This window comes from Hyphobacterium sp. SN044 (genome assembly GCF_021864465.1).
Lineage (GTDB): Bacteria > Pseudomonadota > Alphaproteobacteria > Caulobacterales > Maricaulaceae > Hyphobacterium.
In genome coordinates this window covers 55,018-165,113 of sequence record NZ_JAKKUV010000003.1, presented here as the reverse complement: position 1 = coordinate 165,113, position 110,096 = coordinate 55,018, and the positions used below count along the sequence as shown (strand labels likewise).

Here is a 110,096-nt window from a genome sequence, read left to right as displayed (position 1 = left end):
TCGGCCGCTTCCAGTCGGCCCAGCCCTGCGAGACCTGCCACGGCAAGCGCCTGCGCCCGGAGGCCCTGGCGGTTCGGATCGCCGGTCAGGACATTTCCCAGGCCAGCGAGCTGTCGATCCGCAATGCGGCGGACTGGTTCGGCAGTCTCGAAAAGGGCTTCACCCCGAAGCAGAAGGCGATCGCCGAACGCATTTTGAAGGAAATCCGCGAGCGGCTGAAATTCCTCGTCGATGTCGGCCTCGACTACCTCACCCTCGACCGCGCCTCCGGCACGCTGTCGGGCGGCGAAAGCCAGCGCATCCGCCTCGCCAGCCAGATCGGTTCGGGCCTGACCGGCGTGCTCTACGTGCTCGACGAACCGTCGATCGGCCTGCACCAGCGCGACAACACAAGACTGCTGGACTCCCTGCGCGGCCTGCGCGATCTCGGCAACACCGTCATCGTCGTGGAGCATGACGAGGAAGCCATCCTGACCGCCGACTATGTCGTCGATCTCGGCCCCGCCGCCGGTGTGCATGGCGGCGAGATCGTCGCCCACGGCAAGCCGGAGGAAATCGCCGCCAATCCGAAAAGCCTGACCGGGCAATACCTGTCCGGCGCCCGCGTCATCGACGTGCCGAAGGCCCGCCGCCCGATCGACAAGAAGCGGGTGATCCGGGTGTCCGGCGCCACCGGCAACAATCTGAAAAACGTCACCGCCGAATTCCCGCTTGGCGTCTTCACCTGCATCACCGGCGTGTCGGGTGGCGGCAAGTCGACCCTGACGATCGAGACGCTCTACAAGGCCGCCACGCGCCAGCTGAACGGCACCCAGACCGTCCCGGCGCATTACGACCGGATCGAGGGCCTCGAACAGCTCGACAAGATCATCGACATCGACCAGTCGCCGATCGGCCGCACCCCGCGCTCCAACCCGGCGACCTATACCGGCGCCTTCACCCCGATCCGCGACTGGTTCGCCGGCCTGCCGGAATCCCAGGCGCGCGGCTACAAGCCGGGCCGGTTCAGCTTCAATGTGAAGGGCGGGCGCTGCGAGGCCTGCCAGGGCGACGGCGTCGTGAAGATCGAGATGCACTTCCTGCCCGACGTCTTCGTCCCGTGCGATGTCTGCCACGGCAAGCGCTTCAACCGCGAGACGCTGGAAGTCACCTTCAAGGGCAAGTCGATCGCCGACGTGCTCGACATGACGGTCGAGGAAGGCGCGGACTTCTTCAAGGCGGTCCCCTCGATCCGCGACAAGATGGTCACACTGGAACGTGTCGGCCTCGGCTATGTGAAGATCGGCCAGCCCGCGACCCAGCTGTCGGGCGGCGAGGCGCAGCGCGTGAAACTGTCGAAGGAATTGTCGAAGCGGGCGACCGGCAAGACGCTCTACATCCTCGACGAGCCCACGACCGGCCTGCATTTCGAGGACGTGAAGAAGCTGCTCGAAGTGCTCCACGAACTGGTCGAGCAGGGCAATTCGGTGGTGGTGATCGAGCACAATCTCGACGTCATCAAGACTGCCGACTGGCTGATCGATCTCGGTCCGGAAGGCGGCGATGGCGGCGGCGAGATCGTCGCCGTAGGCACACCGGAAGACGTGGCGAAGGTCGAGCGCAGCTGGACCGGGCGCTACCTCGCCCCGCTGCTCGAACGTGACCGCGCCCGGCAGGTGAAGAAGAAGCGGGCCTAGGCCAACCGGCCCGGCCCGCCTCTCCACCAGGCCTTACTCGGCGCGCTTGCGGCCGGTCACCATCGACCGGACGAGGTTCTCGCCATGTGCCAGGCTCGACGCGATCACGCCGATCACGTGCAGACCTGCCAGCGTCAGCGTCAGGTAGACGAAGAATTTGTGCAGGCCCTCCAGCCACTCGCCGCCTTCTCCGCCCACTTCGTGTTCGCCCCGCCCTTCGTATTCGTCGTCATCGTCGTCGCGATCGGCCCCGCGCGGCGCTTCGGACGACGCATTGGCTTGCGTCCCGTCTTCGGGTGCCATGGCGATGATGCCGGCAAGCGGCCCCCGCCCCTCCTCGACCGCATAGAGCGCCATGCCCGTGCCGGTCGTTCCGGCGAGGCTGGCCAGCAGAAGCAGGATCATCACCGCGCCGGCGGGGTTATGCCCGACATGGCGCTCGGCCCTGCCCGTCACCAGACCGCGGACATAGCCCGCCGCCGCTCCGGGGCCCCGCACGAAGCTGGCGAAGCGGGCATGCCGCGTGCCGACCAGGCCCCAGGCGATCCGGATAAGCACCGCGGCGGCGACGGCATAGCCGGCCCAGACGTGAATGCCCTGCCAGTCATCCCCTGAAAAATAGGCGGCGAAAACCCCGATCACGATCACCCAGTGACCGATCCGGACCACCGGGTCCCAGACCTTGATGTCGCGGGTGGCGGCGGGTTGACGATTGTCGTTCGATGCGTTCATGGCATGCCTCCATTTCGGTGGGCTGGAACGTCATGCCGCAGGCGCGCGGGCGCCATCTGTCATATGACGTAACCGGCCGTTTCAAGGGAGGATGGGCAATGCAGGAAGACCGTTCACGCTGGACGACGCGCGCCGGAGGCGTGCTGTTCGCGCTGATCGCAATCTTCATTGCCACCGATCTGGTGACCGATGGCGGCGAAGGCGTGGGTTGGCTGCACCTCGTCCTGGAATCGGTCGCTCTGGTCTCGGCGGCCATCGGTGCCTTCGCCCTGCTGGTCAATTTCCAGCGCACGCGGACCGACCTCGCCGCCGCGCGGGCCGAGGCGTTACGATGGCAGGACGAGAACCGGACCCTTGTCCGGGGCCTCGGAGCAGCCATCACCGGCCAGTTCGACCGCTGGGGCTTCACGCCGGCCGAGACCGAGATCGGCCTCTTCCTGATGAAGGGTTTCAGCCACGCGGAAATCGCGGCGCTGCGCGGCACCAGCGAACGCACCGTCCGCGAACAATCCCGCGCGCTCTACCGCAAGGCGGGCCTGACCGGCCGCACCGAATTGTCCGCCTTCTTCCTCGAGGACCTGCTGCCGGGGCGTTGATCAGTCTCGCCGCGCTAGACGGTGCCGACCGTTTGCGGCGGCGCCGGCGGAGCCGCATTCGCCTCCTCGATCGTCAGCGCCGCCTTGCAGGCGATGCCGCGGAACAGCGCCTGCGGGATCAGATTGGCGGCGTTGAGCAAAAGGAAGGGAAGGATCAGGGTTTCCCATCCCACCGCCTGCCGCGACGCGTCGAGACCCGACATGTCGAACGGCAGGAACAGGAACACGATCATCGTGACGGTGAAGATCACCATAGAGATCAGGAAGGCGAGCACGTAACAGCCCAGCAGCGGCCAGAACATGATCTTCGTCCCGCGCCAGGCCAGTCCCAGCGACACGCGCTTGCGGCTGATGGCGAACGCCAGCGCGGGCGACAGCCGCACGAGTACGAAGATCAGGATGGCGAGCGCGACCATCGAGCCGAGGAACAGGCCGACCGACCCGAGCGCCGCTCCGCCAAGGGCGAAGACGAAGGTGAAGACCAGCATCACGATCAGGCCGGCGAGATAGACGACGAAGGTGACCAGCGCGAGCAAAAGGAAGGTCAGCAGGTAACTGCCTTCTTCCGCGCCGAACCGGAACGGCAGAACCGGATTGCCCTCACCGCGCATGAACAGGCGCAGCCAGGCGGATTCGATCAGAACGGCGACGGCAAAGCTGACCAGCATCACAGGCGCAATCGCCCCCAGATAGGCGCCCATGCTCGAAAACACGGCCGACACATCCTCCGGATCGGCGGCTTCCAGGGCGGCCATCTCGTCGGCCGAGACATGAACCTGCGCGATGCCGACAGCGGCAAAGACCAGCGCCGTCCACACGCCGAGACCAATGAAGGTCGTCGGCCGGGCCTTGAACACGTCCCAGAAGAATCCGAGCGCGGCGCCGCTGTCGAGTTTCGGTGCGTTCATGTCCCTTCCCCTCATTCCCGATCAGTGCGGAGAAGACCCTGAATCGCCACCCGCGTCACCCGTATTTGCCGCGGGAGAAACCGGGGTTGGCGGCGGGGTCGGCGCGGCGGGCGGGGAAGGTTCGCCGGCCGCACCTTCGAGACCGCGATAGCGTCGGGCGAGATAAGCACCGATGGAGTGCCACATCCCTTCGTAGAGCGTCTGCAGAACCAGCGACACGACCGTGCCGAGCGCGATGAAGGTAATGGCAACGGGATGGGTCAGGCCCGACCACAGCATCGCGAACGCCTCATCCGGTGACGGGTCGCCGGCATGGGTCTGGGTATAGGAGGCGAATTCGCCGATTACCGGGAATATGGCCGGCAGGAACAGCATCTGCGCGATCGAGCCGAGAACCATCGCCATCGCCAGGATCATCAGCGCCATGACGACATAGGTCAGGAGCGCCCACCAGAAGACGCGCTGCGTGGCCGGCCAGGCGTCGAACAGGCGGAATCGGCGATCGAGGACCGTCAATCCCGGTGCCGGCGCGAACTTGATCGCCAGGAAGACGAAAACCGCGATGAAGACCACGATGAGGGCGAAACCGGCGAGCCCGCCGGCCACGGCGGCCGCACCGCCGCCACTGTCATTCGCCGCCGCCGCCGCGACAACGACGCCGGCCACCACGCCCACCGCCACCATGTAGAGCACGGACCCCAGGATGAGGAGGACGACATTCACGCCGAGCAGGCGGAATTCGTCACCTCCGAACCGGAGCGGGATCATCGGCGCGACTTCATCCCGGGCCAGAAGGCGCAACCAGGCCCCCTGCGCCATCAGCGCCACGACGATGCCTCCGATCATGGCGAGGAGCACACCGCCGGAGATCGACATCATCATCGCGAAGACGTCCTCGAACTCGGGCTCTCTCTGTTCCATCGCCATGGAGATGAGCTGTGCGTAGAACGGCCAGAGCGACCAGATCACCAGCGAGACGAGCGCGATGTAGAGCAGCCCGTTCCACAACGCGACCCAGAGCGTTCCGCCCGGCCTGCGTCCGAACACCTTGAAGAAGTGCAGCAATGCGCTTCCGAAATCGTAGGATTGTGCGTTCGGCGTCGGCATGTGTCCCTCCATGACATGGCCATGGCGCAATGATGCCGTCATTCCGCTGCGGCGTCAGGGGGGAATCGACCGGAATCCGTCCCGGGCGGGGTCAGCCGATATGCGACGCGACCCGGGCGATCAGCCAGCCGGTGGCGCTGACGGCAGCGCTGCCGGTCACCGTCCCGGTGATCACGAATATCCCGTCATGTGTCGTCAGTCCGATCGCGATCAGGATCAGCGCCGCCGCCGGGATCACGACCCCGCCCGGGACAAGCGAATAGACAAACATCGCGAGCGATAGCGCGACGCACATCAGCGCGATGAAGACCGGCGCCGGCGGCTTCAGGACGAGGCGAAAGCGCGGGTGGGTAAAGCCGTCCAGCCGCCTCAGCCACGGACGCGCGGCATGCACGCCATTCTCGAAGGCGGATTGCGAGACGTGCAGCTTCCGCAGACCGCCCGGCAACCAGAGTGAGCGCCGCTGGAACAGGAACTGGATCGAGATGAACAGGCACAGCGCCGCCGTGGTCCAGGTCACGCCCGGCAGCGCCCCGACTCCCGGCAGGACAGAGATCAGCGCCGGCAGCAGCAGGAGCGGCCCGTAGGAGCGGTGCGCAAGGGAATCGAGCACATCCCCGACCGCGACCCGGTCGGAGGGGCTGGCCTCGGCAGCCTGGTCGAACAGGTCGGCCAGACGGCTGGGCCGGGATGTTTGCGCCATTGTTGTGGACATGACCCGATCTTCGCTTGGCAAGCGGATAACGGGCGGAAGGCGCGCTACGTTCCCTCCCCCGGCGCGTGTTCCGGGAGGAGCGTGTCGTCCAGAGCGGTCAGGAAAGCCGTCAAAAGGGCCATGACGAGGACCAGGCCGGCCCAGCACGTGCCGAACAGCACCGCCATCCCGGCGATACCGTCGCCGTGCGGGATCAGCCGCAGCGCCGACACCATGCCCGAAGCGGCCAGCGCGAATACGCCGCCACTCAGCGTGACGCCGAACATCCGGCCGCGCGACAGGGCGAGTGACGCCATCGCCTGCACCCGGCCAAGCCGGATCGTCTCGGGAAAGGCAACCAGCAAACGCGTGACGAACCAGATCGAAAACAGCGCAAAGGCCGCGCTGGCGATCCAAACCGCCACCCATTCGGTCATGCCGAAATAGGCCCCGATCTCGGGCGCGTGTTCCGCCGCCTCGACGGCGATATCCGGCGCATTGGCAGCAGCGCGCGACGCCAGCGCGAGCGCCGCCATGAAGGCCACGAACAGGAGCAGCGCGACACCGATCACGGTGAAGGCGAGCACGCAGACCAGCGCCATCGACAGCGCCAGGTTCCGCTCGTCCTGCCCGAACTCCAGCCCGAACCATTCACGGCTTCCGGCGCCCGCGCCCTGCCGCAGCAAAGCGGACGATGCCGGGATGATCAGCGCGATCAGCAGGGCCAGCCAACCGAACCAGACCCCCCAGGGGTTGTTCGCTTCCGGCCCGAAATCATGCCCCGTCAGGGCGAACGGTACGGCCACGAGGGCGGCCGGAACGAGCACGACGCCCGCCGTCAGCAACAGGCTCGGAAGCCGTGTCAGCGCGCCGCGCCAGACGGCCAGGGTGAACAGGATGGTCTGCATCATGCGCGCCGAGATAGCCCGGCCCGGCGGTCACGGCAATGCGGCGAAGGCGTCACTCGGCCTCAGCCTCCCTCTGGCCATCCTCCGGTTGATATCCCGGCAGGCAGACCGGCTCGCGGTCGAACCACGTCAACTGGTCGGCACACGGGTTCAGGACAAGGGCCACCTGCTGACGAGTCCGGGAGTCGAACGCCAGCCGCCCTTCAATCGAATCGATCAACGCCTGCGGCGGCGCATCGGGAAAGGAGAACATCTCCTCGACACGCGATACCCGGCCCGCACCATTGGTCCCGAGTTCGACCACCAGGAACAGGACGCCGTCTCGCGGCGGAGCTGGGGAGAGCTGCACCGAGGGAAAGCCTGCGCAAGCGCTGCCGGGAGTTGGAAGCGGATCCAGAAATCCACCGTCCATCATCCTTCGATGATCCGACCGATACGTCCCGATATCCTCGGAAAAATGCTCCGCGACGTCGCGTTCATTCCGCGTCAGTCCGCCGCCTGAATCCGAGACGCGGTGCGCCACCCAGAAATGATAGCGGCTCAGCGCCTCCTCATCTTCCGCGAGATATGACGCCCCGGCGATAAAGGCGAGACGCGCGACCTCGCGCGTCCGCGCGCAACCGGCTCGGGCCCGGGTGATAACGACACCTTCGGCAAGCGCCGCCGCCTCCCCGAAATCGCCCTGCCGCCACGCCGCCACCGCTCGCATCGCATCGACCGCCGCATTGCCGTGGCAGGCTTCGCGATCGAGCAATTCGGTGGCCGCAGCATCATCGCCACGCGAGAACGCAAATGCCGCATCCCGTGCGGAATCTCTGCATCCCGGCTCAGACTGAACCGCAACCGACAGGGCGGCAGAAGTGATCAGGGCGGAGATCATTCCGTAATCTGGAAGATGAACTGGGTCACGACGCCTTCGCGGCGTGTCGCCACGCCATCCACACGCAGCGGGTTGTACCGCCAGTGCCTTACGGCACGCTCTGCCGCCTCGCCGAAGGCCGGGTGCGGAACCGAATAGAGCACCTGGATGTCATCCACATCGCCGTCTTCCTCGACCGCAAATCGGATCAGGACGATGCCTTCATACCCGGCACTGAGGAGTTGGGACGGATAGGTCACTTCCCGGCGATGTATCGGTGAGGCATCCTCGACGACCGTACCTTCTGGGTAGTCCGGCAATCCGGTTTCCCCGGCACCGCAACCGGCATCCTCATCGTCGCATTCGACAGGGCGATAGCCACTGGCGTCGAGGCGACGCACCAGTTCCAGCCGGTCGTCCTCGTCAATCGTCGTGCGCGAATAATAGGCCCACGCCTCTGCGATCTGGCGTGTCTCGGCATCGCCGCTCGTGGCCCCGTAGATGTAGCTGGCAATCGTGAAATAGAAGGCGGCTTCCTCGTGATCGTAGTCACTGGCATTCGCGATTCCGGCGAAGAAGGCGATATTGGCGGCATCCATGTTCGCGACCGGCCCGACCTCGAGCAAGGCGGTGATGGCGCGTTCGGCATGGCGACCGGCCGCACGCATATTGCTCCGGTCGAATTGCCGGTAGGCCAGGATAGTCTCGGTCTGGAAGATCGCGGCGGAAACCTCACGGCTGGCGGGCAGCGCGCTCAGAATATCGATGGCGCGGCTCGCATACCGTTCGGTCGTGCTCTCCTCTCCGGCCTGATACGCCGCCATTGCGGCCAACCGCCACGTCTCGGCAGTGATAAGCGTCCCGCCTTCGGTGTCGGCGAGGATTTCCGCCGACCGGGCGAAGGCGGCGGCGGCCTGTTCGTGCTGCCCTGCTGCACTGGCGAGGGCGGCGTAATTGTCGGCCAGAAGCCCGGTCGTCTCCGCATCGATGCCCGCATCTTCGGCCGCCTGCCAGGCCTGATGGGCTGGTTCTAGCGCCGCGGCCTCGTCACCCGCCTCCATGGCGGCCTGATACGCCCGGTAGGGCTCCGATACGCTGGAGGGCAGACCTTGCGCTGCGACAGGGGCCGCAAGCGCGAGCGCGAGAAATGCGGCGGCGACGAGTTTCATGGCCCTACTCCTGAACGAAGGTGACGATCACGGCATAGGTCGTGCCGGGAACGGCGACCGACATGTCGGCGCGGCCATTGCCCACGCCGGTCAGGACGGAATCGTCAAACACGTCGCCGGGATAGCTCGACAGGATCTCCAGATTGGTCGGGCGGCCATCGTCCCGGAACTGCAGGCGCAGGACGACGAAGCCGTCGATCTCGTTGGCATGCGCGGTGAACGGAATGCCGATCGACATGCGCTCGGCCCAGCCATCAAGCGGCAGCCAGCCGGCAAGGTCCGGATCCGCGACCGCCGTCATGTTGAGGAAGCGGTAGTTGTTCAGCTGCTGGGAGTCTTCATTGACGTCGCCGCGATAGAGAATGATCGCCGAGCGCGCGAGTTCGAGCCAGCCATTGGCGCGCCAGCGCCGCGAGGAATCCGCGGGCAGCGCGGTGCGGTATTGCTCGACCGCGATCTGGAACGCCCGTTCGGCCTGCCGGTTCGCGCCGCTGCGATAAGCGACATAGCCGAGATCGTAGGCCGCATTGCCGATCGCCTCGGCATCGCCGCCGCCCTCCTGTGTCAGTTCGAAGGCCAGCACGGCGTGGGCGACGGCATCGGCCCAGCGCTCCCGGTCGCGGTAATAGTCCGACCAGGCGGTCTCGATCCGCGCCTCGATCAACGGGTATTCGCCGCCCAGCGCCTGATAGGTCGCCCGCGCGCCGCGCAGCGCCTCTTCGGCATTGTTCCAGCGACGCCGGTCGGCTTGGCGATCCGCCTCTACAATCGCCGCATCAATCGACGCAACCTGTTCGGGGGACTGGGCCTCCGCCACAGGCGCCACAACCACAAATGCTGCGATGAGCCAGAACCGAACCATGAACGCGCCTCCCCCTGAATCCGAAGACCATCATGCGTTGCAATTGCTTGGCGGCGCAAGTGAAGCCGATATGACGGCACGCGCCGTCCACCCCTTCACGCGATCCGGCGTCGCGCGTATATCGCCCGGCATGACACAACCCATTCATATCGTCGGGGGCGGCATGGCCGGCTCCGAAGCCGCCTGGCAGATCGCCGAGGCCGGCCTGCCCGTCGTGATCCACGAAATGCGTCCGGTGCGCGGCACCGAGGCCCACCTGACCGATGGACTCGCCGAACTCGTCTGCTCGAACTCCTTCCGTTCCGATGACGCGGAGACCAACGCGGTCGGCCTGCTGCACGAGGAGATGCGGCGCTGCAACTCCATCATCATGGCGATGGGTGACAAGCACCAGGTGCCCGCCGGCGGCGCGCTCGCCGTCGACCGCGTGGCCTTTTCCGACGCGGTGACTGAAACGCTGAAGAACCACCCGAAGGTCACGATCGAACGCGGCGAAGTCGCCGGCCTGCCCCCCGCGGAGTGGGACAGCGTCATCATCGCGACCGGCCCCCTCACCTCGCCCGCCCTGTCGCAGGCCATCCTCGACCTCACGGGAGAAGACAGCCTCGCCTTCTTTGACGCCATCGCGCCGATCATCCACCGCGAGAGCATCGACATGGAGGTGGCGTGGATGCAGTCGCGCTACGACAAGGGCGAGACCGAGGCCGACAAGGCCGCCTACATCAACTGCCCGATGGACAAGGCCCAGTACGAAGCCTTCATCGACGCGCTGATGGCCGCCCCCAAGACCGAGTTCAAGGACTGGGAAAAGGACACGCCCTATTTCGAGGCCTGCCTGCCGATCGAGGTGATGGCGGAACGCGGCCGGGAAACGCTGCGTCATGGCCCGATGAAGCCGCGCGGCCTGACCAACAAACACAATCCGGATGTGAAGCCCTGGGCCGTCGTCCAGCTGCGTCAGGACAATGCGCTTGGCACGCTGTTCAACATGGTCGGCTTCCAGACCAAGCTGAAATACGGAGCGCAGGCAGAGATTTTCCGGATGATCCCGGGGCTGGAGAATGCAGAATTCGCCCGCCTTGGCGGCATCCACCGCAACACCTTCATCAACTCGCCGCGCCTGCTCGACAAGCAGTTGCGCATGAAGGCCAATCCGGCCTGGCGCTTTGCCGGACAGGTCACGGGCGTCGAAGGCTATGTGGAATCGGCCGCGATGGGCCTGATGGCCGGGCGGCTGGCCGCGGCCGAGCGCAAGGGCGAGACGCTGAGCGCGCCCCCGGCCACGACGGCGTTCGGCGCACTGATCGAACACGTCACCGGCGGTCATTTGTCCGGCAAGGCGACCTTCCAGCCGATGAATGTGAATTTCGGCCTCTTCCCGGATATCGACACGCCGCTGAAGACCGAGGACGGCAAGCGGCTGCGCGGCAAGGACAAGTCCGTCGCCCGCAAGCGCGCCATGTCAGCGCGCGCGCTCAGCGATCTTCAGGTCTGGCTGGGGACGGATCGGCTCGCGGCGGAGTAATCACCGCGCGGGCGGAATGACCTCGGGACGTTTCGGCAGGTCGGGGCTGGGATAATCCACTTCGCGGCCCGGATTGCGGCCGGGTGGATCCTTCGGCGGCAGGATGTCGGGGGCCGGCTTTGGCGGTTCGACCGTCGGCTCGGTCGGCACGGGCTTCTCCGGAAAGGGCGGCGGATCGGGCTCTCCGGCTTCGCCGAACAGCGGTCCCAAAGAGTACTCGCGCGCATTGAAGTCCATGACGACCTCCCTTTCCGGGTGTCACAGGGACGTAACGGGCAGCTCCGCGATTCCGTTCCCGGAGGAAATCGGAGACGTCAGATCCGGCCCGTCAGGCTGGCCCAGATCAACCGGACTTGCCGCGCCATCGGCCCGGGCTCTCCGGAGGGCCGGTAGGGATCGCGCTGGCGCCGCACATGCTTCAGGCATTGCGCCGCCAGCGCCGCCGGCAGGAGCGCAGGAAACTGGGCGACCGGCAGACCACGCATATCGGCCCGGGCGGCAATGAGGGCTTCGTGCGCGGCAAGATAGACCGGCTCCAGTGCGGCGCGCGCCGCATCGGCTTCACGGCCAGTTGCGAGCCGCGCAGCATTCAGTCCGGCCTCGCTCAACGCATCATCAGGAATGACGGCCAGCTGGCGGCCGGCGCGCACCGGGAATTGGCGAAGCAGACGCACCCTCCCGCAAAGCAAACCCGCTGACGCCGCACCAGGATGGAAGTTTCCAGGGTCCAGCATGCGCGCCGCGATCCGCGCGATCCGCCCGTCAGCGGCGGCTGCATGATCGGTAACGTCCGCAAGGGATTCGAACCGCCGTCCCTCGAAATCCGCGCCATGCGCATCGAGGATGGCGTTCAGCTCTTCCTGCTGCGGTCCTCCGGCATGGTGGACCGCCAGGGACAGGCCTTCGATCACCGGATTGCGGCGGACGATGACCGGGTCCGCGAACAGCGCCTCGACAGCCTCGCGATGCCACTCGATCCGCATCGCGCCGATCATCGGTTCGGTGATCCGCAATGGCAGGGCTGCGATTTCCTCATGCCAGCGATAAAGCCCGATCAATGCCGCGCGGACGGCCTCCGGCGCAAAAAGTGCCGCCAGTTCGCCGTCGCTCGCGCGAAACTCATTGCCTTCGGATGCGTTGTCTTCACTGGACACAGGTAATCGCGACCCCATATCGCCTGCCGGGACGCGGGCGTTTCGGCACGCGTTGATACCTCAAGAAGACCGGACAACGGAGACTGTTCGACATGGCATTCAAACTCCCCGACCTGCCCTACGCGAAAGACGCCCTTGAGCCGCATATGTCGGCGCAGACCTTCGATTTCCACTACGGAAAGCACCATGCGGCCTATGTCGACAAGCTCAACGCCGCGATCGAAGGCACTGAACTGGCGGACAAGTCGCTGGAAGAGATCATTCAGGCGACTGAGAACGACCCGTCGAAGACCGGCGTGTTCAACAACGCCGCGCAGGTCTGGAACCACACCTTCTTCTGGAATTCGATGACGCCGAAGGGCGGCGGCAAGCCGTCCGGCGATATTGCCGACCGCATCGAGAGCTGCTTCGAGAATGGTTATGACGGCTTCCGCAAGGCCTTCTCCGACGCCGCGGCCGGCCAGTTCGGCTCCGGTTGGGCCTGGCTCGTCGCCAAGGGCGGCAAGCTGGAAATCCGCAAGACCCCGAACGCGCACACCCCGTTGACCGAGGCCGGCGTGACGCCGCTGCTGACGCTCGATGTGTGGGAGCACGCCTATTATCTGGATTACCAGAACAAGCGCCCCGACTTCATCGCGGCCTATCTTGATCACCTGGTGAACTGGGACTTCGCCGCGGAGAACCTGAAAAAGGTCTGATCGCCCCGCAAAGCAGACATGAAAAAACCCCTCGGCCCGAAAGCCGAGGGGTTTTTGATTCCGGCTTTGTCGGTCTAGCCGAACAGCGTCTGCGCCCCGGCCATCGTGACCAGCATCGGCAGCGACAACAGCGTGTTGGTGCGCGAGAACAGCATCGCCGTGCGGGCCGCCTTCGGCTTGGCATCCGCCTCGGCCTCGACCAGGCCCAGCGCGACCTTCTGGTTCGGCCAGATGATGAACCAGACATTGAACGCCATGATCAGCGCCAGCCACATACCGATCCCCAGGAAGGAATAGTAGGGCGCATAGGACGGCGCGAGCAGACCGAAGCTGAGCGCCTCGACCAGATAGCCGCGCAGGAAGGCGACGAGGATCCCGGTCAGCACGGTGAAGGCCGCGCCCCAGCGGAACCAGAACAGCGCCGCCGGCGCGATATGCTTGCCGATTGCCGGTTTCAGCTCGTCCGGAATTTTCGGCATGGTCGGGATCTGCACGAAGTTGAAATACCAGAGCAGACCGATCCACATGATGCCGGCGACCACGTGGGTCCAGCGCGCCAGCGCCTGCCAGAAGCCGCCACCGAATTCGTAAGCGCCCGTGATGCCGTAAGCGACGAAGAACGCCGCCGCGAGCACCAGAGACACGATCACCGTATTGCGAAGATTTGAAAGAAGCGCAGCCATGTCATCCCTCCCCGACTCAGCAGCAGGGAGGGATGTTAGCAGCGATATCCGAGTGTCACACTCAGTCTTCGGAAGAGTCGCGATTGACCTTGGTGATCATCAGGATCGGCGCGGCGACGAAGATCGACGAATACGTGCCGACCACGATGCCGAAAATCATCGCCGCGGAGAAGCCCTGCAGCGTCGGCCCTCCGATCGCGAACAGGGCGAACAGCGCCACCAGCGTGGTGAACGAGGTCAGGATCGTCCGCGACAGCGTGTCGTTGATCGACAGGTTCAGGACCTCGCCGATCTCCTTCTTCTTGAACTTCCGGAGGTTCTCGCGGATCCGGTCATAGACGACGACGGTGTCGTTCATCGAGTAACCGACGATCGTCAGGATGGCCGCGACAGTCGACAGGTTGAATTCCATCTGCGTCACGGCGAACAGGCCGATCGTGATGATCACGTCGTGCACCAGCGCCAGCACCGCGCCAACCGAATACTGCCATTCGAAACGGAACCAGATGTAGATCAGCATCAAACCGAGTGCGACCAGCACGGCCGTCAGACCGGCGATCTGAAGCTCGCCCGATACCTTCGCGCCGAGCACGTCGGCAGCCAGCACGGTGACGCCCGGAATCTGCTCCTCGAGCGCGGTCTGAAGCGTCTGGCGCGCCTGCTGCTGCGCCGCTTCGACGTCGAGTCCCTCGCCTTCCAGCGCCTGAAGGCGGATCAGAACCTTGTCGGCTTCGCCAAAGCCCTGAACGTCCGCCGCACCGAGATCGAGACTGCCGGCGATTTCACGGATCTGCGCGAGATCGGCCGGACCGTCGGTATCGATTTCCATCTGGATACCGCCGGTGAAATCGATGCCGAAATTGATCCCGTTGACCGCGTAGGCCGTCAGCGACCCGATGATCATCAGCACCGAGAAAGCGAAGGCGATCACACGGCCCCGGATGAAGGGGATACCGGCGTCGTTCGGGATGAGGCTGACAAGTCCGAAGGCCATGTCCCGCTCCTAGAATCCGAGTTTCTGCGGCTTGAACGCCTTGAACCACATCGCGACCAGAAAGCGCGACAGCAGGAAGGCGGTGAAGACCGAGGTGATGATGCCGATACCCAGCGTCACGGCGAAGCCGCGGACCGGACCCGCACCGAGCATGAACAGCACGGCGGCGGCGATGAAGGTGGTGATATTGGCGTCGAGAATGGCGCTCAGCGCGCGGGAATATCCCGTCTCGATCGCATTGGCCGGACTTCGTCCGGCGCGCGCCTCTTCCCGGATTCGCTCATAGATCAGCACGTTGGCGTCGACCGCCATGCCGATCGTCAGAATGATGCCCGCAATGCCCGGCAGGGTCAGCGAGGCCTGCAGCCCCGACAGCGCACCGAGGATCAGGGTCACGTTCACCAGAAGCGCGATATTGGAGAAGATGCCGAACACGCCATAGGCCGCCAGCATGAAGATGATGACAGCCGCGAAGCCGACGATCACCGCCAGCGTGCCGGCGCGGATCTGGTCCTGACCAAGTCCGGCGGTCACCGTGCGCTGTTCCACCGGCGTCAGGCTGGCGGGCAGCGCACCGGCATTCAGGAGGATGGCGAGATCGTTGGCGCTCTCATAGGTGAAGCCGCCTTCGATGACGCCCGAACCGCCCAGAATCGGGCTGCGGATCGTCGGAGCCGAAATGATCATGTCGTCGAGCACGATCGCAAAGCGGCGGCCGACATTCTGGCTGGTCGCCCGGCCAAAGGCCGTCGCGCCAGCGGTATCGAACTGGAACTGAACCACCGGCTGGCCGTTCTGGGCCGTGGCCGAGGCATTGGTCAGGTTCTCGCCATCGACCATCGCGCGCCGCTGGATCGCAAGCCAGGGTTCGCCCGGCCGCTCGGTGGGATAGATCACCACGCCCGGCGGGGTCCGGCCCTGTCCGCTGGCGTCGATCGAGACCGTCGAGTCCACGAGGTGGAAGGTCATCCGCGCGGTGGTGTTCACCAGGTCGATGATACGCTGCGGATTGGCCTCGCCCGGCACCTGGACCAGAACGCGATTGTCGCCCTGGCGGGCGATCGTCGGCTCGGTCAGGCCGGTTTCGTCGATCCGGCGGCGGATCACTTCGATCGACTGCGTCACGGTTCTCGTCTGGATCTCGTCCAGCGCTTCCGGCGTGATCGTCAGGCGGATGATCCGCTCGGCGTCATCACGCGTGAAGGCCACGGTCTGCGCACCGAAGCCGCCCTGTTGGGCGAGCGCATTGTTGCCGACGGGCTGCGACAGATCCTGCAGGCGGTCCCAGGCCGCGTCCAAGTCCTCGGCGCGGGCCACCCGGACGACGACTTCCTCACCAACGACCGACGGACGGCGCACATTGATCACCGGCGCCTGGCGCAGCGCAACGCTGGCTTCCTCGGCGAGGTTGATCAGGCGGTCTTCCTTCACCTCTTCGAGATCGACCTCGAAGACGAGGTGGGCACCGCCGCGCAAATCGAGGCCGAGATTGACGCTGTTATGCGGAACAAGGGGGAAGGCCCAGATGCCACGCGGCTCGGACGTCACTTCCCCGTTGCGGACCTCGAAACGCTCATTCGCGGGAACGAGGTTCGGCGTCGAGAACAGAATCCCGAGCAGCACGACTGCCAGGATGAGGAAGATTTTCCACGGCGAGAAATACAGCATGGCGGCCCCCGGCCCCTGTCTGGTCTAGTTTCCGGAGACGGTCGAATTGTCCTTCGCCTTGCGCCGCGTGCGCGGAGCAGGCTTGTCGCCGTTCGATCCGGAATCATTGGCCGGCTTCGGCGCCGTGCGGCCGCGGACTTCCGCGATCGTCGACTTCACCACCTGGACCTGGACGTCCTTGGCGAATTCGACCGTGACTTCGGTTTCTTCAACCTTCGTCACCTTGCCGATCAGGCCACCCGACGTAACGATCTGGTCGCCGCGCTTCACGCTGGCGATCAGCTCGCGGTGTTCCTTCATCCGCTTCTGCTGCGGGCGGATCATCACGAAGTACAGGACAGCAAAAAGCAGGATGAACGGGAAGATCTGGATCAGCAGATAACCCAGTCCGCCTTCGGCTCCGGCGCCAGCGGCGCTGGCGGCATAGGCGATGTTCTCAAACATTGGGGGTCCTCGCGTTAAAGAGCGGGTCTTTGAAAGGTCGCGGGACTATATCGGGGCGCGCCGGGCTTGCAACAAGGCCGGGCTGTCAGTTTCTCGGCAAATGCCGCATCGGGTCTTCGGGCGTCACGCCGCGCCGGATCTCGAAATGCAGTTGCGGGGAATCGACCGACCCGGTCGAGCCGGCCTCGGCAATGATCTGGCCTGCCTCGACCGCTTCGCCTTCGCGCACGCGCAGGCGGGAATTGTTGGCATAGGCGGTCACGAATCCGCCCTCGTGCCGGATCAGGATCAACTCGCCATAACCCTGAAGTTCGTTGCCGGCATAGACGACCGTGCCCGCCGCAGCGGCCCGGACCGAATCGCCCTCATTGGCGCGGATATTGATGCCGTCATTGCGGCGGCCGTCCGTCTCGCCGAAACCGGAGATGATTTCGCCCTCCAGCGGCCACTGGAAGCGCACCGCGGCGTTCGCAGCGGGCGGTGGCGTGGTCGTGGTTTGCGGCGGAGGCGTCGTAGCGGTCTGACGCGGCGGCGGGGTCGTCGTCTGCCGCGGCGGCGGGGTCGTCGTGGCCTGGCGCGGCGGAGGCGAGTTCGACGCCATCGTGGTCGAGGCCGCCTCGTTCGGCAGCACCAATTCCTGTCCCACCTCGATCTCGAACGGCGGGTAGATGTTGTTGATCGACGCGATCTCCCGGTAGTCGATGCCGTAGCGCAGACCGATCCGGTAGAGATTCTCGCCCCGCTGCACGGTGTGCAGACGCGGCTGCGGCATGCGCAATTCCTGGCCGGCGCGGATCGGGTAAGGCGGGTTCAGCCCGTTGGCCTGCGCCAGCGCGCGGGTCTCGACCCGGCAACGCTCGGCAATCTGCGACAGCGTATCCCCGCTCTGGACCGTATAGGTTCCGCCCGGCGCACAGCTTGCTCCCGTGGATACGGTACGCGACGGCCCGCCCGACGGGCTGCGGTAGTCGACACGCGCAGGCTCTCGCGGCCCGGTATTGGCGCAGGCCGCCAGCACCGTCGAAGCGGCGATCGTCAGAACCGAAAATGCGCGCACGCGAACCACCGGCGGAAACCCTCCAGGCACACTCACCGCACAGGAAAGCGCGCAAGCCTTAACCGGCGGTTAGTGATATTCGCCCGTACGGCGATTTAGAGGCGAAACGCCGGGGAAATCAGAGCGCCCGGGCAACGCCCTTGATCAGCGGCACGAAGCGGACGTCGAACAACGCCTCTTCCTCGATGCCCTCATGGGTGCGCTCATAGCGCATCAGCGCCTGCAGCCCCTCGCCCTTGTCGACAGGCGCGACGGCGATCCCGCCGACCTTCAGCTGGTCCAGCAGTAAGTCCGGCTTCACCGGCGCCGCGGCGGTGACGATGATCCGGTCGAAGGGCGCCTGTTCCGGCCAGCCTTCATTCCCGTCCGCCACCTTGGTCACGACATTGGTCAGCTTCACCTCCGCGAAGCGCGCCTCGGCGGTCTTCGACAGCGTGCGATAGCGTTCCACCGTGTAGACCCGGCGCGCCAGCCGGGCGAGCACGGCGGCCTGGTAACCGGACCCGGTGCCGATCTCCAGCACCTTGCAGCGGTCATCGACCTCAAGCGCCTGGGTCATCGCGGCGACCACGAAAGGCTGGCTGATCGTCTGCCCGCAATCGATCGGCAGCGCCCGGTTGTCATAGGCGTGATCGGCGAAGCCCTGCGGCACGAACAGGTCGCGCGGCGTGCGCTCGATCGCCGCCAGCACGCGGGAATCGGAAATCCCGGCGCCGCGAAGCGTCATGACCAGCTGAATGACGCGGGGATCGGGCAGCATCTTTACTCCTTCGGCGGGGCGCCGCCGAGGACGCCCTTCAGGCGATGATGCGTTTCCATATGCGTCAGGTCGACATGCAGCGGCGTGATCGAGATCCGCCCTTCCATCACCGCATGCAGATCGTCGCCCTCTTCGGGCTCCTGCGGCAGGCCGCGGAAACCGATCCAGTAATAGTCGACGCCGCGCGGGTCGGTCCGCTTGTCGGCGTGGACGACTTCCTGATTGCGGCGGCCCTGACGGGTGACCTCGACTTCTTTCACATGCTCCGGCGTGCGGTCCGGGAAATTGACGTTGAGGAGGACATGGTCGCCCCAACTCTGCTGCAGCAGCTTTTTCAGGATCGGCGCCCCGAAGGTCTCGGCCGTTTCCCAATGGATCGGACTGTCCGCCATCCAGGCATAGGCCTGCGAAAACGCGATCGACTTGATCCCCAGCTGCATGCCCTGCATCGCCCCGGCCACCGTGCCGGAAAACGTCACGTCCTCGGCGATGTTCGCGCCGCGATTGACGCCCGACAGGACCAGGTCCGGCCGCTTGCCCGGGATCAGGTCCTGCACCCCCATCAGGACGCAATCGGTCGGCGTGCCGGTGATCGAATAACGCCGGTCTTCGTGTTTCCGCACGCGCAGCGGTTCGTGCAGCGTCAGCGCCCGGCTCGCGCCGGACTGTTCCTCGTGCGGCGCAACGATCCAGATGTCGTCGGAAATCGCCCGCGCGATCTTTTCCAGCGATTGCAGGCCCCGCGCGCGGATGCCGTCGTCATTGGTCAGAAGGATGCGGGGGCCGGTCATCATCACTCACTTTGCTTGGATTTCAGGACTCGGCTTCTAGAACAATTCGCCCCGGCGTCCATCCCCGCATTCGCTTTCACATCCATCATGATGTATCATGATAGCCTGAAGAGGTGCCCCGATGAACAAGCCACTCGAAAAATTCGCCACCCAGCTCGACAGTGCCCTCCTCGCTGACCTGCGTGGTCTCGCCAAGGCTGAAGGCCGCCAGATCCAGTCGCTGGTCGAGGAAGCTGTGTCGAAGCTGATCGCGGAACGGCGAGACCAGCAACCTCGAAAAGAGGTAATGGACGCATATGAGCGGGCGAGAACGCGCTATGCTTCGGTCTTCAAAAAGCTGGCGGAATGAGCCGTAAATACCTCACCATTGCCGAGGTTTTGACGATCCATTCCGATCAGATCGAAGCTTGGGGCGGTGACCACTCACTTCGGGACGCTGGACAGCTCGAATCGGCGCTCTACAGGCCGCAGTCGGGATACTATGACGATCTGATAGCCGAAGCCGCAGCGCTCTGGGAAAGCCTCTCCCAGAACCATCCCTTCGTTGATGGAAACAAGCGCACGGCCTTTGCTGCGACACTCGTCTTTCTCGACATCAACGGTATTCAGGTTACGGCTGAACCGGCGGACGTCCTTGCCTGGCTGGAACCTCTATACCAGCGGCACGGGTTGTCGTTCGACGAGATCGACACCTGGCTTCGCGCCAATACCGTTTCCCGCTAGTCGCGCCTCAACACTTCGAGACCGCCCATATAGGGTTGCAGCGCCTTCGGGATATTGATCGAGCCGTCTTCGTTCTGGTGGTTTTCCATGACCGCCAGCATGGCGCGACCGACCGCCACGCCCGAGCCGTTCAGCGTGTGCAGGAAGTCCGGCTTCTTCTCGCCTTCGCGGCGGAAGCGGGCATTCATGCGCCGCGCCTGGAAATCCCCGCAATTCGAACAGGACGAGATTTCCCGGTAGGTGTTCTGGCTCGGTAGCCAGACTTCGAGGTCATAGGTCCGCTTCGCGCCGAAGCCCATGTCGCCCGACGACAGCAGCATCACCCGGTAGGGCAGTTCGAGACGGCGCAGCACTTCTTCCGCGCAGCCCGTCATCCGGTCAAGTTCGTCGGCCGATTGCTCCGGCGTCGTGATCGAGACCATCTCCACTTTGTGGAACTGGTGCTGGCGGATCAGGCCGCGCGTATCGCGGCCCGCCGATCCCGCCTCGGCACGGAAGCAGGGCGTGTGCGCCGTCATCCTGAGCGGGAAGAGGCCTTCATCGTGGATCGCGTCGCGCACCAGATTGGTCAGCGGCACTTCCGCGGTCGGGATCAGCCAGCGATCATCTGTCGTCCTGAACAGATCCTCGGCGAATTTCGGCAACTGGCCGGTACCGAACATCGCCTCGTCGCGCACCATGTAGGGCGGGCTGACCTCGGTATAGCCGTGCTCGCTCGTGTGCAGGTCGAGCATGAATTGCGCCAGCGCGCGTTCAAGCCGCGCCAGACCGCCCTTCAGCACCGAAAAACGCGCGCCGGAAATCTTCGCCGCCGCGTCGAAATCCAGCATCCCCAGCCCTTCACCGAGATCGCTGTGATCCTTCGGCGTGAAGGAAAATTCGCGCGGCTCGCCCCAGCCGCGGACTTCCTCGTTCGCGTCCTCGTCCTCGCCGATCGGAACGCCGTCTTCGGGCAGGTTCGGCAGGCCGGCGAGATGCTGGTTCAGCGCCTCGTCCAGCTTTTCCGCTTCGGCACCCGCCTCTTCCAGCACCGCCTTCAGCCGGTCGACTTCACCGCGCAGCCGCTCGAATTCGGCCTCGTCGCCCTTCGCCTTGGCCTGTCCGATCTGCTTCGACAGCGCATTGCGGCCCTGTTCGGCCTCCTGCTGGCGCGTGATCGCCTCGCGGCGTTTCGCATCGAGCGCGAGGATCTCGGCCGATTGCGGCGCCAGGAAGCGGGCCTTCAGACCGGCGTCGAACGCCTCGGGATTGTCGCGGATGAAGCGGATGTCGTGCATGGGATGGGACTCTTTCGGGCGGTATCGCGCCCGTGCATATCCCCGGTCCGGTAATGGGGCAACATGGCCTTGAACTCTTCACCATCCATCTGCCCCGGAATTATTCCGGGGCCTGTCCACATTTCCGGTTTTCCTGAGAGGTGGACAGGTCCCGGTACAAGGCCGGGACAGAAGGTCACTCTTTCGGCTCGACGAATTTCACGCCGATGATGGCGAGGCCGTAGAGCGCCATCAGGACGCTACCGAGGATGATCTGGCTGATCGGATCGGGCGGTGTCACGAAGGCGGCGAAGCCAAAAATCCCGACCAGCGCGAACTTCCAGAAATTCACCAGCTGCTTCGAGGTGACGATCCCCGCCATCGCCAGCAGCATCAGAAGGATGGGCAGCTGGAAGCTGATCCCGAAGGCGAGGATCAGCGTCGTGACGAGGTCGAGATAGTCCGAGACCCGCGTCAGAAGCTGAATCGACGGGCCGTCGCCGGTCGCGGGCTGCTCCTGCCCCAGCGCGAAGCGCATCACGAAAGGCAGAACGAAGAAATAGACCAGCGCCGCGCCCGCCGCGAACAGGGCCGGCGCACCGATCAGGAAGGGCGCGAACGCCTTCTTCTCGTTCTTGTAGAGGCCCGGCGCGACGAAGGAATAGATCTCGTAGGCGAAGACCGGGATGGCGAGGATCAGCCCGCCGAACAGGGCCAGCTTCACCTTGGCGAAGAAGAATTCCAGCGGCGCGGTGAAGATCAGCTCCAGCTGCAGGTCTTCCCCGCGAATGCGCGCGGCGGCGTCCTCGAACGGGATCAAGAGGACGTTGTAGATCGTCTCCGCGAAGATGAAGCATACGATGAAACCGATGATCACCGCGGCCACGATGCGGATCAGCCGCGTACGCAACTCGACAAGGTGATCCATCAGCGGCGCGCGCGAGGCTTCGACCTCGTCGTCCGCGTCCTCGCTCTCGAGGCGCGGCGCGTCCTTCGATTTCGTCTTACTCATCTTCCGGCGCACCCGTCTTGATCGGCTGGGCGGGCCTCGGCTTCTCGCGCGGCGGCGCGATCGTGTTGCCGTCGTCTTCGATGAATTTGGCGTCGGGCTTGCCAACCGGCTTGCCAGACGGGTCGGCGGGCGGCTTCATCGCCTTTTCCTTGGCCCCGACCGCCTCGGCGTGGCGCAGCTCTTCCTTCGCCTTGCGCAATTCCTCGGTGATCTCGTTGGCCGGATTGGCGTTCTTCAAATTCTCGATTTCCTTGCGCAGATCGGCCAGCTCGCTCTCGCGGCCCATCTCGTCGAAACTGCGTTGGAAATCCTTCGCCATCGAGCGCGCCTGGTTCACGAAGCGGCCGATCGTACGCATCATCTTCGGCAATTCCGCCGGACCCACGACAATCAGGGCCAGCAGCAACAGCACTGCAATTTCGGGCATCCCGATTCCGGGATTCATGGCGAACCCCTAGCCGCGCGTGGACGACTTTTCCTCTTGCGCCGCCGGTTCGGCGGTGCGGTTCGGGTTCTGCTCGACCGATTGCGGCCGGTCTTCACCGGTTTCGTCCTCGGCCTTGTCCTCGTCCTTCAGCCCCTTGCGGAAGCTGGTGATGCCTTTCGCGACATCGCCCATCAGCGAGGAAATCTTGCCCCGGCCGCCGAACAGAACGAGCGCCAAGAGCACGACGAGAATGATCTGCCACATGCCGGGAGCCATGCTCACCTCCGTGAAATTCCGTTGAGGAAAGGCTTAAACCATGCGCCCTGCCCCGTCCAACGGCTTGGGGCAGTGAATAGATGGATTTTCCAACGCTCCAGTGACGTTTCCCGGACGGCGAAGCCGATCCGGGAAACGATTCAACCATGGGACCGCATCAGCTCTTCCCTTCTCCCCTTTGAAGGGGAGAAGGTGCCCGAAGGGCGGATGAGGGGTTCTGCTCCGTAGTTGAAGACTGCGTGCGCCCCCTCACCCCTGGCCCCTCTCCCCCAAATGGGGGCGAGGGGAAACAGGGAGATCAATCGCCCTCCCCCTCCTCGTCTTCCATGAAATCGACATGGAAGTCGGGGCTGTCCTCGCCGTCGAAGTCGAGCTCCTCGTCCTCGCCTTCGCCGCGCAGGCCGAGGCCCGGATCGGGCACTTCGAAACCGGGCGGCAGGCGGGAATCGAGGAGACCTGCGGCCTTGAGGTCGGCCACGCCCGGCAGATCGCCGATCGCGCTGAGGCCGAAATAGTCGAGGAAGGCGTCGGTCGTGCCATAGGTGACCGGGCGGCCCGGGGAGCGGCGGCGGCCGCGCAGCCGGATCCAGCCGATCTCGAACAGCAGATCGATCGTGCCCTTCGACACGGCCACGCCGCGGATCTCCTCGATCTCGGCGCGGGTGACCGGCTGGTGATAGGCGATGATGGCGAGCGTCTCGAGACCCGCATCCGAAAGGCGGCGCGGCTCTTCCTTCACCTCTTCGAGGAGACTGGCGAGATCCGGCGCAGTTTCGAACCGCCAGCGCCCCCCCACCTCGACCAGGCGCACGCCGCGCTCGGCATAATCGGCCTGCAGCGCCGCGAGCAGCTTTTCCACCTCGGCTTCCGCCGGCAGGCGCGCCTGCAGCGTCTCGATGTCGAGCGGTTCGGCTGCGGCGAAGAGCAGCGCCTCCAGCTGACGCAGGCGGTGGCGTTCCGCGTCGACAGCCAGGCGCGGCCCGTTCGCGTCCGAACCGGTCTCGGTCGCGCCCTGCCGCTGCGCGCGTTCGCGAAGCCGCGCGATGGCTTCGCCGATCGGATCACTATCCTGGGTCATTGCGGATTGTCCTCCGCCCGGCCGCGCACCTTGATCGGCGTGAATGGCGCGTCCTGCCGCAGCTCGGCCATGCCGTCCTTGGTGACTTCGAGCACGGCGAGCGTCGAACTGGCGAGCACCGAGCGGCGCGGCGGCGGGTCGAAGCCCAGCTCGCCCATGTCCGGAAGAATCTCCTCCAGATCCCGCCATTCCTTCAGCTCCGGCACGATGCGTTCCATGCGCGTGCGGGCGCTGTCGAGGCCGTACACCTTCGGAAGGTTCGGCTTGTAGTTCGCGCGGTATCGCGCCTGCCGCCGTGTGGCGTAGGCCTTGAGGAGGTCGTGCAGGCTCGCCTGGTATTTGTGGGCGCGCAGTGTGCGCACGCCTTCCGGCGCGCCGCGATCAAACACGTCGCGCTTCAGAAGATCGCGCCTGAACAGCGCCTGCGAGGCCAGCCGCATCGCTTCGAGGCGTCGGAGGCGGAAGGCCAGCGCTGCGGCCATCGCTTCCGGCTCGGGCTCATCTTCATTCTTCGCGGGTTTCGGCAGCAGCAGCCGCGATTTCAGATAGGCGAGCCAGCTCGCCATGACGAGATATTCTGCCGCGAGATCGAAGCGCTTCTTCCGCGCCTCGGCGACGAAGCCGAGATACTGCTCGGCCAGTTCGAGGATCGAGATCTTCGCCAGATCGACCTTCTTCTTGCGCGCCAGGTGCAGAAGCAGGTGAAGCGGCCCCTCGAACCCGTCGACATCGACGATCAGGGCATCGCCTTCCGCGTCCTCGGCGGCCTCGAAATGCAGGTCTTCCTGGAATTCCTCGCTCACGCCTTTGCCCCCATCTTCAAGAGGGTTTCGAGGCGGGCGAGACCGGCTTCGGCGTCGAATTCTTCCGGCGTCTTGCGGCAGCCCGCCGCCGCATCGGCCCGCGCCAGCGCCTTGCCGCCCAGCGCGGGAACGGCATGGGCGATCGCGACCATTTCCTTCATCTGGCCGTTGCAATGGAGAACGAGATCGCACCCGGCCCCGAGCGCACGTTCCGCGCGGACGGGCAAAGTGCCGGACAGCGCCTGCATCGACAGATCGTCGCTCATGAGGAGGCCGTCAAATCCGATCGATCCACGGATCACGTCCGCGATCATCGCTTCGGAATGGGTCGCCGGATCGTCCGCATCGATATCGGCATAGACGACATGCGCGGTCATCGCCATCGGCGCGTCGGCAAGATCGCGGAACGGCGCGAAATCGGTGGTTTCGAGCACCTCCCGGGGCGTGTCGACGCGCGGCAGCGCCAGGTGACTGTCGGCATCGGCGCGGCCATGCCCGGGAATGTGCTTGATCACCGGCGCAACGCCGCCCGCGAGAAGCCCCTCGATCGCGGCGCGGCCCAGCCGGGCCACGATTTCGGGCTCGGTCGAGTAAGACCGGTCGCCGATGATCGCGTCCGCGCCCTCGATCTGCAGGTCGATGCAGGGCGCACAGTCCGCGTCTATACCCAGCGCCATCAATTCGTGCGCGATCAGGCGGTGGTTCAGGCGGACGGCCTCAAGCCCCGCCGCTTCATCCTTGCGGAACAGCTTGCCGAAGACGTCTGCGGGCGGCGCGGCACGCCAGGTCGGCGGCTTCAGCCGCTGCACGCGCCCGCCTTCCTGGTCGATGAAGATCGGCGCATTCCAGCCGACGGCATCGCGCAAGGCGACGCACAGTTTGGAGACCTGCTTCGGCCGGTCGATATTGCGGGCGAACAGAATGAAGCCCCAAGGGTCGGCATCCCGGAAGAACGCCTTCTCGTCGGCCGTAAGCTCGAGGCCGGCAAGGCCGTAGATCGCCGCGCTCGTCATCGCCGCGTGACGTAGCAGTCCTGGCCGGCCGACTGCAGGCGCGTGCAGTAGTCGGTGGCGGTATCGCGGCTGGCAAAGGCCGAAATGCGCAGGCGGTGATAGGTGCCCCGCCCCTCGATCTCGGTCGCCTGGATGTCCGGTGCGAAGCCGCTGCCCAGCTGGGAATAGCGGGTCGCGAAATTCAGCCAGGCCTCTTCGGCTTCCTGCTGGGTGCGGAAGGAGCCGATCTGGACCACCCACTCCCCGCCCGGGACGGACACGGCGGCGGTACGGACCGGCTCCGGATCGGGATCCGCAGGGGTTTCGACAACCGGGTCGTCCGGCGCTTCGTCAGGGATGATCTGCGCCGGGCCGCGCGTTTCCGCCGGCGGAGTGTCGGCCGGAGGATTATCTGCAGGCGGTGTTTCGATGCGAATGTCCGGCGTTTCCGCAACACGGTCACTGCCGGCCGCATCCGGATCGACGCTTTCGATCTGCAGGCCGGGTCGCTCGCTCGGCTCTTCCGGGCCGGGACGGACACGGGCGTCGGTACCGTCACCCTCCGTCGTCTCGCCGGTCAGCCGATCATAGACGGTCAGATCCTGGTCGGGCGCTTCCTCGCCGCCGGGATCGGCGGGACGCTCGCGATAGGGTTCGGAATCGGCGACGATGCGCGGCGGCGCATCACGCCCGCCTTCGCGGATGCCCTGGCGATAGGCGCTCCAAACCACACCGATGAACAGGACGAAGACCGCAAAGGCCGCGGTCAGCAGCAGCGGCCCGCGGCGCGAATCCTCGCGCGCGTCGAACGTGTCGTCGTTATCGGTCGGCGGCGCATAGGCCCCGACACGGCGGTCTGTGTCGCGATCCGTCATACGTCCTTTCCCCGCTCCCGGAACCGAATCGGGAACATCGCTGAAAAGATACCACCCATTGAAGGCTCAATCGGCGGTCAGAAATACCCTTGCACAGTGAACAGGCGCTTGTGCTCTTCCACGGCATACCGGTCCGTCATGCCGGCGATGTAGTCGCTGACGAGCCGTGCCTGCTTCTCGCTGCCCGGCTCCCCAGCCTGACGCCGGTAGTGGGTCGGCAACAGGCCGGGATCGTCGAGAAAGAGCTGGAACAGTTCGCGGACCACGCGCTCGGCCTGGGCCATCGCCCGGTTCACCTTGTAATGCCTGTACATATTGGCGAAGAGATGGCGTCTCAGCCCCGCCAGCGCATCCAGCATGTCGGGCGAGAAGGCGACCATCTCCCGCTCGGCCCGGCGCACCGCCTCGGCACTGTCGGGCGCGGCGGCATCGAGGCGCGACCGCGTCTCCTTCAGCACGTCGTCGACCATCAGACCGATCAGGTCGCGCACCGCTTCGAGGATGATCAGGCTCTCACTCGCCTGTGGAAAACGACGCCGGCAGTCGCGCAGCACGTCTCCGACCAGCGGCAGTTCGGCCAGTTCCTCGATCTTCAGAAGGCCGGCGCGCAGCCCGTCATCGATGTCGTGATTGTTATAGGCGATGTCGTCGGCCAGCGCCGCGATCTGCGCCTCGACCCCGGCGAAACTGTCGAGTTCCAGCCCCTGCCAGTCGGGATATTCCCTGATCGCCCAGGGCAGAGCGTCTTCGCCATGTTCCGGCGTGACCAGCGGACCGTTGTGCTTCACGACGCCTTCCAGCGTCTCCCAGGTCAGGTTGAGGCCTTCGAACTCGGCATAGCGGGTCTCGATCTTGGTGATGACGCGCAGCGTGTGAGCGTTGTGATCGAAGCCGCCGAATTCGGTCATGCACTCGGCCAGCGCCCGCTCCCCGGCATGGCCGAAGGGCGGGTGGCCGAGATCGTGCGCCAGCGCCAGCGCCTCGGTCAGGTCCTCGTCGACATTCAGCACCCGGGCGATCGTCCGGGCGATCTGCGCCACTTCAAGCGAATGGGTCAGACGGGTGCGGTAATGGTCGCCCTCGTGGGCCACGAAGACCTGCGTCTTTTCCTTCAGCCGCCGGAAGGCCGTGGCATGCACGATCCGGTCGCGGTCGCGCTGGAAGGCGTTGCGGCTGGCGCTGTCATTTTGCGGATGAAACCGCCCGCGCGACTGCGCCGGGTGGTTCGAATACGGGGCACGATTGCGGTCGGTGGCACCGATGCTCATGCGCGGGGGCTTTTCGGCTGGGTCATGTGCCTCCATATATCGTGCGAGAAGACAATGCGGAACCAGTGATGAGCGACCCGAATATCCAGCTGACCGAATCCGCCGCGAAGCGGATCAACGCCATCCTCGCCAAACAGGCCGGTGCGGACCTTTTGCGCATCTCGGTCATCGGCGGAGGCTGTTCCGGCTTTTCCTACAAGTTCGATCTCGAGACCGAGACGACGGACGACGATCTCGTGATCGAACGGGACGGTGCGCGCGTCGCCATCGACAGCGCCTCCATCCCCTTCCTCGAAAACTCGAAGATCGATTTCGCCGACGAGTTGATCGGCGCGTCCTTCAGGATCGACAATCCGAACGCCACCGCGGCCTGCGGCTGCGGCACCAGCTTCTCGATCTGATGAATGTCACGGAGGCTCTGAAGACGCGGATTTCGGTCCGCGCCTTCCTCGACCGTCCGGTCGGCGAGGACGAGGTCCGGCAGATTCTCGACACCGCCCGTTGGACCCCGTCGGGCGGCAATCTCCAGCCCTGGAAGGTTCATGTCGTCACCGGCGATGCGCGCCAGCGCGTGATCGACGCGGTGAAGGCGAAGCTGAACACGGACCCCTTCGCCGACGAGAACGACTTCCCCGTCTATCCGGAAAAGCTGTGGGAGCCTTACCGCACCCGCCGCTTCGATCTTGGCGAACAGATGTACGACCTCCTCGCCATCCCGCGCGAGGACAAGATGGGGCGGCTGAACCATCTCCTGAAGAATTTCGACTTCTTCGACGCGCCCGTCGGTCTCTTCTTCGTCATCGAGAAAGCGATGAACCCGAACCAGTGGGCGCATCTCGGCATGTTCATGCTCGCCGTCGCGCTCGCCGCCGAGGAAGCCGGTCTCGGCACCTGCATGCAGGAGGCCTGGACGCGCTATTCGAAGACGGTCGGTACTGCGCTCGGCATTGCTGAAACCGAGCAGGTCTATTGCGGCATGGCGCTCGGCCACCCGGACCCGGACGCGCCGGTCAACCGCCTGCGCAGCGAACGCGCAGAGGTGGACGACTTCGCGGTGTTTCAAAAGCAGTAAAATACTGCCGCACCCACTTGTGTATCAATTGATATGAATCGATAAGCGAACGCGTAGGGGCTAGATACGCGCTCAAGCGCATCGGCAGATGAACGAAGTGATTTCCGCTCTGAAGGAGCGGTTGAAAGGCCGCGGTCACATCGATCTCGGCCAGTTCCAGATCATCAATCTTGATCTGGTGCGGCTGAAGACCGGTGAACGCTGGTCGGCCATACGCGACAAAATTTTCTCAATAAGCGAACACTTTATCGAAAAACGTCTCGACTCCGGTGACGTTTTGGTCAGATGCAGTGAAGGCTTTCTCGTCGTTTTTGCCGAACTCGACCTGGAGGCGGCATGCCGACGGGTCGAGCAGATTTCGACCGAACTCAACTGCTTCTTTCTTGGCGATGAAATCTTGCGGTCACTTCGGATCCGCTCACGCTCGGAACGCGTGAGTACGGCAAGGCTCGCCGAAATCATGGCAGCGCGCGGGGCCCATGACAGCCCGGAAGTGGCGGCACCGACACGGCCGGCCAATGACAACCGGCACAATCGTGAGACCGGACGCATCACGCCGATCGACTACGCTTTCCGCCTCAAGGAATCGATCGTCTTCCGGCCGGTCTGGGACAGCCGTCACCAGGCCGTCACCACCCAGTTCGCAACGCCGCGCCTGACCGAAACGCTCACCGGCCGAATCTATTTCGGCTACGAGGCGCTGCGCGGCGGTGACAAGTCCCAGGACTATTTCGAACTCGACCGCCGCACGACAGACGAGGGCTTGCGCCAGCTCGCCGAGGGGGTCGGCAATGGCCGTCACCTTTCGGTTTGCGTGCCGGTCCACACGCGGACGCTTCTGACGCGCGCGACGCGTCTGCAATTCTTCAATCTGTTGGCGACGCTTCCCGAGTATCTGCGCCGGTATTTCTTTATCCGGATCGACGGCATCGATTCCGGTACACCGGCGAGCACGATCCAGGACATGTGCCGAACCCTGCATCCCTTCGCCGCGAGCACACTGGCAAGGCTGCCTGCGAACTATCGGCATTTCGAGCGATTTGCCGGTTGCGGCGTCACGGTAATCGGGTGCGATCTGCCCGATCACCGTTTCAATGAGGCGATTTCTCCCTCGGTCGTGGAAACGATCGAAAGATTCGAGCGCGGCGCGGCGCTCTTGAAAGCCGCGACCTATTTTGCCGAGCTCCAGTCCCTTCGCGTACTCAAGCGCGCGATGAGTGGTGGCAACCGCTTCTTCACGGGCAATCTGATCGCCGATGAGACAGAATTGCCGGCCTCGGCCTATCCCCATCAATTATCCGACATTCGCCAGCGCGCGGCCGCCCGCCGCATGCAGTAGTCAGCCGCCGGCCATCTCCAGAGCGATGAGCGCGTAGCACAGCGCGCCGCCGATCATTCCGATATAGAGAAACGCGGCCCACAGCGCCGCCGACGCCAGCCAGCGCCGCTTCACGATCAGCGCCACGACACCCGCCAGCGCGCAGACCGCCATCACCGCCGGGCCGGCATAACCACCGTAATAGGCGACCACGATGGCTTCGAAAAAGCCGGCGGGCTTTTCGCCCTGCAGGGTCAGGCCGAACGCCGACATCACCCAGACGACGGCGCTGGCGATCGCCCCGAGTATGGCGCCAAGGATCGCTGCGATGGATCGCCACACAGGCCGGGTTCTTTCCGTCATCGCATCCCCTCCCGGCAACCATCATACCGATCGCAGTCCGACGGGCGAATTCGTTAAAATCCGAAGCATTGCGGGAACCGGGTGTTTCCACCCGCGAATTACACCTTGGGGCGAGTTCGATCAGGTCCGGGAGAGCGCCCATGCTCGCGATGAACCCCGCCGACATTCTGTATCGCCTGGAGCAGAAGCTGCATGGCTGCGACCATGCCGATCTGGGTCAGTTCCAGATCATCAATCTCGATCGGGTTCGCGAGGGTGCTGGCGAGCAATGGGAGCGGCTGAAGGCGAAGATTCTCGAGGTCAGCGCCCACTTCATCGAGAAACGCATCGCGGATGAAGACGTGCTGGTGCGGTGCCACGAAGGATTTCTGGTCGTCTTCAACGCCCTCGACGCCGCGGCCGCCGAGGAGCGCGTCAACGCCATCTCCACCGAGCTGAACCTGTTCTTTCTCGGCGACGAGATTTTGCGCTCGCTGAATATCCGCTCCCGCGCAAGCCGCTTCGAGACAAGCCAGCTTCGCGGAATGATGACCGGGTCAGAGCCGATGCCGCCCGGCGCGGCCCCAGCCGAACCGCCCTCCCCCGCCGCCGGTGCCGATGCCGGCGAAACACCGGCTCCGCGGCGCGTGATCGATATCGACTTCCGCCGCGAACGCTCGATTGCCTACCGGCCGGTGTGGGATTCCACGCGGCAGGCCGTGGCCACGCAATTCGTCATCCCCCGCCTCACCGAAAAACGCACGCGCCAGGTCTTCCATGGACGCGCGACGCTCCGTGGCCGGACCGAACCCAGAGACCATCTCGAACTCGACCGCTTCGCCGTGCATTCCGCCATGGATGCCTTTCGCACGGCGTTCGGAAAGGGCCGCACCGTCGCCCTGTGCCTGCCGGTCGGCATACACACGCTGGCCCTGCGCTCGACGCGCGTCGCGCTGTTCGAAGCGCTCACCGCGATCCCGATGGACATGCGCCGCTATTTCCGCCTGATGGTCGAAGGTATCACGTCCGGTACGCCGGAAAGCACGATCCGCGAGACGCTCGGTATCTGCCACGCCTTCAGCCCGGGCGTGATCGTCTCGATCGAGAACGAGCATCCTCCGTTCGACCGCTTCCATGGCTGCAATATCGCGATGTTCGTGCTCGACAGCGGCGAACCGCACTGGCTGCATGACGACCGGCAACGAGACCTGGCCCCCGAACGCGCCGCGCTTCGGGCAGCGGCGGGGCTCCGCGCATCGACCTGCCTCACCGGGATCGGTCGCGAAGCGGACATATCGGCCGCGATCCGGCTCGGCGCGCGTTACTTCACCGGCGCGATCATTGCCGACGATTTCCCGCACCCTGTCATCCCGCACATCCTGACCCGCGAAGACATCCGCCGCCGCGCCGCGGCACGCCATCTGGTCTGACGCTTTCCTTCGCCGCGATCCATGCTAACCCTGCCGGGCCCGACGCCGCAGGATGACTCGCATGCAGATCGCCACCTGGAACGTGAATTCCGTCAAGGCCCGCCTCGCCAATGTCACCGACTGGCTGCGCGAGGCCTCCCCCGACGTGGTCTGCCTGCAGGAGATCAAGACGGTCGACGAGGACTTCCCGCGCGAGGCCATCGAGGACCTCGGCTACAATGTCGAGACGCACGGCCAGAAGACCTATAATGGCGTCGCCCTGCTCTCGAAATTCCCGATCGAGGAAACCTTGCGCGGCCTGCCCGGCGACGATGCGGACGATCACGCCCGCTATATCGAATGCGTGATTTCCCACGACAGCGGCCCGGTGCGCGTCGCCTCGATCTACCTGCCGAACGGCAATCCCGCTCCGGGTCCGAAATACGACTACAAGCTCGCCTGGATGCGACGCCTGAAGCACCACGCCGCGGAACTGCTCGGCTATGAGGAGCGGCTGATCCTCGCCGGCGATTACAACATCATCCCGCGGGACAGCGACGTGCACGACCCGGCCGCCTGGGAAGGCGATGCGCTGATCCTGCCGCAGAGCCGCGCCGCCTTCCGCGAAATCCTCAATCTCGGTTTCACCGACGCCTTCCTGCAGGCTGACGGCAAGGGCCACCAATACACCTTCTGGGACTATCAGCGCGGCGCCTGGCAGAAGGATCACGGCATCCGGATTGACCACCTCCTGCTCTCGCCGCAGGCCGCCGACGCCTTGAAGGGCGTCGAGATCTGCAAGCCCGTGCGCGGCAAGGAGAAAGCCTCCGACCACGTGCCGGTGGTGGGGACGTTCGGGTTCTAGAAAGACTGACGCTCTCCGGTTTCGCGAAGCGAAGACCGGGGTCCATTGCTATGGATCAGCAATAGACGACCACAAATCGTCCCACTCGGGATTGGACTTTTCGATCAGATTGAATTTCCACTCGCGTCGCCAGCGTTTGATCCGGCGTTCACGGACGGCGGCCGCACCCACGAAAGGATGCGGCTCGAACCATACCAGCCTGGTCACTGAGTATTTTCAAGTGAACCCTGGGACCACACCGGCTCGATGCTCCCAAACGCGCCGGACAAGGTCGGTTGTCGATCCGGTGTACAGGGTGCCTCTCGGCCTGGACGCCAGAATGTAGACCCAGCCCCCGACCTCGTCCTTGTAGATCGCCATGCGGCAACTTTAACGACAATACAGTGTGGCTGAAAGCTGGACCCGGGACCGGCTACGCCGTCCGGGGAACGTCAAAGAAAGCACCGCAACTGACGTTCCCCGGTTTCGCGAAGCGAAGACCGGGGTCCCAGCACTCACGAATCCGAGGCCACCTCTCCGCCCAGATCCGCCGCATCCCGTTCATAGTCCAGAATGTCGGCCGGCGTGCACTCCAGTACGTAGCAGAGCTTTGCGAGCGTATCGAAGCGCATCCCCCTCACCTTGCCGGTGCGGAGCAGGCTCAGCTGGGTTTCCGACAGGCCGATCTCCTCGGCCACCTCGCGCGCCTTCCGCTTGCGCATCGCGAGCAGCACGTCGAGCGTCACCTTCACCGGCATCAGACGAATTCCTCGAGGCGCGCTTTCAGTGCCTCACCGCGCCGCGCGATCAGCAACAACGCGAAACCCAGCGATGCCAGCATCAGGTTGGCCGCCGACCAGTCGAGTCTCACGCCGCGCATCTCGGTGAAGCCGTTCGCCATCAGGTATATGAGGCTCGGCTGAAGGATGATGGCCGCGAAAGCGCCCAGCAACAGCGCGCCGCTGGCCCATTTCAGGCTCCGCAACATGGCGGCGCCGAATGGCACGCCGTCATCGATCCGGCCGAATACATTCGACAGCGCCCACATCGCCGCCACGAAGAAAGCCGGCGCGATAAGAACGATCCAGGTCTCCGCGCTCGCCCCGTTCATGGCCGTTTTGAGCACGATCCCGCCAAAAATAACGATGACCGCACCGCGGATCGCGAGGGCGGAAGCGGACTGATTCATGAACTGCATTATTCGCTCCATATCCAAGTTTCATAACTTATAGTTTGGAGCATATTCTTTTATGTTTTATATAAAGTCAATGGGTCGAGCTTCCGGCACTCCCTCGAAGGCGGGGAGAGGGTATGGATCCCCCGGCCGGCCTGTCCTGAGGAGCGGCAAAGCCGCGTCCCGAAGGGCTGGCGGCCGGAGAACGTCAACGTTGGCGAAGGAACTGACGCTCCCCGGTTTCGCGAAGCGAAGACCGGGGCCGATCCATAAACGCTTCGTCTGGACCCCGGACCGGCTGCGCCGTCCGGGGAACGTCAGCTATAACCAAAACGACGTCTCCCGGTTTCGCGAAGCGAAGACCGGGGCCCACGTCCCTACGAAACCGCACTTCCTTCGCCCAGCGAGGCGGGGCGGACCATCAGGTCGACGATCTCGGTAATGAGGTCGATCTCGGTGATCAGGCTTTCGAACCGCGAGCGGTCGTTGAGCGGCTTGAACAGCGAGCCCGGCTCGAACAGGTTTCCGGTCTCCGTCGCGATCAGCAATTCGCCGCCGCCATTGCGCTCGTCGAAGGCGGCGCGGACGCGCTTGCCCTTGAGCGAGGTTTCCAGCGACAGCAGCCGCTCCATGAAGGACGGCGTCAGCAGGTAGCGGCTCATCACCTGGTCGGTGGAGAAGACTTCGAAAATCTGCTCGAATTTCGGATCGACGAGGCCGACGCGTTCCAGCTTCTTGCCGTTGATCCGCGCCTGCGCCAGGCCGGCCAGCCCGTTGAACCAGCCGGCATCCCGGGTGACGACGGTCACGCCTTCGACCGTGCGGGGAAACTCGATGCGGATGCACACGCCCTGGAAGACGGTGACATAGGTCGTGTTCTTCCCCGAGCCGCGGCGCTGGACCAGCTTCGCCTCGTAAAGCTCGAACGCCGCGCCATGGCGGTCACCGGCGAAATGATCCTCGAAACTGCGCTGGTTGTGCGTGGGCAAAAGGCCCAGCTCGCAGAATTCGGTAAAGCGTGCCGGCTGGACCGGCTTCTTCGAATAGGTCATCTCCGCGGCGGTCGCGATCGCGGTCAGGAGGCCTTCCTTGATCTCGCCATGCAGCTTCACCATCGGCGCCGCGGCCAGATAGATCATCGCGACCGTCACGCCGAACATGGCGAACATCCAGGCCGGCGAGTCGAATGTGGCGACACCGGCCAGCATCGCGATCAGGCTGATCACGGCGATCGGCCCGAAGATCCACACGCGCCGGACCGCTTTCTTCCGCTGGTCCTCACGCTCCTCCAGAAAGGGCGAAAGCCGGTCATTCCACAGCGCTTCGGTATCGATACCGAGCCGGTCGGCCGCGTCAGTCATGGCGAATCCCCCTGTCCAGTGCAGGGGAGTTCACCGCAGCCGACGCCCTGCCGCAATCCTCACTTCAGGGGAGGCGCGACCGCGCGGCTTCGAGCGCATCCTTCTCGGCAGCATAGGCCGCGCGCTTGTCCTTCTCGCCCTCGACGACTTCGGGCGGCGCATTGGCGACGAATTTCTCGTTGCCGAGCTTGCGGTCGAGCCGTTCGATCTCGCCCGCAACGCGCGCGATTTCCTTGTCGAGACGAGCCTTCTCCGCACCGAAATCGATGACGCCTTCCAGCGGCAGGGCCACGGTCGCTTCCTCGACAACCGTCTGGGCCGAGCCTTCCGGAATCGTGTCCCCGGCGGAAATGGCTTCGAGGCCGGCGAGCCGCATCAGCAGTGGGCGCTGACGCTCGATCCGCGCCTTCGTCTGCTCCGACGCCCCGGTGAGGATGGCGGACAGTTTCGACTTCGGCGGAATGTTCATCTCCGCGCGAAGCTTGCGGATCTCGGTGATCATCGTGATCACCCAGTTCATCTCGCCCTGCGCCTCGCCGTCGGCGAGACGCACCGCACGCGGCCAGTCCGCGGCGATCAAGAGGCCGTCCCGGCCGCCCTCGCCCGCCGTCTCCCGCCACAGCTCTTCGGTGACGAAGGGCATGAAGGGATGCAGGATTTTCAGCGCGATCTCGAGCACATGCGCGGTCGTTGCCTGGGTCTCGGCCTTGGCGGCCTCGTCCTCGCCGGCGAACAGCGGCTTGGCGAATTCCAGATGCCAGTCGCAGAACACGTTCCAGACGAAGCGATAGGCTGCTGCGGCCGCCTCGTTGAAGCGGTAGGTCTCCAGCCCCTTCGCGACGGCGTCGGACGCCGCATAGGCTTCCTGAACGATCCAGCGATTGACGGTTTCCTTCACCGCCGACGGATCGAAATCCGCACGCGGGCGGCAGTCGTTCATCAGGCAGAAGCGCGCGGCATTCCACAGCTTGGTGCCGAAATTCCGGTAGCCTTCGACCCGCTCCTTCGACATGCGGATGTCGCGGCCCTGCGCGGCGAGCGCAGCCAGCGTGAAGCGCACCGCATCGGCGCCGAACTCATCGACCAGCTCGATCGGGTCGATCACATTGCCCTTCGACTTCGACATCTTCTGCCCCTTCTCGTCGCGGACGAGGGCATGGATGTAGACGTCGGGGAACGGGACCTCCTTCATGAAATGAAGGCCCTGCATCATCATCCGGGCGACCCAGAAGAAGATGATGTCGAAGGCGGTGACGAGCACGCTGGTCGGGTAGAAGCGCTTCAGCTCGTCGGTCTCTTCCGGCCAGCCGAGCGTCGAGAACGGCCACAGCGCCGACGAGAACCAGGTGTCGAGCACGTCCTCGTCGCGCGTCAGCGGCTTGCCACCCGCCTTTTCGCGCGCGGCGTCCTCGCTCTCGGCGACATAGACATTGCCGTCCGCATCATACCAGGCCGGGATCTGATGGCCCCACCACAGCCGGCGCGAAATGCACCAGGGCTGGATGTTGCGCATCCACTCGAAATAGGTCTTTTCCCAATTCTTCGGATGGAAGGTGGTGCGCCCGTCCTCGACCGCGGCGATGGCTTCCTTGGCCAGCGTCTTGGCGTCGGCGAACCACTGGTCGGTCAGCATCGGCTCGATCACCACATGCGAGCGGTCGCCGAAGGGCTGCTGGATTTTCTTGTTCTCGACGAGCGGGACGTCATTCCCCTCCTCGTCCTTCACCGTCACGGCGAGACCCTCGGCGGTGATCGCCGCGACGATCTTCTCGCGCGCTTCGAAGCGGTCGAGCCCGCGATAGTCCTCGGGCACGAGGTTGATCGCGTCGACCGTGTTCTCGTCGGGCAACTCCCCGGACTTGGCCAGCGCCGTCGCCTTCGCCGATTCGATTGCGTACGGCGCGCCATCGGTGCGCAGCGCCCCGCGCATGTCCATCAGCCGGTAGAGCGGGATGTTGTTGCGCCGGGCGACGTCATAGTCGTTGAAGTCGTGCGCGCCGGTGATCTTCACCGCGCCGGAGCCGAACTCCGGATCCGGGTATTCGTCGGTGATGATCGGGATCAGGCGGCGATGCTCTTTCGGCCCGACCGGGATCTCGCACAGCGCGCCGACGATGGAGGCATAGCGTTCGTCGGACGGATGCACCGCCACCGCGCCGTCGCCCAGCATGGTTTCCGGGCGCGTCGTGGCGATCGAGATATAGTCGCGCTCTTCCTCCAGCACGACATTCCCGTCCGCGTCCTTTTCCACATAGGTGTAGGTCCGGCCATCGGCGAGCGGGTATTTGAAGTGCCACATATGGCCGTCGACCTCGACATTCTCGACCTCGAGGTCGGAAATCGCGGTCTCGAAATGCGGGTCCCAGTTCACCAGCCGCTTGCCGCGGTAGATCAGCCCCTGCTCGTAGAGTTCGACAAAGACTTTCAGGACGGCTTCCGACAGCCCCTCGTCCATCGTGAAGCGTTCGCGCGACCAGTCGCACGACGCCCCGAGACGCCGGAGCTGCTGCAGGATCATCCCGCCCGATTCTTCCTTCCATTCCCAGACGCGATCGATGAAGGCCTCGCGGCCCATTTCGCGGCGGGACTGGTTGCCCTCCTCGGCCAGCTTGCGCTCGACCACCATCTGCGTGGCGATGCCCGCATGGTCGGTGCCCGGCTGCCACAGCACCGCCTTGCCCAGCATCCGGTGATAGCGGACCAGCACGTCCTGCAGCGTGTTGTTCAGCGCGTGGCCGATATGCAGCCGCCCGGTGACGTTGGGCGGGGGAATGACGATCGAAAACGTCTCGGCGTTGGGATCGTCCTTCGGCTGGAAGGCACCGGAGTCCTCCCACGCCTGGTACAGGCGCGGTTCGGCTTCTTGCGGATTGAAAGTTTTCTCGAGCATGGCGCGCATACGTAAAGGGCGCCGACGATCCCGTCGACGCCCGATTTCTCTTTGTTGCAGGGTTCGACGGTTAGCGTCTGCGGGAGACGCGGGCGATCTCGGCTTCTACCTTTTCCTCGACGATGCGCGGAAGGTTGGCATCGAGCCATTGCTTCAGCATCGGACGCATCAGTTCGCGCACGATCGTCTCCAGCGTCGTGCCGTCACCGGATGCGATCTTGAGGTTCTCGTTGAGCGCGCTGAACGCCCCGGCGGCGGCGGTCGCCGTCGTCTGGTCGAGCAGGGCATCTTCGTCGACGATGGGCTCCGGCGCAGGCTCGGGTTTCGGCGCGGCAGCGACCGGCTCGGGTTCCGGCTCGGGCTCGGGTTCCGGCATCGGCGCTTCAGCGACGGGTTCCGGCTCCGGGGCCTCGACGACCTCGTCCTCGTCCCGGTCGACGATCATCAGATCGTCCTCGACCGCGAGCGGCTCGGTCCCGCCAGCCGGTTCTTCGACCCGGTCGGTCAGTTCCAGAACATCCTCGTCGGCAGGAGCCTCGGATTCCGGCTCAGGCTCCGCTTCGGCGGCCGGAGCCTCCTCGGCGGCAGCCTCCTCGGCCGGCTGTTCGTCTTCGTCGATGATCCGGCGAATGGACGCCAGAATTTCTTCCATCGTCGGTTCGGATTCGGTCGCTTCCTGAGCCATGAAACCGCGAGTCCCCGCTGAGTCGCTTTCGCCTGTTACGCGAATAAATCTGTCCTGAGCGCCTATGTCCAGCGCATCGGGCTGATTCGTGACGCTAATTCCACGGCGTTAAGTCAAAGTTAGCCTGCGGACGCTCGGCCAGCGGGTCGGATGTTTCGACCGGCAGATCAAGCGTTTCCGCTGTCAGAAGGCCCATCGCCTGAAGCAGGGCAAGGCCCGCGACATAGGCGTCGCGCTCCGCCGACACCAGCGTCAGGCGGGCGTTCAGCAATTCCTGTTCGGCATTCAGCACGTCGAGCGTCGTACGCAGACCGACCTGGGCTTCCTGCTGCACACCGTCCAGCGCGATCTCGTTCGCGCGGACCGCTTCGCGGCTCGACACGATCACCGACTGCGCGGCGAGAAGGTTGTTGTAGGCGTTGGAAACATTCTCCAGCGTCTGGCGGCGCGACACCGCGACCTGCTGGCGGGCGGCATCGGCTGTGTAATTGGCCTGGCGCACACGCGACTGGTTCAGACCGCCGGTGAAGATCGGCATGGAGACCGTTGCGCCGAGCGAATAGCGGGTCGATTCGTCGCCGGCGAAGGTGCTGTCGTGGCTGCGCGAGGCATTCCCGCTCAGCGACACGGACGGCCCCATCGCCCCCTGGGCCACGCGGACATTTGCCAGTGCGGCTTCCTCGGAGAAGGCCGCGGCGCGCAGGGTTGGCGAGAAATCGAGCGCGATGCTTTCCGCCTCGTCGATCGTTTCGGGCAGGCTGGGCAGGGACGGCGGCTCGCTCAGCGTCGCGGGCGCCTGCCCCACAAGCCGGGTATAGGACGAGCGGCTGGCAGCCAGCTGTGCCTGCGCGGCCGTCAGCTGGGCGCGCGAGGCCGACAGGCGCGCCTCGGCCTGTGCGACGTCGGTGCGGGTGATCTCGCCGACTTCGAACCGGTCCTCGGCGGCGCGCAGCTGCGCGCTCAGGACCTCGACATTGTTGCGGCGGATGTCGACGATGGTCTCGTCGCGGCGGACATTCATGAAGGCGTTCGCCGCATCGAACAGAATCGATTGTTCGATCGCGCGCAGCCCTTCCAGAGAGGCCAGGGCGTTGGCCTGCGCCTGGTCGATCCCGCCCGTGATCTGGCCCGACCGCCAGATCGCCTGGCTGGCCGTGATCTGATAGGATTTCGGCGTCACGGTGTTCGATTGGTTGAAGAAGCCGCCGGAGCTTTCATTGCGCGTGTTGGAGATGCTCGCGCTGGCAGAAATGCTCGGCAGCCAGGCGGCGCGCGCCTGGGTGACCGCTTCGCCACTGGCGCGGACGCGGGCCCGCTCCGCCTGCAGCGTCGGATTGGTCTGATAGGCCAGCGCGAGGGTTTCCTCGAGCGTCTGCGCACCGGCAATACCGGCCAGAGAGAGGGCCATCGCCCCGGCTGTCAGGAAAGTCTTGAGACCCATCGAAATCGTCCGCCCGCTAATTCCTACCAACACCGTTATCGCAGATTGCGACCGGCCGCACACATTAAACGTCGGTGATATAGGACTCCGTCGCCAAAAAGTGAACGGCGTTCACCTTTTTGTCGCACTCCCACGGGGAAAGCGATCAGAAGACGAAGCCGGCCTCGCGCTCGAAGCCCGGCAGGATGTGCGGCGTGCAGTCGAACACGACGCGCTCGCCGACGCCCAGACCGGAGCGGATGAAGATCGTCGCCTTCCCGATCGGTCCCTTGCGCACCACCACGGCCAGACGCCCGCCATCGGCCAGCTGGTCGAGCCAGGCCCGCGGCACCTCTTCCACCGCGCCGTTGACGAAAATCACGTCGAACGGACCCTGCGACTGCGAGCCGGTTTTCAGATCGCCCTCGATCACCGCGACATTGTCGGCCCCGGCCTTCGATAGCGCCTCTTCGGCCTTCGACACCATCTCGCCGTCCGATTCCATCGCCACGACGGTCTCGCCCATGCGTGACAGGATGGCGGAGGAATAACCGCGCCCGCAGGCGAGATCGAGCACCAGGTCGGAGGGCTGCACGTCGGCGGCGTGAACAAGTTTCGCGAAATCGCGGGGACGCATCATCCAGCGGCCCGGCGCAAACTCCACCTCGGCGTCGGCATAGGCCTGGGCGTGCTTGGCGCGCGGCAGGAAGATTTCGCGCGGCACGGTAAGCAGCGCGGCCTGAAGGCGGCGGTTCGTCACGTCGGCGGTGCGGATCTGACCGTCCACCATCATGCGGCGTTCGCGCTCGAATTCGTTCACGGCCTCAGCCCTCCGCAAGAATGAATGCGAGGCGCTTGTATACCCCGCGGGAACGCGCCCGCAACCTCTCCGTCCGCTGCTATGCGGGGACGCATTGCAGCGCCGCGCGGCGTCCGTTAGAACACGCCTCCCGCATCGGTGGCTCCGTGGCGGAGTGGTGACGCAGAGGACTGCAAATCCTTGTACCCCGGTTCGATTCCGGGCGGAGCCTCCAACCCCACCCCTTCCTCAGGACGAGTGAGTCGCTTCCGCCTCGGCGGACGGCGTGACGCCGGCTTTCTTGAGTTCCTCGGGCAGCGTCCCGGTGATCGCGCACCACAGCATGCGGTAGTCGCTGATCAGCGACCACAGGGGATGCGTGAAGGTCGCCGGCTTGTTGCGCTCCACAAAGGCGTGGCTCATCCAGGCGAAGAAATAGCCCGAGACCGGCACCAGAATCAGCGCCCACCAGGTCTGCGTCGCCAGCGCGAAAATCAGCGCGCCGATCGCAATGACCGAGCCGATATAGTGATAGGTGCGCGTCGCCGGCCGCGCATGCTCACGCAGATAGTGCGGCCAGAATTCGGTGTAATTCGCGAGTCTTGCCATGGGTTTGGCCTCCCTGAAGGTAAGGATGCGTCAACACCGGTGAATCCTTTTCCCGATTTCCCGGAGGGCGTTAACGCCATGTTTACCCTTAATGGGCAATTTACCAGTGTCTTCTCGTGAAGACACCCCACCATCCACCCAATGCCTTTCCGGGGGCCCTTTTCAGGGTCCCCGTTTTTCTTTGCGGGCAAGCCTGCGCCGCCAAGTGTGATTTGAGGCTTGGCAGGCGGTTTTTACCTCTGCTATAGCCCCCGCTCCCGAGCGCGCTGCCGCTTCGGGATCCGTGTTCCCCGGTAGCTCAGTTGGTAGAGCAATCGGCTGTTAACCGATCGGTCGCTGGTTCGAGTCCGGCCCGGGGAGCCATTTTCCAACACGATGATGTCGCGGCTCACTCGTCCGGAGTGGGGTCGGTCGTGGGCGTACACGGTCCGGCCCAGCGCATGCCCCCGCTGAAGGCCGCACTGTCGGCATAGTCCCACGCATGGGAATACCGCATCGACGCCAGATCGATTTCGGTGAGGTAGCGGCTCTCCGCCCAGTCCTGCGTCGTCCATTCCGCGCGGACGCCCGTCGCTTCGATCAGGCAACGCGCCGTGTCATCGGCGGTGCGGGGTGAGCATAGATCCGGCGACCATTGACGGTTATCGAGCATGAAAAAATGCACCGCGCGTTCATTGAAGGCGAGGATGACACGCCCGCTCAATTCGTCCGCAGTCGACCGTTCACCGTCGACATCCTGATACGCCGTGCGCGTCCAGTTGCACTCCAGATAGGTCCATCCGTCCGCATCCTGTGACCGGGCCGATGCCTCTGACGCGGCAATGAATGAGAAGGCGCAAATCAATATGGCGTAACGCATTTCTGCTTCCTGGGTGCGTGATTGGAAGTCCCGGCGGCAAACTAGCACGAAATCAGCCGGATGCGGCGGAAACGAACGATTGCCTTTGTGCGATCCGCCGTGCCCGCACATCCGGCGGGCCTTCGCTTGCGTATACCTCCTCAGTTCAGGAGACCGCGCCATGCCCTTCGTCAGACCGCTTGCCCTCGCCGCCGCCCTCACCGCCTTCGTCCCGTTCTCCGAGGCGCGCGCCGCCGACGAGCCGCCGCACACCGTGGTCCGCACCGAAGGTCCGATCGAGATCCGCGACTATGCGCCGATGATCCTCGCCGAGGTGGAGGTTTCCGGCTCGATGGCCGGGGCGGGCAATTCGGGTTTCCGCCCGCTCGCCGGCTATATCTTCGGCGCGAATACCAGCCGCCAGTCGCAGGGCAGCGACGAGATCGCGATGACCTCGCCGGTCATCCAGACCCGGTCGGAAGAGATCGCCATGACCACGCCCGTGACGCAAACCCGCGGCGAGGGCGGACAATGGCGAGTCGCCTTCGTCATGCCGCCGGAATGGACGATGGAGAGCCTGCCCGTGCCCGACGATCCGCGGGTCACGCTGAGCGAGATGCCGGCGCGCCGCATGGCCGCGATCCGCTTTTCCGGCGGGCCGGACATGGCCCGCTTCGAGGAGATGACCGGCGAGCTGACCGATTTCCTCGCGCGTGAGGGCTACGAAATCGTCGGCGAACCTGTCTATGCGCGCTACGACCCGCCCTGGGTCCCGACACCCTTCCGCCGCAACGAGGTGATGATCGAGATCGCCTCCTGAGGCGAAGGTCAGCGCCCGGCCGCCATTACCCGCTCCGCCAGCGCGTCGATCGCGGCAGCATCGAGAAGCTCGGTCTCGACCGTCGCCATCAGCGCCTGGCCGTGGCGCTCACGCGCCCGGTCATAGGCCGGGTCGTAATGCGCCTCGATCAAGGCGACGGCGAGCGGTTCGAAGTCAGCGGCCTCGGCCCACGCCCGCCACTGCGCGATGTCGGTTTTCGGGTGGAAGGGCGCGAGCCCGTCGATCGCCGCCATCAGGCGATCGCGATTCTCCGCAATGTCCGGATAGGTCGCGAGCAGATGCCGGGCGCGCACCGCAGCCGGAGCCGCAACCACGATCCGCGGCGCCGCCTTCATCGAATTCCAGAGGCGGACCGGAATGGTCCGGTTTCCGAGCCGGGAGGATTCCGCCTCGACGAAGACGGGGATATCCGGGTCCATATCCCGCAATTTTTCCCACAGGAGCGACTCGAACCGCTTCTGACTCGGTTGGGGACGATGAGGAAGATCACCGAAGATCGAACCACGATGTTTCGCGAGATCTTCCAGATCGAGCGCCTGCGCGCCCTTTTTTCTCATCGCCTGAAGCACTTGCGTCTTCGCGCTGCCGGTCTGGCCGTCGATGATGATGATGCGGAAAAGATCGCGATCATCATCCGATAATGCAGCCGTCACCTGCTGGCGCCAGTGACGATATCCCCCCTTCACGACGGTCGACTGCCAGCCGACATCCTGGAGGACAAGCGCCATCGAGCGCGAGCGCATCCCCCCGCGCCAGCAATAGATCAGCGGCCGGAATTCGCGGGGATAGCCGGCCAGCGCGGTTTCGAGGTGCCGGGCAATGTTGCGCGAGACCATTGCCGCGCCGAGCCGCCGCGCCTCGAAGGGCGAAACCTGTTTGTAGATCGTCCCGATCTCCGCCCTTTCCCCGTCATCGAGGACCGGGAGATTGATCGCCCCGGGCAGATGGTCCTCGGCGTATTCAGCCGGGGAGCGCACATCTATGATGGCGGAAAAGGATTGAAGCCCTTGCGGCGACAGGTCTTCGGTGTGCTGGTAGCGGCCCATGCGCGCTCAATAGCAAAGCCCGGCCGCGCCGTCGCGCCCGCCAAACGGTGATCCCATGACCGACCCGATATCCCCACCCCGCCTCACCTCGCTCGCCCGCGGCGGCGGCTGCGGCTGCAAGCTCGATCCGGCGGTGCTGGACGGGTTGCTGGGCACATCCGGTGCGAAGGCGCTTGTCCCCGCAAATCTGCTGGTCGATGCCTCGACGCGGGACGATGCCGCGGTCTGGGTGATCGACGGGAAATCCGCGCTGGTCGCGACCACGGACTTCTTCGCGCCGGTCGTCGACGACCCGTTCGAATTCGGACGGATCGCCGCAACCAATGCGCTTTCCGACGTCTATGCCATGGGCGCGAAGCCGATCTTCTGCCTCGCTCTGCTCGGCATGCCGGTCGATGTCATCCCCGCCGATCAGATCAGGCGTATACTCGAAGGCGGTCAAAACGTTGCGGAAACCGCCGGTGCACCGATCGCGGGTGGCCATTCCATCGACTGCGCCGAACCCTTCTATGGACTCGTCGCACTGGGACTGGCCGCACCGGAAAAAATCCGCACCAATGCGATGGCGAAACCGGGCGATATCCTCGTCCTCGGCAAGCCGCTCGGCATCGGCGTCTATTCCGCCGCGATGAAACGCGGCCTGCTTTCCGACAGTGATTACAAGGAGATGGTGGACTCCACCACGCGGCTGAACACGCCCGGCCCGGACCTGGCCGAGCTGGACTCTGTCCACGCCCTGACCGACGTCACGGGCTTCGGCCTGCTGGGCCATCTGAAGGAAATCTGCGCCGCCAGCGGCGTCGCCGCCCGGATCGATCGCGCCGCCCTGCCCGTCTTCGATGGCGCGCGGGCACTGGCTGAAAAAGGCGTGAAAACAGGGGCCTCGGGCCGGAACTGGAAAGCGGTGTCCAGCTTCGTCAGCCTCCCCGCAGACCTGCCGGACCATGAACGTGACCTTCTGACCGACCCGCAGACCAGCGGCGGGCTTCTGGTCTCCGTTGCGCCTGCGGGGGTCGATGCCGTCCTCGAAACCTTCCGTCGCCATGGCCACGATGCGGCTTGTGTGATCGGCGAAGTGGTTGAAGGGCAACCTGAAATTCAAGTGTATTAGAATACGTTAGGGCACACCCGGCACCTCCCCTATTCTCCAGAAAAGGGAATAGGGGAGATCGCCATGCGGGCTGTTTTCATTGCTGCGGTATTCGCCGCTGCACCTGTCGCATTCGCGCAGGACTACGCGCTCGACGCACCGTCAGAGGCGCATATCCGTCAAGGGGTTGAGGTCAGCTGGACCGCGCCCGAAGGCGAGAGCGGGATCCTCGAAATCCGGCCCGAGGCGGGCGGCCGCCGCGCCAGCTATGCCTACACCCAGAACAATCCCCAGACGATCGAAGCGCCCGAAGCCCCGGGCGGCTATCTCCTCGTCCTGTCGATCGGAAACGAGGACCGGGCGACCTCGCCGCTCACCGTCATGATGGCCGAAGCGAGCCTGAGCGCTCCGGACACCGCTGCAGCCGGCGAGGACTTCGAGCTCAGCTGGACCGGTCCGGCGAGCCGCTCCGACAACATCACCTGGGCGGAACGCGGCGGCGAACTGGTCCGCGGCACCAGCTATTTCTACGTCGGCGCCGATACCGAGGGCAGCCGCAATCTGCGCGCCCCCGCCGGCGCTGGCGACTACGACATCGTCTATGTCACGGGGTCCACCATCCTGGCCCGTCACCCCATTACCGTCGGCAGCGTGACCGCCACGCTCGATGCCCTCTCCAGCATCCATGCCGGCGGCATGTTCGAAGTCGCTTTCGAAGGTCCGGCCAATTCAGGCGACCTCATCACCTTTGCCGACCGCGACGGCAACCGCCGCAGCGATCTCGGCAGCTATGTCTATGTCGACGGGACCGAAGGCAGTGTCACCCTGACCGCCGCTGAAATCCTTGGCGAATTCGATGTCATCTATTTCTCGAATGGCGGCATCATAGGCCGTGCGCCGATCGAGATTGTCGCGGCCAGCGTCGAGATCGACGGGCCGGGCGAAGCCTGGGCCGGGCTTCGCTTCAACGTGTATTGGGACGGCAATGGAAACAGCGGCGACCGCATCTTTGTCGCCGGTCCGGACGGCAGAGAATACGACTATTCCTACATCGATCCGATGATTGACACTGTCGAGATCGAAGCCCCCGGCGAGGTCGGCGACTACACGCTGGTCTATGAGAGCCGGAACGGTCAGGAGATGGACCGCGAACCGCTGACCGTCGTCCCCGCCCCGAACCCGCCGGGACAGCTGGTGGTCACGCAGGCCCGCGTCGCGCTCGGTTCGGGCGATGCCGTCGAGATCATCCTCGACGCGTCCGGCTCAATGCTGCAGCGGCTCGGCGGCGAGCGCCGCATCGCGATTGCGAAAGCCACCCTGACCGAACTGGTCACCGACACCATCCCGGAAGGCACCGGCTTTGCCCTGCGCGTCTTCGGACACAGGGAATCAGACTCCTGCCGCACCGATCTTGAAATCCCCCTCGGCCCGCTCGATCCGTCCGCTGCGGCGGCCGCCATCGATGGCATCAATGCAATGAATTTGGCCCGCACACCGATTGCCGATTCCATCCGACGAGTCCCGTCAGACCTCGAGGGCATTACCGGTCAACGCGTATTGATCGTCCTGACCGATGGCGAGGAGACCTGCGATGGCGATCCGGCCGCCGCCATCCAGGCGCTGCGCAATGTTGTGCGGGGCGTCCGCGTCAACATCGTGGGTTTTGCAATTGATGACGCCGACCTGGAGCGAACCTTCGAAAGCTGGGCCACCGCTGGCGGAGGCCGCTATTTCAGCGCCGCCGACGCGGAAGGACTGGGCGAAGCGATGACCCGCGCGGTCGCGACATGGTTTGAGGTTCTCGATGAGGACGGCGTGACCATCGCGACGGGCGTAACCGGTAGCGACCCGATCACCTTGCCGACGGGAGATTACCGGGTCGTCGCGCGTGGAGGTGAAGTGCCCGTCACCATCGTCTCGGACGAGGTGACTACGGTCGCGCTGGAATAGCGCTCACCGGCCTCGATCTGGCGCTTCCACATGCCGGCATAGATCCCGCCCTGCGCGATCAGCTCGGCATGCGTGCCGGTCTCGGCGATCCGGCCCTTGTCCATGACAAGGATCCGGTCCGCACCTGCAATCGTCGACAGGCGGTGCGCCACCGCGATCGTCGTCCGGCCCTTGGCAGCTTCGTTGAGCGCCAGCTGGACCTCGCGCTCGGTCTCGGAATCGAGGGCTGAGGTTGCCTCGTCGAGCACCAGGATGGCGGGATTCTTCAGGATGGCCCGCGCCACGCCGACGCGTTGCTTCTCGCCGCCCGACAGTTTCAGTCCGCGCTCGCCCACCATCGTGTCGAGCCCGTCCGGCAGGGTGCGCACGAAGGCGCCCAGATGCGCCCGGTCGAGCGCGTCCCAGATGGCCGCTTCGTCAGCGGACGGGTCGCCGTAGAGCACATTCATCCGCAGCGTGTCGTTGAACAGGACCACTTCCTGGGGCACCAGGCCGAGCGCGCCGCGTATGGAATCCTGCGTGACTGACTTCAGGTCCTGCCCGTCGATCCGGATCGCACCCTCGGCCGGATCGTAGAAGCGGAAGAGCAGCTTCAGGATGGTCGATTTGCCGGCTCCGGACGGCCCGCATACGCCGACGAAACTGCCCGCCGGAATCTCGAAACTGACCCCGTCGACCGAGCGGTCGCGGCCGGCATGACTGAAATGGACGTTCTCGAACGCCACGTCGCCGCCCTTCACCTGCAAGGGCTGCGCGTTGTCTGCGTCGGCCACGTCGGGCTGGAGGTCGAGCGTGTCGTAGAGCCGCTCCATGTCGACGGCGGACTGTTTGATTTCGCGGTAGGCCCAACCGAGAATGTTCAGTGGCTGGTAGATATTCATCAGGATCAGGGTGACGGCAGCCACATCGCCGGCCTGGAGCACGCCGGTCCAGGCCTTCCAGCCCGCGACAAGTGCCATCGCCAGAAGGCCCAGATTCATGACGAGCGCCTGCAGCCCGTTCAGCAGGGCCAGCGAACTCTGGGATTTCGCGGCCGCGTCGGCATAGCGCTGCATCGACTCGTCGTACCGGCCCGTCTCGCGAGCTTCCGCGCCGAAGCTTTTGACCGTCTCGAAATTCATCAGCGCATCGACAGCGCGGGCGCTCGCCTCGTTGTCGGCGTCGTTCATTTCCCGGCGCAGCCGCACTCGCCATTCCGTGACCGAGAAGGTTGCGGCGGCATAGAGCGCAACCGTGATCACCGCGATGACCGGGAACTCCCAGCCATAGGCCACACCCATCACCGCCGCAGCCAGCAAAAGCTCGATTACCGTCGGGCCGATATTGAACACCAGGAAACGCAGCAGGAAGTCGATCGCCTGCGCACCGCGGTCGATGATCCGGTTCAGCGCCCCGGTCCGCTTGGTCTGGTGGAAATTCAGCGACAGGCGCTGGACATGGCCGAAAGCGCGCACGGCAATCAGGCGCTGCGCGTCCTGGCTGACCGGCGCGAAGATCGCGTCGCGCCATTGCGGCGCCCCGACACTGGCGAACCGCGCCCCGGCATAGAGCAGAAAGGCGGCGATAAAGGCCATCGCCGTCACGCCCGCCGCGTGTTCGGTGATCGCGTTGACACCTTCACCGAAGGCAACGGGCGCACCGACGGCAAAGAATTTCGAGACAATGGTCAGGACCAGCGCAAACGCCATGCGCGGCCGCCACCGCGCCATCTCAGGCGAAGTCAGCAGCGACACGAGGCGGGACATGGCGGGACCCAGCCCGCCAGTGGCGGTATTCGCCGGTTCGGTATCAGACATTGGGCGTCAGATAGGACGCCGGCCGGCCTTGCGCCAGATCACTCACCGTCCTGCGTGTCGGTTTCCGGTCCGCCATCACCCTGCGGCGGCGTGGAAAAAACCTGTCCGGGGTAGATCACGTCCGGGTCACGGATCTGGTCGGCATTGGCCTCGTAGATCACGGTGTACTGTATGCCTTCGCCATAGATACGGCGGGCAATCCGCCACAGGCTGTTGCCCGGCTGAACGATGACACTGCCTTCGCCGAGATTGAGGGCTTCCGGCGCGACACGTTCGAACGGCAGAACGATCACGGCCGCGACCGTGCCGTCAGGCCGGATCATGTCGACCTGCAGATCGTAGACGCCGGGGGCCAGTGCATCGCCGGCGCGGACCGTCCAGCGGCCGTCCTGACCGACTGCCGTGTCACCCACCGTCGCGCCATTGGCGATCACCCGGACGCGGCTGCCCGGTTCCGCGCGGCCGGAGAAGATGACGCCGCCGGCATCGTCATAATCGACGGTCTCCAGTGCCAGCGGGCCGGTTTCGAGCCCTTCGAACGGTCCTTGCAGTACGCGGCTGGCTTCGCCGGGGCGGCCCAGCACGACCAGCGGCGTCTCGGCGCGCGATTCCGGGATCGATACCACGACGATCTGTTCGGAACGGATTTCCTGGCCCGAGGGTGTCGTCATCAGAAGGCCAAGCTCGACCGAACCGGTCGGCAGCGGTTCCTCGACGATCAACACCCACTCGCCCTGCTCGTTCACGGCGATGTTCGCAATCGATTCGCCATCCGCCAGCACCGAGACTGTCGCCCCGGGTTCGCCGCGGCCCGCGATCACGGCCGTGCCGCGCGGATCGACCCGGACGACGTCGAAGCTGGGAGGTGCGACCATGGCGATCTCGTCGCCGGAGCCGCTCTGCGTCTGCGCGGTCTGGTTGCCCGGACCGGTCGCGTCATCCTGGGACGGGACGCGCGTCAGGATGAAGACCGTCGCCACGCCCGCGGCCAGCGTCCCGAGCGCGGCGGCGATGATAATCGAGCGTGTGGCGGACATGAAGGCCTCCTTGAAGTCTGCCGTTGAGCATACGACTGACGAAGCGGTTTTCCATCGTGAAGCTTCACCCGATAGGATGATCACGCAACCTAATATGTAAGGCCTGATCGAAATGGCGAAAATTTGGTCCATCGGTGTGTTTTGCGGGTCCGCCTCTGGCGTCAGCCCCGCCTATGCCGCCAATGCCCGCAAGGCGGGAGAAGCAATTGCACGCAAGGGCGCGCGTCTGGTGTATGGCGGCGGCGATGTCGGCCTGATGGCAGCCTCGGCCATGGCGGCGCTCGATGCAGGCGGTCCCGTGCTCGGCGTGATTCCCGAATTCATGATCTCTCGGGAAGGCCTGCTGGAAAAAGCCGAGACCCGGATCGTCACCACGATGTCCTCGCGCAAGAACATCCTGATCGCGGAATCCGACGGCTTCCTGATTCTGCCGGGCGGCGTCGGCACGCTCGAGGAAATCTTCGACGTCCTGTCGCGAAACCGGCTCGGCCTGCAGAAGAAGCCGGTCGCTTTCCTCAATGTCGACGGTTTCTGGGACCCGCTGTTCAAGCTGATGCGCAAGACCGAGGACGAGGGCTTCACGCCGCAGGGTTTTTCCGAGGGCGTTCTGGTCGAGAGCGACCCGGAAAAGGCTGTTCGTCATCTGATGGACGCCCTGAACAGGGGCGAGGGCGAATTCGTAAGCAGCGAGAAGGTGAATTTCTGATTCCGGTTTTCACCGCAGCACTATGAATTGATTCAATTATTCGAGCTTCGAATTGCGCCGTACGTAGCCCGGACTTGAATCAGATTGTGAGCCTCAAGGGCCGGGTTGAATCAGAATCTGAACCACCGGGTTGAATCGGATTGTGAAGTCCGGCCAATCGGTTGAATCAGGATGTGAAGCGGGCGAATCCGAATTCCAGGACCATCGCCCAACCGATTCAAAGGATTCAGGAATCCCGGATTCCCGATTCATCACCTGAAGCGGCGCAAACGGACAATCAGCCCTTCAGCCGCTCCAGAACCCGCTCGCGGCCGATCAGGACGATCATCTTGTCCATTTCCGGGCCGTGCCGGTCGCCGGTCAGCGCCAGACGCAGCGGCATGAACAGTTCGCGGCCCTTGCGGCCAGTCTTCGCCTTCAGGTCCGACGTCCAGGCCGACCACGAGCCGGCATCCAGCTCGCCTGCCGGCAGGGCTTCGGCCGCCGCGGCGATATAGTCGCGGTCCGCCTCCTCGACGACCGGGGTGACCGGACCTTCGACGATCTTCAGGACATCGACGGCGTCTTCCAGCCGGTTGAGGTTTGGCCGCGCGGCGTCCCAGAATTCCGGACCGGCATCGGCCCCCAGTGCCTGCAGGCGCGGAAGGACGCTCTCATACGGCGTTTCGTGCAGCAGGCGGGCATTGAGGCGCTTCAGTTCTTCCGGATCGAAGCGGGCCGGCGCGCGGGAGAATTTCGCCAGGTCGAATTCCTCGATCAGGCGGGCGATCTCCAGGCGCGGCTCGACCGGATCGGACGTACCGATCTTCGCCAGCAGCGACAGGATGGTCATCGCCTCGATACCTTCCTCGCGGAGACCCGAGATCGACAGCGTGCCGAGACGCTTGGACAGCTTGCCGCCATCGGGACCGACCAGAAGCGGGTGATGACCCAGCTGCGGCGAGGCACCGGCAATGGCTTCGAAAATCTCGATCTGGGCACCGGAATTGGTGACGTGATCCTCGCCGCGGATGATCGCGGTGATGCCGCTGTCGATGTCGTCGATGACGCTTGGCAAGGTGTAGAGATAGCTGCCGTCCTCGCGGATCAGGATCGGGTCGGACAGCGACGCCGTATCGATCGGCGTCTCGCCGCGCACCAGGTCGTTCCACGTCACGGTCCGGCCGGACAGCTTGAAGCGCCAGTGCGGCTTGCGGCCCTCGGCCTCATAGGCCGCCTTCTGCGCATCGGTCAGGTCCAGCGCGGCGCGGTCATACACCGGCGGCTTGCCCTGCGCGCGCTGCAGCTTGCGCTTCCGGTCGAGCTCGTCCTCGGTCTCGTAACAGGGATAGAGCAGGCCCTTTTCACGCAGATCGTCCGCGACGGCGTTATAGCGCTCGAAACGCTCGGACTGCTTGAACGTCTCGTCCCAATGAAGGCCCAGCCAGTCGAGATCGGCCTTGATCCCGTCCTCGTATTCCTTCGTGGAGCGCTCCAGGTCCGTATCGTCGATCCGCAGCACGAACTGACCGCCCTGCCCCTTCGCGTAGAGGAAGTTGGTCAGCGCGGTGCGGATATTGCCGACATGCAGCTTGCCGGTCGGGCTCGGGGCGAAACGGACTTTGGCGGACATGGATTCTAGAGCTTTGTCTTGCTGGCGCGGAACTTGTTGGTAATGGGATAGCGCCGGTCGCGGCCGAAATTCTTCGGCCCGATCTTCACGCCCGGCGGCGCCTGACGGCGCTTGTACTCGGCGCGATAGAGCATGTTTTCGATCCGCGCGACAGTGGCGGCGTCATGTCCGGCCTCGACGAGCGCCGCCGGATCGCCTTCCTGCTCCACGAGGCATTCCAGCATCGCATCGAGCACGTCGTAGTCGGGCAGCGTGTCCTGGTCGGTCTGATCCGGCTTAAGTTCCGCGCTCGGCGCCTTGGTGATGATCCGTTCCGGGATCACCTCGCCCGCCGGGCCGAACCCCACCGGTGCATTGCGGTCGTTGCGCCAGCGCGCCAGCGCGTAGACCTCGGTCTTGTAGACGTCCTTCAGCGCGTTGTAGCCGCCATTCATGTCGCCATAGAGCGTGGCGTAACCCACAGCCATCTCCGACTTGTTGCCGGTCGACAGCACCATCGGCCCGAACTTGTTTGACAGCGCCATCAGCGTCACGCCGCGCACGCGCGATTGGATATTCTCCTCCGTCGCATCCGCGTCCCGGCCTTCGAAAACCGGCCCCAGCATCGCGCCGAAGGCGGCGATCGCCGGTTCGACATCTATGATGTCATAGCGCACGCCGAGGGCCTCGGCGCAGGCCTTCGCATCATCGAAACTGTCCTGCGAGGTATATTTCGACGGCATCATCACCGCCCAGACCCGGTCGGGACCGAGCGCATCGGTCGCGATGGCGGCGGAAATCGCGCTGTCGATCCCGCCCGACATGCCCAGCACCACGCCGGGAAAGCCGTTCTTGTTCACATAATCGGCGAGCGCCAGGCGCATCGCCTGCCAGTCCGCTTCAAGCCCGCACACCACATCGGCGCGTTCGGCGTGCGTGCAGACCCAGCCGTCCTCGCCCTTTTCCCAATTGGCGATCGATAGATCGGTGTCGAAGCCTTTCAGGCGCTGGACCTCGTTGCCGGAGGCATCCCAGCTGAAGGAGGCCCCGTCGAACACCAACTCGTCCTGGCCGCCGACCTGGTTGACGAAGATCAGCGGAATTTTCAGATCGCCCCAGCGCGAAAAGGCGCGCCTGCGGTCCGCCTCGATCGTGCGCCGCCAGGGCGAGCCATTGATCGAGATAAAGAGCTCGGCACCCTTTTCGGCCAGCGCGCGGGGCGCATGCTCGAACCAGATATCCTCGCAGATCGGCAGGCCCAGCTTCACGCCGCGCCAGTCGACCGGTTCGGGCAGCGGGCCGGATTCGAAGACGCGCTTCTCGTCGAACACCGCATAGTTCGGCAGTTCGCGCTTGAAACGAAGCGCCTGCACCTTGCCCGCGTCGATCAGCGCGACGGCATTGCGCAGCGCGCCGTCATCATCCCACGGCACACCGACGAGGATCGCTGGTCCCGGGTCCGCCGCCAGATCGTCGAGGGCTTCGGCGCAGGCGCGAACGGCCGCAGGCTTCAGGACGAGGTCTTCGGGCGGATAGCCGATCAGCATCAGTTCGGGAAAGACCACCAGGTCCGCGCCGGCATCGCCCGCCATCCGGCGGTATTCGCGCACCAGTTCCAGATTGCCCGCCACGTCACCGACGGTCGGGTTGAGCTGGGCCGAAGCAATGCGGAGCGTCGTCGTCATGCGCGCGCCTTTAGACCCGGGGGCGGTTTCAGGCAACCGCGAGCCGGTCGATATCCCGTGCCACCTGAAGCGCAGCCAGCCCGGCTTCCGCCGGAACCGCCACGGGAGCGCCATCCAGCACGGAGGCGAGGAAGGCGTTCACATTCGCGCCGAGCGAATCCTTGGCCTGCGGGTTCTCGCCGAAATTGGGGTCGAGCGGGAAGCCGGTCGTATTGGAGAATGTCTTCTTCACGAAGTCGATCTCCAGGACGCCGGAGCGGTATTCGATCCGCATCACCCGGTCGAGCGCGTCGGCAACGCGGCTGGACGTAAGCTCGGCGACATAGCCATTGGCGAAGGTGAGAACAGCATGCGCCACATCGGCGGAGTCATTCTTCACGATCCTGGCCTCGGCCTCCATGCGGTCGAGCGGCGAATGCGCGAGTGCAATCGCCAGATCGAGATCGTGGATCATCAGATCGACCGTCACCGAGACGTCCAGATTGCGCGTTGAGGGCACGCCCATGCGCCGCGCAGTCACGCGCAGCGGCACCTCGTTGATGTCGAACAGGCCCATCGCCTTGAACACGAAGCGTTCCTGATGCCCGACCTGCAGCACACGCCCCTGCGCTTCGGCGAGCACGATCAATTCCCGTCCGCGCACCGCGGTATCGGCCAGCGGCTTCTCGCACAGGACGTGACAGCCGGCTTCGAGCGCCAGCTTCGCGCTGTCGTAGTGGGCGATGGCGGGGTTGGCGACGGTCACCGCTTCGCAGGCTTCGATGAGGGCTTCCGCGCTGTCGAACGCCGTAACGCCCAGATCGGCGGCGAGCGCTTCAGCCCGGTCGCGGCTGATGTCGTAGACGCCAATGAGCTCCGCCCGGTCCGACGCCGCATATTTGCGGGCATGGTGGCCGCCGAACACGCCGGCACCGAAAACACCGGCTTTCAGGGATGTGGGTTTGCTATTCATCGTGGAGCGCACCTCGCATGCGGCCAGCCTCCACACAATAACCGCCTGCATCAATCATTGTTGCGCAATCTGGCAGGCTTGCCCCGTAGCACATTGCGCCTAGGATTACGCGCGGCGAGGGATTTCCATGGCGGATTCGAACAGACCCGACGACACACGGCCGACGCGCGCCGACGCAGACGATGTCGCCGACGCCGTGATCGGCGTCGATACGCGGATTTTCCGCACGATCTGGGACACGGTCGTGCATACGCCGCGCGTTCTGCAGGCTGCCTATGAAGGCGACCGCGAACGCTACATTCCGATCATCCGGATGTTCCTCGTTCTGTTCGGCATGCAGTTCGCCATCATGGCCTTTGTCGGTGTGCCGACCGCCATCACGACCGAGATCTTCATGGATCAAAGCCCCGAAGGCGGTCAGGACGTTCTGATCTGGCTTGAACGGGAAGGTCTGGACCAGGCGACGGTCGATCAGAGTCTGGAACGCGCCGCCAGCCTCACCATCACGCTTCTGACGGTGCTTGCCGCCCTGCCCTATCTCCTCGTGTTCAAGGCCTACCGGCCGAAGCGCTCATTCTACGGCCATCTGCTGACCTATCTGCTGACGACCAATGCGTCCTACCTGGTCATGCTGCCGATCCTCGCCCTGTCGGTGTTCGGCGACTTCCTCACCTGGTACGTGGTTTCGATGGTGATCGGACTGACCGTCTATTTCATTGCCACGGCCCGCGTGTTCTCGACCCATTATGCCACGACGATCCCGGGGGTCGTCTTCAAGACGCTCGGCATCTTCCTGCTTTTGCCGGTGACCATCCTGATCGTCGGGCTTGGCCAGTACGCGATTGCCGAAATGACGCTGCGCATCTTCCACGACACCTCACTGATCGACCTGTTCCAGATTGCTGCTGAGAGATCTTCCTCATGAAATCCCGTGAAATCCATCTGACCGCATATCCCAAGGGTGAACCCGGCCCGGACAATTTCGAACTCGCCGAGGTCGATATCGCCGCGCCAAAGGACGGCCAGGTCCTGGTCCAGAACCGCTGGCTGTCGGTCGACCCCTATATGCGCGGCCGGATGAGCGGGATCCGCACCTATGTCGACCCGTTCCAGATCGGGCAGGCCATGGAAGGCGGCGCGGTCGGCGAAGTCGTCGAAAGCAACAATCCGAAATTCGCCAAGGGTGATTGGGTGTTGTCGATGCAGGGCTGGCGCGAAGCCTATGTCAGCGACGGCAAGGGCCTGCAGAAGATCGACACCAGCCTCCTGCCGCCGCAGGCCTATCTCCACATCGCCGGCCTGACCGGCATGACCGCCTATGTCGGTATCAAGCGCGTCATCGACCTGAAGGAAGGCGAGACGCTGTGGATGTCGGCCGGCGCCGGCGCGGTCGGTTCGGCCGGTATCCAGTTCGCCAAGGCGATGGGCGCGAAAGTCGTCGCGACCGCCGGCGGCAAGGAAAAGTGCGATTTCTGCCGAGAAATCGGCGCCGACGCCGTGGTCGACTACAAGGAGGCCGGCAACCTGGCCAAGGCGGTCCGCGAAGCCGCGAGTGGCGGCGTTGATGCCTATTTCGAGAATGTCGGCGGCACGCACTGGACTGCGGCCATGGAAGTGCTGAAGCCGAAGGGCCGCATCGCCGCCTGCGGCATGATCCAGCGCTACAACGATGCCAGCGCCCAGCCGCTGCCGGACAATCTCGCCAACATCGTCGCCAAGTCGCTGCGCATCCAGGGCTTTATCGTGACCGACCACATGGACCTGATGGGCAGTTTCATGACCGACCTGTCGCAGTGGATGATGGCCGGGAAGGTCCAGACCCGCGAAACGGTCCGCGAGGGAATCGCCTCCATGCCGGACGCCTTCCTTGGGCTGTTCCGGGGCGAGAACCTCGGCAAGATGCTGGTCAAGCTGTGACAACCAGTCCGAAACCGCGGAACGAGGACACCGAGGACTTCATCGAAGATATCCTCGGCTTCAACTTCCGCAGTTTCCGGACGATTTACGCCCTTTTCGTGAAGCCGCGCGCCGTCTTCCAGGCCTATGCCGAGCGCGACCGCGAGACCTACACACCGAGCCTCAGGATCTGGCTGGGCATTATCGGTCTTCAGGTCCTCTTTTCGGTGGTCTGGGGCGGCTATGGCGGCCTGATCCTGTCGCAATGGCAAGCCGGTGATGCCTCGACGATCGCCATGCTCGAATCCGCGTTCGGCGGTTCGATCGAGGAGATCGCCGGTCACTATGGTGACGTGGCGAACCTGCTGCATGCCGTGATCGTGGGTGGCATGACCGGGCTCTCGGCATTTCTGATCGGGGCGTTCAACAAGTCGCTTCACTGGACGACGCGGATCAATATCACCTTCGCAATCCTGTCCGTCGCCTCGGTCGTCGGACTGCTTCTGCTCGTCGTGACCGCCGGATCCGGTCATCTCGAATGGCTGAACTGGTCGATCCCGATCATCGCGCTTTTGTACGGGTTCACGTTCTACCGCGGCGCGCCGGGCATCCTGGCCACGACACGCACAGGCGCGCTTCTCAAAGGCGCCCTGTTTTCGATCGTCACGATCCTGCTGGTCTTCGTCGGCGGCGCGGTGATGGCGATCATCGGATTCACCTACGCCGCGATCCGGATCAACGGCGGCTAAGCCTGCCGACCAGAAATCCGCCGGCGATGGCCCCCGCCAGTTCCGGCCATGGCGCTGCCGCTCCCACCCATTGCAGGCCGTAGTAAACCGCCATCGCGGCGGGAATCGCCACGATCAGGGCGCGAATCGCCGGCATCCAGGACCGGCGGCGGGGCTGTGTTTCAGCGCGGAACATCATTCCGTTTACTCCGCAATAACCACGCCGAACCCTCGATTGAGCGGTTTTTCACCAAAAAAGCACGGATTCATGCGGTTGAACGGCCCAAACGCCTTGCCATACAGCCCTCCCCCGTCCTCAATGCGCACGTAGAACGGAATCGCGTTTCACCCGGGAACGTCCGGTTGAAGCGCAGCCATCAATCACTTGGGGGAGTCCCTGACCATGAACAAATCCGATCTCGCGAAAGCGGTTGCCGACGCCACTGGCCTGTCCAAGTCGCAAGCCTCTGACGCCGTCGACGCGACCGTCAACGCCATCGTCGGCGCCGTGAAAAAGAAGGACAGCGTCCAGCTGGCCGGCTTCGGCACCTTCTACGCCAAGCACCGCGATGCCCGTCAGGTCCGCAACCCGCGCACGGGTGAGACCATGATGTCGAAGGCCAAGACGTCGGCGGCTTTCCGCCCGGCGGCTTCGCTGAAGGACATCTGATCCTCCAGACGGATCGTTGAATTGAAAACGCCGCCCTCAACGGGGCGGCGTTTTTCTTTGCCGTTTCGGGAAAGCGTCAGGCCGCGTCTTCGGATCGCGCGCGGCGCGCCCGCTTCATCGCCTCGGCGATGCGGAAGGCCATGTCGATCGCCTGGTCGGCATTCAGACGCGGATCGCAATGCGTGTGATAGCGCGAAGACAGATCCGCTTCGGTCACCGCACGCGCACCACCGACGCATTCGGTGACATTCCGGCCCGTCAGTTCGAAGTGAACCCCGCCGGGATAGCCGCCCTCGCCCGACACCGCGTCCATGAAGCCTTCCAGCTCCATCACGATGCGGTCGAAATCGCGAGTCTTGTAGCCGCTCTGGGTCTTCACAGTATTGCCGTGCATCGGGTCGCACGACCACACGACGCTGCGGCCTTCGCGTTCGACCGCACGGACCAGCGCCGGCAGACGGTCGCGCACCTTGTCCGCACCCATACGCGTGATCAGGACAAGCCGCCCCGGATCATTCGACGGGTTCAGCGTGTCGATCAAAGTCAGAAGCTCGTCCGGCTCCATCGTCGGGCCGCACTTCATCCCGATCGGGTTGGAGATGCCGCGCATGAATTCGACATGCGCCCCGTCGGGCTGGCGCGTCCGTTCGCCGATCCACAGCATGTGCGCGGAACTGGCGAGCCACTGGCCCGTCGCCGGGTCGCGGCGCGTCAGCGCCTCCTCGAACGGCAGGTGCAGTGCCTCGTGGCTGGTGTAGAAATCGACGCCTTCAAGGCTCCGCGCCGCATCGCCGGACACGCCGCAGGCGCGCATGAAATCGAGCGCTTCGGAAATCCGCTCCGCCATCTCCGAGTAACGCTCGGTGGCGGGGCTGTCCTTGACGAATTCCAGTGTCCACTGGTGGACGTTGTTGAGGTCGGCATAGCCGCCCGAGGCGAAGGCCCGCAGGAGGTTCAGCGTCGAGGCAGACTGGTCATAGGCCTTGATCAGGCGCGCCGGGTCCGGCACGCGCGCCGCGCCGTCGAACGCCATGTCGTTGACGCTGTCGCCGCGATAGCTGGGGAGCTCAATGCCGTCCTTCACCTCGGTCCCGCTGGAGCGCGGCTTGGTGAACTGGCCGGCGATCCGGCCGACCTTCACCACCGGGCGCGACGCCGCGAAGGTCAGGACTACCGCCATCTGCAGCAGCACCCGGAAGGTGTCGCGCACGCCGTCGGCGGAAAACTCCTTGAAGCTCTCGGCGCAATCCCCGCCCTGCAGGAGGAAGGCGCGTCCGGCGGCCACTTCGGCCAACTGTCGCTTCAGCCGCCGTGCCTCGCCGGCAAACACCAGCGGCGGGCGCGCGGACAGCTCTGCCTCGACGCGCGTCAGCGCATCCGCATCGGGATAGTCCGGCAATTGATGCGCCGGGCGGGAACGCCAGGAGGCAGGTATCCAGGCTGTCACGTCAACTCGCTCCAAGTTCGGGCGGGGTCCACTTCTCGCGCAAGGTTACCATTTCTTCCGCGACCGTGGGGTGAACAGCGCAGGTTGCGTCGAATTGTCCCTTCGTCAGCCCGGCCTTCACCGCGATCGCGGCGGCCTGGATGATCTCCGGCGCGTCATCGCCGGCCATGTGGACGCCGACCACGCGCTGGTCGTCCGCCTTCACGACAAGCTTGATGATCATCCGGCTGTCGCTGCCCGACAGGACGTTCTTCATCGGCCGGAAGACCGATTTGTAGATATCGATCTTCCCGTACTTTTGCCGCGCCTGGTGCTCGGTCAGGCCGACCGCCCCGACGGGCGGCTGGGTGAAGACTGCGCTGGCGACATCGGCGTGATCGAAGGCGGTGGGATTGTTGCCGAACACGGTCTCGGCAAAGGCCGCGCCCTCGCGGATCGCCACCGGGGTCAGCTGGATCCGGTCGGTCACGTCACCGACGGCATAGATGTGGTCGGCAGTGGTCTTCGAGTATTCGTCGACCTTCACCGATCCGTTCTCGCGCGTCTCGACACCCGCCGCCTCGAGGTTAAGCCCTTCGGTCTTGGCCACCCGGCCGACCGCATGCATCACAACGTCCGCGTCGATCGTGTCACCGGTGTCGAGGTGGACGGTTTTCATGCCGTCGCCCTTGTCCTCGATCTTCACCGTATTGGCATGGGTGATGACCCGGACGCCGAACTTCTTCAGCTCTTCGTGGATGTGGGCGCGGATGTCGTCGTCGAATCCGCGCAGCACCGTGTCGCCGCGATAGACGAGGCAGACCTCACTACCGAGACCGGCAAATATCTGGGCGAATTCGCACGCGATATAGCCGCCGCCATTGATCACGACATGCTTGGGCAGTTTCTCGAGGTGGAAGGCTTCATTCGACGTGATCGCCAGATCGTCACCCGGAATGTCGAGCCGCGCCGGCGTGCCGCCGACCGCGATCAGGATGTGCTTCGCCGTGATGGTCGTGTCGGATTTCACCAGGCGGATCGTGTTCGCATCCTCGAACACCGCCCGGTCCTCGATGATCTCCACACCGCTGTTGGACAGATTCTTCCAGTAGATGCCCGACAGGCGCGACACCTCGTCATGGACCGCATCGATCAGCGTCTTCCAGTCGAAGGAAACGTCTTTCGCCGTCCAGCCATAGCCCTTGGCGGCGGTGAAGCCCTTCCCGTAGGCACTGGCGTAGACGAGGAATTTCTTCGGGACACAGCCGCGCACGACGCAGGTTCCGCCGACCCAGTATTCCTCGGCGATGGCCACTTTCGCGCCCTTAATGGCCGACATGCGCGCCGCGCGCACACCGCCGCTGCCCGCCCCGATGACGAAGAGGTCGTAGTCGAATTCAGACAAAGCAGTCTCCTAGAGTTCCATCACGCGGGCACCGCTGTCTTCGCCGACGATCACGACGCGGGCGAGGCCCAGGAACAGTCCATGTTCCATGACGCCGGGGATCGCCTTCAGCGCCCGGTCGGCTGCGACGGCATTGGGGATGATGCCGCAGGCGCAATCGAGGATGTAGTTGCCGCCATCGCTGATGAAAGGCTCCAGCCCGTCACCCTTGCGGCGCAGCTGCACGTCCGGACGTTCCACGCCAGCGCTGCGCAGCGCGTCGAACACCTTCTTTGCGGTGATCGTGAAGGCAAACGGATCGACTTCGACTGGCAACGGGAACTCGCCGAGCGCCCCGACAAGCTTGGTCTCGTCAATGATCACGACCATCAGGTCGCTGGCGTGGGCGATAATCTTTTCGCGCAGGAGACAGCCGCCGCCGCCCTTGATCAGCTGGAATTTGCCATCGACCTCATCGGCTCCGTCGATCGCGACATGGAGGCAATCGGCCTGGTCGACCGGGATCAACGGGACGCCGGCTTCGCGGGCCACTTCGGCGGTTCGCTCGGACGTCGGCACGCCTTTGACGTTGAGGCCTTCAGCGACGCGCTCGCCCAGCTTCTTCACGAAAATCTCGGCGGTCGATCCGGAGCCGAGCCCCAGCACCATGCCGTCCTGGACATATTCGAGCGCGGCGACCGCGGCGCTGGTCTTCTGGTGCGAGGCGCACATCATTCCACTCCTGCAAGGAGGACGTATTTCAGCTCGGTGAATTCCTCGACACCCCATTTGCCGCCTTCGCGGCCGATGCCGGACTGTTTCATCCCGCCGAACGGCGTCGAAGCCGCGCCGACGGTCGGGGCGTTGATACCGATCATGCCGAAATCGAGGCCCTCCGACATGCGGTGCACCCGGCCGATATCCCTTGTGTAGAGATAGGCGGCGAGGCCGTAGGGCGTGTCGTTGGCCGCGGCGATCATCTCCGCCTCGTCCTTCGCCCGGTAGACCGAGGCGATGGGGCCGAAGATCTCGTAGCACGCCAGATCGAGCGCGAAACTGCCACCTTCGATCAGTGTCGGCGCGAAGAAGCTGCCGCCAAGATCGGTCCGCGCTTCACCGCCGACGATGACGCGGGCGCCCTCGCGCCGGGCGGATTCGACAAGGCCCGAGACGCGTTCGACCGCCTCGTCATGGATCAGCGGACCGACCTCGACCCCGGCTTCAAATCCGTCACCGACCTTGATCGCCTTCACCTTCGCTTCCAGTGCCGCGATCAGATCGTCGGCGACCGCCTCCTGAACGATGATGCGGTTCGGCGAGACGCAGGTCTGGCCTGCCGCGCGGAACTTGCCACGCACGATGCCGTTCGCGGCCTCCTCGATGTCGGCGTCGTCCATCACCAGGAAGGGGGCATTGCCGCCCAGTTCCAGTGCCACGCGCTTGATGCCGTCGGCGGCCTGCCGCATCAGGAGTTTTCCGACCTCGGTCGAACCCGTGAAGCCGACGAGGCGCACGTCCGGTGAGCCTGTCAGCACCGGTCCGATCGCCTCGGCATCGCCGCACACCACGTTGAACACGCCGGCCGGAATGCCGGCCCGGTCCGCCAGTTCGGCCAGCGCCAGCGCCGACAGCGGCGTTTCGGGTGCCGGCTTCAGAACGATCGTGCAGCCAGCCGCCATCGCCGGCGCGCATTTGCGCGTCACCATGGCGGAGGGGAAATTCCACGGCGTGATGCAGGACACGACCCCGACCGGCTGGCGCACCGTCCAGCCGCGCGAACCCGGAATGGGCACGGCGATGGTCTCGCCATGCATGCGCTTGGCTTCCTCGATCGACCAGTCGACGAAGGCCGCACCGTAGACCACCTCGCCCTTCGCTTCGGGAAGCGGCTTGCCCATTTCCGCCGTGATCAGAACGCCCAGATCGTGCTGATGCTCGACGATCAGATCGTACCAGCGGCGAAGAATCCGGCCGCGCTCGAACACGCTCGTCTTGCGCCAGGATTTCAGCGCCTCGGCAGCAGCCGCGACCGCCGCCTTCGCGCCCTCGGCGCCGACATCGTGAACCTCGGCCAGCTCACCGCGATTGGCGGGATTGTGGACCCTGAACCGGCTGTCCCCCGTCTCCCAGCGCCCGCCGATATAGGATTCGGTGCGGAACAATGAGCGGTCCTTGAGCCGGTCGAGCGGGTTCATTCAGCCTTCCCCTTTGCGTTTCGTCATGGCGGCCCGGAAGCGGGACGCCCAGCCTTCCTTGTTCGCCTGCTTGGCGCGGGCGAGCGCCAGTGCGTCGGCGGGCACGTCTTCGGTCACCACACTGCCGGACCCGGTATAGGCCCCGGCACCGATGGTGACGGGAGCGACTAGCGACGAGTTCGAGCCAATAAACGCACCCTCGCCGATCACCGTCTTGTTCTTCCCGAAGCCGTCATAGTTGCAGGTGATGGTTCCGGCTCCGATATTCGCGTTCGCGCCGACCTCGGCATCGCCGATATAGGAGAGGTGGCTCGCTTTTGCGCCCTCGCCGAGTGTTGATTTTTTCACCTCGACGAAATTGCCGACCTTGGCCTTCGGCCCGATATCCGCCGCCGGCCGCAAACGCACGAAGGGGCCGACATGGGCTCCGTTGCGCACGATGCAGCCTTCCAGGTGCGAGAATCCGTGGATGATCGCATTGTCTTCCACGGTCACGCCGGGACCGAAAAACACGTTCGGCTCGATCATCACGTCGCGCCCGATGTGGGTGTCATGGCTGAACCAGACCGTGTCCGGCGCAATCAGCGTCGCACCGTCCTTCATCACCTCGGCGCGTTTGCGTGCCTGCCAGGCCGCCTCGGCTTCGGCGAGATCGGCGCGCGAATTGACGCCCAGCACCTCAGCCTCGTCGCCGCGAACGGCAACGGCCTTGAGGCCGCGGCCACGGGCCAGGCCGACCACGTCCGTCAGGTAGTATTCCTTGTTGGCATTGTCGTTGGTGACTTCGGAAAGCAGTTCGAACATCAGCTTGGCATTGCCCGCCATCACTCCGGAATTGCACAGGCGCACTGCGCGTTCCTCGGCATTGGCATCCTTGAACTCGACAATGCGCTCCAGTTCGCCCGCCGCATTCTCGATCAACCGGCCATAGGCGGCGGCATCCTCCGGCTCGAAGCCGAGCACGGCGACGGACGCCCCGCCCTGCAGCGCGTCAAACACGCGCGAGACGGTTTCCGGCGTGATCAGCGGCGTGTCGCCGTAAAGCACGATCACGTCACCATCGAAGCCTTTGAGCGCGCCTTCCGCTGCGCGGACGGCATGACCGGTCCCGAGCGGGGGATCCTGAAGCGCTGTCTCGGTCCCGACCGCTTCGCCCAGCGCGGCAATCTGGGGCGATTTCCTGCCATGGACCGTGACGATGCGGTCCGCGCCGGATTTCCGCGCCAGGTCGATCGCCCACTGCACCATCGGACGCCCGGCGACAGCATGGGCGCATTTGGGCAGATCGGATTTCATCCGCGTGCCGAGACCGGCGGCGAGGATGACGGCTGCGCGAGGCTGAGGCATAAGCGGGGCTCCCGGAAAGTCGCGAGTCTGCGTCGGGCTATAGCCCATCGCTGCCCGCGATGCGACAGCACCGGTAGCGCCATCTGCGTCAGGGAGATCAGATTTGTTTTCGGAACATGTCAGCGGAGCTTCGATCGTGTTCGATCTCGACGGCACGCTCGTCGACACCGCCCCGGATCTCGTGCGCGCACTCAATGAGGTGGTCGAACCGGAAGGGTTGGAGCCGGTGCCCGTCGCGGAGGTCCGCGCCATGGTCGGCCGGGGCGCCCGGGTCCTGATCGAACGCGCTTACGCCGCCCAGGGGCGTCACCTGCAGAGCGATGATGTCGATGCGCATGTGCGGCGCTTCATCGAGGTCTATCGCGGCGGCATTGCCGACCGCAGCCAACCCTTCGTTGGCTGCATCGAGGCGCTCGACGGTCTCAAGTCCGCCGGTGCCCGCCTGTCGGTGTGCACGAACAAACCGTCGGAACTCGCCGACCTTCTGCTGCGCGAACTGGATATGGAACGGTATTTCGACCGGATCGTCGGACCGGAACGCGCCCCGGCCAAGAAACCGGATGCGGCGCATCTGTTCGCGTCCGTGGATGCGGGCGCGAAGCGGATCGTCCTGGTCGGCGACTCGGAGCCGGACGCAACCTGCGCCAAGGCTGCAGGAATTCCCTGCATCCTGATGGCCCATGGCTACAGCGAGATACCGGTCGGCACACTGGGTGCCGACCGGCTTCTCGAGTCATTCCTGGATTTGCCGGACGCCCTGGAGGCAGTCCTGACGCTCAGGCCTTAGGCCGAGCGACGCTCCAGCTCGGAGTCATTCGCGGAGCTGGGGCCATGGTCATTAGCCGCCATGGTGCGGCGGGGCATGCCATTCACCATGTCCGAACGGACATCGGTACGTGCCGAACGCATCGCGGGCATGAAGCCGGCATCGACGAGGTCGACCGAGACGTTGTAGCCCCGCTCGGACCAGTAGGCTTCGATACGTTGCTTCAGGCGGCGCGCGCCTTCAGGCGTGCAATAGTCATTGGTCATGTCAAAAACCTCCGTAACGGCAGGACCACCTGGCCCGGCCAGCGTTACGTGCACTCCCCTTGAAGAAAGCAGTGACGCCGCCTCAGTGCGGCGTGACCGCTGCGCCTCATATAAGGACCGCGCCTCTGTGACGATAGTATGACCGTGCGTCAAGTCGCCGCAGTATGAATTTCTCGTCACTTACCCGGGTGCTTGACCGCCCCTTGGACGGCTCGTATAGCACCGGCCTTCCTGTCGGGGGCGATTAGCTCAGCGGGAGAGCACCTCGTTCACACCGAGGGGGTCAGTGGTTCGATCCCACTATCGCCCACCATTCCCCGGCCGTTTCAGAGCATTTTCCGGCTCGCTGGCGTGATTCCGCAGCAATTCGGCACGATCGGGTGTTGCGAACCATTCGCATTTTTGACAGAAGGTTCCCAACCGAAGGGAGACCAGTCTCATGCGTCTTGAAATTTCTTTCGCCGCGCTTGTCGCGTCCGGTGCGATCCTCGCCGGTTGCGGCGGCTCGGATACGACCGTCGAAACCGCGTCGACCGCCGAAACCGGGGTCACCACCACCGCTGAAGCCGAGCCCCGGGTCGTGAATGTGTATTCCGCCCGCCACTATGATTCGGACCGGATCATCTACGAGCGCTTCACCGAGGAAACCGGAATCGAGATCAATCTCGTCGAAGCCAATGGCGACTTGTTGATCGAGCGCGTCCGCGCCGATGGCGAACGCAGCCCGGCCGACGTGATTGTCACCGTCGACGCCGCGCGGCTTCATCGCGCCGAGCAGGCCGGCCTGTTCCAGCCGATCGAGGATCAGGACATTCTCGCCATGGTCCCCGGCGAATTGCGCGACCCGGAAGGCTACTGGCTTGGCTTCACGGCTCGTGCCCGCGTCATCGCCTACTCGACCGAGCGCGTCGATCAGGCCTCTCTGACCGGTTACGAGGCCTTGGCCAGCGAAGAATGGGACAACCGCCTGTGCATGCGGTCTTCCGACAACGCCTACAATCAGTCGCTTCTCGCCTCACGGATCATCGCGCTGGGCGAAGACGCGGCGGAAGAATGGGCCAACGGCATCGCGGCCAACCTTGCGGTTCCGCCGAGCGGCGGTGACACCGACCAGATCCGCGCCATCGCAGCGGGGACCTGCGACGCGTCCTTCGTGAACCATTACTACTATGTCCGGCTGGCCAATTCCGACGCTCCGGAAGATCAGGCCGTGGCCAACGCCGTCGCGCTCTACGCACCGGGTCAGGAATATGGCGGCGCACATGTGAACGTATCCGGTGTGGGTATCGCAGCGGGGGCGCCGAACCCGGAAGAAGCTCGCGAATTCGTCCGCTTCCTCCTCAGCGAAGAAGCCCAGCGCGTCTATGCCGAAGTGACGAACGAAATCCCGGCCCGGACCGGCATGACGTACGACAATCCGCGCGTGGCCGAGGTCGCCAACTGGTATCGCGACCCGGTCAATCTCGGCGAGCTCGGCGACCATACCGAAACCGCCGTGCGGATCTTCGACCGCGCTGAATGGCCCTGATCGGCACGAGGCGGCGGAGCCTGTCTCTGCCGCCATTCCCGGTAATTCTGGCTGTCGTGGCAGCGGGAGTGGCAACACTTCCGCTGCTGGCCGTTGTCGTGCTTGCCATCACGGGCACCGGCGCGGACGGCTATCTGCAGCATCTCGCATCGACCCGCCTTCCGGACTACGCCGTCAACACGGCTCTGGTGCTCATCACCGCGGCCTCGGGGGCCGCCCTGATCGGGACCGGCCTGGGCTGGCTGATCGCGCGCACGAGCTTTCCGGGGCGGGGCGTGTTCGAATGGGCCCTGGCGCTACCCCTCGCCATGCCGGCCTATATCGCCGCCTATGGCTGGCTGGACCTCACACTCGCCGCTGGACCGCTCGGAGGCTTGCCGACGGTGCGGGGATGGTGGGGCACCGGCCTGATCTTCGCGGTCACGCTCTACCCCTACGTCTACCTGCTGACCCGGGACGCCTTCCTGCGGCAGCCGCCGCATCTGGAGGAGGCCGCGCTGGCGCTCGGCCGCTCGCACGCTTCGGCGATCCTGACCGTGGCGCTGCCCGCTGCGCGGCCGGCCATCGCCGCCGGTCTGGCCCTCGTCGCGATGGAAGCGCTCGCCGACTATGGCGCGGTCATCCATCTCGGCGCCCCGACCCTGACTGTCGGCGTGCTGCGCGCCTGGTCGGGCGCAGGATCGCTCGCCGACGCCGCGCGCCTGGCCGTCATGATTGTCGGCATCGCCCTCCTCCTGACCACACTCGAACGGGCGGGACGGTCCCGTGCGCGCTCGGCAGGGCAGCGCAACATGCCGGTCAGAACAACGCTTGGGCCGGTCGGCAGCGCGCTCGCGATACTGGCCTGTCTTTCGCCCATCGTGCTGGCGCTTGTTGCGCCTTTGGCGCGGCTTGTCTGGCATGCCTGGCACGCCGAACCGGCACGGAACATTCTGAACTCGTCGCTCAATTCGATCTCGCTCGCCGCGGCAACGGCCGGGCTCGCCGCGCTTTTCGGTCTCGCGAGCGCCTACGCGCTGCGCTCGGGCGGACGGCTCGCCTCGATACCGGTCCGCACAGCGATGCTGGGCTACGCCGCCCCGGGAGCCGTCGCGGCGGTTGGCGTTCTCGCCGTGCTTGGCGTGGTGCAGAGCGGGCTCGATCGCGCGGCGGGCGGCCTTTTCCCGATCTTGCTGACCGGAACCGTGCTGGCGCTCGTTTTCGCTTATCTGACGCGCTTCGCTGCTGCGGCAATCGGTCCCTGCGAGACCGCGCTGGCACGCATCCCGCCGTCACTCGACGAGGCATCGCGGCTCGCCGGTGCGGGACCGGTGCGCCGCTTCTGGCAGGTGCACTGGCCGCTCGCCTCCGGCGGTATTCTAGCAGCCGCGCTGATTGTCTTTGTCGAAGTCCTGAAGGAACTTCCGGCCACGATGATCCTGCGCCCCTTCAATTTCGACACCCTCGCGGTCGTGGCCCACAATTACGCGTCAGACGAACGCCTGGGGCAAAGCGCCCTGCCGGCGCTTGTGCTTGTCGCGCTCGCCCTGCCCGCCATGGCGGTCGTAGCGCGTCAGGCCGTCGCGCCCCGACGTATCGAACTGCGATGACGGCCCCGCTCCTCACCGTGCGGAATGCCCGCTTCCTGCGCGGCCAGCGCGAGATTCTTCGCGGGATCGACCTCGATCTGCCGGAAGGCGGCGTGGTCGCCCTGCTTGGCCCCTCCGGCAGTGGCAAGACCACTTTGCTACGCGCGATCGCAGGCCTCGAGCGCCTTGATGGCGGAGAAATCACGACGCCCGCCGCACAGCTTGATGGTCCAGGCGCATGGGTTCCCGCGAACCGTCGCGGCTTTGGTCTCGTCTTTCAGGACGGTGCGCTCTTCCCGCACATGACGGCGCTGAAGAATGTGGCCTTCGGCCTGACCCAACGTCCCCGCGACGCACGACGCGAAGAGGCCATGATCTGGCTCGACCGGGTCGGACTGGCGCACCGCGCGAACGCCTATCCGCACGAATTGTCCGGTGGAGAGCAGCAGCGCATCGCGCTTGCCCGCGCGCTTGCGCCCAAACCCAAGCTTGTGCTTCTCGACGAACCCTTCTCCAGCCTCGACCGGGCCCTGCGCGCGGATCTACGTCACCGCACCACGCAATTGCTCGCCGCATCGCGCATTTCGGCCCTGCTCGTCACGCATGATGCCGAGGAGGCCATGGAGATGGCCGCAACCATCGCGCTGATGCAGGACGGCCACATTCTGCAATCAGGCACGCCTGAAACGCTCTATGCCGCGCCGGGAACGCGCGCCGCCGCGCTTCTACTTGGCGCGGCGAATGTCTGGAGCGGAGCGGCGAAGGCCGGACGGATCGAAACGCCGGTCGGTACCTTCGAAGCTCCGCAATTTCAGGACGGGGAAACCGCCCACCTGATCGTTCGTCCGGAAAACTTGCAGGTCGAGGACGATGGCCCCTTCACCACGGTCAGGCGGACCTTCCGCAGCGGCTTGGTGGATCTGGTCGCCATCGCGCCCGATGGCAGCGAATGGCGCGCGAGCGTATCTCCGGCCCGGCTTCAGGAAAGCGAAAGGGCCGGCCTTTCGGCCAGCCCTTCGGAAGTCGTGATCGTCAGGGACTGACGGTCAGGCGGCCTCCTTCACCCGCGCCTCTTCGATCCGGGCGCGCGCCATCTCGTCCGCGATGACGTTCGACGGACGGCCTTCGGATTCGGCACGGTCGAGAATCTCGCCCAGCGTCTTTTCCAGACCGTCGAGCTTGCCCTGAACCCACGCCGGATCGAAATCGCCCTGGATCTCGCCCATCACGTTGATGATGCCGCCGGCATTGATGACGTAATCCGGCGCATAAAGGATGCCGCGCTGTTGCAGCTGGCCGCCCATGTCGCGCGTCGCGAGCTGGTTGTTGGCCGCACCGGCAACGATCTTCACCTTCAGGCGGTCGATCGTTTCCGGATTGATGATCGCGCCCAGCGCGCACGGGGCAAACACGTCGACGTCCTGATCGTAGATCGCGTCCTTGTCGACGACCGTCGCGCCGTACTTTTCCGCGACTTCCTTCAGCACCGCCTCGTTGATGTCGGTGATGACCAGTTCGGCACCGGCCTTTGCCAGATGGCCGATCAGGTACTGGCCAACATGGCCGCAAGCGCCCTGGACGGCGACGCGAACGCCGTTGAGATCGCTCATGCCCGCCCGCTTCACGCAGGCGCGGATGCCGCGGAACACGCCTTCGGCGGTCACCGGCGAGGGGTCGCCCGAAGCGGCCTTGCCTTCCGGCAGGCCGGTCACCCACTTCGTTTCCTTGCGGACGGTCAGCATGTCAGCCGGGCTGACGCCGACATCCTCGGCGGTGATGTAGTTGCCGTTGAGAGCCTCGATCGCACGGCCGAAGGCCAGGAAGAGTTCCTCGCGGTTGAAATCGCCGTCCGGCTTCATGATCACGCTCTTGCCGCCACCGATCGGCAGGTCGGCCATCACGTTCTTGTAGCTCATGCCCTGCGACAGGCGCAGCACGTCGTTGAGCGCCGCAGCCGAGTCCTCATAGCGCCACATGCGGCAACCACCCACGGCCGGGCCGCGCACGGTGGAGTGCACGCCGATGATGGCCTTCAGGCCGGTCTTCTCGTCGGTGGCGAAGAGGACCTTCTCGTGATTGTCGAAGGACGGGTGTTCAAAAACGCTCATGTGGCGATCCTTGGATGGGACGCGGGAGGAGCCTTCCGCCGGACCGGCGGTCGGCAATTGCGGCGCGGGGATAGCCGCTGAAAACCGTTTGCACAAGAACGCGGCGCTCAGGATTGGAGCAGTTTTTTCATGCGGCGGCGCAGCATTGAAAGTACCTCGGTTTCGAACCAGGGATGCTTTTTCAGCCACGTATTGTTGCGCCATGACGGGTGCGGCAGGGGAATGAAGTCGGGCGTGTATTCTCCCCAGTTCCGCACCGTCTCGGTCAGAGTCGATTTCGCCCGTTTCCCGAGATGGAATTGCTGCGCATGCCGGCCGACCAGAAGCGTCAGTTCGACACCGTCAAGCTGTTCGTCGAGTTCGCCTTGCCAGAGGGGCGCGCACCGCCTGTCAGGCGGCTTGTCACCCCCTTTGGCGTCGAGGCCGGGAAAGCAGAAACCCATCGGCGTGATCGCGATCCGGCGCTCGTCGTAGAATGTCTCGGCGTCGATGCCGAGCCAGTCGCGGAGCCGGTCGCCCGAGGGATCGGTGAACGGCATACCGGAGGCATGAACCCGCGTGCCCGGCGCCTGGCCGACGATCCGCACCTTCGCACTTGCAGCACCACGCACGACCGGGCGCGGTTCGAGCCGGTCGGCGCATATCCGGCATGCGCGAATGCGGGCAAGGAGGTCTTCGAGCGAGTCGGGCTTTTCCGTCATTCGTCCGCGGGCGGCGCGGCCAGCCGGTAGACGCCGCGGAAGTCGTCCGGATCGACGGGCTTGCCCTTGCGCAGGATCACGATGCGGCCCGCCCGCGCCAGACCGACCGACGCGGCGCGCACCGCGCGCATATGCCGGTTCCAGTTGTCCGGTTCGATGTCCTTGGCGACTTCGGACGGGCAGATCGACTTGCTCGGACCGCGCTTTTCGGTCAGGCGAAGGATGGAGGCTTCGATGGTTTCGGGGCTCATGCTACCCGTCTAGCGCGGGAGAGGACGAATGCGAAGAGATCATCGCCCCTATTGGATGCATCAGGCTTGGGAACGCTACGAGAATGCGTGGGCGCGGCATTTCCTGCATCCGCATTTCGAGCGCATCGGCCCGGCCGCAAAGATCGTGCGGCCCTGGCATGTCGAAGTCTTCGGTCCGAACATTTCGGTCGGGACGTCTTTGCACGTCATCGCGTCGAAGGATTCGGTCGTCCGCTTCACCGTCTGGGCTCCGCATGATCGCGACGCCGCGATCAAAATCGGTGACGCGTGTCTCTTCTCCGGCGGGACGCGCATCCTTGCTGCCAAACGCGTCACGATTGGTCACGCCTGCATGTTCGCCGCGAACGCGACGGTTACCGATTGCGACTGGCATGGCCTTTACGACCGGATCGACCCGGCGCCCGAAGGCCGCCCGGTCACGATCGGCGACAATGTCTGGATCGGTGACGGGGCGTTTGTCGGCAAGGGCGTCAAGATCGGCGATCATGCGGTGATCGGAGCGCGCGCCGTGGTTACGAAGGATGTGCCAGCCTATGCCGTCGTGGCCGGTTCGCCCGCGAAGGTCGTGAAGATGCTCGATCCTGAAACGCCCATGCGCACCCGCCTCGACCAGCTGGGCGAGGTCCGCAACATCACCCGTTTCATGGACAGCGCTTATCGTGACGCGCTACGCGGCAACTCGACCTTCGGCTGGCTGCGCTCGCGATTCTTCCCGCAGCGCGGAGACTGAAGCGATGTGGAGCCCTTGCATCCAGGTCTGCTTCGTCGACCCCGAACGCCAGATTTGCGTCGGTTGTTTCCGTACCATGGAAGAACTGGCGCGCTGGACGCGCTATAGCGATGATGAACGCGCGGCGATCGGCGAAGCCTTGCCGGCAAGGCGCGATGCCTATCGGGCGGCAAAGGAGAGGAAATGATGCGATCCTATCTGCTGATCGCGGCGGCCGGCGCCCTCACCGCCCTGATCGTCATCATTCTGGTCCCGGCAAGCCGGGACATCCTGCCCGGACACGTTCCACCGGAACGCGCCTTCTACCTCGTCTTGCTACTGGCCTTCCTGCTGACCGCCAATCTGGACATCATCCGGCGCAATATCGGCCAGACGATCGGATACATCGCAATCTGGGTGGCCCTGATCGGCGCAGGTGCTTTCGTGCTGCACCTGTTCGGCGTCTAGCCGCCCACCCACGCTTCCCGGATCAGCGATATTGCGGTCACCGTCAGACCGATTGCGAAAAGCCGTTTCAGCGTCGCCGCCGGCAGTTTGTGTGCCAGGGATGCGCCGACCGGCGCGAGGAAGAAGGCCGAAGCCGCCAGGATGGCGAAACCCAGCATGTTCACATAGCCGAGCGACAGCGGCGGACGCCCCGCCTCGTTCCAGCCCCACAGGATGAAGCCAAGCGCCCCCGGCACGCCAATCGCGACGCCGAAACCGGCGGCCGTACCGACGGCCTTGTGGATCGACCGGCCGCACAGCGTCATCATCGTGACGCCGAACACACCCCCGCCAATCCCCATCAGTGACGACAGAAGCCCGATCAGCCCGCCCAGCCCCGCGCGCGCAGGCCCGGTCGGCAGATCGTCTGCCAGCTTCCAGTCCGGCCGCCCGAAGAAGAATTGCGCCGATAGCAAAAGGGCCGTCACGCCGAACAGCGCGGTCAACGCCCGGCCGGGCACGATATCGGCGACAAAACCGCCAATCAGCGCTCCGGCCACGATCCACGGGATGAAGGTGCGCAGCACCTGACCGTCCACCGCACCGCGCTTGGCATGGGAGGTCACGGATCTGAGCGAGGTCGCGACGATCACGGCAAGCGAGGTTCCGACCGCGACCTGCATGCGAGGTCCGTCGTCATAGCCGAGAAGACCGAAGGCGAAGTAGAGCGCCGGGACCATCACGACGCCGCCGCCAATCCCGAACAGGCCGGCGATCAAGCCGGCAAACGCGCCTGTCGCCGCCAGACCGGCGGCCAGCCACAGAAGTTCCGGCGTGAGGCTCACGCGGCTTCCTGCCCGCGATCGACGGCGCCCAGCGCTTCATCAATGACCTCGAGCCCCGCACCGTCGCGGTTCGCCTTTTCAGACAGGATGCGCCGCCATTGCCGCGCACCCGGCTCGCCGTGGAACAAGCCCAGCATGTGGCGGGTGATGGCGTGCAGACGCGTACCCTCACCCAGCGCGCGTTCGATATAGGGCCGGTAAGCCTCGACAACTTCGATGCGGTTGGTCACCGGATCGCTCTCGCCGAAGAAACGGCTGTCGACCTCCGACAGAACGAAGGGCGTATGATAGGCGGCCCGGCCGAGCATGACGCCATCGAGCCCCGTCATCTCCGCGAGCGCGTGATCGAGGTCCGCCAGCCCGCCATTGAGAATGATTTCGAGTTCGGGATGCGCGATCTTCAGCTGCCGCACGAGCGGGTAGTCCAGCGGGGGAATGTCGCGGTTTTCCTTCGGGCTCAGTCCTTTGAGCCAGGCTTTGCGAGCATGGACGGTGAAGCTGCGGCACCCGGCAGCGGCAACCGTCTCCACGAAGCCGAACAGACTCTCTTCCGGCTCCTGGTCATCGACACCAATCCGGCATTTGACCGTGACCGGCACGTCGACCGCAGCCAGCATCGCTCCGACGCAGTCGGCAACCAGCTTCGGCTCGAGCATCAGGCAAGCGCCGAACCGTCCGGACTGAACCCGGTCCGAAGGGCAACCGACATTGAGATTGATCTCGGCATAGCCCATCGCCGCGCCGATCTTCGCCGCCTCTGCGAGCTCCGCCGGATCGGAACCGCCAAGCTGCAGCGCGACCGGCTGCTCCGCCGGGTCGAAACGCAACAGGCGCGCATGATCGCCGCGCACCACCGCCGGTGCGGTCGCCATCTCGGTATAGAGCAAGCCCCGCCGCGTCAGGACGCGGTGAAACGCCCGGCAATGCCGGTCGGTCCAGTCCATCATCGGCGCGACGGAAAATCTGCGGTCGAGGTCGGTCATCGCCGCCTCTTTAGCGCCTCGTCGATCCGAATGCGACTGCCCGCGCCGCGCCGCCGCATTGACGCGCCGCCCTTCGCCCGGTTGCATGGTGACAAGGGGGAGGCATCATGAATCCAGGCGGGATAGATTTTCGCCAACGTGCCGCAGAGGCCGGAGCCGCGCTCAACAGCGGCGACGCTGCAGGCGCACTGGCCGGGTTTCGCGCCATCCTTTCCGCAGGCGGTGAAGACGCCAGCATCTGGTATGGCGTCGCCCTCGCAGCCACCGCGCTCGACGACCGCACGGCGCGGATCGAAGCCATTGCCAGGGGCCTCGAACTCGAGCCGCATAATCCGCGGCTTCTGATCCTCAAGGCCGACGACTATGCGCTCGCCGGAAACGACCGTGCCGCCGCCGCGCACTACAACGTCGTGCTGCGGATGATCCCGGACGGGGCGCAGCTTCCCCCGGACCTTGAGAAAGCCGTCGCCCGCGCACGCCTGAAATGCAGCCAGTATGCCAGCGAGTACGCCGACAAGCTGACCGATCGGCTCGCCGCGAAAGGCGTCACATTCGGTGAGGAGAGCGACCGTTTCTCCCGGTCGTTCGACGTCCTGACCGGCAAGCGGCAGATCTATTACCAGGAACCGAAAGTCTATAATTTCCCGGAACTTCCGCAGATCCAGTTCTACGATCGGTCGCTTTTTCCCTGGATGGACCGGGTCGAAGCCGCCACCGACGATATCAGGGCGGAACTGATCGAGGTTCTGCGCGATGACGCCGCCTTCACCCCCTATATCGAGGGCCGGAAGGACCGGCCGGAAAACGACGTCCACAAGCTTCTGAACAACCCGGCCTGGAGCGCCTTCTATCTCTGGAAGAATGGCCGGCCGATCGAGGAGAATGTTGCCCGCTGCCCGAAGACGATGGCGGCCCTTGCCGACGCGCCGATCCCGCGGATCCGGCATCGCTCGCCGTCAATCCTCTTCTCGCTGATGAAACCGGGCATGCACATCCCGCCGCATAGCGGTCTGGTAAATACGCGGCTGATCTGCCACCTGCCGGTCATCCTGCCGGAGGGGTGCGAGTTCCGGGTCGGCAACGAGGTGCGAAAATGGGAGATGGGCAAGGCCTGGGCGTTCGACGACACGATCAACCACGAGGCGTGGAACCGGTCGAACGAGACAAGGGTCATCCTGCTCTGGGAAATCTGGCGACCGGAACTGACCCGGCGCGAGCGCGAACAGGTTACCGCCTTGTTCGAGGCGCTTGAGGACGAGGACGGCAAGCGGCCCGACTGGGATATCTGAGGCAATTGGCTCACGGCTTTACGCCGTCCTAACCCCCGGCCTGCTATCCTCCGGCCTGATACGGGGAGTGAGACATGGCGAAAGCAGTCTTTCACAAGCACCAGCGGGTCTTCGTACGCCCGGTTGGCACGTGGGCACTGATCGAACAGGTCAAGCCGCAATGGGTGAAGGATGTCGAGGAACCGGTCCGCATTCACTACGATTGCGGTCTCGGCCGGGACTTCACTGCCGCGGATCTTGCCGCCGAGCAGGTCGAGGAGCACTCACCCGACGGATGGCGCGTCCTGCGTGCGAAGAACAAGTGGCAGACCGAAGCCGAATGCGCGCATCATCCCTTCCCCGGAACCTATCCGGTCGTCGTGACGGACGAGCAGAATTGGGGCGGCTGGCGCGTCCCGGGTGCGGAATACGACCGCGATCCGAACAAGATCGAGTTCCAGGCACGCCTGATCGAACAGGCTCCGGCGCTTCTGACCCTGGCGGAATACTGGGCCGACCTGCCCTCGACCAATCCGGATCTGCCGCAGGACCTGCTCGGCTTCTGCCGCCATGCCCGCGATATCGTCATGGCGATCCGGGCCACCACCGAAGAGCCGATGGTGCTCGATCGCAGGGAAAGTCCGGCCGCTTAATCGGCCTCTAACCATTCCTGTTTAAAGTCCCCCGCGTCTTGCCTGAACCTTCGTGAGCGACCGAACATGGCCGATCTGCGACCACTCCGCTTCCTCGTCGTCGACGACAATCCGCACATGCTGAAGATCGTGCGCACGATCCTCAATGCGTTCAGCGTGACGAACATCTACGAAGCGTCGAGCGCCCTTGAAGCGCTCGAAGTCGCACGCAACGAAGCGATCGACATCATCATCACCGACTACCAGATGGACGGCATGAACGGCGTCGAGCTGATCAAGTCGCTGCGTGACCAGAACAAGGTCGCCAACCCGCTGGTGCCGATCATCATGCTCTCGGCCTATTCCGAGAAATCGCGTGTCTTCGAGGCACGCGATGCCGGTACGACCGAGTTCTGCTGCAAGCCTGTCACGGCGAAGGATCTGTTCGCGAAGATTTCGATGGTCATCGATCGTCCGCGTCCGTTTGTCCGTACGAAAGTCTATTTCGGACCGGATCGGCGGCGCCATGATCCGTCGAAATACCGCGGCCCTCAACGCCGTTCCGACGACGAAGCCAAACCGAACGTCGCCTAGGCGCGCAAAGGGTGACAGACACGCCTCCGTCACCGTAACTTTACACACATGATTCGAGGGGATGACGCGGCCCGCTCCCGGGGGCGGAAATCACCCGTGCCCGGCAAACGCCGGAAGCGCGCGGATGGTGCCTCTGCGGCTGTCGGCAATGGTAGCGTTGCCTGGATCGTCGTTTCGGTCTTCGTCTTCATCGTGATGTTCGCCGCTGTGATCGGCTACAAGCTGTTCCAGGAACGCAGCGCCATGCTGGCCGAATCCGGCCAGTCTTATGCGCGGGAAGCTGCCTTCATCGCCGAACGTACATCCTCCCGCCTCGCCGGGATCGACGGCAGTCTCGACTCCGCGGTGATGGCGATCTCCGCGCTTCCCAGCGAAACCGTTTCCGCCCAGGGCGGCGAATTCATCTCTTCACTGGCGCGCATGCCCGGCGTGCTCGATGCCGCGCTTCTGACAGCCGACACCCAGATCTTGTCCAACGGCGCCGACAGCGCCGCTCTTCGTCTCGCGGCGGACGCGGCCCTGACGGACGAAAGCGGGACGGCGATCGACGCGGCGGCGCGGTCGATCTCGATGGCGCACCCGGTCGCTCTGGCTGACGGCAGTGTCGGTGCCATTGTCTTGCGGCTCGACCCCTTCGCCCTGCTTCCGGACTGGAATGATGGCCGTGTCACCATTCTCGCCGACCCGGAAGGACGGCCGCTGTCGATCCGGCCAATGCCGCAGGCGGGCGTCTTCACCGAGAGCCTGTTCGACCGGTTTGATCTGTCCCCGGAGCAGGCGGACCGTCTGCGCGAAGGCGGCGGTGCCGTGAACGGCATTCCGCTTGGCCAGGGCGAGGTCACCTTCGCATCCGCCACACTGCCCGGCTCGGATATGCGCGTCGTGCTGATCGGTCCGATGCGGATGGATGCCAGCGCCTGGATGCGCACCCAGATCCTCTACGCCTTGCTCTTCGTCGCACCGGTGATTTTCGCCGTGGGCCTCGGCGCGGCGCTGTCGATGCAGATGAGCAATCTGCGCGCTGCCCGGGCCGCGCTCGGCGACAGCGAACGGCGCTTCCGGGTCGCCATTGAAGGTGCACGCTGCGGTGTGTGGGACTGGAACCGCAAGACCGACAATGTCTACGTCACGGACTCGATGGCGCGGATTCTCGGCCGCGAGGAAGGCGAGGTCATGTCGAGCGCGGACTTCCTCGCCCTGTTCTCGAAACGCGATCGTGAGCGTCTGTCCGCCGCCATCCGCGGATCGGCGCGCGCCGGCGAGATCGATGTCGAGCTTCAGGCCTCCAATTTGCCGATCTGGATCCATCTGCGCGGACGCCTGTGGAACACGGGCGACGCCGTAGCGACTGACCGGATCGTCGGCGTGGCGATCGACGTCACGGAACGCAAGGGTGCACAGGCCCGTGTCGCGGCCGCCGAAAACCGCCTTCGCGCCGCGCTCGAGTCGATGACGGAGAGCTTCGTCCTTTGGGATTCCCGCCAGCGCCTCGTGCTCTGGAACCGCAAGTTCCGCGATTTCTTCGACTTCACCGACAGCGGACTCCGGCCCGGCCTCCCCTACGGCGATGTCGAGACGGAGGCGGCGCGCGCGATTGCCGCGGTCCACGGCGCGGAGAATGGCGGCGAAACCTATGAGATCGAACTGCGCGATGGCCGCTGGCTGCACTATTCCGAGCGCACCACGGCCGATGGCGGCCTGGTCTCCGTGGGCGCGGACATCACCGATCTCAAGCGCCAGGAAAACCAGCTGAAAGAGTCCGAATCCGCCCTGCGCCGTACGGTCGAGGACGTGAAGCGGAACGAGCGCCGGATCGCGGAACTCGCGAAGAAATACGAGGAAGAGAAGATCCGTGCCGAGGAAGCCAACCGTTCGAAGAGCGAATTCCTCGCGAATATGAGCCATGAGCTGCGCACGCCGCTCAATGCCATCAACGGGTTCTCTGAAATCATGCTGCGCGAGATGTTCGGCCCGCTCGGCGACGCCCGCTATGCCGACTACGTCAACGACATCCACACGTCGGGCGAACACCTGCTGGCGCTGATCAACGACATTCTCGACATGTCGAAGATCGAAGCGGGCAAGATGCAGCTCCAGACCGAACCGGTTCGCCCGCGCGATATCATCGAACAATGCGTCCGCCTGATCCGGGGCCGTGCCGAGGAGAAGAATATCCGCGTCGTCGCCGACATGATCGACGGGCCGGATATCGAAGCCGACCCGCGCGCCCTCAAACAGGTGATCCTGAACCTCGCCTCGAACGCCGTGAAATTCACGCCCGAAGGCGGCCGGATCACGATCCGCACCTTCACGGTCGAGAAGTCCGTGGCGATCCAGGTCTCCGATACCGGCATCGGCATCGCCCAGGACGACATTCCCCGCCTCGCCCGCCCGTTCGAACAGATCGAGAGTCAGCATTCCAAGAGCCATCAGGGCTCCGGTCTCGGCCTCGCCCTCTCCAAGTCCCTCGTCGAGATGCATGGCGGCAAGCTGGCGATCGAATCCAAGCTGGGGGAAGGCACGACCGTGACCTTCACCATGCCGCTGGCCGCGGATATCTCGGAGTTCGAAGCCGACCCGGCTGAAGACGCTGAAGTCGCAGACAGATTCACCCTGTCGGACGACGCCGCCTGATCCCGATGAACTGAGCTAGCCGTCGTGCGGCGGAGGCCCGTCACCGGGACGATGATGTCTCGGCGGCCCGCGGCGGCCCCGGTCGCCGCGCATTCCCGCCTCCAGCGCCTGCATGCGCTCTTCGGGGGGCAGGTCGGCGATGATCTCGATGATGGCGCGTTCGATCTCGCTCTCCATATCGCCGCGAGCCTCCCGCAAGTCCTGCATGGCCGCCCGCACGGCCTCGGCATCGAACGGCTCCCGGCGCAGCGCGGCCTCGACCGCGTCCTGCGAATCGCGCACTTCGCGCAGCCGCGCCATCACGTCGTCGCGGCTTTCGCGCAAACCGTCGGCTGCCGCTTCGCGTTCCTCCGGCGGCAAGGCCGCGAGGAAACCCCGAACGCTGAACCCGTCGCCGCGCACACCAGCCGGCGGGCGGTGCTCGTGACCGCGATCGAAACGCGGACCATCCGACACATTGTGCAGCGTCAGCCCCAGCATCGCGCCATTGGCCAGCACCGATATCAGGAGAGCGACCACCCAGGGTGTGGCGCGGTTCATGCTCCGCCCTCCCAGTCGAACTGAACGTCGCTGTCGAGCCCGTCGAATGCGATCTCGTAATAGGCTTCGTCATCGCTAACGGGCACCAGCGCGCCAGAGGCAAATCCCCCGCCCAGCCCGACCACCAGCGCCAGCGCGGCGGCTGCCGCCACGCGTCTCCAGTCGCCAAAGAATTCCGGCTGCGGCATTGCGCGAAGCAAGCGCGCGGTGAGCATGTCGCTCGGTGACGCCGTAATGGCGGCTGGCGCAATCAGGGCATCCAGCTCGGCGGCCCTGTCGTGAGCCACCTTCGCCCTTCCATCGGTGCGCAGGAAGCTCTCCGCGGCAGCGCGTTCGCCTTCGGGCCAACGCGCCGGATCGGCGCCGTGAGCTTCCAGAATGGCTTTGAAACGATCGATATCCATCATCGCATTCCCTCGCTGGCCGGAATGTCATCCCCGAATCCGGCCAATAGCTCGTCTTCCTGTCCTGTCAGGATCGCGCGCAGCTTCCGCCGGCCGCGCGCGAGGAGGGATTCAAGCGCCTCCACGCTGATTTCCATGGCCTCGGCCGCATCGATATTGGTCATTTCCTGAAAGTGACACAATTCGAGCGCCAGGCGCTGCCGGTCGGGCAGGCTGGCCACCGCTGTGTGAACCTGGCGTGCCGCATCGCCGAGCGAGAGTGCGGCTTCCGGTCCGGGCGTATCATCGGCCCGTTCGGGGAGCGTATCGGTCAGACTCTCCCGCCGCCGGCGCAGCCGGTCGTAGCAGAGATTGATTGCGATACGGCTCATCCACGTTTCCACCTTCGCCTCACCGCTGCGCCACCGCGAAGCGGCCTTCCACACCCGGATGAACGTCTCCTGTGCGATATCCTCGGCCTCGACCGGATCGGACAACAGACGTTGGGCAATCGCAAGAAGCCGCGGGAGACGCCGCGCCATCAGCTGACGGGCGGCGTCCCGATCGCCGCGCCCGACCGCCACAAGGAGAGGCAGATCGGGATCGGACAGGGCAGCGGAGGGGTCAGGCAAACCGCCTGCCGGCTTCGACATGCTGTACGAAGTCCTCCGCCGCGAATGCCCAAGTCTGGCATGCTGCCTCTAGTCGCGCCACCAGAAGACACGGTCTTCCCGGCGCTCGCGGCCGCGTTCCATCGCCGCATCGAGCTCGTCCGGCGTCACCGACCCATCGGAGTTCGCGTCGAGGCGTTCGAAGCCCGGCGCGCCACGCGACATGAATTCCTCGCGGGTCACCTGCCCGTCCCCATTGGCGTCCATGCGGGCATGACCGCCGTCCGGACCACCGCGGCCGTGACGGCCCCAGCGGCCACGGCGGCCTTCGTCGCCGGAAGCCTGTTCGTCGCGCAGTGCCGCGAGACGCTGGTGCATCGGGGACCGGTCGGCAGACGACAGAACGCCATCGCCATTGCGGTCCATCCAGGCGAACATTTCCGCCTGCAGTTGGTCGACTTCGGCGCGCGTGATCGTGTTGTCGCCATTGGCATCGGCAGCGCGCAACATCATCAGCCCGTGCATGCCATGACCGCCGCCATGATGACCGCGCATTCCGCCGCGGTGCTGGGCATCGGCGACGGCCGTCAGGCTCATCGCCAGACCGGCTGCGCCGGCGATTACGAGAAGGGACTTTTTCATGGTGAGGAATCTCCTGTTTCACCCTCGCTGATCTTTCAACGCAGGAGGCAGGGGATTTCCGTCGCGCCTAGTTCAGTGGTCCCAGCAAAGTTTCGAACCGGGTTCGAACATCGGTGGAAAGCGCTTCAAGGCGGGCGTTCAGTTCGGAGACTGAGCTCATCCCGGCGGCACCGGCCAGACGGGCAGCAAAGCCTTTCGCGGCCAATGTGGGGTCGAAGCCGGACCCGTGTGCGGTGCGGACCAGCTGGAGAAGGTCGAGATAGAGCCGGGCCGCCCCGCTCAGCACTTCGGCGTCCTCATCCGAAAGCGCACCGTCGCGGTGGAGCGCATCGAGCGCTGCGACGGTCGAGGTCGCGCGCGGCCCCTTCCCCTTGGCAAGTTGCAGGAGCTGCAGCGTCTGGGCGAGGAATTCGATGTCGACCAGCCCGCCGGGCTTGCGCTTCAGATCCCACAAACCCCGGCCCGGCTTTTCCTGCTGCAGGCGCGCGCGCATCGCGACGGCATCCTCGATGATGACGTCCGGATTTCGCGGTTGCGACAGCGCGCCCTCAATCCCTTCCTCCACCTGCTGCGAGAGGTCCGGATCGCCGCATACGACCCGCGCCCGGGTCAGGGCCATGCGCTCCCAGGTCCAGGCCTCGCTGGCATAATAGGCGAGGAAGCTGGGCAGCGAGACCGCCACGGGGCCCGCCTTGCCGGACGGCCGGAGCTGAAGGTCGACTTCGAACAGCTCGCCTTCCTCGGTCGGCGCGGACACCGCACTGACAAAACGCTGCGTGAAGCGCGTGAACCAGGTCTCGGCCCCGTCTCCGTGGGCCTCGTAGACAAGCATCAGGTCGAGATCGCTGTCGGACGCCAATTCGCGACCGCCTAGCTTGCCGAGCCCCAGGATCGCATAGCGGCCCGGCATAGGGCCGTGCTTTTCTTCCATCCGCGCGTGCGCGGCATGAGCCATGGACTCGATCGCGGCTTCGGCCAGTTCCGCATAGGCCGCCCCCGCCGCGCCGGCATCGGCCCGGCCGACCAGGATTTGTGCCCCGATCCGGAACCGTTCTTCGCGCGCCAGCCGCCGCGCCCGGTTCATCGCGTCTTCGAGGTCATCGGAAGCCGCCATCTGGTCGAGGAAACGTGTCCTCAGATCGTCGGGGGGATCCTGCGACAGCGGGCGCGAGAAGCGCGCATCCAGCATCACGTCCAGAATAACCGGGCGCTGCGCCAGCGTCCGCGCGATCCGCGGTGCCAGACCAAGGATGGCGACAAGTTCGCGCGCCAGTTCCGGTTCACTGCGCAGGAGCGACAGGGGTTGAACCCCCATCGGCAGATTCTCGTAAAAGGCCGCGAAACGCGAAAATGCCGCGTCGGGCTCGCCGGTCTCGGCCATCGCGTCCAGCAGGCGCGGCGCCAGCGTCGTCAGCAATTCCCGGGCGCGCTGCGTCTTCGTGGCCCGTGTCCGTCCGCCGAGCCAGGAATTGATCTTCGTCCAGACCGATCCCGGTTCGGAAAAGCCGAGCCGCGTCAGCGTCTCCAGCGTATCGGGCGTCGGCTCGACGCCCGAGAAGACCAGGCTTCCCGATCTCGAGGCAAGCGTCTCGTCGAGCGCGAATTGCTCGGAAAAAGCGGAGTGAACGGCGGTCAGCCGCGAGCGGACCGCATCGTCAAACTCGGAAAGGTCCGGAAAGCCGCACAGCAATCCGACCCGCCAGCGCAAATCGTCGGCTTCGGGCAGGATCTGCGTGGCTTCGTCCTCCAGCATCTGGATGCGATGCTCGGCCGACCGGAAGAAGCCATAGGCCTCGATCAGCGTGGCGGCCCGGTCGGACGGAACCTTGTCCATCGCCGACAGGCGTTCGAGCGCCTTGACCGGGCTCCGGGTGCGAAGCGACGGCTCCCGCCCGCCGAAGACAAGCTGCGGGACCTGGGCGAAGAATTCGATCTCCCGAATGCCGCCGCGGCCAAGTTTGAGGTGGTGACCCGGCGCGCGAACCTGCGCGCGGTCGCCGACCGACTGGATCTGCCTGGCGAGCGCACGGATATCGTCGACGGCGGCATAGTCCAGCGACCGACGCCAGATGAAGGGCGACATCGCCTTCAGGAAGGCCGCACCGGCTTGCGTGTCGCCCGCGCAGACCCGGGCCTTGATATAGGCCGCGCGCTCCCAGTTCTGGCCGATGGATTCGTAATAGCGCAGCGCCGCGTCACACGACATCGCTGTCGGCGTGGCCGACGGGTCGGGCCGAAGCCGCAGGTCGGTGCGGAAAACATAACCGTCCGGCGATTGCTCCTGCAGCAGGCGGACAAGCGCCTGAACGAGCCGCGGCAGGTCGCGTTCGAGATCGCGCCCCTCCGCCAGCGCGACCTGATCCGGCTCGAAATAGATCGCCAGATCGATATCGCTCGAATAGTTGAGCTCTTCCGCGCCCATCTTCCCCAGCGCCAGGATGAACAGGCCCGGCAAGGGATTGTCCGGATCGCCCGGAGGAAGAAACCGTCCCTTCTCGACGCCTTCGCGCACCAGCCCGTGAAGCCCGGAAGCGACGCAGGCGTCGGCGAAACGGGACAGACGCGAGGTCGCTTCGTCGAGCGCCCAGATGCCGGCGAGATCGCACAGCGCCGTGAGGAGGTGCATGTCCGCCTTCGCCTGCCGAAGGCTGCGTCCCAGCGCGGCAATATCCTCCGCTTCAGCACCTGCGGACCGGACGGAGGCGAGGATGTCCGCAAACACCGTGTCCGGCGATTGCGTGAGGATGCGTGCCGCCTCGTTCGTGCGGCGGGTCGCGATCCGGCCCAGATAGGGCGCGGCGGAGAAGACGGTCGTCAGGAAACCGCAATCCGCATCGCTCATGGTCACGCCAGACGCGGAAATGCGTTCCACCACCTCGGCGCCGCGCGGATCACTGAATTCGGGCAGGTCGTTTGTGCGTTGGGAAAGGAGCGTGCCGGTGTCAGCCATGGGCCGAAACTGGCGTGCTGCGGGCCTCGTGAAAAGCCCCGTCCGTTACTTGGGCGCCGGAAAAACCAGCGCGGCGCGAAGACCCGGACCGTGCGGGCCGGTGCCGGGGCCGTCGTCGAGCTCCAGCCGCGCGCCGTGATACTCTGCGATCGCCTTGACGAGGCTGAGGCCGAGGCCGGACCCCGGTTTCGACCGCGAATTGTCGAGCCGCACGAAGCGCTGGATCACGCGGAGGCGATCGGCGCCGGGGATGCCCGGCCCGGTATCGGTCACGGAGAACTCCACTTCGCCATTCGCCCGGCAGCGGAGGCGCAGCGCGACCGCCCCGCCTTCGGGCGTATATTTCACCGCATTGTCGAGCAGGTTCGCGATGGCCTGTGACACCAGATCACGCTCCCCGGCGATCCGGCAGCCTTCGGCAATTTCGGCGGAGAAGCTGATCCCGGCGTCTTCGCACACAGGGTCGTAAAGCTCGGCGAGATCCTCCGCGATCGCATGCGGATCGATGGGTTCGAGCACTTGCCGGCGGTCGCCGGATTCCAGGCGCGAAATCGACAGGATGGCGTTGAATACGCGCAGGAGTTCATCAGCGTCGGAAATCGCCTGCGCGACGGTGGCTTCGCGGTCGGTGCTCTCGTCGCGCAGCGCCTCGTCGAGCCGGTTTCGCATCCGCGTCAGTGGCGAGCGTAGATCGTGCGCGATGGAGTCGCCGACATTCTTCATGCGGTGCATCAGCTCTTCGATACGGTCGAGCATGCCGTTGAAATTCGCCGACAGCTCGTCGAGTTCGTCACCGGTCATGGTACGTGGCGTGCGCTGTTTCAGGTCACCGGCGCGAACCTGGCGCGCGACATTGTTGATCGCGTCGAGGCGGCGCGCGAAACGGCGGCTGATAAAGATGCCCGACGCCATGCCGAGCGCCAGCGCCAGCGCGGAAGCCGCCAGAACGGCGCGCAAGAGCCCGCCGACCAGCCGCTCCTCGTCCTCGACGTCGAGGCCGACGAAAACCGCATATCCGCCGGGCAAGGGCGCGAGACGGCCACGCGCGAGGCGTTCGTCCTTCTCGCTCTCCTCCTCGCCCGCCGGCGGGCGGCGATAGGAGAATTGCAGACGGCCTTCCTCGTCGGCTTCCTCGTCAGGCAGGCCGGAGAGATTGCCGGACACGCGCCGGCCGGTCGGGTGGACGAGGAGGTAGAGAAAGTCGCTGCCGCCGACGCTGCGCTGCAGGATATAGCGGTTCACCGCGTCGATCCCGCCATTTCGCACGCGGTTCTCGATCACCGCGATTTCCTCTTCCACTGTCGCGTCCGTCCGGCGCAGCGAAGCCCCCACGGACGCGAAATAGACGAAGGTCAGAATGACGAGACTCGACAGCGCCAGAAGCGCTGCCGAGAGCATCGTCACCCGGAAGGCGGTGGTGTTGAGAAAGGCCGGCAGCCGGCGGGCCATGGCGTTACGCCTGCAGGCGGTAACCCGCGCCCCTCACCGTGTGCAGGATCGGCTGGTCGAAGGGTTTGTCGATCTTCGAACGCAGGCGCGAAATGTGCACATCGATGACATTGGTCTGAGGGTCGAAATGATAGTCCCAGACCTTTTCCAGAAGCATGGTCCGCGTCACGACCTGACCGGCATGCTTCATGAGGAATTCGAGCAGGCGGAACTCCCGCGGCTGCAGGATGATTTCCTCGTCGCCTCGCACCACGGTGCGGGCCAGAAGGTCCATCTCCAGATCGCCGACCACCAGCTTGGTCTTGACCGTTTCCGGATCGCGGCGGCGGGCCAGCGCCTCGACGCGTGCCAGAAGCTCGGCGAAGGCATAGGGCTTGACCAGATAGTCGTCGCCGCCGGCCTTCAGGCCCTCGACCCGGTGATCGACTTCCCCCAGCGCCGAGAGGATCAGCGCCGGTGTGCGGTCATTCTCCGAACGCAGCGTTTCGATGACGGTCAGACCGTCCATCTTCGGCAGCATCCGGTCGACGACGAGAATGTCGTATTCGGAGGCTCGCGCCATTTCGAGGGCTTCCTCGCCGTCGGCCGCGTGGTCGACGACATGCCCGGACTCCCGGAGGCCCTTGCGGATATAGCCCGCCGCCTCGCGATCATCCTCGATGATCAGAATACGCATTCCCGTCCCCGTCCTTGGTCTTGAGTTACGGATCAGAAGCCGTCGAGCTGAAGCGCGATATAACGCTGCGTTCCACCATTCTGGACGAGCAGGAGGATGGCCGGACGCCCCTCCCCGCGTGCATCTTCCACGGCCTCGGTCAGATCGGATACCGACTGGATCGTTGCCCCGCCGGCTTCGACGATAATGTCTCCCGGGCGAAGTCCCTTCTGGGCGGCTTCACTCCGCGGCTCGACATTTTCGACCAGCAGACCGGCGACATCGCTCTCGCCGGCCGGCGAAACGGTCATGCCGAAATAGGTCTGCGGTTGTTCAGGTTCACCGACACTCGGCGTCTGATTCAGCGCCTGCTCTGACGGCCGGTCACCGAGGCGGACCCGAATCGTCTGCTCGCGGCCATCGCGCAGCACGGTGAAGCGGACTTCCTCGTTGGCACGGGCCGCACCGACGCGGCGCGTCAGGCCGTTCGCGTTTTCGACGTCATCGCCATTCATCGCGAGGATCACGTCCCCGCGGCGCAGGCCCGCAGCAGCAGCCGGTCCGCCGGACACCAGAGAGGACACGATCGCACCGGACTGAGACTCGAGGCCGACGCTGTCGGCGATGTCCTCGGTCACGTCCTGGATCTGGACGCCGAGCCAGCCGCGCGAGACGCGTCCGGTTTCGATCAGCTGGCTTACGATCTCTGAGGCGACGTCGGACGGGATCGCAAAACCGATGCCGATATTACCGCCGGTCGGCGACAGGATCTGCGAGTTCACGCCGATCACATTGCCTTCCATGTCGAAGGTCGGGCCGCCGGAATTGCCGCGATTGATCGGGGCATCGATCTGAATGAATTCATTGTAGTTCGCGAGCCGGCTTTCGCGGCCGAGCGCGGAGATGATGCCGAAAGTCGCCGTGCCGCCGAGGCCGAACGGGTTGCCGACCGCCACGACCCAGTCACCCACGCGCAGCGAGGGATCCGTGTCGAGCCGGACGAAGGGGAAGCTGCGGTCATCCGGGTTCTCGATTTCCAGCAGCGCGATATCGGTCAGCGGGTCCGCGCCCACCACGGTCGCGTTGAATTCCTCGCCATCGGACATCACGACGGTGATTTCCGTCGCGTCCTCGATGACGTGGTTGTTGGTAACGACATATCCGTCTTCGGAAATGAAGAAGCCCGAACCGAGCGACAGGCCTTCGCGCATTTGCGGCGCCGGCTGGCCGCCGAATTCGCGCTCCAGCCATTCGCGGAACTGCGGCGGAAGCTGTTCAAGGTTGGGAGCCCCCTGCATGCCGGGCATGCCCGCAACGGGAGCCTGAACGCGGACATTGATGGAAACCACCGCCGGGCTGACGCGCTCGATCAGGTCCGCGAGCGACGCGCCCTGCGGTACGGCCACGCTTTGGGTCTGCACTTCCTGCGCCATGGCGGCCGGCATGCTGCCGGTTACCGCCGCTCCGCCCGCGAAGGCGGACAGCGCGACCAGAGAAACTCCGAGAAGCTGGCGGATACGAGGTGTCGAAATCATGTGTCGATCATTCCCTGCAACTGAACTGACCCAACCTGTCGCACAATCCATGCCGCCCGCGACGTAACGCGAGCGTGGCTCGAGTCTTACGAAAACATTACATGAGGGCGCCTTGCGGCAGGATCAAGGCTCGCGGCGTGTCCGCACGACGACGGGTTCATGCAGCGTCCGGTGAACCGGACAGCGGTCGGCGATCTCCATCAGCCGGTCGAGCTGAGCGGTATCAAGGTCGCCTTCAAGGCGGATACTGCGTTCGAAGATGTCGACCTTGCTGTGCTCTTCGCCGCAATGCTCGCAATCGTCCGCATGGTCCTTGTTGTGCCTCACCGTGACCGTGACGCGGTCGAGCGGCCATCCCTTGCGATTGGCATACATGCGGATCGTCATGGACGTGCAGGCGCCCAGCGAGGCGCTCAGGAGGCCATAGGGCGTCGGCCCCGACCCCATGCCGCCATAGCTCTCCGGTTCATCGGTCAGCGTCGTCGCATCGGCGTCGACCACCCAGTTCTGGAACTTGCCCTGGCCGGTCTCCTGGACCACGACACCCTGAGGCACAGCCGAGGGGGGGTCGGGCAGCCGTTCCGCTGCCGCGTAGCGGTTGGCCCAGGCGGCGATGACGTCGGAGACGAACCGCGCATCATCCTTGCCGCTCAGAAGGTGATTGGCGTGGTCGAGACTCAGGAAGCTCTTCGGGTGTTTCGCAGCCACGAACAGGCGCGTGGCGTTATCGATGCTGACGGTTTCGTCGATGGGCGAATGCGCGATGAGAAGCGGCAGCTTCAGCGCGCTGGCGGCCTCCTCCAGCGATCGCCCCTCGATGTCGTCGAGAAACTGCTTCTTGATGCGGAAGGGGCGCCCCGCGAGGTGAACCTGCGCTTCGCCCTTGGCCTCGATTTCCGGCACCTGTTCGGTGAACTGCTTGCGGACATGATCGGCATCGGCAGGCGCATTGATCGTGACGACCGCGCGGGTCGACGCGATCCGGCGGGCCGCGGCGATCACCGCTGCTCCGCCAAGCGAATGCCCGATCAGCAATGACGGTGCTTCATGGTCGCGTTCGAGGAAGGCTGCGGCCTGGATCAGATCCTCGATGTTCGAGGAGAAGTTGGTGTTCGCGAATTCACCTTCGGAGTGGCCGAGGCCGGTGAAGTCGAAGCGCAGAACTGCAATGCCCTGGCGCGACAGCCGCTGTGAAATGCGGGTCGCGGCGAGAATGTCCTTCGAACAGGAAAAACAGTGCGCGAACAGCGCATAGGCGCGCGGAACACCGGAAGGGCGTTCGAGCCGGGCCGCCAGCGTATCGCCGAAGGCCCCTTCGAACTCGACTCGTTCCGATCGTGCCACGCCCGCCTCCTGCCGGCGTCAGCCCGCCGGTGTCTTTTTCCTCGATGCCGACACCAGCATAGCGCCTCCGCCGACCAGCAACAGGAGGGGAAGGCCCCAGAGGAGCGCCGTATGCCAGGCAAAGGGCGGGCGCATCAGCACCTCGTCGCCATAATGCGAGGCCAGAGCCGCCCGAACCTCGCTGGACCGGTCACCCGCCGCGACACGCGTACGAATGAATTCGCGCATGTCCTGCGCGAGTGCGGCATCGGAATCGGCGATCGATTGGCCCGAACACACCACGCAGTTGATTTCCTGCATGATCGCGTGCGCCTGGTCTTCCTGCGCAGGGGACAACTCGACGGACTGAAGCAGGGCCAGGGCAATCAGCAGCGCCGTCATGCCATCTCCTCCCGGCGGCGGCCGAGCGCCATCCCGGTCAGCGCCGTCAGCCCGCCCAGCGTGATCATCAGGGCCCCGAAGCCCAGCAGCCACGTCATTGGATTGAAACTCATCCGGACTTCGAAGGCGATGCTGCCGTCTTCGCGCTGCCGCGGCTCGCCAAGCACGGCATAGAGGTCACCGCTCCACGTCGTCTGGATGTCGACTTCGCGCGTATTCTGCTCCGCCGCGACATAGAAGCGGCGTTCCGGGGTCAGGACGCCCGTCCGGCGGCCATTCTCCGTGACGACGAGCTGCGCCTGGTCGGCGAGATAGTTCGACCCGTCGGCGCGGCGCAGATCGGCCAGAGCGATCGTGCGCTCGCCAATCACCATCGTCTCGCCCTCCGCCAGGGCGCGGACGACTTCGGGAGCGCCGGTCGAATCCGCTGCCGCGCCGAGCGCGATCAGTCCGACACCGGCATGCGCCAGGCCCCGTCCATAGGCTGACACTTTCGCCGGCAGGTGTGCGAGCACCCGGCTGTCGATCAGGTCGGTCACGGCACCGGCAATGGCCCAGCCGCCAAGGACTGCGCCCGCAATGGCGAGCACGCTGCCCCCCATCATCAGGACGGCAATACCGGCCGCGGCCCCGGGAATTGTCCAGACCAACGGACGCCAGCTGAATGCCGCACGCTTCATGCCGCCCGATCGCCAGGGCAGATAGGGCGCGAAGGGCAGAAGGATCAGCAGGGCCGCCATCATCGGGGTGGCGGTCCGATTGAAATAGGGCGCGCCGACCGACACGGATCGCAGCCCGAGCGCGTCGGCGATCAGCGGGTAGATCGTCCCGCACAGCACGATCCCGGCGGTGACCGCCAGGAAGAGATTGTTGATGCCGATGAAGGCTTCCCGGCTGGTCGGCTCGAACCCGTCCCCTTCGCCCAGCTTGCCGGCGCGCAGACCGAACACGGCCAGGCCACCGCCTGCGAGGACGGCCAGAATGCCGAGAATCCACATGCCGCGTTCAGGATCGAGCGCGAAGGCATGAACCGAGGTCAGGACGCCCGAGCGTACGAGGAAGGCCCCGAGCGCCGAAAGCGAGAAGGCCAGAAGCCCGAGCAGCGCCGTCCAGCCCGGGAAGGCTCCGGTCCGCTGCGTCGCGATGGCGGAGTGAATGAGCGCCGCGGCAATCAGCCAGGGCATGAAGCTGGCATTCTCGACCGGATCCCAGAACCACCAGCCGCCCCAGCCGAGCTCGTAATAGGCCCACCAGGCGCCGAGTGCGATGCCGGCGGTGAGCGCCGTCCACGCGCCGATCGCCCAGGGCCGTATCGCTGCCGCGACCAGCCGTCCGCCCCGCCCCTCGATCAGGCCTGCAAGAGCCAGGGAATAGGCCGCGGATATCCCGACATAGCCGAGATAGAGCGTGGGAGGATGCAGTGCGAGCGCCGGGTCCTGAAGGATCGGATTGAGATCTGCGCCCTGCACCGGAATGTCGGCGAACGGGATCCGGTCGAACGGGTTCGAGGTGAAGACGAGGAAGGCGAGGAAGAGAATCTGCAGCCCGCCCTGTATCGCGACCGCGCGCAGGCGCAGGCCCGGATCGGCCTTCGGACCGAAGGCCGCGAGCCCGGCCCCCACTGCCGTCATCAGCGTGCACCAGAGCAGCATCGAGCCTTCATGCCCGCCCCATGCCGCCGCGACCTTGTAGAAGAGCGGCTTGTCGACATGGCTATGCCCGGCGACGTAGGCGACCGAAAAATCCGAAACGATGAAGAGATAAATCAGGAGGCCGAAGGCGATGGCCAGCGTCGCGGTCGCCGTCTGCGCCGCGCGCGCGCTCACCTTCGCCAGACCGCTTTCGGGGGCGGTGGCGGCGCGCCACCCAGCCATCAGCTGGACCAGAGACAGGACCAGGGCAATGGCGGCAAGAAACCGGCCGATCTCCGCAATCATTCGCCGGCCTCGGCCGTGGCCTCATTGCCCTGCCAGACGCCCTGCGCGCGCAGCGCTTCGGCGACTTCGGGCGGCATGTAGGTCTCGTCATGCTTGGCCAGCACGTTCGATGCCTGGAACAGGCCGTCATGATCGAAATGCCCCTCGGCCACGATGCCCTGCCCTTCGCGGAACAGGTCGGGCAACGATCCGTCATAGCTGACGCGGATCGTCGCAACGGTGTCGGTGAGCGTGAACAGTGCGCCGCCCTGATCGGGACGCACGACGCTTCCCGCCTCGACCAGACCGCCCACACGCACCCGCTCACCAGCCGGTGGCGGTGCCGCAGCGACTTCCGACGGGCTGTAGAACAGGACGAGCGCGTCGCCGAAGGCGAGCAGCATCAGCCCCAGTGCGGCTGCGAGGATCACTCCGGCTCCGCCAACCATCCACAATCTCTGACGGCTCTTGCGCATCATTCCTCTCCGGCGTCGCTGCCGATCGCCTGACGCGCAACGGCCAGAATGGCGCTGGCACCCGCGTCATCGGCATGGGCCGCTTCAGCCTCGGTGAGCGCTTCGCGCGCTCCGCTCATATCGTCCATCATGGCGCGAACGCGGATCAGGACCAGCCAGTCCGACAGCGACCCTTCGCCGCTGCTGACCCGCTCGGTCAGACGTCCGACCATACCGGCGATCCGTTCTTGCGGCGACATCTCCGGCGCGTCCTCGACCTGCGCCGCCGCCACACTTCCTGCGTCGACATCCGGGCGCGACAGGAATTCCGCTGCCTGCCGCGCGATGATCGTCTTGTAGGGATCGCCTGGCTCCAGACGCGACAGCGTGTCTGTCCAGTATTGCGTCGCGCCAGCCCGATCACCGTCCTGATAGGCGCCCAGCCCGAGGAAGAAGCCCGCCTCCGGCAGGGCCGGATCGAGCCGGTAGGCCGCCTCGAACGCGGCCTGCGCGTCCGGCGTCACATCGCCTTCGTTGAGATTGATGACCGTCTGACCAAGGTCGGAGAAGGTGCGCGCCTGGGCGTCGATCGAAAGCGAGCGCTGGAAGGCATTGATCGCTTCCATCTCCCGTTCCGCGCGGGCGAGTTCACGGCCGAGCATGGCCCAGGCTTCCGCGTTGCCATCATCTTCGCGAACGATGTCGCGCAGGCGTTCGATGCGGGCGTCGAGTGTGAGTTCGGCAGGGTCGGCCGCGCGGCGCTCGGCCGCTTGGCGGGCATAAGGGGCGCCGGGCTGGTTCGGCGCACCGCCAACCCAGTAGACCGCGCCCGCGAGGACCAGCAGGACCGCCGCCGACGCCGGACCCATCCAGCGCGGCACACCGGCGCCGCGAAAGGGTGCGAAGACAAAGATCGCGACGGCTGCCCCGATCAGCGCCGCGATGGCGGCAAAGACCATCATGACGCCCTCCGGAAGATCAGTGACAGATTGTTGGCCGGCATCTCGATCCGCTCGGCGAGCGAAAGCCCATGACCGGCGAACAGTGCGGTCACGGCGTCGATCGGGCGCACGCCCCACTCGGCATTCCGGCTCTTCAGACTGGCATCGAATTCGCGATTGGACGGGGCCGTCTTCTCCCCTTCCAGGAAGGGTCCGTAGAGAAAGACGAAGCCTTGCCGCGCGATAAGCTTGGCGGCCCCGGCCGCGAGGCCTTCGGCCACGGACCACGGTGCGATGTGGATGACGTTGAGACAGGCCAGCACATCCACGGGCGCGAGACCGCTGGTCCAGTCTGGCGCACCGGCGTCGAGCGAGAGCGGGGCGAGAAGCCCCTCACTCTCCTCGGCGCGTGCTGCGCAGCTGGCAAGCGAGTCCGGGTCGATCTCGGTCAACTGCCAGGAAATGTCGGGCCGCGCGGCACAGCAGGCTTCACCATGCTCGCCCGTGCCGGAGCCGATCTCCAGCACGCGCGCCTGCTTGGGCAGGCGTTCGGCCAGAACCGCGCGAACCGGCTCGCGATTGCGCGCAGCGCTCGGCGAATAGAGCTTCGCGGCATCGCGCGTGCGATCTTCCAGAGCGATAACGGGGGATGTGTTTTCCGGTGACATGGGGGCGAATTACGTCCTGCCCCGCGTGCGCGCAAGCGTCAGATCGTCACGCCGCCATGGCTGCAGCGTTGCGCCGCCGGGTCAGGCTGGCGCTTTCCACCTGCCCCAGAGCCTCTTGCAGACGCGCGATGACATCGAGGCCGGCTGAGGCAAGTTGCTGCGTTTCTCCGTCGGAATGCTGCAGCACGTTGATCAGATGACCGCAGCATTCCTCGAGCGCGGCGATCGCCGCATCTTCGGCCTTCTTCTGTACGCTGCCGGTCGCCGCCTGCGACGCCCATTCGCCGGCCCCGCCAAGAAAGCGCAGTTGCGCCTCGGCCCGGACGATCACCGCCTCGTCAGGACACGGCACGGGGACATACACCCCGCCCTTGCCCTTCTTCGGCTCCGGCAAGGCTGCATCGAGCGCCTTCTGCGTGCCGGTCAGCAGCTTTTCGAGATCGGCCGACGCCTGCGCCCGCAGTGCGAAAAGCGTCTTGCCCCACTGACCATCCTTCCGGATGCCAAACTCGCGGGTCATGCCCACCGTCACCGTCACGAAGCAGGCCAGCCCGGCGATGGCCTCGTCGGCTTCCTCGATGGACGTGGGTGCACGGCGGAATCGCGTCGCGTAGAATTCCGCATCCTTCAGCACGGCATCGCCAACTGCGGCAAGGTCTGTTTTCGAGATCAGCTGGTCGTCGCTGCGGCGCCCGATCTTCTCGACCGCACGGAAAATCTGCGCCGTCTTGGTCAGCCGCGTCATCAGCAAGAGCAGCATCCAGACGCCGGCATCGGGTGCGCGCTCCGACACGTCGTCATAAACGTCCCGCACATGCGTACAGAGATCAGGATCGAAATCGGTGATCTCTTCGGGAATGCCTCTCAGCGCGTCCTTCAGAACCGTATCGTGGATCAGCAGGGTTGCCGCCAGATCCGCGGTTTCGCGCCCGCCCGCGCCCCACAGGGTGGCAATCCGGCTCTCGAGCTTCCGGTCATCCCTGGCGCTTTCCAGAAACGCCTTCAACGCCTCTCCGGCGCGAACGCGGATGGCTTGCCAGTTCTCGGTCGTAGCGCCGCTCGCCGGAAACGCGCCGGAAAACCCCGACTGGTCGGCGTCTTCGAACCACGCCCACAGGCCAGACAGAAACCCGGGAGAAAAATAGGCGCGAGACGGTGGATCGGTCTCGGGATTGCCCGTCAGGGGGTCGAGCGGAGCGAACAGCCGCTTGCGCTGAAGCGCGCCTTCATCCGGAGCGGCAAGCGCATCGAGTTTCTCGAGCAATTGCGCGACGCCCGCCTGCGCAGGATCGCGGCCGGCCGCGGCGTTCGCCGACGCGAGAACACGCTTGCGCATCTCCGGAGCGAGCGAGCTCCAGAACGCGCCAAGTTTCTCGATATTCTTCGCGCTGAGACCTGTCATCGCGATGCGCCGGTTGAAGTCATGACGGGAAGATTTTGCACGCGGCACGGTTAACGCCGCTTTAGCGCTTCCTTGAGGGCAATTCGAGCCGTGCGAGAAGGCCGCCAAGTTCGGACTCTCCGAGTGTCAGCTGGCCGCCGTAGACCGCGGCCAGATCGCCGACAATCGACAGGCCGAGCCCGCTGCCCGGCGTGCTTTCATCGAGGCGGACACCGCGCTGCAGGGCCTGCTCCCGGCGCTCTGCGTCCATGCCGGGGCCGTCGTCTTCGACGATCACTTCAAGCTTGCCTTCGTCCGCGAGGCGGGCCGTCGCCTTCACCTCGCCGCCCGACCATTTGCAGGCATTGTCGAGCAGATTGCCCGCCATTTCCTCGAGGTCCTGACGCTCGCCCCGGAAATAGATGTCGCCTTCACATTCGAAACCGATCGTGATTCCTTGCCGGCCATAGATGCGCTGCAGCGTCCGGGTCAGGTCGTCCAGCGTGGTGCAGACATCGGTTTTCGCTCCCACAGCCTTCGCGTGGGCCGCCGCACGGGCGCGTCGCAGATGGTGGTCGACCTGGCGCGACATCGTGTCGGCCTGGCGTTCGACCAGCTCGGCGAAACCGCCCTTCTCGCTCCGGCTCTCATTGAGCAGGACGGCGATCGGCGTTTTCAGCGCGTGCGCGAGATTGCCGACATGCGTGCGCGCGCGCTCGACCACTTCGCGGGAATGCACGATCAGGGAGTTGAGCTCATCGCCGAGCGGTTGAAGCTCGCTCGGGAACTGTCCCTCGACGCGCTCGGCCTGTCCTTCGCGGACGGCCGCCACGGCCTGGCGCATGCGGAATAGCGGCGCGAGACCGAACCGGACCTGCAGCACAAGGCCCGCCACAAGCGCGATGGCGAAGAAGGCGATGAGACCGAGTGAAATCAGGCCGAAACGGCGCACTTCACGGTCAGCCGGGCGTTGATCCTCGGCCGCCAGCACCACGACCATGTCGGGACGCCCGGAAAGGATCACTGCCTGCGCGATCACCCGGAGCGGTTCGTCGTCCGGGCCGACGATTTTCATCGTGATGGGCGTGCCAGGCTGTGCGGCCGCCGCTTCCATCAAACGATCAGGCGGGCGCAGACGTTCATCCCACAGGGACCGCGAGCGCGCGATGACCCGCAAACGATCCTCGGTCCGCCAGTCGGCGATCTGCCAGTAGCGGCCCGAAAAGACGAGACTGTATTCGGGATCGGTCGGCTCACGCGCCAGCGTGACCTCTCCAGCGTCACTCGTTTCCGATGCCGCCACAAGAGCGTTCACCGTCGACTGCAACCGGCTTTCGAGCGCCCCGAGTACGGAGCGCTCGTAGAGACTGGTCAGGGCAATGCCGCCGGCGACGAGAAGCGCCGCGGCCCAGATCGCCCCGGTGGCGATCAGCCTGAGAACAAGCGAATGGCGTCTGGGTGTCACGCGGACCGGGCGTCAGGATCGGTCAGCCGGTAGCCCAGCCCCCGGACCGTTTCGATCCGGTCGGACCCGATCTTCTTGCGCAGCCGGCCGACAAACACCTCGATCGTGTTGGAATCGCGGTCGAAATCCTGATCGTAGATGTGCTCGACCAGTTCGGACCGCGAAATCACGCGGTCCTGGTGATGGGCCAGATAGCTGAGCATGCGGAATTCATGAGAGGTCAGCTTCACCGGCGCGCCATCGATGAAGACGCGGGCACCGCGCGTATCGACCGACAGATTGCCGCAATCGATCGTGGAGGTGGCATGTCCGGCCGCACGGCGGGTCAGCGCCCGCAGGCGGGCCAGCAATTCCTCGGTGTGGAAGGGCTTGGTCAGGTAATCGTCCGCACCCGCGTCAAAGCCCGCGACCTTCTCGCTCCAGCGATCACGCGCCGTCAGGATCAGGACCGGCGTCGCATTGTTGTCGCGGCGCCAGCGTTCCAGGACGGTCACGCCATCGAGCTTCGGCAGGCCGAGATCGAGAACGATCACGTCATAGGGTTCGGTTTCACCGAGGAAGTGGCCTTCCTCGCCATCGGTTGCGGAATCCACCGCGTAGCCGGCATCGCCGAGGGCACGGGACAATTGCCGGTTCAGATCCGGATCGTCTTCAATCACGAGGACGCGCATCGTCCCTCTCCTAGCGTTCGTAGAGGATGTTGCCGGTCTGGGCGTCGACGACGACATCAACCCGGCGGCCATCTTCAGTGAGAATCTTGATGATGTAACGGGGGCGCGCACCCTGTTCGAGCTCGGCGTCGATCACGTCGGCATGGGTATAGCGCTGCCGCACGGTGCGGATGACCTGCAATGCGGGCAGGACGCGGCCAGACTGAACCTCGTTGCGCGCTTCATCGGCCGTGTAACGGTTGCGCATGTCGTCCCGCGATTGCGCGTACTGCATCGCATCGGCTGCTGCGCCCAGCGAAAGACCGGCAATAAGGGCCGCGGAGGTGATCAGGGTCTTCATCATGCCGGGCATACTGGCGAAAGCTCGCTGAACCGCTTCTGAACGGAGAGTCTAGCGCAGCTTCATGCGCGGATCATACCCCTTCGGCGGTTGCCAGTCCGCCGCGAAGGATTTCAGGGCCGCATCGTCGGCCGGCAGGTCGATCAGCACGCGAATGATCTGGTCGCCGCGCTTGCCGCCCTTGGTCGGGAAGCCCTTGCCGCGCAGCCGAAGCAGCGTGCCCGAGCTCGACCCGGCCGGAACCTGCACTTCGACAGCGCCGTCGATCGTCGGAGCGCGGACCTTCGCCCCCTTCACCGCCTCGGCAAAGGAGACGGGCAGGTCAAGGCGCACATCGTCGCCATCGCGCGAGAAATACCTGTGCGGACGGACATGCAGTTCGACCAGCGCGTCGCCCGGCGGGCCGCCCGCCGCACCCGGTTCGCCCTGTCCGGCGAGACGCAGCGTCTGGCCATCGGTCACGCCTGGCGGGGTCCGCACATCCAGAGTCCGGCCCGCCGGCAGGGTCACGCGCTTGGTCGCGCCCTTTGCTGCGTCAAGAAAGTCGAGATCGAGCCGGAAGCGCAGATCGGCCCCCTTCCGGGCGCGCGAGCGCGGCCTGAAATCGGTGAACAGGTCGGAGAAGATGTCGCTGATATCCTCGAACCCGCCCGCGCGGGTCTGGCCGCGCGCCGCGCCGGCCCCGGCATAGCCCGGGTGAAAGGCTGCGCGTTCATTGCCATCGCCGTCGATCTCGCCGCGGTCGTACCGCGCACGCGTCTCGGCGTTGGACAGGAGTTTGAATGCCGCGCTGACCTTCTTGAACCGGTCCTCGGCGGCCTTGTCGCCGGGATTGGCATCCGGGTGCAGTTCCTTGGCCAGCTTGCGGTAGGCACGCCGGATCTCGTCCGCATCGGCGGATTTCGGGACACCCAGGATGGAATAGGGATCGGTCATGCGGCGGTGCGTTCACGAAACATGCCGCCGAGATGTAGGCGGGTTTCTCCGAAAACGCCAACCCGCGTCAGAGGATGAATACGCCGGTCGCGGCGCGGCCGGGCCCGTAGCGTTCGGAGACCTGACGCACGGCGATCTCGACCTCGTCGAGCAAGCCGCCAAAAAGCGCGGCTTCGTCACCGCCATCCAACGACCATTCTGGCAGGTCGCTCTCGAAAGTCTCGGCACTCCCGCCGGGCGCTCCGACCGTGATCTGATAGCGTTCGAACACTTCGCCGAGCGGCGCATCACCGACACCCCAGCTGTCGCCGCCAATGCGCGTACGGCGGACCCAGCACACCTTCAGCATGCCGTCTTCCCTACTGGCCTTCAGATGGACGGGAGAAAGTGGACGCAGATCCGCTCGCTCGATCGTGACAGTTTCGTGCGCGTAGGAGGTATCCTCCGGCACACGCCGCGCCGGACCAGCCCGCACCTCGATTGGCACATTCCACTCCTGGTCCTCGACCGGAAATGTCACTGGCGCGGTGTCGAGCAGGACGAACCGGCTGCCTGCCGGAATGTCCGCGTTCGTCTCGCTGCCGTTTTGACCGCGCAGTAAACCGGCGATCTGCCAGATTCCATCACCGATCAGGATGGCATCGCGGAACTGCACGATTTCCCACGCTTCACCGGTCTCGATCGCCAGACGATTTGCCCCGGCGAGCAAGGCGGCTTCGGTCACGCTTTCCAGCCCGCCGCGATCGAGCACAAGGGTGGGGGCTTGTTCGACGATCCGCCCCGACGGCGCCGGAGCGAGCGGCGCGAGCAACTGGCCGGAAAGGCAGGGACGCTCGACCAGCGCCCGACGATCCAGACCCTCGCCGGCATGCACCGCGGCGATCCCGTACCAGGGCTCGGCCGCGACGGCTGCGAGGGGCCCGCTGCGTTCGGAGTCACTTCCGGACAGCGGCAGATCGAGGATGAACAGATCAGCCTGCGACGGAGGCCGCACGGACCCGCGCGGCGCGCCTGGATTTGTTCCGGCAAGCGCCGGCGGGACATCATGAGAATGCGATCCCGACGCGTGCCGCGCCGTCTCACCGGACAATTCCGAGATCGTCAGGTCGATGGTATTCGTGTCAGTTGTGACCCGGATCCGGTCTCCGGGCTCGACGGCCAGGGAGGATGGCGGAAGCGTGAAGGCGAAGCGCTCGCCTTCGGCCTCCAGCCGGCGCAGCGCTTGTTTTGCCCAGCCTTCCGCCTGCCCGGAATCGGCGAGGAGCGGAACCGGCAGATCGGCCACGCCGCGGGCCGCGCCGAGCCGGTGTCTCGCCAGCGCGGCGGATCGCGCATAGTCGTCTTCATCGGCGATGAAATGCACGCGCACATCGGCCGGCATCGCGGCGAAGTCCTGCCGTTCGCAGCGCAGCGTTTCACCGGGCTCGGTCAGCACCAGCGCATCACTCGATCGCTCATGGGTCGTGCTCCCAGGCCGCCCGAAGCGGATACCGCCCGCCGTGTCCGTCGCCGTGAAGCCGAACAATACGGCCAGTGGCGATAGCGCGTCCCGGACAGCCATGGGTCGTTCGACGAGATAACCGGACACGAGGCCATCAAGCTCCGACACGTCCGGATCGAGTTCGGCCGACACGCACAGATCGAGGACCACATCGCCCAGCGGAGCCAGTCCCATCCGCCCGGTGAGCCAATGACCCAGCCGCCAGTTCGCCCCATCACCCCAGACCTCGTTCCGGGCGGGGAAGTCGGGGAAGGGCCGCGCGTCCCAGGTCCAGACATGGATATCGGCCGGATCGATCATCGGTCCGGCATAAACGGGAGACACGGTTTCGTCCGCCGCCCAATGCCGGATCATCGCCTCCAGATAGCGGCGCTGGATCAGATCGTCGCGCGTCCCGGCCGAGAAATGCGGCAGCGCGCTTTCCGCACTCTTGGGATCGACGAACACGTTCGGCTGGTTCGCCCCCTTGTCGACCGCCGGACAGCCGGTCTCGGTCAGCCAGACGGGCTTGGATTGCGGCACCCAGCCCGTCGGCGACGCGGCGCGCACACCGCCCGGCCGGTCGTGGTGCGCATTGGACCACCATCCACGAATGTCCTTGAAACGGAAGACCCAGTCTTCCCCGTGTGCCGTATCGGAAATCGGCGTGCGGACCTGCGCCAGCCGGTCCGCGTCGCTGGCATAGTACCAGTCATACCCCTCCCCGCCTTCGGCATTGGCCGACAGATAGGTCAGGTCGTGCCCGGTTCGCGACAGGGACGCGTCGGCGTGATCGGTGCCGTCCCGCCAGTCGGCCAGCGGCACATACCAGTCGATCGCGACCGCATCGATCGCCGGATGGCTCCACAGCGGATCGAGGTGCAAGAAGACATCGCCGGACCCGTCGGCCGGGCGGTGGCCGGAATATTCGCTCCAGTCCGCGGCATAGGACAGCCGCAGGCCGGGCCCGACGATCGTCCGGACTTCTGCCACGAGTTCGCACAGCGCATCCACCGCCGGATAGTGGTCCGCGCTGTCGCGGATCGTCGTCAGCCCGACCATTTCCGAGCCGATCAGGAAACCGTCTGCCCCGGCGATCTTGGCCAGCACGGCATGGTGCAGGATGAAGCGGTTGAACCGCCATTCCGCCGGTCCGGCATAGCTGACGGCGTCCCCCGAAATCGGAAAGTCCGAAGCGGACGCCGCGCCGAAAAAGTCGGCCACCTGCGCGCCCGCCGCCCCGCTCTTGTCGGATGAACCCGCCTGTGCGGCGGCAGGGTGGCAGGTGATGCGCCCACGCCAGGGGAAGGCGGCCTGCTCGGCCCCGCCATACGGGTCCGGCAATCCGTTCCCGGAGGGAATATCCATCAGGATGAAGGGGTAGAGCGACACGGTGAAACCGCGCGCCTTGAGTTCCCGGATCGCGGCGATCAGCGAGGCATCGTCCGGCGTACCGCCATAGACCGGCCGCTCGTCTTCCTGCGTGACCAGCCAGGCCGTGGTCCGGCTCTCGCCAGCGACCTGCCATGCGCTTGGCCGTGTGACCTTGTCGCGGGTCTCGACGCCCGGACGGATCTCGCAGTCCCCGCAGCGAAGGTCGGTTCCAAACCAGGCCGACACGATCAGGACGGACCGGCAATTCGGCAACCGCGCCTCGAGATCGTCGATCGCCGCAACGAAATCCGTCACGCCGCGCCCGTTATGGACATTCTCCGGCTCTTCCTTGCCCGGCCCGATCTGCCGCATGATCGGTTCGGCGGCGTAGGCGAACTCGCCCGATGCCGGGATCAGGTCGACGCCGCGGATCATCTCCTCCAGGCGCGGCTGGCCGGGATAGGCCACCGGGGCCGGACGAAACACCTCAAAACTAAAATTGGGAATTCGCGCGCCATATTCGTCGAGCGGGAAGTCCTCGAACACCGCATAGCCAAGGCCGCGGAAGGCCGGCGCATTCTCCGCACCCTCGACCGCCTGGATCAGGGCGTCGGGGAGCTGGTCCTCAGTGCCGCGATGGATACGCATGTCGGTCTGCGACAGGTCGAGCGGCGCGCCATTGGCCCACACCCGGCCGATACCGTCGATCACGCCCTCGGTCAGGCCGACCGCGAAACTGACCGTGTAGGAATAGGCGGTGACGCTCGGCCCGCCCTTGTTGCCGGCCCGGTCCCTGGTCGCCGTCTCGGTATAGCGCGCCGCCCAGATCACCTGCCCGGCGATCCGCGCGCGGCCGTAGAGGCGCGGGATCGGCGCCCCCTCGGTCGACGCCTGCAGACGCAGATCGGGCAGTCGTGGCCCCTCCCGGTCCGGTCCCAGCCCCCCAAGCAGCGCCCGGTCGGCGACCGCGCCCAACTGCGCGCCGATAAATCCGCCGATCGCGGCACCGGAAATCGCCGAACCGAACAGCGACACACTGCCGGGCAGGATCGAACCGCCAACGGCCGAGCCTGCCGCACCGAGAAGAAGTTGCGCCATGTTATTTCACTTGTGAAGGAAACTGGAAAACGCCGGCGATCCGCCGCCGCCACCATTGCGTCAGCGCGGTCTCGCTGACCGCGCGGCCCCAATAGGCGTGGATCAGCGTGTCGCATGTGGAGAGGATGCCGCAATGCCGTGCCGGCAGGCCGGGTTTCAGCCGGAACAGGATGACATCGCCCGGCAGCGCCTCGGTCACCGGGATCAGCCAGCGTCCGGCTGCTTGCAGCAACAAATCATCGCCGCCTGCATCCCAGCGCGCCGGATAGGGCGGCAGGGCTTGCGGTTCGGCCCCGTGCAGGGCGCGCCACACACCGCGGATCAGCCCAAGGCAATCGGCTCCCGCCCCGCATACGCTCGCCTGATGGCGATAGGGCGTCCCGATCCAGCGCCGCGCTTCGATCAGCGCCGCCTCGCGAACGCTCACCGTGCCCCGCCCCGACTCGTCCCGTCGCGCAACGTGTCACCGGCCGGTCCGGCGATCAGCACGTCGTTACCCGGCAGGAAGGGATGGCCCCGGAAGTTCACGATGTTCGAAAACCGGTCGCGGCAGGTTCCATGCCGCTTGTCGCAGCCTGCGGTGACGGTGAACGCATCGCCCTGCGCGATGGGCTGCGCGGGCGCCTTGGTCAGCTGCAACGTCACCACACCGCCCGACACCCGATGCGCCTCGACGAGGCAGATCGCGCCGGCATTCCCGCCGCTGGTCCAGGTCAGAAGGCCGCCCGAGAACAACCCGGCGTCAAAGCCGCCGAGCCCGTCCGCCACGAAGAGGTCACCGCCCGAAACGCTGGCGGCACTCCCCTCGCCCCGGAAAGCAGGATTCTCGAGATCGACGCCGCAGCGCGCATCCCCGATCTCGGCATCGCACTGCCGCGAATAGACCCTGCCGGTCACGCGTTCGAGCCGCACCGACAGGCCGCGCAACTCGGCCTCGAAGGCGGTTTTGCCGCGTCTTGTCTCGCCGATCTCACCGGTCCAGACATGGGCGAAGATGGCCGGGTCCTGCCAGTCCGCGCGCAGCACATCGACCCGCGCGCCGTCCCACAGCCCGTTGGCGAGGTCCGCCTCGGTAATCGCGGCGTCATCGAGCGCGCCGAACACGCTCGCCTGGTCGGCGCCGAGATCGGCCCGTCCGTCGCGTTCGCCGGGCGCAAAACCGCTGGCGGCACGGCAGGTCAGGCCATCGACGACCAGATCGCGATCATGTTCGGTGAAGCCGAACACCTGCCCGTCGCGGCGCGTCACGCGCCAACACCAGGCGAGCGTCGTCACCCCGCTGTCCAGCCGGGTCTGCAAGTCTTCCGGTAGTGTCAGCATGGCTTACAGTCTCAGCTCGATCAGCGGCACGTCCGCCGCCTCGCCCGCCCCGAAGGCGTCGAGCGAGATGTCGAGCGCGTCCGTGTCGAACCGCACCGGACAATCGAATTCGAATCCCGCCGTCACGGCCAGCCCGGCCCCCGGCGGCGTCACGAGGCTGACCAGCCCCGTCACCGGGTCTAAGGCGAAATCGGCCCCGTCCAGCTCCACGCCGTCCACCGCGATACGCACGCTCCCGGCTACGGGTTTCGCGATCGGGCGGACATAGCTCTCGCCGCCGCTCGGATAATGCTTCACAAGCGAATATTCTGTCATGGCGCCATCGCTGGTCGCGAGCAGCTGGTCGGTCGCGGACAGGCTCGCCGACGGCGCGCAGGATTTGTGATCGAGCGGATCGCGGAACCGGAAGCCGTGCTGCCGCCCGCGCCGCGCTTCGAAGAAGGCTGTCAGCGCGTGAAGGTCGTCGAGCGTCTTCACGCCCGGCCCGGCATTCCAGAGCCGCCGTGAATGCGCGTGCGGCGTGTTACGTTCTTCCCGCCCCGAACCGAGCGTCACGATCTCGGTGCGGCGGACCGGTCCGCCGCGCGCGCCCAGCGCGACGGAGAAGGGGAAGCTGACCTCGTGAAATCCGCTCATAACCGCCCCGCGCCTTTCCGCACCGCCCGCGCCAACGCGCTGGCGATCTGCGTTTCCGACCGCCTGATCGCGGACGCGTCCGCGCCCGGCGGCAGGGTCAGATTGATCGTCACCGGCGGCGCCCCTGCCGTGTCGGGCTTGGCCGCGCCGGTCAGCCCGCCGAGCAGCGTCTCGATCGGGCCCGAGACGAAGCGTTCCGCGCCCAGCCGCGACAGGTCGCGCAATATCGATTCCGCCATGCTGGCGAAGCTCAGCTCGCCGGTGCGCGCGGCGCGGGTCAGCGCCGCCTCGATGCTCGACCCGGCGCGCTCGAACGCGTCGGCGAGGCTGTCGGCGGCGTCGCGGCCCGGCCCCTCGGCCAGCGCACGCAGGGCGTCGCCCGCCCGCTCCGCCTCTTCGGCGACCGGGTTTGTGTCGGTGGTCATGTCTTGTCCTCGAATTCGACGTTTCCCGGACGCGCGAAGCGCGGTCCGGGATCCAGATCACATGGGGTCCTCACGAAAGTGGGGACCTGAATGTCGCGCTCACGTCGGGTCCCCGTTTTCACGGGGACCCCAGGGTCTATTCGGGTATTCGAACAAGGCCTTGTCCGGAAACCGCGCCTTGCCCCACCCCGGCCCTCCCCTTCAAGGGGAGGGAGTCAGGTAGGTGCTCGTCCTCCCCCGAATAGGTTGGGAGCGAGGTGGCTCAGCTAGGCGGGTGCCCTCCCTCCCCCACCGGGGGAGGGTTGGGGTGGGGGGCATCAGGAAACCTTGCCCTCAACGCGTCCAGCTCCGCCCGCCCCAACGGAGCGCGACCGGCGGGTGCGGTCAGCATCCGCCACTCCCTCAGCGAAAGCTGCCAGAAGTCGCGCGGCGAAATCCCCATACGCACCGCCAGGCGCAGCCAGGCATCGAAGGGGATGCCGGTCACAGCGCTCGCTCGAAACAGTCGGCCACGGCCCGCACCGCCCGCACCGGATCGATGGCCGATACGTCCACGACCGCCCCTCCGCCGCGCAACAGCGCCGCCAACACCAGCGCCAGATCCGCCGCCGACAGCGTCTTCAAGCGATCGGCCATCGCCGCGAAACCGGAGACGCTTAAGGCCGCCTCGATCTCGGCGAGTGCGCCCAGCGTCAGGCAGAGCGTATGCGTCTCGCCGCCCGCTTCGAGCGTCACCTCGCCTCGTGCGGGATTGCTCATGCCGCGGTGAAGCCCAGCGCCCCGGCCGAGGCGAGCGAGAGGGCATAGGCCGCCTCGCCGTCATGCCGGCCGGAATATTCCAGGCCGGTAACCAGAAAAGCCCCTTCGATCGTGCCGAAATCCGGCACCACGATGCGCCAGGTCTCCGCGCTCTGCGCGAAGAAGGCCGCGCGCACGGTCTCGTCGGCGGCCGCATCGACGAAGATACCGCTGCCGGAAATGGCACAGGATTTCATCCCCGCCCCGGACAGCAGCTCGCGCCAGGCCCCCGGACTGTCGGCGTTCGTGGCATCCACCGTGCGGGCATTCAGCGTGATCGTCTTGGCGCGCAGCCCCGCGACAGTCGCGAAGCTTTCCGGGTCTCCCCCGTCGCCGATTTTCAACAGCAGGTCTTTTCCGCTCTGCGCGGTCATGGAATAGTCCTCCACTTGGGCGTGTAGATATCTGAAAGGACGCGGGAATGACGGATTTATCCGTGTGGCCGGGCAATCGCGCGGCCTTGCTGCCCGAACCAGTCGAGTCCGTGCGGCGGCACTGGCTGGCAAGATTCATCCTGGTGTGGCTCGGGATTTTCGCCGCCACGACCTGCGCTCTGTTTCTGGAATTCTGGTACGTCACGCTCCCGCCAACGATCGTTTCCGATGCTGTGGTTCTGACCGTCGGCACGCTCGGCAGCCTGCCTGCGGCAGCGGCCTATATCTTTGCGAACTACGGTTTCGCGCGGCCCTATCAGACTCGGCCTCCGGTCAATGAGCACGAGCGCGGCAGATTGCGGTCGGACCGCATCCTGACCGTGGTTCACGCCTTTCTTCTGATCAGCTGGCCGACGACCTACCTGATCGTCAGGATCGCAGAGGGTTCGCGCCCCGAAATGTCGACCCCCGTGATGGCCTGGTTGACAGGCCTCGCTATCGGCTACTTCACGCTCGAAGTGTTGAGCGCCCGCGGCTGGCGGTGGTGGACGGAGAAGCCATCAAATGACTGACGCGGCCGAACCTCAAACCGAACGCGCCCGCCTGTTCTCAGGGCGGCTGGAGGCCGCGCGCACCAATCCGTGGATCAAATGGCCGGCCTTTCTGGTGGTCGGCATCCTCACCTGGATCGCTGCGGAGTTCCTGTCGGCTCGGTGGCCGGTAGAGCCGAACACGCTCGGCGCCTATGCAGCGTTCGTCGGGGTTTCACTCCTGGTCGGTTTGCCCTGGGCGATCACCATTGTCGTTTTGCACTTCGGCTATCGCCCGATGGGTCTGACCCAGCCCCTCCGCCCATGGTCCATTTGGACTTTGCTGGTCATCGCGATGTTCACACTTAGCCTCGGACGTTCGATCTATTACGGGGTGACGTCTGTGTTGAATGGCTATCCGTTCTGGCGACCCATCTTTCTTCCGCTCTTTTTTGGCAACGTCATTGGATTGCTGATGCTCGAAACCCTCCGCGCCCGAGGCTGGCGGTGGCGGCGGTGAGGCTGAAGAACACCGATAATCTGTTTCGCGACTCGCTTCTGCGCGGCCTGCTCTGGGGGCTGCTCGCGATTGCACCCTTCGGGTTGTATTTCGGCTTTCTCTATCTCGAGAGCATTCCGGCCTGGCAGGAATTCAACTTCGACTACCCCTGGGTCGTCCCACTCCTCGCGCTTGTCGCCGGGCTTGGCGCGTCCTTCGTGACCCTGCTGCGGCTCGGCTTCGAGAACTTCATCGACGTCACCCGCGCCGCGAAGTCGCCGCGCTGGATCCTCGCTCTGTCGCTCTTCGTCAGCATCGCCTGGCTGGTCGGCACCGGCATCCTGACGGCCATTGCCGGCTTCGATCCGGGCGGCACGCGGCCGGTTTTCATCGTCCCGATCCTGATCTTCGCCTATCTCAGCCCGCTTGCCATTCTGGCTGCCTCGGTGCGCTTCTACGAACACATCCACCCCGGCCACGCCAATCTCGACTGGCTTGCCTTCGGCATCGGCGACGAACCGCCCGTGGAGGGCGATGACCCGATGATCGATCCGCTGGACGATGAGGACGACGACGAACCCGGCCCCCCGCCGCCGGAGACACGGCATTGAGATCGTTCGTCTTCTTCCTCGGTCTTCTGGCGCTGGTTTCGACCTCGCTCTTCATTGCGACCCGGCTGTTTCCGCCCGGCGGTGAGATCGACCGTCAGATCTCCGACGGACATTTCTACCCCACGCTCGGCATTCTGATTGCGCTCGCCATCGGCTTCGCCCTGGCCGCAGCCTTCGCTGTGATCGAGCGGCTGATGCGCCGGTCGATCTGGCGAAGCATAAATACCGGTGCGAACACATGGCCCTTCCGGCGCGATGGTGTCTTCGTCGCCGGGCTCAGCATGGCGTTTGCGGTGCTCATCGCGATCACGGGCATCGCCCTGACGGTGAAGACGCACTTCTTGCCGTCGGATCAACGTGCAATCGAGCTGGCCGGCGTGATGCTCTGGCCGTCGCTCGTCTACCTCATGGGCTCGCACTACTATTCCCGGCGGAACGATCCAGAATGACCCGTTTCGCCGCAATCTGGTTCAACGCCTACGTCGCCCTGATTGTCGCGATCGGCCTACCAGCCGCATTCGCCGGGATCGAGTCGATCGCGATGCGACCACAGTACGAAGGCGAGTCCGAAATCCTGATCCTGGCGGCGCGCATCGGTGCGATCGTCGTCATTCCGGTCTTCGTCGCCCTCGTGTCCATCCCCTTCCGGGAAGCCGGAACCGGCGACCGGCTGCGCCGACGTTTTGCGTCCGAACCGCTCTTTCCTGTCGGCATGGCACTGGTCTGGATCGCCGCCTCCGCGGCGCTCTGGTCGGATGTGTCGGGCTTTGCCCGCTTCTTCCTCTACCTCGCCGTCCTGCAAGCCCCCTGGCTCGCCCTACGCCACCTCCTCCAGCAGCGCCCGGAAGCGGATCACGCCGTGGGCGATGCGGCTGTCGGCGGTGCGGAAGGCGTCGGCATAGACCGAGCGGCAGAAGACACAGCGCCACCCGCCCGCAAGCGATAGCGCCGCCTCGTGCCCGGCGGTGCGCATGGCATCGACGATGGTCTTCGCCTCGCGCCGCCCGCCATGGCGCACCCAGACATGCAGGGTCAGCCGGTGTTCGATCACGCGGGTGCCCGATGCGTCCGCGTCCTCGCTCACCCCGCGCCCGATGGTGACATACGGGTAGGCCGCCCCGGCCGGCTCCTCGTCGAACACGCGCGGCGGATCACCCAGCAGGGCGATCACGCCCGCATCGGCCGACAGGTGCTGGGTCAGCGCGTCCTGGAATGCGGCTTCGGCGCTCATATCCGCACCCGGCGGTAGGGCGCGAGCAGCGCTTGGACCG

Annotated in this window: 117 protein-coding genes, 3 tRNA genes and 1 pseudogene (2 of these 121 only partly in view); 37 read left to right on the top strand and 84 right to left on the bottom strand. The window is 65.3% G+C overall.

The features are described from left to right. Window positions 1–1,676: the 3' portion of an excinuclease ABC subunit UvrA gene (gene uvrA / locus L5876_RS06075; RefSeq protein ID WP_236955249.1), read on the top strand. 1,330 nt of this gene lie to the left of the window's left edge; only the last 1,676 of its 3,006 coding nucleotides appear in the window; its start codon lies off the left edge, out of view; its stop codon occupies window positions 1,674–1,676. 33 nt (window positions 1,677–1,709) lie between these two features. Here the strand turns inward: uvrA and L5876_RS06070 are convergent, their stop codons facing one another. After that, window positions 1,710–2,408 (bottom strand): cytochrome b/b6 domain-containing protein, encoded by a 699-nt coding sequence (locus tag L5876_RS06070; protein ID WP_236955248.1) that lies wholly within the window; start codon window positions 2,406–2,408, stop codon window positions 1,710–1,712. 98 nt (window positions 2,409–2,506) lie between these two features. Here L5876_RS06070 and L5876_RS06065 point away from each other — a divergent pair, with 98 nt between their 5' ends. After that, window positions 2,507–3,004, top strand: coding sequence for a helix-turn-helix transcriptional regulator (locus L5876_RS06065; RefSeq protein ID WP_236955247.1), 498 nt, complete (start codon window positions 2,507–2,509; stop codon window positions 3,002–3,004). A 14-nt stretch (window positions 3,005–3,018) separates the two neighbouring features. Here the strand turns inward: L5876_RS06065 and L5876_RS06060 are convergent, their stop codons facing one another. The 7 genes from L5876_RS06060 to L5876_RS06030 all read right to left on the bottom strand — a co-directional run bounded on the left by L5876_RS06060 (window position 3,019) and on the right by L5876_RS06030 (window position 9,511). Beyond that, complete coding sequence (locus tag L5876_RS06060; RefSeq protein WP_236955246.1) at window positions 3,019–3,912, bottom strand: hypothetical protein; 894 nt, start codon at window positions 3,910–3,912, stop codon at window positions 3,019–3,021. A gap of 21 nt (window positions 3,913–3,933) precedes the next feature. Continuing rightward, window positions 3,934–5,019, bottom strand: a complete 1,086-nt coding sequence (locus tag L5876_RS06055; RefSeq protein WP_236955245.1) for a hypothetical protein — start codon at window positions 5,017–5,019, stop codon at window positions 3,934–3,936. 91 nt (window positions 5,020–5,110) lie between these two features. Further along, window positions 5,111–5,734: an exopolysaccharide biosynthesis protein gene (locus L5876_RS06050; RefSeq protein ID WP_236955244.1), complete on the bottom strand. Its 624-nt coding sequence runs from the start codon at window positions 5,732–5,734 to the stop codon at window positions 5,111–5,113. 44 nt (window positions 5,735–5,778) lie between these two features. After that, window positions 5,779–6,624 (bottom strand): hypothetical protein, encoded by an 846-nt coding sequence (locus L5876_RS06045; protein WP_236955243.1) that lies wholly within the window; start codon window positions 6,622–6,624, stop codon window positions 5,779–5,781. A 49-nt stretch (window positions 6,625–6,673) separates the two neighbouring features. After that, entirely contained in the window at window positions 6,674–7,501 is an 828-nt protein-coding gene (locus tag L5876_RS06040) for a hypothetical protein (protein ID WP_236955242.1), read from the bottom strand. After that, window positions 7,498–8,649: an energy transducer TonB gene (locus L5876_RS06035; protein WP_236955240.1), complete on the bottom strand. Its 1,152-nt coding sequence runs from the start codon at window positions 8,647–8,649 to the stop codon at window positions 7,498–7,500. The genes L5876_RS06040 and L5876_RS06035 overlap by 4 nt, the downstream gene beginning before the upstream one ends. Before the next feature lie 4 nt (window positions 8,650–8,653). Further along, entirely contained in the window at window positions 8,654–9,511 is an 858-nt protein-coding gene (locus tag L5876_RS06030) for a hypothetical protein (RefSeq protein WP_236955238.1), read from the bottom strand. A 130-nt stretch (window positions 9,512–9,641) separates the two neighbouring features. Between L5876_RS06030 and trmFO the strand changes: the two genes are divergently transcribed. After that, on the top strand, window positions 9,642–11,036 hold the full coding sequence (gene trmFO / locus L5876_RS06025; protein ID WP_369281017.1) for a methylenetetrahydrofolate--tRNA-(uracil(54)-C(5))-methyltransferase (FADH(2)-oxidizing) TrmFO: 1,395 nt from the start codon (window positions 9,642–9,644) through the stop codon (window positions 11,034–11,036). On the opposite strand, the gene L5876_RS06020 is transcribed toward trmFO, so the two are convergent. After that, window positions 11,037–11,273 carry a hypothetical protein gene (locus L5876_RS06020; RefSeq protein WP_236955236.1) on the bottom strand — a complete coding sequence of 79 codons (237 nt, stop codon included), beginning with the start codon at window positions 11,271–11,273 and terminating at the stop codon, window positions 11,037–11,039. It abuts the gene before it with no gap. Between the two features lie 77 nt (window positions 11,274–11,350). Then, a complete protein-coding gene (locus L5876_RS06015) occupies window positions 11,351–12,190 on the bottom strand; it encodes a squalene/phytoene synthase family protein (protein ID WP_236955235.1) in 840 nt (279 codons plus the stop codon). Window positions 12,191–12,282: 92 nt separating this feature from the next. Between L5876_RS06015 and L5876_RS06010 the strand changes: the two genes are divergently transcribed. Next, window positions 12,283–12,888 (top strand): superoxide dismutase, encoded by a 606-nt coding sequence (locus tag L5876_RS06010; RefSeq protein ID WP_236955234.1) that lies wholly within the window; start codon window positions 12,283–12,285, stop codon window positions 12,886–12,888. Window positions 12,889–12,962: 74 nt separating this feature from the next. Here L5876_RS06010 and L5876_RS06005 read toward each other — a convergent pair whose 3' ends face one another. The 7 genes from L5876_RS06005 to surE all read right to left on the bottom strand — a co-directional run bounded on the left by L5876_RS06005 (window position 12,963) and on the right by surE (window position 19,285). Next, complete coding sequence (locus tag L5876_RS06005; protein ID WP_236955233.1) at window positions 12,963–13,571, bottom strand: urate hydroxylase PuuD; 609 nt, start codon at window positions 13,569–13,571, stop codon at window positions 12,963–12,965. Between the two features lie 61 nt (window positions 13,572–13,632). Then, window positions 13,633–14,565 (bottom strand): protein translocase subunit SecF, encoded by a 933-nt coding sequence (gene secF, locus L5876_RS06000; RefSeq protein ID WP_236955232.1) that lies wholly within the window; start codon window positions 14,563–14,565, stop codon window positions 13,633–13,635. A 9-nt stretch (window positions 14,566–14,574) separates the two neighbouring features. Beyond that, window positions 14,575–16,233, bottom strand: coding sequence for a protein translocase subunit SecD (gene secD / locus L5876_RS05995; RefSeq protein WP_236955230.1), 1,659 nt, complete (start codon window positions 16,231–16,233; stop codon window positions 14,575–14,577). Window positions 16,234–16,257: 24 nt separating this feature from the next. Continuing rightward, window positions 16,258–16,677, bottom strand: a complete 420-nt coding sequence (gene yajC / locus L5876_RS05990; protein WP_236955228.1) for a preprotein translocase subunit YajC — start codon at window positions 16,675–16,677, stop codon at window positions 16,258–16,260. A gap of 85 nt (window positions 16,678–16,762) precedes the next feature. Continuing rightward, a complete protein-coding gene (locus L5876_RS05985; protein WP_236955227.1) occupies window positions 16,763–17,734 on the bottom strand; it encodes a peptidoglycan DD-metalloendopeptidase family protein in 972 nt (323 codons plus the stop codon). Window positions 17,735–17,852: 118 nt separating this feature from the next. Further along, on the bottom strand, window positions 17,853–18,494 hold the full coding sequence (locus L5876_RS05980) for a protein-L-isoaspartate(D-aspartate) O-methyltransferase (RefSeq protein ID WP_236955226.1): 642 nt from the start codon (window positions 18,492–18,494) through the stop codon (window positions 17,853–17,855). A gap of 2 nt (window positions 18,495–18,496) precedes the next feature. Further along, entirely contained in the window at window positions 18,497–19,285 is a 789-nt protein-coding gene (gene surE / locus L5876_RS05975) for a 5'/3'-nucleotidase SurE (RefSeq protein ID WP_369281016.1), read from the bottom strand. Window positions 19,286–19,406: 121 nt separating this feature from the next. Between surE and L5876_RS05970 the strand changes: the two genes are divergently transcribed. Continuing rightward, on the top strand, window positions 19,407–19,634 hold the full coding sequence (locus L5876_RS05970; RefSeq protein WP_236955224.1) for a hypothetical protein: 228 nt from the start codon (window positions 19,407–19,409) through the stop codon (window positions 19,632–19,634). After that, window positions 19,631–20,008 (top strand): type II toxin-antitoxin system death-on-curing family toxin, encoded by a 378-nt coding sequence (locus L5876_RS05965; protein WP_236955223.1) that lies wholly within the window; start codon window positions 19,631–19,633, stop codon window positions 20,006–20,008. Before L5876_RS05970 ends, L5876_RS05965 begins: the two co-directional genes overlap by 4 nt. Here the strand turns inward: L5876_RS05965 and serS are convergent. The 9 genes from serS to L5876_RS05920 all read right to left on the bottom strand — a co-directional run bounded on the left by serS (window position 20,005) and on the right by L5876_RS05920 (window position 27,995). Further along, a complete protein-coding gene (gene serS, locus L5876_RS05960; protein ID WP_236955222.1) occupies window positions 20,005–21,285 on the bottom strand; it encodes a serine--tRNA ligase in 1,281 nt (426 codons plus the stop codon). The genes L5876_RS05965 and serS overlap by 4 nt on opposite strands. Window positions 21,286–21,460: 175 nt before the next feature. Continuing rightward, on the bottom strand, window positions 21,461–22,276 hold the full coding sequence (gene tatC, locus L5876_RS05955) for a twin-arginine translocase subunit TatC (protein ID WP_236955221.1): 816 nt from the start codon (window positions 22,274–22,276) through the stop codon (window positions 21,461–21,463). Continuing rightward, window positions 22,269–22,703 carry a Sec-independent protein translocase protein TatB gene (gene tatB / locus L5876_RS05950; RefSeq protein ID WP_236955217.1) on the bottom strand — a complete coding sequence of 145 codons (435 nt, stop codon included), beginning with the start codon at window positions 22,701–22,703 and terminating at the stop codon, window positions 22,269–22,271. Before tatB ends, tatC begins: the two co-directional genes overlap by 8 nt. A 27-nt stretch (window positions 22,704–22,730) precedes the next feature. After that, window positions 22,731–22,979, bottom strand: coding sequence for a twin-arginine translocase TatA/TatE family subunit (locus tag L5876_RS05945; protein WP_236955212.1), 249 nt, complete (start codon window positions 22,977–22,979; stop codon window positions 22,731–22,733). Window positions 22,980–23,277: 298 nt separating this feature from the next. After that, on the bottom strand, window positions 23,278–24,057 hold the full coding sequence (scpB, locus tag L5876_RS05940; RefSeq protein ID WP_236955211.1) for an SMC-Scp complex subunit ScpB: 780 nt from the start codon (window positions 24,055–24,057) through the stop codon (window positions 23,278–23,280). Further along, window positions 24,054–24,860 carry a ScpA family protein gene (locus tag L5876_RS05935; RefSeq protein WP_236955209.1) on the bottom strand — a complete coding sequence of 269 codons (807 nt, stop codon included), beginning with the start codon at window positions 24,858–24,860 and terminating at the stop codon, window positions 24,054–24,056. The genes scpB and L5876_RS05935 overlap by 4 nt, the downstream gene beginning before the upstream one ends. After that, on the bottom strand, window positions 24,857–25,873 hold the full coding sequence (nagZ, locus tag L5876_RS05930; RefSeq protein WP_236955208.1) for a beta-N-acetylhexosaminidase: 1,017 nt from the start codon (window positions 25,871–25,873) through the stop codon (window positions 24,857–24,859). The genes L5876_RS05935 and nagZ overlap by 4 nt, the downstream gene beginning before the upstream one ends. Beyond that, window positions 25,870–26,727: an SPOR domain-containing protein gene (locus tag L5876_RS05925; protein ID WP_236955206.1), complete on the bottom strand. Its 858-nt coding sequence runs from the start codon at window positions 26,725–26,727 to the stop codon at window positions 25,870–25,872. The genes nagZ and L5876_RS05925 overlap by 4 nt, the downstream gene beginning before the upstream one ends. Before the next feature lie 77 nt (window positions 26,728–26,804). Then, window positions 26,805–27,995, bottom strand: coding sequence for a deoxyguanosinetriphosphate triphosphohydrolase (locus L5876_RS05920; protein ID WP_236955205.1), 1,191 nt, complete (start codon window positions 27,993–27,995; stop codon window positions 26,805–26,807). Between the two features lie 68 nt (window positions 27,996–28,063). Between L5876_RS05920 and L5876_RS05915 the strand changes: the two genes are divergently transcribed. The 3 genes from L5876_RS05915 (at window position 28,064) to L5876_RS05905 (ending at window position 30,406) form a co-directional block, all read left to right on the top strand. Further along, window positions 28,064–28,396 (top strand): iron-sulfur cluster assembly accessory protein, encoded by a 333-nt coding sequence (locus tag L5876_RS05915; protein WP_236955204.1) that lies wholly within the window; start codon window positions 28,064–28,066, stop codon window positions 28,394–28,396. Next, window positions 28,396–29,067, top strand: a complete 672-nt coding sequence (locus L5876_RS05910) for a nitroreductase (protein WP_236955202.1) — start codon at window positions 28,396–28,398, stop codon at window positions 29,065–29,067. The genes L5876_RS05915 and L5876_RS05910 overlap by 1 nt, the downstream gene beginning before the upstream one ends. A gap of 88 nt (window positions 29,068–29,155) precedes the next feature. Next, a complete protein-coding gene (locus L5876_RS05905; RefSeq protein WP_236955200.1) occupies window positions 29,156–30,406 on the top strand; it encodes a hypothetical protein in 1,251 nt (416 codons plus the stop codon). Here L5876_RS05905 and L5876_RS05900 read toward each other — a convergent pair whose 3' ends face one another. Continuing rightward, the gene (locus tag L5876_RS05900) at window positions 30,407–30,748 is read right to left on the bottom strand and encodes a hypothetical protein (RefSeq protein ID WP_236955198.1); all 342 of its coding nucleotides are present in this window, start codon (window positions 30,746–30,748) and stop codon (window positions 30,407–30,409) included. It lies immediately after the preceding gene. Window positions 30,749–30,888: 140 nt separating this feature from the next. Here L5876_RS05900 and L5876_RS05895 point away from each other — a divergent pair, with 140 nt between their 5' ends. Together L5876_RS05895 and xth are read left to right on the top strand one after the other, a co-directional pair. After that, window positions 30,889–32,157 carry a hypothetical protein gene (locus L5876_RS05895; RefSeq protein WP_236955196.1) on the top strand — a complete coding sequence of 423 codons (1,269 nt, stop codon included), beginning with the start codon at window positions 30,889–30,891 and terminating at the stop codon, window positions 32,155–32,157. A 61-nt stretch (window positions 32,158–32,218) separates the two neighbouring features. After that, entirely contained in the window at window positions 32,219–33,001 is a 783-nt protein-coding gene (gene xth, locus L5876_RS05890) for an exodeoxyribonuclease III (protein WP_236955195.1), read from the top strand. A gap of 48 nt (window positions 33,002–33,049) precedes the next feature. On the opposite strand, the pseudogene L5876_RS14850 reads toward xth, so the two are convergent. The 8 genes and pseudogenes from L5876_RS14850 to L5876_RS05850 form a co-directional block, all read right to left on the bottom strand. Then, a pseudogene (locus tag L5876_RS14850) lies at window positions 33,050–33,361 on the bottom strand (GIY-YIG nuclease family protein). Between the two features lie 134 nt (window positions 33,362–33,495). Beyond that, entirely contained in the window at window positions 33,496–33,738 is a 243-nt protein-coding gene (locus tag L5876_RS05880; RefSeq protein WP_236955191.1) for a helix-turn-helix transcriptional regulator, read from the bottom strand. Then, window positions 33,738–34,178 (bottom strand): hypothetical protein, encoded by a 441-nt coding sequence (locus L5876_RS05875; RefSeq protein ID WP_236955190.1) that lies wholly within the window; start codon window positions 34,176–34,178, stop codon window positions 33,738–33,740. Before L5876_RS05875 ends, L5876_RS05880 begins: the two co-directional genes overlap by 1 nt. Before the next feature lie 353 nt (window positions 34,179–34,531). Continuing rightward, the gene (locus L5876_RS05870; RefSeq protein WP_236955189.1) at window positions 34,532–35,515 is read right to left on the bottom strand and encodes a DUF3137 domain-containing protein; all 984 of its coding nucleotides are present in this window, start codon (window positions 35,513–35,515) and stop codon (window positions 34,532–34,534) included. A 64-nt stretch (window positions 35,516–35,579) separates the two neighbouring features. Further along, a complete protein-coding gene (locus L5876_RS05865) occupies window positions 35,580–38,405 on the bottom strand; it encodes a valine--tRNA ligase (RefSeq protein ID WP_236955188.1) in 2,826 nt (941 codons plus the stop codon). Window positions 38,406–38,475: 70 nt separating this feature from the next. Beyond that, window positions 38,476–39,090, bottom strand: a complete 615-nt coding sequence (locus L5876_RS05860) for a PopZ family protein (RefSeq protein WP_236955187.1) — start codon at window positions 39,088–39,090, stop codon at window positions 38,476–38,478. Between the two features lie 94 nt (window positions 39,091–39,184). Then, entirely contained in the window at window positions 39,185–40,531 is a 1,347-nt protein-coding gene (locus tag L5876_RS05855) for a TolC family outer membrane protein (RefSeq protein WP_236955186.1), read from the bottom strand. Between the two features lie 145 nt (window positions 40,532–40,676). Beyond that, window positions 40,677–41,330: a protein-L-isoaspartate O-methyltransferase gene (locus tag L5876_RS05850; protein WP_236955185.1), complete on the bottom strand. Its 654-nt coding sequence runs from the start codon at window positions 41,328–41,330 to the stop codon at window positions 40,677–40,679. A 140-nt stretch (window positions 41,331–41,470) separates the two neighbouring features. On the opposite strand from L5876_RS05850, the gene L5876_RS05845 reads away from it, so the two are divergent. Continuing rightward, window positions 41,471–41,544: transfer RNA gene (locus L5876_RS05845), tRNA-Cys, on the top strand. Window positions 41,545–41,558: 14 nt separating this feature from the next. Here the strand turns inward: L5876_RS05845 and L5876_RS05840 are convergent. After that, window positions 41,559–41,918 (bottom strand): DUF962 domain-containing protein, encoded by a 360-nt coding sequence (locus tag L5876_RS05840; RefSeq protein WP_236955184.1) that lies wholly within the window; start codon window positions 41,916–41,918, stop codon window positions 41,559–41,561. Between the two features lie 287 nt (window positions 41,919–42,205). Here L5876_RS05840 and L5876_RS05835 point away from each other — a divergent pair. After that, a tRNA-Asn gene (locus L5876_RS05835) sits at window positions 42,206–42,281 on the top strand. Window positions 42,282–42,306: 25 nt separating this feature from the next. On the opposite strand, the gene L5876_RS05830 is transcribed toward L5876_RS05835, so the two are convergent. Beyond that, entirely contained in the window at window positions 42,307–42,777 is a 471-nt protein-coding gene (locus L5876_RS05830; RefSeq protein ID WP_236955183.1) for a hypothetical protein, read from the bottom strand. 160 nt (window positions 42,778–42,937) lie between these two features. Here L5876_RS05830 and L5876_RS05825 point away from each other — a divergent pair, with 160 nt between their 5' ends. Continuing rightward, the gene (locus L5876_RS05825; RefSeq protein ID WP_236955182.1) at window positions 42,938–43,576 is read left to right on the top strand and encodes a heme-binding protein; all 639 of its coding nucleotides are present in this window, start codon (window positions 42,938–42,940) and stop codon (window positions 43,574–43,576) included. An 8-nt stretch (window positions 43,577–43,584) separates the two neighbouring features. On the opposite strand, the gene mnmH is transcribed toward L5876_RS05825, so the two are convergent. Then, window positions 43,585–44,643 carry a tRNA 2-selenouridine(34) synthase MnmH gene (gene mnmH, locus L5876_RS05820; protein ID WP_236955181.1) on the bottom strand — a complete coding sequence of 353 codons (1,059 nt, stop codon included), beginning with the start codon at window positions 44,641–44,643 and terminating at the stop codon, window positions 43,585–43,587. A 55-nt stretch (window positions 44,644–44,698) separates the two neighbouring features. Here mnmH and selD point away from each other — a divergent pair, with 55 nt between their 5' ends. Next, window positions 44,699–45,754, top strand: a complete 1,056-nt coding sequence (gene selD, locus L5876_RS05815) for a selenide, water dikinase SelD (RefSeq protein ID WP_236955180.1) — start codon at window positions 44,699–44,701, stop codon at window positions 45,752–45,754. Between the two features lie 63 nt (window positions 45,755–45,817). Next, the gene (locus L5876_RS05810; protein ID WP_236955179.1) at window positions 45,818–47,683 is read left to right on the top strand and encodes a VWA domain-containing protein; all 1,866 of its coding nucleotides are present in this window, start codon (window positions 45,818–45,820) and stop codon (window positions 47,681–47,683) included. Here L5876_RS05810 and L5876_RS05805 read toward each other — a convergent pair. Both L5876_RS05805 and L5876_RS05800 read right to left on the bottom strand, forming a co-directional pair. Beyond that, window positions 47,605–49,479: an ABC transporter ATP-binding protein/permease gene (locus tag L5876_RS05805; RefSeq protein ID WP_236955178.1), complete on the bottom strand. Its 1,875-nt coding sequence runs from the start codon at window positions 49,477–49,479 to the stop codon at window positions 47,605–47,607. The two genes, L5876_RS05810 and L5876_RS05805, sit on opposite strands and share 79 nt — an antisense overlap. Before the next feature lie 38 nt (window positions 49,480–49,517). Then, window positions 49,518–50,516, bottom strand: coding sequence for an Ig-like domain-containing protein (locus L5876_RS05800; RefSeq protein ID WP_236955177.1), 999 nt, complete (start codon window positions 50,514–50,516; stop codon window positions 49,518–49,520). 112 nt (window positions 50,517–50,628) lie between these two features. On the opposite strand from L5876_RS05800, the gene L5876_RS05795 reads away from it, so the two are divergent. Then, the gene (locus L5876_RS05795) at window positions 50,629–51,222 is read left to right on the top strand and encodes a TIGR00730 family Rossman fold protein (RefSeq protein WP_236955176.1); all 594 of its coding nucleotides are present in this window, start codon (window positions 50,629–50,631) and stop codon (window positions 51,220–51,222) included. 277 nt (window positions 51,223–51,499) lie between these two features. On the opposite strand, the gene gltX is transcribed toward L5876_RS05795, so the two are convergent. From gltX to L5876_RS05780, 3 genes are read right to left on the bottom strand one after another with little or no spacing between them, the layout of a single operon-like run. After that, complete coding sequence (gene gltX, locus L5876_RS05790) at window positions 51,500–52,834, bottom strand: glutamate--tRNA ligase (protein ID WP_236955175.1); 1,335 nt, start codon at window positions 52,832–52,834, stop codon at window positions 51,500–51,502. Between the two features lie 5 nt (window positions 52,835–52,839). Next, complete coding sequence (locus L5876_RS05785; RefSeq protein WP_236955174.1) at window positions 52,840–54,498, bottom strand: NAD+ synthase; 1,659 nt, start codon at window positions 54,496–54,498, stop codon at window positions 52,840–52,842. 28 nt (window positions 54,499–54,526) lie between these two features. Beyond that, on the bottom strand, window positions 54,527–55,450 hold the full coding sequence (locus L5876_RS05780; RefSeq protein WP_236955173.1) for a Gfo/Idh/MocA family protein: 924 nt from the start codon (window positions 55,448–55,450) through the stop codon (window positions 54,527–54,529). 127 nt (window positions 55,451–55,577) lie between these two features. On the opposite strand from L5876_RS05780, the gene L5876_RS05775 reads away from it, so the two are divergent. Genes L5876_RS05775 through L5876_RS05765 form a run of 3 tightly spaced genes read left to right on the top strand, consistent with a single transcriptional unit; the run spans window position 55,578 to window position 58,095 of the window. After that, on the top strand, window positions 55,578–56,375 hold the full coding sequence (locus L5876_RS05775) for a DUF3667 domain-containing protein (RefSeq protein WP_236955172.1): 798 nt from the start codon (window positions 55,578–55,580) through the stop codon (window positions 56,373–56,375). Then, complete coding sequence (locus tag L5876_RS05770; RefSeq protein WP_236955171.1) at window positions 56,372–57,367, top strand: NADP-dependent oxidoreductase; 996 nt, start codon at window positions 56,372–56,374, stop codon at window positions 57,365–57,367. Before L5876_RS05775 ends, L5876_RS05770 begins: the two co-directional genes overlap by 4 nt. Further along, a complete protein-coding gene (locus L5876_RS05765) occupies window positions 57,364–58,095 on the top strand; it encodes a DUF3667 domain-containing protein (RefSeq protein ID WP_236955170.1) in 732 nt (243 codons plus the stop codon). The genes L5876_RS05770 and L5876_RS05765 overlap by 4 nt, the downstream gene beginning before the upstream one ends. Here L5876_RS05765 and L5876_RS05760 read toward each other — a convergent pair. Beyond that, entirely contained in the window at window positions 58,082–58,273 is a 192-nt protein-coding gene (locus L5876_RS05760; protein WP_236955169.1) for a hypothetical protein, read from the bottom strand. The two genes, L5876_RS05765 and L5876_RS05760, sit on opposite strands and share 14 nt — an antisense overlap. A gap of 204 nt (window positions 58,274–58,477) precedes the next feature. Here L5876_RS05760 and L5876_RS05755 point away from each other — a divergent pair, with 204 nt between their 5' ends. Further along, complete coding sequence (locus tag L5876_RS05755) at window positions 58,478–58,744, top strand: HU family DNA-binding protein (protein ID WP_039718716.1); 267 nt, start codon at window positions 58,478–58,480, stop codon at window positions 58,742–58,744. Between the two features lie 76 nt (window positions 58,745–58,820). Here L5876_RS05755 and L5876_RS05750 read toward each other — a convergent pair whose 3' ends face one another. The 5 genes from L5876_RS05750 to glmU are packed head-to-tail and all read right to left on the bottom strand — an operon-like array spanning window position 58,821 to window position 65,096. Beyond that, a complete protein-coding gene (locus L5876_RS05750) occupies window positions 58,821–60,191 on the bottom strand; it encodes a class II 3-deoxy-7-phosphoheptulonate synthase (RefSeq protein WP_236955168.1) in 1,371 nt (456 codons plus the stop codon). Window position 60,192: 1 nt separating this feature from the next. Then, window positions 60,193–61,575: a glutathione-disulfide reductase gene (gene gor / locus L5876_RS05745; RefSeq protein WP_236955167.1), complete on the bottom strand. Its 1,383-nt coding sequence runs from the start codon at window positions 61,573–61,575 to the stop codon at window positions 60,193–60,195. Window positions 61,576–61,584: 9 nt separating this feature from the next. Continuing rightward, window positions 61,585–62,286 (bottom strand): ribose-5-phosphate isomerase RpiA, encoded by a 702-nt coding sequence (gene rpiA, locus L5876_RS05740; RefSeq protein ID WP_369281015.1) that lies wholly within the window; start codon window positions 62,284–62,286, stop codon window positions 61,585–61,587. Next, window positions 62,286–63,749: an NAD-dependent succinate-semialdehyde dehydrogenase gene (locus L5876_RS05735; protein WP_236955165.1), complete on the bottom strand. Its 1,464-nt coding sequence runs from the start codon at window positions 63,747–63,749 to the stop codon at window positions 62,286–62,288. The genes rpiA and L5876_RS05735 overlap by 1 nt, the downstream gene beginning before the upstream one ends. Further along, window positions 63,750–65,096 carry a bifunctional UDP-N-acetylglucosamine diphosphorylase/glucosamine-1-phosphate N-acetyltransferase GlmU gene (gene glmU / locus L5876_RS05730; protein WP_236955164.1) on the bottom strand — a complete coding sequence of 449 codons (1,347 nt, stop codon included), beginning with the start codon at window positions 65,094–65,096 and terminating at the stop codon, window positions 63,750–63,752. Between the two features lie 103 nt (window positions 65,097–65,199). Here glmU and L5876_RS05725 point away from each other — a divergent pair, with 103 nt between their 5' ends. Continuing rightward, entirely contained in the window at window positions 65,200–65,883 is a 684-nt protein-coding gene (locus L5876_RS05725; protein ID WP_236955163.1) for an HAD-IA family hydrolase, read from the top strand. Here L5876_RS05725 and L5876_RS05720 read toward each other — a convergent pair. Then, window positions 65,880–66,128 carry a hypothetical protein gene (locus L5876_RS05720; RefSeq protein WP_039718845.1) on the bottom strand — a complete coding sequence of 83 codons (249 nt, stop codon included), beginning with the start codon at window positions 66,126–66,128 and terminating at the stop codon, window positions 65,880–65,882. The two genes, L5876_RS05725 and L5876_RS05720, sit on opposite strands and share 4 nt — an antisense overlap. 238 nt (window positions 66,129–66,366) lie before the next feature. Between L5876_RS05720 and L5876_RS05715 the strand changes: the two genes are divergently transcribed. The 4 genes from L5876_RS05715 to L5876_RS05700 all read left to right on the top strand — a co-directional run bounded on the left by L5876_RS05715 (window position 66,367) and on the right by L5876_RS05700 (window position 70,267). Then, window positions 66,367–66,441 (top strand) — tRNA-Val (locus L5876_RS05715). A 126-nt stretch (window positions 66,442–66,567) separates the two neighbouring features. Continuing rightward, on the top strand, window positions 66,568–67,656 hold the full coding sequence (locus L5876_RS05710; RefSeq protein WP_236955162.1) for an extracellular solute-binding protein: 1,089 nt from the start codon (window positions 66,568–66,570) through the stop codon (window positions 67,654–67,656). A 68-nt stretch (window positions 67,657–67,724) separates the two neighbouring features. Beyond that, window positions 67,725–69,245 (top strand): iron ABC transporter permease, encoded by a 1,521-nt coding sequence (locus tag L5876_RS05705; RefSeq protein ID WP_236955161.1) that lies wholly within the window; start codon window positions 67,725–67,727, stop codon window positions 69,243–69,245. Then, window positions 69,242–70,267 (top strand): ABC transporter ATP-binding protein, encoded by a 1,026-nt coding sequence (locus L5876_RS05700; RefSeq protein WP_236955160.1) that lies wholly within the window; start codon window positions 69,242–69,244, stop codon window positions 70,265–70,267. Before L5876_RS05705 ends, L5876_RS05700 begins: the two co-directional genes overlap by 4 nt. Before the next feature lie 3 nt (window positions 70,268–70,270). Here the strand turns inward: L5876_RS05700 and L5876_RS05695 are convergent, their stop codons facing one another. From L5876_RS05695 to L5876_RS05685, 3 genes are all read right to left on the bottom strand, one after another. Further along, complete coding sequence (locus L5876_RS05695; protein ID WP_236955159.1) at window positions 70,271–71,332, bottom strand: Glu/Leu/Phe/Val dehydrogenase; 1,062 nt, start codon at window positions 71,330–71,332, stop codon at window positions 70,271–70,273. Between the two features lie 107 nt (window positions 71,333–71,439). Beyond that, complete coding sequence (locus tag L5876_RS05690) at window positions 71,440–72,033, bottom strand: uracil-DNA glycosylase family protein (RefSeq protein ID WP_236955158.1); 594 nt, start codon at window positions 72,031–72,033, stop codon at window positions 71,440–71,442. Continuing rightward, window positions 72,030–72,284, bottom strand: coding sequence for a DUF3253 domain-containing protein (locus tag L5876_RS05685; protein WP_236955157.1), 255 nt, complete (start codon window positions 72,282–72,284; stop codon window positions 72,030–72,032). The genes L5876_RS05690 and L5876_RS05685 overlap by 4 nt, the downstream gene beginning before the upstream one ends. Before the next feature lie 28 nt (window positions 72,285–72,312). Here L5876_RS05685 and L5876_RS05680 point away from each other — a divergent pair, with 28 nt between their 5' ends. Genes L5876_RS05680 through L5876_RS05670 form a run of 3 tightly spaced genes read left to right on the top strand, consistent with a single transcriptional unit; the run spans window position 72,313 to window position 73,482 of the window. Beyond that, window positions 72,313–73,035 carry a DapH/DapD/GlmU-related protein gene (locus L5876_RS05680; protein WP_236955156.1) on the top strand — a complete coding sequence of 241 codons (723 nt, stop codon included), beginning with the start codon at window positions 72,313–72,315 and terminating at the stop codon, window positions 73,033–73,035. Between the two features lie 4 nt (window positions 73,036–73,039). Further along, window positions 73,040–73,222: a DUF1289 domain-containing protein gene (locus tag L5876_RS05675; RefSeq protein ID WP_236955155.1), complete on the top strand. Its 183-nt coding sequence runs from the start codon at window positions 73,040–73,042 to the stop codon at window positions 73,220–73,222. After that, window positions 73,219–73,482, top strand: a complete 264-nt coding sequence (locus tag L5876_RS05670; RefSeq protein ID WP_236955154.1) for a hypothetical protein — start codon at window positions 73,219–73,221, stop codon at window positions 73,480–73,482. Before L5876_RS05675 ends, L5876_RS05670 begins: the two co-directional genes overlap by 4 nt. On the opposite strand, the gene L5876_RS05665 is transcribed toward L5876_RS05670, so the two are convergent. Beyond that, window positions 73,479–74,306 (bottom strand): sulfite exporter TauE/SafE family protein, encoded by an 828-nt coding sequence (locus L5876_RS05665; RefSeq protein ID WP_236955153.1) that lies wholly within the window; start codon window positions 74,304–74,306, stop codon window positions 73,479–73,481. The genes L5876_RS05670 and L5876_RS05665 overlap by 4 nt on opposite strands. Next, entirely contained in the window at window positions 74,303–75,289 is a 987-nt protein-coding gene (gene dusA, locus L5876_RS05660) for a tRNA dihydrouridine(20/20a) synthase DusA (RefSeq protein ID WP_236955152.1), read from the bottom strand. The genes L5876_RS05665 and dusA overlap by 4 nt, the downstream gene beginning before the upstream one ends. A 107-nt stretch (window positions 75,290–75,396) precedes the next feature. Between dusA and L5876_RS05655 the strand changes: the two genes are divergently transcribed. The 4 genes from L5876_RS05655 (at window position 75,397) to L5876_RS05640 (ending at window position 80,417) form a co-directional block, all read left to right on the top strand. Continuing rightward, window positions 75,397–76,578, top strand: coding sequence for an aspartyl/asparaginyl beta-hydroxylase domain-containing protein (locus tag L5876_RS05655; protein WP_236955151.1), 1,182 nt, complete (start codon window positions 75,397–75,399; stop codon window positions 76,576–76,578). Between the two features lie 74 nt (window positions 76,579–76,652). After that, a complete protein-coding gene (locus L5876_RS05650; protein ID WP_236955150.1) occupies window positions 76,653–77,210 on the top strand; it encodes a hypothetical protein in 558 nt (185 codons plus the stop codon). 66 nt (window positions 77,211–77,276) lie between these two features. Continuing rightward, complete coding sequence (locus L5876_RS05645; protein ID WP_236955149.1) at window positions 77,277–77,783, top strand: response regulator; 507 nt, start codon at window positions 77,277–77,279, stop codon at window positions 77,781–77,783. A gap of 96 nt (window positions 77,784–77,879) precedes the next feature. After that, window positions 77,880–80,417 carry a PAS domain-containing sensor histidine kinase gene (locus tag L5876_RS05640; protein WP_236955148.1) on the top strand — a complete coding sequence of 846 codons (2,538 nt, stop codon included), beginning with the start codon at window positions 77,880–77,882 and terminating at the stop codon, window positions 80,415–80,417. 15 nt (window positions 80,418–80,432) lie between these two features. Here the strand turns inward: L5876_RS05640 and L5876_RS05635 are convergent, their stop codons facing one another. The 27 genes from L5876_RS05635 to L5876_RS05505 form a co-directional block, all read right to left on the bottom strand. Further along, on the bottom strand, window positions 80,433–80,957 hold the full coding sequence (locus L5876_RS05635; protein ID WP_236955147.1) for a periplasmic heavy metal sensor: 525 nt from the start codon (window positions 80,955–80,957) through the stop codon (window positions 80,433–80,435). Next, a complete protein-coding gene (locus L5876_RS05630; protein ID WP_236955146.1) occupies window positions 80,954–81,364 on the bottom strand; it encodes a hypothetical protein in 411 nt (136 codons plus the stop codon). Before L5876_RS05630 ends, L5876_RS05635 begins: the two co-directional genes overlap by 4 nt. Beyond that, window positions 81,361–81,993 (bottom strand): RNA polymerase sigma factor, encoded by a 633-nt coding sequence (locus tag L5876_RS05625; protein ID WP_236955145.1) that lies wholly within the window; start codon window positions 81,991–81,993, stop codon window positions 81,361–81,363. The genes L5876_RS05630 and L5876_RS05625 overlap by 4 nt, the downstream gene beginning before the upstream one ends. Window positions 81,994–82,041: 48 nt before the next feature. Then, a complete protein-coding gene (locus L5876_RS05620) occupies window positions 82,042–82,593 on the bottom strand; it encodes a hypothetical protein (protein WP_236955144.1) in 552 nt (183 codons plus the stop codon). Between the two features lie 67 nt (window positions 82,594–82,660). Next, complete coding sequence (locus L5876_RS05615) at window positions 82,661–85,543, bottom strand: bifunctional [glutamine synthetase] adenylyltransferase/[glutamine synthetase]-adenylyl-L-tyrosine phosphorylase (RefSeq protein WP_236955143.1); 2,883 nt, start codon at window positions 85,541–85,543, stop codon at window positions 82,661–82,663. Window positions 85,544–85,588: 45 nt separating this feature from the next. Beyond that, window positions 85,589–86,992 (bottom strand): HAMP domain-containing sensor histidine kinase, encoded by a 1,404-nt coding sequence (locus tag L5876_RS05610; protein ID WP_236955142.1) that lies wholly within the window; start codon window positions 86,990–86,992, stop codon window positions 85,589–85,591. Window positions 86,993–86,996: 4 nt separating this feature from the next. After that, complete coding sequence (locus L5876_RS05605) at window positions 86,997–87,668, bottom strand: response regulator transcription factor (RefSeq protein WP_236955141.1); 672 nt, start codon at window positions 87,666–87,668, stop codon at window positions 86,997–86,999. 32 nt (window positions 87,669–87,700) lie between these two features. Then, on the bottom strand, window positions 87,701–89,182 hold the full coding sequence (locus L5876_RS05600) for a Do family serine endopeptidase (protein WP_236955137.1): 1,482 nt from the start codon (window positions 89,180–89,182) through the stop codon (window positions 87,701–87,703). A gap of 123 nt (window positions 89,183–89,305) precedes the next feature. Then, window positions 89,306–90,526, bottom strand: coding sequence for an alpha/beta fold hydrolase (locus L5876_RS05595; protein ID WP_236955131.1), 1,221 nt, complete (start codon window positions 90,524–90,526; stop codon window positions 89,306–89,308). 18 nt (window positions 90,527–90,544) lie between these two features. After that, on the bottom strand, window positions 90,545–90,907 hold the full coding sequence (locus tag L5876_RS05590; RefSeq protein WP_236955129.1) for a cytochrome c-type biogenesis protein: 363 nt from the start codon (window positions 90,905–90,907) through the stop codon (window positions 90,545–90,547). Beyond that, complete coding sequence (locus L5876_RS05585) at window positions 90,904–92,844, bottom strand: heme lyase CcmF/NrfE family subunit (protein ID WP_236955127.1); 1,941 nt, start codon at window positions 92,842–92,844, stop codon at window positions 90,904–90,906. The genes L5876_RS05590 and L5876_RS05585 overlap by 4 nt, the downstream gene beginning before the upstream one ends. Continuing rightward, window positions 92,841–93,299, bottom strand: coding sequence for a cytochrome c maturation protein CcmE (gene ccmE / locus L5876_RS05580; protein WP_236955121.1), 459 nt, complete (start codon window positions 93,297–93,299; stop codon window positions 92,841–92,843). The genes L5876_RS05585 and ccmE overlap by 4 nt, the downstream gene beginning before the upstream one ends. Beyond that, window positions 93,299–94,240 carry a hypothetical protein gene (locus L5876_RS05575; protein ID WP_236955119.1) on the bottom strand — a complete coding sequence of 314 codons (942 nt, stop codon included), beginning with the start codon at window positions 94,238–94,240 and terminating at the stop codon, window positions 93,299–93,301. The genes ccmE and L5876_RS05575 overlap by 1 nt, the downstream gene beginning before the upstream one ends. After that, on the bottom strand, window positions 94,237–94,887 hold the full coding sequence (locus tag L5876_RS05570) for a DUF938 domain-containing protein (RefSeq protein WP_236955117.1): 651 nt from the start codon (window positions 94,885–94,887) through the stop codon (window positions 94,237–94,239). The genes L5876_RS05575 and L5876_RS05570 overlap by 4 nt, the downstream gene beginning before the upstream one ends. Window positions 94,888–94,933: 46 nt before the next feature. Then, window positions 94,934–96,289 carry a hypothetical protein gene (locus tag L5876_RS05565; RefSeq protein WP_236955115.1) on the bottom strand — a complete coding sequence of 452 codons (1,356 nt, stop codon included), beginning with the start codon at window positions 96,287–96,289 and terminating at the stop codon, window positions 94,934–94,936. Window positions 96,290–96,350: 61 nt separating this feature from the next. After that, the gene (locus tag L5876_RS05560; RefSeq protein WP_236955114.1) at window positions 96,351–97,733 is read right to left on the bottom strand and encodes a sensor histidine kinase; all 1,383 of its coding nucleotides are present in this window, start codon (window positions 97,731–97,733) and stop codon (window positions 96,351–96,353) included. After that, entirely contained in the window at window positions 97,730–98,404 is a 675-nt protein-coding gene (locus L5876_RS05555; RefSeq protein ID WP_236955112.1) for a response regulator transcription factor, read from the bottom strand. The genes L5876_RS05560 and L5876_RS05555 overlap by 4 nt, the downstream gene beginning before the upstream one ends. Before the next feature lie 10 nt (window positions 98,405–98,414). Beyond that, window positions 98,415–98,747 carry a PepSY domain-containing protein gene (locus tag L5876_RS05550; protein WP_236955110.1) on the bottom strand — a complete coding sequence of 111 codons (333 nt, stop codon included), beginning with the start codon at window positions 98,745–98,747 and terminating at the stop codon, window positions 98,415–98,417. 48 nt (window positions 98,748–98,795) lie between these two features. After that, window positions 98,796–99,680, bottom strand: coding sequence for a DnaJ C-terminal domain-containing protein (locus L5876_RS05545; RefSeq protein WP_236955108.1), 885 nt, complete (start codon window positions 99,678–99,680; stop codon window positions 98,796–98,798). Window positions 99,681–99,747: 67 nt separating this feature from the next. Next, window positions 99,748–103,632, bottom strand: a complete 3,885-nt coding sequence (locus L5876_RS05540; protein WP_236955106.1) for a glycoside hydrolase/phage tail family protein — start codon at window positions 103,630–103,632, stop codon at window positions 99,748–99,750. A gap of 1 nt (window position 103,633) precedes the next feature. Beyond that, window positions 103,634–104,059: an NlpC/P60 family protein gene (locus L5876_RS05535; protein ID WP_236955104.1), complete on the bottom strand. Its 426-nt coding sequence runs from the start codon at window positions 104,057–104,059 to the stop codon at window positions 103,634–103,636. Beyond that, a complete protein-coding gene (locus L5876_RS05530; protein ID WP_236955102.1) occupies window positions 104,056–104,952 on the bottom strand; it encodes a DUF2163 domain-containing protein in 897 nt (298 codons plus the stop codon). The genes L5876_RS05535 and L5876_RS05530 overlap by 4 nt, the downstream gene beginning before the upstream one ends. Window positions 104,953–104,955: 3 nt before the next feature. Then, entirely contained in the window at window positions 104,956–105,588 is a 633-nt protein-coding gene (locus L5876_RS05525; protein ID WP_236955100.1) for a DUF2460 domain-containing protein, read from the bottom strand. Further along, entirely contained in the window at window positions 105,585–106,013 is a 429-nt protein-coding gene (locus L5876_RS05520; RefSeq protein WP_236955099.1) for a phage tail tape measure C-terminal domain-containing protein, read from the bottom strand. The genes L5876_RS05525 and L5876_RS05520 overlap by 4 nt, the downstream gene beginning before the upstream one ends. A 262-nt stretch (window positions 106,014–106,275) precedes the next feature. After that, window positions 106,276–106,500, bottom strand: a complete 225-nt coding sequence (locus L5876_RS05515) for a phage tail assembly chaperone (RefSeq protein WP_336886687.1) — start codon at window positions 106,498–106,500, stop codon at window positions 106,276–106,278. Further along, the gene (locus L5876_RS05510; RefSeq protein ID WP_236955098.1) at window positions 106,497–106,772 is read right to left on the bottom strand and encodes a GTA-gp10 family protein; all 276 of its coding nucleotides are present in this window, start codon (window positions 106,770–106,772) and stop codon (window positions 106,497–106,499) included. Before L5876_RS05510 ends, L5876_RS05515 begins: the two co-directional genes overlap by 4 nt. Beyond that, window positions 106,769–107,185, bottom strand: a complete 417-nt coding sequence (locus L5876_RS05505; protein ID WP_236955097.1) for a phage major tail protein, TP901-1 family — start codon at window positions 107,183–107,185, stop codon at window positions 106,769–106,771. The genes L5876_RS05510 and L5876_RS05505 overlap by 4 nt, the downstream gene beginning before the upstream one ends. Window positions 107,186–107,232: 47 nt before the next feature. On the opposite strand from L5876_RS05505, the gene L5876_RS05500 reads away from it, so the two are divergent. Genes L5876_RS05500 through L5876_RS05485 form a run of 4 tightly spaced genes read left to right on the top strand, consistent with a single transcriptional unit; the run spans window position 107,233 to window position 109,274 of the window. Further along, complete coding sequence (locus L5876_RS05500; RefSeq protein ID WP_236955096.1) at window positions 107,233–107,757, top strand: hypothetical protein; 525 nt, start codon at window positions 107,233–107,235, stop codon at window positions 107,755–107,757. Then, window positions 107,750–108,235, top strand: a complete 486-nt coding sequence (locus tag L5876_RS05495) for a hypothetical protein (RefSeq protein WP_236955095.1) — start codon at window positions 107,750–107,752, stop codon at window positions 108,233–108,235. The genes L5876_RS05500 and L5876_RS05495 overlap by 8 nt, the downstream gene beginning before the upstream one ends. Beyond that, complete coding sequence (locus L5876_RS05490) at window positions 108,232–108,825, top strand: hypothetical protein (RefSeq protein WP_236955094.1); 594 nt, start codon at window positions 108,232–108,234, stop codon at window positions 108,823–108,825. The genes L5876_RS05495 and L5876_RS05490 overlap by 4 nt, the downstream gene beginning before the upstream one ends. Further along, window positions 108,822–109,274: a hypothetical protein gene (locus L5876_RS05485; RefSeq protein ID WP_236955093.1), complete on the top strand. Its 453-nt coding sequence runs from the start codon at window positions 108,822–108,824 to the stop codon at window positions 109,272–109,274. The genes L5876_RS05490 and L5876_RS05485 overlap by 4 nt, the downstream gene beginning before the upstream one ends. Window positions 109,275–109,642: 368 nt before the next feature. Here L5876_RS05485 and L5876_RS05480 read toward each other — a convergent pair whose 3' ends face one another. Then, window positions 109,643–110,056, bottom strand: a complete 414-nt coding sequence (locus L5876_RS05480) for a DUF3168 domain-containing protein (RefSeq protein ID WP_236955092.1) — start codon at window positions 110,054–110,056, stop codon at window positions 109,643–109,645. Further along, window positions 110,053–110,096 carry the end of a hypothetical protein gene (locus tag L5876_RS05475; RefSeq protein WP_236955091.1) on the bottom strand. The gene runs 541 nt beyond the window's last position, so the window shows 44 of its 585 coding nt (coding positions 542–585); the start codon falls outside the window, past its right edge; its stop codon occupies window positions 110,053–110,055. Before L5876_RS05475 ends, L5876_RS05480 begins: the two co-directional genes overlap by 4 nt.

Coding starts and splice junctions, on each gene's coding strand:
- L5876_RS06070 (WP_236955248.1), bottom strand. CDS start 2,408: ATGAACGCATCGAACGACAATCGTCAACCCGCCGCCACCCGCGACATC.
- L5876_RS06065 (WP_236955247.1), top strand. CDS start 2,507: ATGCAGGAAGACCGTTCACGCTGGACGACGCGCGCCGGAGGCGTGCTG.
- L5876_RS06060 (WP_236955246.1), bottom strand. CDS start 3,912: ATGAACGCACCGAAACTCGACAGCGGCGCCGCGCTCGGATTCTTCTGG.
- L5876_RS06055 (WP_236955245.1), bottom strand. CDS start 5,019: ATGCCGACGCCGAACGCACAATCCTACGATTTCGGAAGCGCATTGCTG.
- L5876_RS06050 (WP_236955244.1), bottom strand. CDS start 5,734: ATGTCCACAACAATGGCGCAAACATCCCGGCCCAGCCGTCTGGCCGAC.
- L5876_RS06045 (WP_236955243.1), bottom strand. CDS start 6,624: ATGATGCAGACCATCCTGTTCACCCTGGCCGTCTGGCGCGGCGCGCTG.
- L5876_RS06040 (WP_236955242.1), bottom strand. CDS start 7,501: ATGATCTCCGCCCTGATCACTTCTGCCGCCCTGTCGGTTGCGGTTCAG.
- L5876_RS06035 (WP_236955240.1), bottom strand. CDS start 8,649: ATGAAACTCGTCGCCGCCGCATTTCTCGCGCTCGCGCTTGCGGCCCCT.
- L5876_RS06030 (WP_236955238.1), bottom strand. CDS start 9,511: ATGGTTCGGTTCTGGCTCATCGCAGCATTTGTGGTTGTGGCGCCTGTG.
- trmFO (WP_369281017.1), top strand. CDS start 9,642: ATGACACAACCCATTCATATCGTCGGGGGCGGCATGGCCGGCTCCGAA.
- L5876_RS06020 (WP_236955236.1), bottom strand. CDS start 11,273: ATGGACTTCAATGCGCGCGAGTACTCTTTGGGACCGCTGTTCGGCGAA.
- L5876_RS06010 (WP_236955234.1), top strand. CDS start 12,283: ATGGCATTCAAACTCCCCGACCTGCCCTACGCGAAAGACGCCCTTGAG.
- L5876_RS06005 (WP_236955233.1), bottom strand. CDS start 13,571: ATGGCTGCGCTTCTTTCAAATCTTCGCAATACGGTGATCGTGTCTCTG.
- secF (WP_236955232.1), bottom strand. CDS start 14,565: ATGGCCTTCGGACTTGTCAGCCTCATCCCGAACGACGCCGGTATCCCC.
- secD (WP_236955230.1), bottom strand. CDS start 16,233: ATGCTGTATTTCTCGCCGTGGAAAATCTTCCTCATCCTGGCAGTCGTG.
- yajC (WP_236955228.1), bottom strand. CDS start 16,677: ATGTTTGAGAACATCGCCTATGCCGCCAGCGCCGCTGGCGCCGGAGCC.
- L5876_RS05980 (WP_236955226.1), bottom strand. CDS start 18,494: ATGCTGCCCGATCCCCGCGTCATTCAGCTGGTCATGACGCTTCGCGGC.
- surE (WP_369281016.1), bottom strand. CDS start 19,285: ATGACCGGCCCCCGCATCCTTCTGACCAATGACGACGGCATCCGCGCG.
- L5876_RS05970 (WP_236955224.1), top strand. CDS start 19,407: ATGAACAAGCCACTCGAAAAATTCGCCACCCAGCTCGACAGTGCCCTC.
- L5876_RS05965 (WP_236955223.1), top strand. CDS start 19,631: ATGAGCCGTAAATACCTCACCATTGCCGAGGTTTTGACGATCCATTCC.
- serS (WP_236955222.1), bottom strand. CDS start 21,285: ATGCACGACATCCGCTTCATCCGCGACAATCCCGAGGCGTTCGACGCC.
- tatC (WP_236955221.1), bottom strand. CDS start 22,276: ATGAGTAAGACGAAATCGAAGGACGCGCCGCGCCTCGAGAGCGAGGAC.
- tatB (WP_236955217.1), bottom strand. CDS start 22,703: ATGCCCGAAATTGCAGTGCTGTTGCTGCTGGCCCTGATTGTCGTGGGT.
- L5876_RS05945 (WP_236955212.1), bottom strand. CDS start 22,979: ATGGCTCCCGGCATGTGGCAGATCATTCTCGTCGTGCTCTTGGCGCTC.
- scpB (WP_236955211.1), bottom strand. CDS start 24,057: ATGACCCAGGATAGTGATCCGATCGGCGAAGCCATCGCGCGGCTTCGC.
- nagZ (WP_236955208.1), bottom strand. CDS start 25,873: ATGACGAGCGCGGCGATCTACGGCCTTGCCGGCCTCGAGCTTACGGCC.
- L5876_RS05925 (WP_236955206.1), bottom strand. CDS start 26,727: ATGACGGATCGCGACACAGACCGCCGTGTCGGGGCCTATGCGCCGCCG.
- L5876_RS05920 (WP_236955205.1), bottom strand. CDS start 27,995: ATGAGCATCGGTGCCACCGACCGCAATCGTGCCCCGTATTCGAACCAC.
- L5876_RS05915 (WP_236955204.1), top strand. CDS start 28,064: ATGAGCGACCCGAATATCCAGCTGACCGAATCCGCCGCGAAGCGGATC.
- L5876_RS05910 (WP_236955202.1), top strand. CDS start 28,396: ATGAATGTCACGGAGGCTCTGAAGACGCGGATTTCGGTCCGCGCCTTC.
- L5876_RS05905 (WP_236955200.1), top strand. CDS start 29,156: ATGAACGAAGTGATTTCCGCTCTGAAGGAGCGGTTGAAAGGCCGCGGT.
- L5876_RS05900 (WP_236955198.1), bottom strand. CDS start 30,748: ATGACGGAAAGAACCCGGCCTGTGTGGCGATCCATCGCAGCGATCCTT.
- L5876_RS05895 (WP_236955196.1), top strand. CDS start 30,889: ATGCTCGCGATGAACCCCGCCGACATTCTGTATCGCCTGGAGCAGAAG.
- xth (WP_236955195.1), top strand. CDS start 32,219: ATGCAGATCGCCACCTGGAACGTGAATTCCGTCAAGGCCCGCCTCGCC.
- L5876_RS05880 (WP_236955191.1), bottom strand. CDS start 33,738: ATGCCGGTGAAGGTGACGCTCGACGTGCTGCTCGCGATGCGCAAGCGG.
- L5876_RS05875 (WP_236955190.1), bottom strand. CDS start 34,178: ATGCAGTTCATGAATCAGTCCGCTTCCGCCCTCGCGATCCGCGGTGCG.
- L5876_RS05870 (WP_236955189.1), bottom strand. CDS start 35,515: ATGACTGACGCGGCCGACCGGCTCGGTATCGATACCGAAGCGCTGTGG.
- L5876_RS05865 (WP_236955188.1), bottom strand. CDS start 38,405: ATGCTCGAGAAAACTTTCAATCCGCAAGAAGCCGAACCGCGCCTGTAC.
- L5876_RS05860 (WP_236955187.1), bottom strand. CDS start 39,090: ATGGCTCAGGAAGCGACCGAATCCGAACCGACGATGGAAGAAATTCTG.
- L5876_RS05855 (WP_236955186.1), bottom strand. CDS start 40,531: ATGGGTCTCAAGACTTTCCTGACAGCCGGGGCGATGGCCCTCTCTCTG.
- L5876_RS05840 (WP_236955184.1), bottom strand. CDS start 41,918: ATGGCAAGACTCGCGAATTACACCGAATTCTGGCCGCACTATCTGCGT.
- L5876_RS05830 (WP_236955183.1), bottom strand. CDS start 42,777: ATGCGTTACGCCATATTGATTTGCGCCTTCTCATTCATTGCCGCGTCA.
- L5876_RS05825 (WP_236955182.1), top strand. CDS start 42,938: ATGCCCTTCGTCAGACCGCTTGCCCTCGCCGCCGCCCTCACCGCCTTC.
- mnmH (WP_236955181.1), bottom strand. CDS start 44,643: ATGGGCCGCTACCAGCACACCGAAGACCTGTCGCCGCAAGGGCTTCAA.
- selD (WP_236955180.1), top strand. CDS start 44,699: ATGACCGACCCGATATCCCCACCCCGCCTCACCTCGCTCGCCCGCGGC.
- L5876_RS05810 (WP_236955179.1), top strand. CDS start 45,818: ATGCGGGCTGTTTTCATTGCTGCGGTATTCGCCGCTGCACCTGTCGCA.
- L5876_RS05805 (WP_236955178.1), bottom strand. CDS start 49,479: ATGTCTGATACCGAACCGGCGAATACCGCCACTGGCGGGCTGGGTCCC.
- L5876_RS05800 (WP_236955177.1), bottom strand. CDS start 50,516: ATGTCCGCCACACGCTCGATTATCATCGCCGCCGCGCTCGGGACGCTG.
- L5876_RS05795 (WP_236955176.1), top strand. CDS start 50,629: ATGGCGAAAATTTGGTCCATCGGTGTGTTTTGCGGGTCCGCCTCTGGC.
- gltX (WP_236955175.1), bottom strand. CDS start 52,834: ATGTCCGCCAAAGTCCGTTTCGCCCCGAGCCCGACCGGCAAGCTGCAT.
- L5876_RS05785 (WP_236955174.1), bottom strand. CDS start 54,498: ATGACGACGACGCTCCGCATTGCTTCGGCCCAGCTCAACCCGACCGTC.
- L5876_RS05780 (WP_236955173.1), bottom strand. CDS start 55,450: ATGAATAGCAAACCCACATCCCTGAAAGCCGGTGTTTTCGGTGCCGGC.
- L5876_RS05775 (WP_236955172.1), top strand. CDS start 55,578: ATGGCGGATTCGAACAGACCCGACGACACACGGCCGACGCGCGCCGAC.
- L5876_RS05770 (WP_236955171.1), top strand. CDS start 56,372: ATGAAATCCCGTGAAATCCATCTGACCGCATATCCCAAGGGTGAACCC.
- L5876_RS05760 (WP_236955169.1), bottom strand. CDS start 58,273: ATGATGTTCCGCGCTGAAACACAGCCCCGCCGCCGGTCCTGGATGCCG.
- L5876_RS05755 (WP_039718716.1), top strand. CDS start 58,478: ATGAACAAATCCGATCTCGCGAAAGCGGTTGCCGACGCCACTGGCCTG.
- rpiA (WP_369281015.1), bottom strand. CDS start 62,286: ATGTGCGCCTCGCACCAGAAGACCAGCGCCGCGGTCGCCGCGCTCGAA.
- L5876_RS05735 (WP_236955165.1), bottom strand. CDS start 63,749: ATGAACCCGCTCGACCGGCTCAAGGACCGCTCATTGTTCCGCACCGAA.
- glmU (WP_236955164.1), bottom strand. CDS start 65,096: ATGCCTCAGCCTCGCGCAGCCGTCATCCTCGCCGCCGGTCTCGGCACG.
- L5876_RS05720 (WP_039718845.1), bottom strand. CDS start 66,128: ATGACCAATGACTATTGCACGCCTGAAGGCGCGCGCCGCCTGAAGCAA.
- L5876_RS05710 (WP_236955162.1), top strand. CDS start 66,568: ATGCGTCTTGAAATTTCTTTCGCCGCGCTTGTCGCGTCCGGTGCGATC.
- L5876_RS05700 (WP_236955160.1), top strand. CDS start 69,242: ATGACGGCCCCGCTCCTCACCGTGCGGAATGCCCGCTTCCTGCGCGGC.
- L5876_RS05695 (WP_236955159.1), bottom strand. CDS start 71,332: ATGAGCGTTTTTGAACACCCGTCCTTCGACAATCACGAGAAGGTCCTC.
- L5876_RS05690 (WP_236955158.1), bottom strand. CDS start 72,033: ATGACGGAAAAGCCCGACTCGCTCGAAGACCTCCTTGCCCGCATTCGC.
- L5876_RS05685 (WP_236955157.1), bottom strand. CDS start 72,284: ATGAGCCCCGAAACCATCGAAGCCTCCATCCTTCGCCTGACCGAAAAG.
- L5876_RS05680 (WP_236955156.1), top strand. CDS start 72,313: ATGCGAAGAGATCATCGCCCCTATTGGATGCATCAGGCTTGGGAACGC.
- L5876_RS05675 (WP_236955155.1), top strand. CDS start 73,040: ATGTGGAGCCCTTGCATCCAGGTCTGCTTCGTCGACCCCGAACGCCAG.
- L5876_RS05670 (WP_236955154.1), top strand. CDS start 73,219: ATGATGCGATCCTATCTGCTGATCGCGGCGGCCGGCGCCCTCACCGCC.
- dusA (WP_236955152.1), bottom strand. CDS start 75,289: ATGACCGACCTCGACCGCAGATTTTCCGTCGCGCCGATGATGGACTGG.
- L5876_RS05655 (WP_236955151.1), top strand. CDS start 75,397: ATGAATCCAGGCGGGATAGATTTTCGCCAACGTGCCGCAGAGGCCGGA.
- L5876_RS05650 (WP_236955150.1), top strand. CDS start 76,653: ATGGCGAAAGCAGTCTTTCACAAGCACCAGCGGGTCTTCGTACGCCCG.
- L5876_RS05645 (WP_236955149.1), top strand. CDS start 77,277: ATGGCCGATCTGCGACCACTCCGCTTCCTCGTCGTCGACGACAATCCG.
- L5876_RS05635 (WP_236955147.1), bottom strand. CDS start 80,957: ATGAACCGCGCCACACCCTGGGTGGTCGCTCTCCTGATATCGGTGCTG.
- L5876_RS05630 (WP_236955146.1), bottom strand. CDS start 81,364: ATGATGGATATCGATCGTTTCAAAGCCATTCTGGAAGCTCACGGCGCC.
- L5876_RS05625 (WP_236955145.1), bottom strand. CDS start 81,993: ATGTCGAAGCCGGCAGGCGGTTTGCCTGACCCCTCCGCTGCCCTGTCC.
- L5876_RS05620 (WP_236955144.1), bottom strand. CDS start 82,593: ATGAAAAAGTCCCTTCTCGTAATCGCCGGCGCAGCCGGTCTGGCGATG.
- L5876_RS05615 (WP_236955143.1), bottom strand. CDS start 85,543: ATGGCTGACACCGGCACGCTCCTTTCCCAACGCACAAACGACCTGCCC.
- L5876_RS05610 (WP_236955142.1), bottom strand. CDS start 86,992: ATGGCCCGCCGGCTGCCGGCCTTTCTCAACACCACCGCCTTCCGGGTG.
- L5876_RS05605 (WP_236955141.1), bottom strand. CDS start 87,668: ATGCGTATTCTGATCATCGAGGATGATCGCGAGGCGGCGGGCTATATC.
- L5876_RS05600 (WP_236955137.1), bottom strand. CDS start 89,182: ATGATTTCGACACCTCGTATCCGCCAGCTTCTCGGAGTTTCTCTGGTC.
- L5876_RS05590 (WP_236955129.1), bottom strand. CDS start 90,907: ATGACGGCGCTGCTGATTGCCCTGGCCCTGCTTCAGTCCGTCGAGTTG.
- L5876_RS05585 (WP_236955127.1), bottom strand. CDS start 92,844: ATGATTGCGGAGATCGGCCGGTTTCTTGCCGCCATTGCCCTGGTCCTG.
- ccmE (WP_236955121.1), bottom strand. CDS start 93,299: ATGCGCAAGAGCCGTCAGAGATTGTGGATGGTTGGCGGAGCCGGAGTG.
- L5876_RS05575 (WP_236955119.1), bottom strand. CDS start 94,240: ATGATGGTCTTTGCCGCCATCGCGGCGCTGATCGGGGCAGCCGTCGCG.
- L5876_RS05570 (WP_236955117.1), bottom strand. CDS start 94,887: ATGTCACCGGAAAACACATCCCCCGTTATCGCTCTGGAAGATCGCACG.
- L5876_RS05565 (WP_236955115.1), bottom strand. CDS start 96,289: ATGACAGGTCTCAGCGCGAAGAATATCGAGAAACTTGGCGCGTTCTGG.
- L5876_RS05555 (WP_236955112.1), bottom strand. CDS start 98,404: ATGCGCGTCCTCGTGATTGAAGACGATCCGGATCTGAACCGGCAATTG.
- L5876_RS05550 (WP_236955110.1), bottom strand. CDS start 98,747: ATGATGAAGACCCTGATCACCTCCGCGGCCCTTATTGCCGGTCTTTCG.
- L5876_RS05545 (WP_236955108.1), bottom strand. CDS start 99,680: ATGACCGATCCCTATTCCATCCTGGGTGTCCCGAAATCCGCCGATGCG.
- L5876_RS05540 (WP_236955106.1), bottom strand. CDS start 103,632: ATGGCGCAACTTCTTCTCGGTGCGGCAGGCTCGGCCGTTGGCGGTTCG.
- L5876_RS05530 (WP_236955102.1), bottom strand. CDS start 104,952: ATGCTGACACTACCGGAAGACTTGCAGACCCGGCTGGACAGCGGGGTG.
- L5876_RS05525 (WP_236955100.1), bottom strand. CDS start 105,588: ATGAGCGGATTTCACGAGGTCAGCTTCCCCTTCTCCGTCGCGCTGGGC.
- L5876_RS05520 (WP_236955099.1), bottom strand. CDS start 106,013: ATGACCACCGACACAAACCCGGTCGCCGAAGAGGCGGAGCGGGCGGGC.
- L5876_RS05510 (WP_236955098.1), bottom strand. CDS start 106,772: ATGAGCAATCCCGCACGAGGCGAGGTGACGCTCGAAGCGGGCGGCGAG.
- L5876_RS05505 (WP_236955097.1), bottom strand. CDS start 107,185: ATGACCGCGCAGAGCGGAAAAGACCTGCTGTTGAAAATCGGCGACGGG.
- L5876_RS05500 (WP_236955096.1), top strand. CDS start 107,233: ATGACGGATTTATCCGTGTGGCCGGGCAATCGCGCGGCCTTGCTGCCC.
- L5876_RS05495 (WP_236955095.1), top strand. CDS start 107,750: ATGACTGACGCGGCCGAACCTCAAACCGAACGCGCCCGCCTGTTCTCA.
- L5876_RS05480 (WP_236955092.1), bottom strand. CDS start 110,056: ATGAGCGCCGAAGCCGCATTCCAGGACGCGCTGACCCAGCACCTGTCG.